The 115,343-nt window shown below is 66.3% G+C and carries 87 protein-coding genes and 1 tRNA gene (2 of these 88 cut by a window edge); 55 read left to right on the top strand and 33 right to left on the bottom strand.

Annotation, left to right across the window (positions count from 1 at the left end):
* The 8 genes in view from ERC79_RS10090 to ERC79_RS23055 are tightly spaced (at most 19 nt apart) and all read left to right on the top strand, a layout consistent with a single transcriptional unit that may run on beyond the window.
* Nucleotides 1-636, top strand: the 3' portion of a protein-coding gene (locus tag ERC79_RS10090) for a hypothetical protein (RefSeq protein WP_131577837.1). It extends 315 nt beyond the left edge of the window; the window shows 636 of its 951 coding nt (coding positions 316-951); the start codon falls outside the window, past its left edge; the stop codon is at nucleotides 634-636.
* Complete coding sequence (locus ERC79_RS10085) at nucleotides 623-2,041, top strand: V-type ATPase 116kDa subunit family protein (protein ID WP_242676798.1); 1,419 nt, start codon at nucleotides 623-625, stop codon at nucleotides 2,039-2,041. The genes ERC79_RS10090 and ERC79_RS10085 overlap by 14 nt, the downstream gene beginning before the upstream one ends.
* Entirely contained in the window at nucleotides 2,038-2,463 is a 426-nt protein-coding gene (locus tag ERC79_RS10080) for an ATP synthase subunit C (protein ID WP_131577835.1), read from the top strand. Before ERC79_RS10085 ends, ERC79_RS10080 begins: the two co-directional genes overlap by 4 nt.
* A 19-nt stretch (nucleotides 2,464-2,482) precedes the next feature.
* Nucleotides 2,483-2,686, top strand: a complete 204-nt coding sequence (locus tag ERC79_RS10075; RefSeq protein ID WP_207390458.1) for a hypothetical protein — start codon at nucleotides 2,483-2,485, stop codon at nucleotides 2,684-2,686.
* Nucleotides 2,683-3,207 carry a V-type ATP synthase subunit E family protein gene (locus ERC79_RS10070; RefSeq protein ID WP_131577831.1) on the top strand — a complete coding sequence of 175 codons (525 nt, stop codon included), beginning with the start codon at nucleotides 2,683-2,685 and terminating at the stop codon, nucleotides 3,205-3,207. The genes ERC79_RS10075 and ERC79_RS10070 overlap by 4 nt, the downstream gene beginning before the upstream one ends.
* On the top strand, nucleotides 3,204-4,919 hold the full coding sequence (locus ERC79_RS10065) for a V-type ATP synthase subunit A (protein WP_131577829.1): 1,716 nt from the start codon (nucleotides 3,204-3,206) through the stop codon (nucleotides 4,917-4,919). The genes ERC79_RS10070 and ERC79_RS10065 overlap by 4 nt, the downstream gene beginning before the upstream one ends.
* The gene (locus ERC79_RS10060; RefSeq protein ID WP_242676797.1) at nucleotides 4,916-6,316 is read left to right on the top strand and encodes a V-type ATP synthase subunit B; all 1,401 of its coding nucleotides are present in this window, start codon (nucleotides 4,916-4,918) and stop codon (nucleotides 6,314-6,316) included. Before ERC79_RS10065 ends, ERC79_RS10060 begins: the two co-directional genes overlap by 4 nt.
* Nucleotides 6,313-6,939, top strand: a complete 627-nt coding sequence (locus tag ERC79_RS23055) for a V-type ATP synthase subunit D (protein ID WP_165497074.1) — start codon at nucleotides 6,313-6,315, stop codon at nucleotides 6,937-6,939. The genes ERC79_RS10060 and ERC79_RS23055 overlap by 4 nt, the downstream gene beginning before the upstream one ends.
* A gap of 4 nt (nucleotides 6,940-6,943) precedes the next feature.
* On the opposite strand, the gene ERC79_RS10050 is transcribed toward ERC79_RS23055, so the two are convergent.
* Both ERC79_RS10050 and ERC79_RS10045 read right to left on the bottom strand, forming a co-directional pair.
* Nucleotides 6,944-7,705, bottom strand: a complete 762-nt coding sequence (locus tag ERC79_RS10050) for an IclR family transcriptional regulator C-terminal domain-containing protein (RefSeq protein WP_131577825.1) — start codon at nucleotides 7,703-7,705, stop codon at nucleotides 6,944-6,946.
* Nucleotides 7,705-9,243 (bottom strand): APC family permease, encoded by a 1,539-nt coding sequence (locus ERC79_RS10045; protein ID WP_131577823.1) that lies wholly within the window; start codon nucleotides 9,241-9,243, stop codon nucleotides 7,705-7,707. The genes ERC79_RS10050 and ERC79_RS10045 overlap by 1 nt, the downstream gene beginning before the upstream one ends.
* Before the next feature lie 286 nt (nucleotides 9,244-9,529).
* On the opposite strand from ERC79_RS10045, the gene ERC79_RS10040 reads away from it, so the two are divergent.
* The 8 genes from ERC79_RS10040 (at nucleotide 9,530) to ERC79_RS10005 (ending at nucleotide 16,083) form a co-directional block, all read left to right on the top strand.
* Nucleotides 9,530-10,114 (top strand): MauE/DoxX family redox-associated membrane protein, encoded by a 585-nt coding sequence (locus ERC79_RS10040; RefSeq protein ID WP_131580967.1) that lies wholly within the window; start codon nucleotides 9,530-9,532, stop codon nucleotides 10,112-10,114.
* A 53-nt stretch (nucleotides 10,115-10,167) separates the two neighbouring features.
* Complete coding sequence (locus ERC79_RS10035; RefSeq protein ID WP_131577822.1) at nucleotides 10,168-10,782, top strand: redoxin domain-containing protein; 615 nt, start codon at nucleotides 10,168-10,170, stop codon at nucleotides 10,780-10,782.
* Between the two features lie 97 nt (nucleotides 10,783-10,879).
* A complete protein-coding gene (locus ERC79_RS10030) occupies nucleotides 10,880-11,587 on the top strand; it encodes a methylamine dehydrogenase light chain (RefSeq protein ID WP_131577820.1) in 708 nt (235 codons plus the stop codon).
* Entirely contained in the window at nucleotides 11,584-12,903 is a 1,320-nt protein-coding gene (locus ERC79_RS10025; RefSeq protein WP_131577819.1) for a hypothetical protein, read from the top strand. Before ERC79_RS10030 ends, ERC79_RS10025 begins: the two co-directional genes overlap by 4 nt.
* Nucleotides 12,900-14,492, top strand: coding sequence for a multicopper oxidase family protein (locus tag ERC79_RS10020; RefSeq protein WP_131577817.1), 1,593 nt, complete (start codon nucleotides 12,900-12,902; stop codon nucleotides 14,490-14,492). Before ERC79_RS10025 ends, ERC79_RS10020 begins: the two co-directional genes overlap by 4 nt.
* An 11-nt stretch (nucleotides 14,493-14,503) precedes the next feature.
* Nucleotides 14,504-14,854 (top strand): plastocyanin/azurin family copper-binding protein, encoded by a 351-nt coding sequence (locus tag ERC79_RS10015; RefSeq protein ID WP_131577816.1) that lies wholly within the window; start codon nucleotides 14,504-14,506, stop codon nucleotides 14,852-14,854.
* 35 nt (nucleotides 14,855-14,889) lie between these two features.
* The gene (locus ERC79_RS10010) at nucleotides 14,890-15,180 is read left to right on the top strand and encodes a cupredoxin domain-containing protein (RefSeq protein WP_242676870.1); all 291 of its coding nucleotides are present in this window, start codon (nucleotides 14,890-14,892) and stop codon (nucleotides 15,178-15,180) included.
* A gap of 51 nt (nucleotides 15,181-15,231) precedes the next feature.
* The gene (locus ERC79_RS10005) at nucleotides 15,232-16,083 is read left to right on the top strand and encodes a methylamine utilization protein (RefSeq protein WP_131577814.1); all 852 of its coding nucleotides are present in this window, start codon (nucleotides 15,232-15,234) and stop codon (nucleotides 16,081-16,083) included.
* A gap of 57 nt (nucleotides 16,084-16,140) precedes the next feature.
* On the opposite strand, the gene ERC79_RS10000 is transcribed toward ERC79_RS10005, so the two are convergent.
* Nucleotides 16,141-17,259, bottom strand: coding sequence for a hypothetical protein (locus tag ERC79_RS10000; protein ID WP_131577813.1), 1,119 nt, complete (start codon nucleotides 17,257-17,259; stop codon nucleotides 16,141-16,143).
* Nucleotides 17,260-17,430: 171 nt separating this feature from the next.
* Between ERC79_RS10000 and ERC79_RS09995 the strand changes: the two genes are divergently transcribed.
* Entirely contained in the window at nucleotides 17,431-18,897 is a 1,467-nt protein-coding gene (locus tag ERC79_RS09995) for a DUF4185 domain-containing protein (RefSeq protein WP_131577811.1), read from the top strand.
* Nucleotides 18,898-18,903: 6 nt separating this feature from the next.
* Here ERC79_RS09995 and ERC79_RS09990 read toward each other — a convergent pair whose 3' ends face one another.
* The gene (locus ERC79_RS09990; protein ID WP_131577810.1) at nucleotides 18,904-19,557 is read right to left on the bottom strand and encodes an alpha/beta fold hydrolase; all 654 of its coding nucleotides are present in this window, start codon (nucleotides 19,555-19,557) and stop codon (nucleotides 18,904-18,906) included.
* Between the two features lie 24 nt (nucleotides 19,558-19,581).
* Between ERC79_RS09990 and ERC79_RS09985 the strand changes: the two genes are divergently transcribed.
* The 10 genes from ERC79_RS09985 (at nucleotide 19,582) to ERC79_RS09940 (ending at nucleotide 27,850) form a co-directional block, all read left to right on the top strand.
* Entirely contained in the window at nucleotides 19,582-21,063 is a 1,482-nt protein-coding gene (locus ERC79_RS09985; RefSeq protein ID WP_131577808.1) for an SDR family oxidoreductase, read from the top strand.
* A gap of 41 nt (nucleotides 21,064-21,104) precedes the next feature.
* On the top strand, nucleotides 21,105-21,716 hold the full coding sequence (locus ERC79_RS09980; RefSeq protein ID WP_131577807.1) for a DJ-1/PfpI family protein: 612 nt from the start codon (nucleotides 21,105-21,107) through the stop codon (nucleotides 21,714-21,716).
* Entirely contained in the window at nucleotides 21,713-22,180 is a 468-nt protein-coding gene (locus tag ERC79_RS09975; protein WP_131577805.1) for a MarR family transcriptional regulator, read from the top strand. The genes ERC79_RS09980 and ERC79_RS09975 overlap by 4 nt, the downstream gene beginning before the upstream one ends.
* Nucleotides 22,181-22,469: 289 nt before the next feature.
* Complete coding sequence (locus tag ERC79_RS09970; protein WP_242676796.1) at nucleotides 22,470-23,090, top strand: response regulator transcription factor; 621 nt, start codon at nucleotides 22,470-22,472, stop codon at nucleotides 23,088-23,090.
* Nucleotides 23,057-24,271, top strand: a complete 1,215-nt coding sequence (locus tag ERC79_RS09965; RefSeq protein ID WP_131577802.1) for an ATP-binding protein — start codon at nucleotides 23,057-23,059, stop codon at nucleotides 24,269-24,271. The genes ERC79_RS09970 and ERC79_RS09965 overlap by 34 nt, the downstream gene beginning before the upstream one ends.
* A complete protein-coding gene (locus tag ERC79_RS09960) occupies nucleotides 24,271-25,299 on the top strand; it encodes a hypothetical protein (protein WP_131577801.1) in 1,029 nt (342 codons plus the stop codon). Before ERC79_RS09965 ends, ERC79_RS09960 begins: the two co-directional genes overlap by 1 nt.
* A 273-nt stretch (nucleotides 25,300-25,572) precedes the next feature.
* Nucleotides 25,573-25,881 carry a LuxR C-terminal-related transcriptional regulator gene (locus tag ERC79_RS09955; protein WP_131577799.1) on the top strand — a complete coding sequence of 103 codons (309 nt, stop codon included), beginning with the start codon at nucleotides 25,573-25,575 and terminating at the stop codon, nucleotides 25,879-25,881.
* A gap of 87 nt (nucleotides 25,882-25,968) precedes the next feature.
* Nucleotides 25,969-26,430 (top strand): hypothetical protein, encoded by a 462-nt coding sequence (locus tag ERC79_RS09950; protein ID WP_131577798.1) that lies wholly within the window; start codon nucleotides 25,969-25,971, stop codon nucleotides 26,428-26,430.
* Between the two features lie 72 nt (nucleotides 26,431-26,502).
* Complete coding sequence (locus tag ERC79_RS09945) at nucleotides 26,503-26,748, top strand: hypothetical protein (RefSeq protein ID WP_131577796.1); 246 nt, start codon at nucleotides 26,503-26,505, stop codon at nucleotides 26,746-26,748.
* Between the two features lie 250 nt (nucleotides 26,749-26,998).
* The gene (locus ERC79_RS09940; protein WP_165497073.1) at nucleotides 26,999-27,850 is read left to right on the top strand and encodes an alpha/beta hydrolase; all 852 of its coding nucleotides are present in this window, start codon (nucleotides 26,999-27,001) and stop codon (nucleotides 27,848-27,850) included.
* Between the two features lie 117 nt (nucleotides 27,851-27,967).
* On the opposite strand, the gene ERC79_RS09935 is transcribed toward ERC79_RS09940, so the two are convergent.
* From ERC79_RS09935 to ERC79_RS09915, 5 genes are all read right to left on the bottom strand, one after another.
* On the bottom strand, nucleotides 27,968-28,588 hold the full coding sequence (locus ERC79_RS09935) for a lipocalin family protein (protein WP_131577793.1): 621 nt from the start codon (nucleotides 28,586-28,588) through the stop codon (nucleotides 27,968-27,970).
* Nucleotides 28,589-28,685: 97 nt separating this feature from the next.
* The gene (locus ERC79_RS09930) at nucleotides 28,686-29,165 is read right to left on the bottom strand and encodes an alpha-isopropylmalate synthase regulatory domain-containing protein (protein ID WP_131577791.1); all 480 of its coding nucleotides are present in this window, start codon (nucleotides 29,163-29,165) and stop codon (nucleotides 28,686-28,688) included.
* Nucleotides 29,166-29,341: 176 nt separating this feature from the next.
* Complete coding sequence (aztD, locus tag ERC79_RS09925; protein WP_131577789.1) at nucleotides 29,342-30,610, bottom strand: zinc metallochaperone AztD; 1,269 nt, start codon at nucleotides 30,608-30,610, stop codon at nucleotides 29,342-29,344.
* A 61-nt stretch (nucleotides 30,611-30,671) separates the two neighbouring features.
* Complete coding sequence (locus ERC79_RS09920) at nucleotides 30,672-32,138, bottom strand: NAD(P)/FAD-dependent oxidoreductase (RefSeq protein ID WP_242676795.1); 1,467 nt, start codon at nucleotides 32,136-32,138, stop codon at nucleotides 30,672-30,674.
* A 102-nt stretch (nucleotides 32,139-32,240) separates the two neighbouring features.
* Nucleotides 32,241-33,248, bottom strand: coding sequence for an NAD(P)H-dependent glycerol-3-phosphate dehydrogenase (locus ERC79_RS09915; RefSeq protein ID WP_131577787.1), 1,008 nt, complete (start codon nucleotides 33,246-33,248; stop codon nucleotides 32,241-32,243).
* A 167-nt stretch (nucleotides 33,249-33,415) separates the two neighbouring features.
* Here ERC79_RS09915 and ERC79_RS09910 point away from each other — a divergent pair, with 167 nt between their 5' ends.
* Together ERC79_RS09910 and ERC79_RS09905 are read left to right on the top strand one after the other, a co-directional pair.
* A complete protein-coding gene (locus tag ERC79_RS09910; RefSeq protein WP_131577785.1) occupies nucleotides 33,416-34,570 on the top strand; it encodes a nucleotide pyrophosphatase/phosphodiesterase family protein in 1,155 nt (384 codons plus the stop codon).
* 80 nt (nucleotides 34,571-34,650) lie between these two features.
* The gene (locus ERC79_RS09905) at nucleotides 34,651-35,628 is read left to right on the top strand and encodes an alpha/beta hydrolase (protein ID WP_131577783.1); all 978 of its coding nucleotides are present in this window, start codon (nucleotides 34,651-34,653) and stop codon (nucleotides 35,626-35,628) included.
* Between the two features lie 7 nt (nucleotides 35,629-35,635).
* Here ERC79_RS09905 and ERC79_RS09900 read toward each other — a convergent pair whose 3' ends face one another.
* From ERC79_RS09900 to hppD, 5 genes are all read right to left on the bottom strand, one after another.
* Nucleotides 35,636-36,082, bottom strand: coding sequence for an SRPBCC family protein (locus ERC79_RS09900; RefSeq protein WP_131577781.1), 447 nt, complete (start codon nucleotides 36,080-36,082; stop codon nucleotides 35,636-35,638).
* Between the two features lie 55 nt (nucleotides 36,083-36,137).
* Nucleotides 36,138-36,779, bottom strand: coding sequence for an LON peptidase substrate-binding domain-containing protein (locus ERC79_RS09895; RefSeq protein WP_131577779.1), 642 nt, complete (start codon nucleotides 36,777-36,779; stop codon nucleotides 36,138-36,140).
* Between the two features lie 17 nt (nucleotides 36,780-36,796).
* Entirely contained in the window at nucleotides 36,797-37,270 is a 474-nt protein-coding gene (locus ERC79_RS09890) for a DUF309 domain-containing protein (protein ID WP_131577777.1), read from the bottom strand.
* 402 nt (nucleotides 37,271-37,672) lie between these two features.
* Nucleotides 37,673-37,749, bottom strand: a tRNA-Met gene (locus ERC79_RS09885).
* Between the two features lie 186 nt (nucleotides 37,750-37,935).
* Entirely contained in the window at nucleotides 37,936-39,111 is a 1,176-nt protein-coding gene (gene hppD, locus ERC79_RS09880) for a 4-hydroxyphenylpyruvate dioxygenase (RefSeq protein ID WP_131577776.1), read from the bottom strand.
* Between the two features lie 573 nt (nucleotides 39,112-39,684).
* Between hppD and ERC79_RS23715 the strand changes: the two genes are divergently transcribed.
* The 18 genes from ERC79_RS23715 (at nucleotide 39,685) to ERC79_RS09800 (ending at nucleotide 54,073) form a co-directional block, all read left to right on the top strand.
* Nucleotides 39,685-39,816 carry a hypothetical protein gene (locus ERC79_RS23715; RefSeq protein WP_278249729.1) on the top strand — a complete coding sequence of 44 codons (132 nt, stop codon included), beginning with the start codon at nucleotides 39,685-39,687 and terminating at the stop codon, nucleotides 39,814-39,816.
* Between the two features lie 422 nt (nucleotides 39,817-40,238).
* Nucleotides 40,239-40,367 (top strand): hypothetical protein, encoded by a 129-nt coding sequence (locus ERC79_RS23710; RefSeq protein WP_278249728.1) that lies wholly within the window; start codon nucleotides 40,239-40,241, stop codon nucleotides 40,365-40,367.
* 210 nt (nucleotides 40,368-40,577) lie between these two features.
* On the top strand, nucleotides 40,578-42,062 hold the full coding sequence (locus tag ERC79_RS09875; protein WP_242676794.1) for a wax ester/triacylglycerol synthase domain-containing protein: 1,485 nt from the start codon (nucleotides 40,578-40,580) through the stop codon (nucleotides 42,060-42,062).
* 84 nt (nucleotides 42,063-42,146) lie between these two features.
* Nucleotides 42,147-43,001: a universal stress protein gene (locus ERC79_RS09870; protein ID WP_131577774.1), complete on the top strand. Its 855-nt coding sequence runs from the start codon at nucleotides 42,147-42,149 to the stop codon at nucleotides 42,999-43,001.
* A 19-nt stretch (nucleotides 43,002-43,020) separates the two neighbouring features.
* The gene (locus tag ERC79_RS09865) at nucleotides 43,021-43,533 is read left to right on the top strand and encodes an Lrp/AsnC family transcriptional regulator (RefSeq protein WP_131577772.1); all 513 of its coding nucleotides are present in this window, start codon (nucleotides 43,021-43,023) and stop codon (nucleotides 43,531-43,533) included.
* A gap of 84 nt (nucleotides 43,534-43,617) precedes the next feature.
* Nucleotides 43,618-44,421: a polysaccharide deacetylase family protein gene (locus ERC79_RS09860; RefSeq protein ID WP_242676869.1), complete on the top strand. Its 804-nt coding sequence runs from the start codon at nucleotides 43,618-43,620 to the stop codon at nucleotides 44,419-44,421.
* A 144-nt stretch (nucleotides 44,422-44,565) separates the two neighbouring features.
* Nucleotides 44,566-45,069, top strand: coding sequence for a methylated-DNA--[protein]-cysteine S-methyltransferase (locus tag ERC79_RS09855; protein WP_131577768.1), 504 nt, complete (start codon nucleotides 44,566-44,568; stop codon nucleotides 45,067-45,069).
* A gap of 52 nt (nucleotides 45,070-45,121) precedes the next feature.
* Nucleotides 45,122-45,631: an RNA polymerase sigma factor gene (locus tag ERC79_RS09850; protein WP_242676868.1), complete on the top strand. Its 510-nt coding sequence runs from the start codon at nucleotides 45,122-45,124 to the stop codon at nucleotides 45,629-45,631.
* Nucleotides 45,628-46,221 (top strand): methylated-DNA--[protein]-cysteine S-methyltransferase, encoded by a 594-nt coding sequence (locus tag ERC79_RS09845; protein ID WP_131577764.1) that lies wholly within the window; start codon nucleotides 45,628-45,630, stop codon nucleotides 46,219-46,221. Before ERC79_RS09850 ends, ERC79_RS09845 begins: the two co-directional genes overlap by 4 nt.
* The gene (locus ERC79_RS09840; RefSeq protein ID WP_131577762.1) at nucleotides 46,218-46,934 is read left to right on the top strand and encodes a 2OG-Fe(II) oxygenase; all 717 of its coding nucleotides are present in this window, start codon (nucleotides 46,218-46,220) and stop codon (nucleotides 46,932-46,934) included. Before ERC79_RS09845 ends, ERC79_RS09840 begins: the two co-directional genes overlap by 4 nt.
* Before the next feature lie 36 nt (nucleotides 46,935-46,970).
* On the top strand, nucleotides 46,971-47,234 hold the full coding sequence (locus ERC79_RS09835) for an Ada metal-binding domain-containing protein (RefSeq protein WP_131577760.1): 264 nt from the start codon (nucleotides 46,971-46,973) through the stop codon (nucleotides 47,232-47,234).
* Nucleotides 47,235-47,900, top strand: coding sequence for an alpha-ketoglutarate-dependent dioxygenase AlkB (locus tag ERC79_RS09830; protein WP_131577758.1), 666 nt, complete (start codon nucleotides 47,235-47,237; stop codon nucleotides 47,898-47,900).
* Nucleotides 47,901-48,050: 150 nt separating this feature from the next.
* The gene (locus tag ERC79_RS09825) at nucleotides 48,051-49,004 is read left to right on the top strand and encodes an STM4015 family protein (RefSeq protein ID WP_131577756.1); all 954 of its coding nucleotides are present in this window, start codon (nucleotides 48,051-48,053) and stop codon (nucleotides 49,002-49,004) included.
* A complete protein-coding gene (locus ERC79_RS09820) occupies nucleotides 49,001-50,095 on the top strand; it encodes an STM4014 family protein (protein ID WP_131577754.1) in 1,095 nt (364 codons plus the stop codon). Before ERC79_RS09825 ends, ERC79_RS09820 begins: the two co-directional genes overlap by 4 nt.
* Complete coding sequence (locus tag ERC79_RS09815; protein WP_242676793.1) at nucleotides 50,079-50,903, top strand: STM4013/SEN3800 family hydrolase; 825 nt, start codon at nucleotides 50,079-50,081, stop codon at nucleotides 50,901-50,903. Before ERC79_RS09820 ends, ERC79_RS09815 begins: the two co-directional genes overlap by 17 nt.
* Entirely contained in the window at nucleotides 50,900-52,264 is a 1,365-nt protein-coding gene (locus tag ERC79_RS09810; RefSeq protein ID WP_131577752.1) for an STM4012 family radical SAM protein, read from the top strand. The genes ERC79_RS09815 and ERC79_RS09810 overlap by 4 nt, the downstream gene beginning before the upstream one ends.
* Entirely contained in the window at nucleotides 52,261-53,148 is an 888-nt protein-coding gene (locus ERC79_RS09805) for an STM4011 family radical SAM protein (RefSeq protein ID WP_131577750.1), read from the top strand. Before ERC79_RS09810 ends, ERC79_RS09805 begins: the two co-directional genes overlap by 4 nt.
* 112 nt (nucleotides 53,149-53,260) lie before the next feature.
* Nucleotides 53,261-54,073: an AlkA N-terminal domain-containing protein gene (locus tag ERC79_RS09800; RefSeq protein WP_242676867.1), complete on the top strand. Its 813-nt coding sequence runs from the start codon at nucleotides 53,261-53,263 to the stop codon at nucleotides 54,071-54,073.
* Nucleotide 54,074: 1 nt separating this feature from the next.
* Here the strand turns inward: ERC79_RS09800 and ERC79_RS09795 are convergent, their stop codons facing one another.
* From ERC79_RS09795 to ERC79_RS09755, 9 genes are all read right to left on the bottom strand, one after another.
* Nucleotides 54,075-55,532 (bottom strand): catalase, encoded by a 1,458-nt coding sequence (locus ERC79_RS09795; protein ID WP_131577746.1) that lies wholly within the window; start codon nucleotides 55,530-55,532, stop codon nucleotides 54,075-54,077.
* A 177-nt stretch (nucleotides 55,533-55,709) separates the two neighbouring features.
* Nucleotides 55,710-57,938, bottom strand: coding sequence for an MMPL family transporter (locus ERC79_RS09790; RefSeq protein WP_131577744.1), 2,229 nt, complete (start codon nucleotides 57,936-57,938; stop codon nucleotides 55,710-55,712).
* 239 nt (nucleotides 57,939-58,177) lie between these two features.
* Nucleotides 58,178-58,756 (bottom strand): dTDP-4-dehydrorhamnose 3,5-epimerase family protein, encoded by a 579-nt coding sequence (locus tag ERC79_RS09785; protein ID WP_131580957.1) that lies wholly within the window; start codon nucleotides 58,754-58,756, stop codon nucleotides 58,178-58,180.
* A 2-nt stretch (nucleotides 58,757-58,758) separates the two neighbouring features.
* A complete protein-coding gene (desII, locus tag ERC79_RS09780; RefSeq protein ID WP_131577742.1) occupies nucleotides 58,759-60,234 on the bottom strand; it encodes a dTDP-4-amino-4,6-dideoxy-D-glucose ammonia-lyase in 1,476 nt (491 codons plus the stop codon).
* A gap of 34 nt (nucleotides 60,235-60,268) precedes the next feature.
* On the bottom strand, nucleotides 60,269-61,474 hold the full coding sequence (locus ERC79_RS09775; protein ID WP_131577740.1) for a dTDP-4-dehydro-6-deoxyglucose aminotransferase: 1,206 nt from the start codon (nucleotides 61,472-61,474) through the stop codon (nucleotides 60,269-60,271).
* Nucleotides 61,471-62,886 (bottom strand): NDP-hexose 2,3-dehydratase family protein, encoded by a 1,416-nt coding sequence (locus ERC79_RS09770; RefSeq protein WP_207390457.1) that lies wholly within the window; start codon nucleotides 62,884-62,886, stop codon nucleotides 61,471-61,473. Before ERC79_RS09770 ends, ERC79_RS09775 begins: the two co-directional genes overlap by 4 nt.
* Nucleotides 62,887-63,073: 187 nt before the next feature.
* Complete coding sequence (locus ERC79_RS09765) at nucleotides 63,074-63,787, bottom strand: class I SAM-dependent methyltransferase (protein WP_131577736.1); 714 nt, start codon at nucleotides 63,785-63,787, stop codon at nucleotides 63,074-63,076.
* A 47-nt stretch (nucleotides 63,788-63,834) separates the two neighbouring features.
* Nucleotides 63,835-65,082, bottom strand: coding sequence for an activator-dependent family glycosyltransferase (locus ERC79_RS09760; RefSeq protein WP_131577735.1), 1,248 nt, complete (start codon nucleotides 65,080-65,082; stop codon nucleotides 63,835-63,837).
* Nucleotides 65,079-66,047 (bottom strand): NAD(P)-dependent oxidoreductase, encoded by a 969-nt coding sequence (locus ERC79_RS09755; RefSeq protein ID WP_207390456.1) that lies wholly within the window; start codon nucleotides 66,045-66,047, stop codon nucleotides 65,079-65,081. Before ERC79_RS09755 ends, ERC79_RS09760 begins: the two co-directional genes overlap by 4 nt.
* A gap of 433 nt (nucleotides 66,048-66,480) precedes the next feature.
* Between ERC79_RS09755 and ERC79_RS09750 the strand changes: the two genes are divergently transcribed.
* Genes ERC79_RS09750 through ERC79_RS09695 form a run of 6 tightly spaced genes read left to right on the top strand, consistent with a single transcriptional unit; the run spans nucleotide 66,481 to nucleotide 100,689 of the window.
* Entirely contained in the window at nucleotides 66,481-76,965 is a 10,485-nt protein-coding gene (locus tag ERC79_RS09750) for a type I polyketide synthase (protein ID WP_165497070.1), read from the top strand.
* 53 nt (nucleotides 76,966-77,018) lie between these two features.
* Nucleotides 77,019-87,767, top strand: coding sequence for a type I polyketide synthase (locus ERC79_RS23265; RefSeq protein WP_207390455.1), 10,749 nt, complete (start codon nucleotides 77,019-77,021; stop codon nucleotides 87,765-87,767).
* Nucleotides 87,764-97,324 (top strand): type I polyketide synthase, encoded by a 9,561-nt coding sequence (locus ERC79_RS23260; RefSeq protein WP_207390454.1) that lies wholly within the window; start codon nucleotides 87,764-87,766, stop codon nucleotides 97,322-97,324. The genes ERC79_RS23265 and ERC79_RS23260 overlap by 4 nt, the downstream gene beginning before the upstream one ends.
* A complete protein-coding gene (locus ERC79_RS09705) occupies nucleotides 97,321-98,406 on the top strand; it encodes a cytochrome P450 (RefSeq protein ID WP_131577730.1) in 1,086 nt (361 codons plus the stop codon). The genes ERC79_RS23260 and ERC79_RS09705 overlap by 4 nt, the downstream gene beginning before the upstream one ends.
* A gap of 10 nt (nucleotides 98,407-98,416) precedes the next feature.
* On the top strand, nucleotides 98,417-99,691 hold the full coding sequence (locus ERC79_RS09700) for an activator-dependent family glycosyltransferase (RefSeq protein ID WP_131577729.1): 1,275 nt from the start codon (nucleotides 98,417-98,419) through the stop codon (nucleotides 99,689-99,691).
* Nucleotides 99,688-100,689 carry an aldo/keto reductase gene (locus ERC79_RS09695; protein ID WP_131577727.1) on the top strand — a complete coding sequence of 334 codons (1,002 nt, stop codon included), beginning with the start codon at nucleotides 99,688-99,690 and terminating at the stop codon, nucleotides 100,687-100,689. The genes ERC79_RS09700 and ERC79_RS09695 overlap by 4 nt, the downstream gene beginning before the upstream one ends.
* Before the next feature lie 80 nt (nucleotides 100,690-100,769).
* Here the strand turns inward: ERC79_RS09695 and eryF are convergent, their stop codons facing one another.
* Both eryF and ERC79_RS09685 read right to left on the bottom strand, forming a co-directional pair.
* Nucleotides 100,770-101,987, bottom strand: a complete 1,218-nt coding sequence (eryF, locus tag ERC79_RS09690; RefSeq protein ID WP_131577726.1) for a 6-deoxyerythronolide B hydroxylase — start codon at nucleotides 101,985-101,987, stop codon at nucleotides 100,770-100,772.
* Nucleotides 101,984-103,216: a class I SAM-dependent methyltransferase gene (locus ERC79_RS09685; RefSeq protein ID WP_131577724.1), complete on the bottom strand. Its 1,233-nt coding sequence runs from the start codon at nucleotides 103,214-103,216 to the stop codon at nucleotides 101,984-101,986. Before ERC79_RS09685 ends, eryF begins: the two co-directional genes overlap by 4 nt.
* 363 nt (nucleotides 103,217-103,579) lie before the next feature.
* Here ERC79_RS09685 and ERC79_RS09680 point away from each other — a divergent pair, with 363 nt between their 5' ends.
* Nucleotides 103,580-104,722, top strand: a complete 1,143-nt coding sequence (locus tag ERC79_RS09680; RefSeq protein WP_131577722.1) for a DegT/DnrJ/EryC1/StrS family aminotransferase — start codon at nucleotides 103,580-103,582, stop codon at nucleotides 104,720-104,722.
* 64 nt (nucleotides 104,723-104,786) lie between these two features.
* On the opposite strand, the gene ERC79_RS09675 is transcribed toward ERC79_RS09680, so the two are convergent.
* The 4 genes from ERC79_RS09675 to ERC79_RS09660 all read right to left on the bottom strand — a co-directional run bounded on the left by ERC79_RS09675 (nucleotide 104,787) and on the right by ERC79_RS09660 (nucleotide 110,658).
* Nucleotides 104,787-106,094 carry an MFS transporter gene (locus tag ERC79_RS09675; protein ID WP_242676792.1) on the bottom strand — a complete coding sequence of 436 codons (1,308 nt, stop codon included), beginning with the start codon at nucleotides 106,092-106,094 and terminating at the stop codon, nucleotides 104,787-104,789.
* On the bottom strand, nucleotides 106,091-107,770 hold the full coding sequence (locus ERC79_RS09670) for an ABC-F family ATP-binding cassette domain-containing protein (RefSeq protein WP_347563596.1): 1,680 nt from the start codon (nucleotides 107,768-107,770) through the stop codon (nucleotides 106,091-106,093). The genes ERC79_RS09675 and ERC79_RS09670 overlap by 4 nt, the downstream gene beginning before the upstream one ends.
* 322 nt (nucleotides 107,771-108,092) lie before the next feature.
* Nucleotides 108,093-108,905: a 23S rRNA (adenine(2058)-N(6))-methyltransferase Erm(46) gene (gene erm(46) / locus ERC79_RS09665; protein WP_131577719.1), complete on the bottom strand. Its 813-nt coding sequence runs from the start codon at nucleotides 108,903-108,905 to the stop codon at nucleotides 108,093-108,095.
* A gap of 172 nt (nucleotides 108,906-109,077) precedes the next feature.
* Nucleotides 109,078-110,658 carry a bifunctional 3'-5' exonuclease/DNA polymerase gene (locus ERC79_RS09660; protein ID WP_207390453.1) on the bottom strand — a complete coding sequence of 527 codons (1,581 nt, stop codon included), beginning with the start codon at nucleotides 110,656-110,658 and terminating at the stop codon, nucleotides 109,078-109,080.
* Nucleotides 110,659-111,404: 746 nt separating this feature from the next.
* Between ERC79_RS09660 and ERC79_RS23255 the strand changes: the two genes are divergently transcribed.
* On the top strand, nucleotides 111,405-111,644 hold the full coding sequence (locus tag ERC79_RS23255; RefSeq protein ID WP_207390452.1) for a hypothetical protein: 240 nt from the start codon (nucleotides 111,405-111,407) through the stop codon (nucleotides 111,642-111,644).
* Between the two features lie 153 nt (nucleotides 111,645-111,797).
* Here ERC79_RS23255 and ERC79_RS23005 read toward each other — a convergent pair whose 3' ends face one another.
* From ERC79_RS23005 to ERC79_RS09635, 4 genes are all read right to left on the bottom strand, one after another.
* Nucleotides 111,798-111,947, bottom strand: coding sequence for a hypothetical protein (locus ERC79_RS23005; protein ID WP_165497009.1), 150 nt, complete (start codon nucleotides 111,945-111,947; stop codon nucleotides 111,798-111,800).
* A gap of 20 nt (nucleotides 111,948-111,967) precedes the next feature.
* Complete coding sequence (locus tag ERC79_RS09650; protein ID WP_131577716.1) at nucleotides 111,968-113,953, bottom strand: acyl-CoA dehydrogenase family protein; 1,986 nt, start codon at nucleotides 113,951-113,953, stop codon at nucleotides 111,968-111,970.
* Between the two features lie 509 nt (nucleotides 113,954-114,462).
* A complete protein-coding gene (locus ERC79_RS09640; protein ID WP_131577715.1) occupies nucleotides 114,463-115,224 on the bottom strand; it encodes an alpha/beta hydrolase in 762 nt (253 codons plus the stop codon).
* A 108-nt stretch (nucleotides 115,225-115,332) separates the two neighbouring features.
* Nucleotides 115,333-115,343 carry the 3' end of an MFS transporter gene (locus tag ERC79_RS09635; protein ID WP_131577714.1) on the bottom strand. 1,339 nt of this gene lie beyond the right edge of the window, so the window shows 11 of its 1,350 coding nt (coding positions 1,340-1,350); the start codon falls outside the window, past its right edge — the gene reads right to left on this strand; the stop codon is at nucleotides 115,333-115,335.

Genomic DNA, 115,343 nt, shown 5'->3' with positions numbered 1-115,343 from the left:
GCGGGGACCGACACCGGACCGGCGTACCGGCTCGGCGCCCTGGACACCGCATCGCGGCGGGTGGCCGAGGCCGACTCGCCAGCGGCGGTGCGCGAGTGCCTGCGGTCCTCGGCGTGGGGAGACCCGGGCGGCACGACACCGCGCGAGATCAGCCTGGGCGCACGGCTGGCGTGGGCCGGCGACCTCGTCGCCCGCATCCCCGAAGCGTCCGGCTGGGCCCGAACTGCGGCAGCGCTCTTGGTTGCCCGTGAGGTGCTTGTCGACGGTCGCCGGTGGCCGACGGCCCTCGATCGACGGGCATCGGTGGTGCTGGGCGGCGGGTTCGTCGATGCCGCCGGGTCACCATCGGCGAGCGTGGCGGGGCTGTCGGCGCTCCTGCCGTCGGGTGCGCGCGGGGCGTTTTCGGGGGTGGACCGGCCCGAGGATCTCTGGCGGGCGGAGGCGGCGTGGTGGCACCGGCTCGAGCGCGAGGGCTTCACCCTGCTGCGCGGCTCGGGATTCGAGCGTGGGCCGATCACGGGAGCCGTGGCGGTGCTGGCGGCGGACGCGTGGCGGGTCCGGGCCGCGCTCGAGGCGGCCGCTCGCCGCACCGTGACCGGTCCCGCGGTGATGGAGGCCTTCGATGGGGTGGCCTAGCTTCGCCGCACCGGTCCGGATGCAGCGCATCGCAATCGTCGCGCCGAGCGCGACACTGCGTGAGGTGCTGGTCCGGGTCGCGGCTGCGGGCACCGTGGAGATCGATCGCGCCGACGCCTCCGACGGCACCGCGGCCACGGGCGGTGGGGAGGCAGGGCGGAGGTTGCAGCGCCTGGGCGTCGAGGGGGTCGAGGTGTCGCCGTCGTTGTCGCCGGACCGGCCGGACCTCGATGTGCTCGAACGGCAGGGCCGCGCCGATCTACTCGCGGGCGAGGAACAGCTCGAGGCCTGCGCTGCCGCGGCCGTGGTGCGGGGGGAAGCTGCGGCCCTCGCCGGTTGGATATCCGCCGCCGACGTCCCCGACCTCTCCGCCCGGCTGCTCGACACGGGTGGAGCCGTGGTGCCGTCCAGGCCGTCGCGGGGCCTCGATCCCCCCACGGTACTGCGTTCCGGAAGTGCTGTACGGCAATCCTTCTCGCCGCTCGTGAACACCTACGGCACCGTTCCGTACGCCGATGTCGACCCCACGGTCCTGGCGGGTGTGGCGTACATGTTCATGTTCGGAATGATGTTCGGCGACGTGGGGCACGGGGCGCTGCTGGTGCTGCTGGGCCTGATCTTGCGTACGGGCCGCCCGGTGTGGGTGGCTCGTTACCGCAAGGTGTGGCCCTTCGTCGTGGGATCCGGTTTGGCCGCTATCGGATTCGGTTTGCTCTACGGGGAGTTCTTCGGTCCGACCGGAGTCGTGCCCGTGCTGTGGCTGTCGCCGCTCGATCAGCCGGTCACCCTGCTCGGTTCGGCGATCGGCGTCGGCGCGGTGCTCCTGGCGTGCGCGTACGTCGTGGGCACCGTCAACCGCTGGCGTGAGGGCGGGTGGGCGACGGCCCTGAGCGCACCGTCGGGGATCGCCGGCGCCGCGCTCTTCGCCGGGCTCGGCCTCGCGGTGCTCGGCGCGGTGGCAGGACGCGGCTGGCTCATTGCCGGGACCCTGGTCGCGGCCGCCGGTTTGGTGCTGGCGGCGGTGGGATTCCTCGCCGGGGCGGGCGGGGGGCTCGCCGGGGCGGCGCAGGCCGTGGTGGAACTGTTCGACGCGGTCATCCGCCTCGGCGCCAACCTCGTCTCGTTCGCGCGGCTCGCCGCATTCGGACTCACCCATGCCGCGCTCGGACAGGTGGTGTGGGACGGCACGACGGGACTGTGGGGTGTCGGTGGATGGGGTGTCGCCGCCGCACTGCTGGTGTTCGTCCTGGGCAATGTCCTTGCGTTCGCGCTGGAGGCCCTCGTTGCCGGGGTGCAGGCGCTGCGGCTCGAGTACTACGAACTGTTCTCGCGGGTCTTCGTCGCGGAAGGGCGTCCGTTCCGCCCGTGGCATGTCCCGCTCGACACCTCCAGGAGGACACCGTGACCACATGGCTCTATGCGCTGCCGGTGCTGTTCGCCGTCGTCGCCGCGACCGTGCTGGTGTTGCGCCGCCGCGGCCGGGCCGCGCTCGGGGTATTCCTCGCCCTCGATGGGGTTCTGCTGGTTGCCGCGCTGGTGGTGCTCGTCGTCGCGGTCGGCGGGCACCCGGCGTCGGCCGCGACAGTCGTCGAGGCGCAGCAGGCCGCGGCGACGTCGAACTGGGCCGCACTGCTGGGTGCCGCCGTCGCGGTGGCCGGATCGTCGATCGGCGCCGCCATCGCCGTCGCCTACACCGGGGCCGCGGCGCTGGCGGCCATGAGTGAGCGACCCGAGTTGTTCGGGCGCGCGATGGTCATTGTCGGACTGGCCGAGGGCATCGCCATCTACGGGCTGATCGTCGCGATCATCCTCATCGGCAAGGCGTGACGTCGTGGCGCGGGTGGCGGTGCTCGGTGCGGAAGTCGCGATCCAGGGTTACGCCCTGGCTGGGGCCGTCGTCGTGCCGGCGGAGGACGATGCCGCCGTCCGGGCGGCTTGGCATGATCTCGACCGTGACGTCGCGGTGGTGATCCTCACGCCGGCCGCGGCGCGCGCCCTGGGTGCGGCCGCTGTCGGGGGGCGACGCTTGACGGTGGTGATGCCCTCGTGACCACCGTGCGGACGCGGTCCGGTGACCCGCTGGCCCCGGTACGCAAGGCCCTGCTGGACCGGGCCCGCGCGGATGCCGCCCGGATCCGCGGCGCCGCGGACGCCGATGCCGCCGCGCTCGAAGCGCGAGCGCGCACGGAGGCCGACGGGCTGCTTGCCGCCGCGCGGACTCAGGGCGAGGCGGATGCGGAAACGGTGCTCGCGGCCGAGCGCTCCCGGGCCCGGCGGCGTTCCCGGACGATCGTGCTCGAGGCGCGCCGTGAGGTCTACGAGGATCTGCACGACCGGATCCGGGAGGCGGTGACCGCGCTGCGCGGCGATGCCGTCTATCCAGCCCTGCTCGAGCAGCTCGCGGCGCAGGCTCGGGCCGCCCTCGGACCCGATGCCACGATCACCGAGGACCCGGGCGGCGGAGTGGTGGGGCAGGTGCGCGGGCGACGGGCGGTGTGCACCCTCGATGCGCTGGCCGACGCCCGGTTCGATGCGCTCGGTGTCCGGCTCACCCGATTGTGGGAATCGTGACCGCGCGCGTGGTACGGGTCTCGGGCTCGCTCGTGGAAGTGGAACAGCTGCAAGGTGTGTCGATGTTCGACGTCGTCTCGCTGGGTGCGACCGGGCTGCCCGGAGAGGTCGTCGCGATCGAGGACGGCCGGGTCACCGTCCAGGCGTACGAGGACACCGGCGGATTGGCGCCGGGTGCACCTGCAAACTCTCGCGGCGGCCCGCTGTCCGCGCGTTTGGGGCCGGGTCTGCTGGGCGGCGTCTTCGACGGTCTGCTCCGGCCGTTGTCGGGCGCTGGAACCTGGTTGATGTCCGGGTCCGCCCAGGCGGCGGCAGTCGATCGTGAGTGGGATTTCGCGCCGACCGTGGAGGTGGGCGCCTCGGTCTCCGGCGGTGACGAGGTGGGTGTGGTGACCTACGACGGCCCCCTGCGGCTGCGAATCCTCGTTCCCCCCGGGCTGGCCGGAACGGTGGGCGACGTCGCGGTGGCCGGTGCGTACGTCGCGGACGCGGTCGTTGCGACGGTCGCCGGCCGACCTGTCACCCTCACCGCGACGTGGCCGGTGCGTCGGGCCCGGCCGTTCCAGGAGCGGATCGACGATCCGGAGAACCTGCATACCGGACAGCGGGTGCTCGATGTGCTGTACCCGATCGCGCGGGGCAGTACCGCTGCGGTGCCGGGCGGTTTCGGGACGGGTAAGACGATGCTGCTACAGCAGATCGCGAAGTGGTGCGATGCGGACGTCATCGTCTATGTCGGGTGCGGTGAGCGTGGGAACGAGATGGCTGACGTGGTAGACGAACTCGCGGCCCTGTCGGATCCGCGTACCGGGCATCGCCTGTCCGCCCGCACTGTGGTCATCGCGAACACGTCGAACATGCCGATGATGGCGCGGGAGGCCAGTATCTACTCCGGAGTCACGGTCGCCGAGTACTTCAGGGATCTCGGCTGCCACGTCGTCGTCATCGCCGATTCCACCTCCCGCTGGGCCGAGGCACTGCGCGAGTTCGCCTCGCGCACAGGAGCGCTGCCCGCCGAGGAGGGGTATCCGGCCGGGTTGGCGTCGGCGCTGGCGGCCTTCTACGAACGTGCCGGGCACGTCGTCACGCTCGGCGGCCGCCGCGGCTCGGTGACCATTGTCGGCGCCGTCTCGCCGTCGGGTGGCGACATGACCGAACCGGTCACCGCGCACACTCAGCGCTTCGTTCGGTGCGTATGGACACTCGACCGCGACCTCGCCTATGCGCGGCACTACCCGGCGGTGGCGTGGGCGGGCTCCTTCTCACGGGATGCGGAGGCGCTCGGGCTGCGTCGGGCGCGAGAGGGCGACCCGGAGTGGGCGCGGCGACGCGGTCGGGTGCTGTCGCTGCTTGCCGACGCCGGCCGCCTCGACGCACTGGCCGATCTCGTGGGGCGTCGGTCGATGCCTGCGGGGGAGCGGGTGGTGCTGCTGGCCGGACGGCTGCTGAGGGAGGCGGTGCTACAGCAGAGCGCCCTCAGTGCGTCGGACGCATTCTGTTCCGCCGCAAAGGGAGCCGCGCTGGTCGATGCGGTGCTCGCGGTTGTCGACCGGTGCACGGAACGCGCTGACGCGGGTGTCTCCGCCGACACGCTCGAGGACGTCGACTACGGCCCACTGGTGCGGGCCCGCGAGGACACCGGCCCGGACGACGCGGACGGCGTCCGGCGGATCCGTGACGCCGTGCTCGCCCGACTCGAGGAGTTGCGGTGATCACCGGCCTGGGCAAGGTCGAGTTCTCGGACGTGCGGGCGTTGCGCGGACCCCTGCTGGTGGTGCGCGATGTGGCGGGTGTGGGTTGGGACGAGTCGGCACTGATCCGGCTCGACTCCGGTGAGGTGCGACACGGACTCGTACTCGAGGTGGATCGGGATCTCGCCGTCGTCCAGGTCCTCGAGGGGACCGATGGCATGCGGCCCGACGGCACGCGGGTGGTGTTCGCCGGCGAGCCGATCCACATTCCGGTCGGGCCCGGCTGGCTCGGCAGGGTCTGCAATGGACGCGGTGAACCGATGGACGGCGGACCGCCCGTGCTCGCGGACCGCCGGGCGCCGGTATCGGGGTTCCCGCTCAACCCGAGCCATCGTGACCCGCCGGCGGAACCCGTGCTCACCGGGATCTCCGCGATCGATGCCCTCACCACTATCGTTCGGGGACAAAAGCTTCCGGTGTTCTCCCTGGCCGGTCTCCCGCATCTCGAGTTGGCGACGCAGGTGGCCGCGCAGGCCACCGCGGGTGACGCACCGTTTGCCGTGGTCTTCGCGGGCATGGGTCTCACGCACACGGATGCGGCCACTGTCCGGGATGCTCTCGAAGAGCGTTCCACGGCAGGGAGTCTGGTGCTCCTGATCAACACCGCGGACGATCCGGTCGTGGAGCGGATACTCACACCGCGGCTGGCGCTGACGGTCGCGGAGGATCTTGCGTTCGAGTCCGGCCGTCACGTTCTGGTCGTCATGGCGGACATGACCGCCTACGCCGAGGCGCTGCGGGAGGTGTCGGCTGCGCGTGGGGAGATCCCCGGTCGGCGGGCGTACCCGGGCTATCTCTACAGCGACCTCGCGTCGCTCTACGAGCGGTGCGGGCGGATCCGGAATCGGGAGGGCTCGGTGACGGTACTTCCGGTACTCACGATGCCCGGTGGAGACATCACCCATCCGGTGCCCGACCTGACGGGGTACATCACCGAGGGGCAGATCGTTCTTTCGGCGGATCTCCATGCAGCCGGGATCTACCCGCCGGTGGACGCGCTGAGCTCGCTGTCGCGGCTCATGCGGAAGGGGGCCGGACCGGGTCGAACACGCGAGGACCATCTGGACGTCGCTGCTCAGACGATGGCTGCGCTGGCTCGCGCGCGGCAGGCGGGCGAGCTGGTGGAGCTCATGGGCGAGGATGCGCTGTCCGCAACCGACCGCGCCTATCTCGAGTTCGCGCGGGTGGTGCAGCGGCGCCTGTTCGATCAGCGGCGCGGCGAGGCGCGCTCGCTGAACGGGACGCTCGAACGGGTCTGGGAGGCGCTGTCGGCGCTGCCACGCCGGGAGCTGACGATGCTGCCGGAGACCTTCCTGGACAGGTGGTTCCGCGGATCCGAAAGAGGCGGGGAATCGTGACCCGGCTCGGTCGTGTGCCGCCCGGCCGGGCGGGTCGCGTGTGGCTGCAGAGGCGGCTGGCCGTTGCCCGCAGTGGTGCCGAACTGCTCGACCGGAAGCAGCGGATCCTCCACACCGCACGGCAGCGGTTCGCGCAACGCGCCGAGGAGACGGGTGCAGAATGGGAGCGGGCCGCCCACGACGCCGAAACCTGGCTGGTACGTGCGGCCATGCTGGACGGGCAGCGCGCGCTCCGGCCGGCGTCCGGGCAGTCTGCCGACATCCAGATCGCCTGGTCGCACTCGATGGGTATCACCTACCCGGCGGAGGCCATCTGCGTCGTGCCACCTCCCGCGCCCGACGCGGCCTCCGTGGGCGGGTCCGCGTCCATCGAGGCGCGACTGCGTCATACGGCGGCCCTGGAGATCGCGGTTCGGCACGCCGCTGCATCGGCTGCGCTGCGGGCCGTCGACTCGGAGGAGCGGGCGACGCGGAAACGGCTGCGGGCCATCACGGATCGATGGATTCCGGCGCTGCAGGAGGCGCTCGCACATTCGGCGCTCGCGCTCGAGGAGCAGGAGCGGGCCGATGGTCTGCGCCGGCGCTGGGCCGCTCGACGTGCTCCGCGCCGCACGAACGGCTGAGGGCTCAGAGCATTCCGGTCAGCCGCGCCGACCCGTCGATCAGGAATCGCACCAGGGCGTCGTCCGGGTGGACGCGTCCGGCAGCGCCCTGGAGATAGAGACCGCCGACCACGCACGTGGACTCGTCGCGGATCGGCACGGCCAGCCCGGCACGGCCGATCCGTGACTCCTGGCTTTCGTGGGCGAACCCGTCCAGGACGACCATGCGCAACTCGCGGGCGAGTTCGTCGTGGTTGCAAATGGTGTACTCGGTGAGGCGGGGTAATCCGGCGGCGCCGGTTCCGAGCTGCGGGTGGTGTGCGAGCATCACCTTTCCGAGCGCAGTCGCGTGCAGATGCTTCGACAGCACGCCGACGGCTGCGATCTCGTGATCGGGATCGTGGTCGACGAATCTCAGCCGGCCACCGGAGAACGAGGCGACGTGGATTCCGAATCGAGTGTGAGAACGGAGCTCCTCGACCACTTCGTGCAGGGAATCCGACGGCCTGGTCTCGGCGGCGGAGTGGGCGAGCTCGGCGGTACGGCGGCCGAGTGCAAATCCGGAAAGATCGGGAACTCGCACGAGAAATCCCTCTGCCACAAGAAAATTGAGCATCCGGTATGCGGTGGTGGGTGGGACGTCGGCGAACCGCGCGATCTCCTTGGCAGAGGTACCCGGACCGAGGTGAGCAACCGCTTCGAGCATACCGAGGGCCTTCTGGACGGCCCGCGGCTGTTGCCCGCTGAAATGTGCGCCGTCGGCCCGAACCGAGGGTCGTGACTGCATCAGTTCCTACCGTCGTTCAGACGGCGCTCCAACGGGCCGCCGCGGTCCGCGACGATGTGCCGGCTTCCGTCCTCGGCGACCACCAGGAAACCTGCCCCGGGAAGGAGGTCGGCAGTCTCCACCGAATCGAATGCGCCGATGGTGGTGAGACTGGCCGGGCGTACCCGGCGCAGCACCTCGTGCCACAAGATGCCGGACGACCCGATGATGGCGAGTGCAGCGGGAATCACCCATAGGCCGTGCCGGGTGCCGTCCACTGCGACGAATGCGAGAAGGCCGGCTCCGAGGACCGCCACGAACGATGCGCCGGCCCGGGTCACGATCGTGTCCTCGCCGATGCGGCGCAGGAAGCGGAGCGAGGCCACCGCGACAAGTGTGTAGGAAGCAATCAACCCGATCTCTACGACGCCGTCGAACGAAGCCGAGGCGGAGTCGGCGGCCAACACGTAGAGGATCGCCCCGGCCACGCTCGCTGCCGCGAAGAGCGCGACGGATACGTAGGGTGTGCGGAATCGAGGGTGGACGTGGGACAGTGCGGCCGGCAGGACACGCTCGACTCCCATCGAATACAGCAGGCGTGACCCAGCCTGAGCACAGCCGAGCGTCGAGGCGAACCACGAGCAGGTCATGCCGGTCTTCACCGCGAGAACCACGCCCCAGGAGGCGCCGGAAGCCGTGCCGTCGAAGTAGGCGCCCACGATCACCGATCCGTGGCCGAGGAGAGCCGCGCAGGCTGTGAACACGAACAGGGCGCCGACGACGATGGGGGAGACGAGCACCGTCCGGGTAACCGTGACGAGTGGCCGTTTGGCCTCGGGACCGAAGAAGGCGGAGCTTTCGAAGCCCGCCATGGACAGCACCGTCAACATTGCCAGGAATGGCAGCAGGCTCAGCGGCGCGTCCGGAAGCGCGGTGGTGTTCGCCTGGGTGTCCTTCGGTGTGCCGAGCATGATCGTGACGATGAGAACGAGCGAGAGGATCTCGACGATCAGGATCGCGCGGGTTGCGAACCGCACGCCACGGACGGTGATCGCGGCGACGGCCGTTCCGAGCAGCGCGATGGCGAGCAGCCACGGCGCCGGACCCGGGACGTCGTTACCCATCAGATCGCCGATGTCGACGAGGCTGCGCGCGGTCTGGGACATGACCGATATCGAGATCCCGAGATAGCCGACGATGAGCGCGGTTCCGGTGACGAGCGTGGCGCGGACGCCGAGCCCCTGGAAGACGAAACTGTAGAGCGAGCCCGCTGCCGCGAGCCGCCGGGTGAACTGGGTGATGCACAGTGCGACCAGGCTCACGACCGCCGTGGTCACGGCGATGGCCAGTACCCCGCCGATGCCGGGACGGTGCGTCGTCATCCACAGGGCGATGAACACCATGCCGGTGGCCGGGGCGATGGTCGAGAGCGATTGGCCGACGAGGTCGATCAGCGACAGCTGTCGGCGTCCGAGCGCACGGAGGGGCGAATACACCTGATCGAGAGGGCTTTCCACATCCTGTGAGCGGGCGATTGCTGCCCGGAGTGCGGCTGTCATGGTTCTCGTCTCCTCTCTCCTACCGGTGGCACACGACGCAAGATAGACCCGGCGTGTTTCGTGTCGGTTACCTTTGCGAAGAATGCGTGGTTCGCAAGTGGAAATCCGGTACCGCACTCCCACTCGCCGTGCGATCGAACGTTTCCCTTCCGTTGCGAGAGCGTCTTCATCCCCGGCAACGATGGATCCACACGGACATCGCGGTGCCGCAATCAGCTCTTCTGCTCGGGCGCAAAGGCTCTCGACGCGTCAAGCGATGCCGCCGGAGAAGGGAGTGATCGGTCGCATGCTGTGGATGATGATTGCGGCGGTCGTCGGGGGAGTGCTTCTCCTGGCGGGCGTTCCGAAGGTTCGGGACCGAGGCGCAATGTTGCGCTCGGTCCGCGGCTACCGGGTGCTGCCCGCTCCGCTCGAACGACTCGTGGCCGCGGTGCTGCCCTGGGCCGAGATCGCGCTCGGTGCGGCACTGATCACCGGGTTCGCGGCGCGTCCGGCTGCTGCCGCCGCCGCGCTGTTGTTCGCATCCTTCCTCGCCGGCCTCACCATCAACCTGATGCGTGGTCGACGAGAACTCGACTGCGGGTGTTTCGCGTTCGGACACGGCGGCGAGGCCCCGCGGATCGGGTGGTTCCATGCCCTGCGTGCCGGCGCCTTGGCTGTGGTGTCGGCCCTGCTCGCGGTCATGCCGTTCGAGCGACCGACCGTCGGTGAGCACCTCACCGCGATCGGGTCGGCGGTGGTCGTGATCGCTGCTGTCGCAGCCTCCGCGCAACTGAGAACAATCGTCCACCCCGGTCGTCGACCGGTGGACAAACACCTGACCAAGGCCTCCATCGAACTGCGCGCCGCGTCGACGGTCTCGCGGTACTGACGGATGTCTCCGACGGCGGTCTCCATGGCTGTCCCCGACGACAAGGATTGATCATGAACACTTACTTCCTCATCGTGACAGTAGTTCTGGTGGTCGCGGTCGTGGTCCTGTTCCTCATGGTCCTGGCGCTCGCCCGGGAGATCGGCCGGGTGCAGGTGCGGCTCGGTCCCCTCGGGGCCCGCATGATGGATACCGGCCCGAAGATCGAGCAGGTCGCCCCCACATTCCGTGGCCTCACCGACCACCTCGGTCGTACCGTGGGCGTGGGTGGGCATCGCGACAAGCCGCAGTTGCTGCTGTTCACCGCGCCGACCTGCTCGACGTGCAAGAGCCTGTTGCCAGGTCTTCGGGCGATGGCGAAGGCGGAGAAGGACCTCGAGGTCGTCGTCATCTCGGACGGTACGCCGGCCGAGCACGAGCAGTTCCTCGCCGGATCGGGCATCGGCAGCGAGCTCAGCTACGTCGATGGCCGCGATGTCGGCATTGCCTATCAGGTGGGCACGACGCCCTACGGCGTCATCCTCGACGAGCACGGCAAGATTCGCTCCAAGGGGCTGTGCAATCACATGGCTCAGGTTGAAAGTCTGCTCAACGCACTTGAATCCGGCACTCCGTCACTGCAACACCTGCACGAGTCGGCCAAGGTCCGCGCCTCGGCGAACGCCTGACACACCGATTGCGCCAGGGCGCCGTTCAATCCCTGCGGCGGATACTGCCGCGCTGACCCTGTTCTGCAGCTTCCTTTTTCGAGAATGGAGAGAATCGATGGACGACAAACCGATGCACGATCAACCGGAGATGCACGAGAACAGGTATCCCGTGGACGAGGAGACCGTGAAGGCGCAGACCGCCTGGATGGCTGGGGAAGGCGGCAGTATCACAAGCCGCGCCAGTCGCCGCATGTCCGAGCGAGTGTCGCGCCGATCGCTGATCGGCAAGATCGGCCGGTGGACTATGGGGGTGTCCGGAGTCGCACTCATCAGTTCGCTTCCGGTGACCCGCAGTGCGATTGCGCAGGAAGCGCCGGCCGTTCCCGCGTCGCCGCCGGACAAGGATCCGCTCGTGCCGGTGTACGACGGCAAGGATCCGGCCGAATGCGAGTACTGGCGTTGGTGCAACATGGACGGCACGTCCTGTGCGGCGTGCAACGGCGGCGGTGTCACCACGTGCGCCCCGGGTAGTAAGCCAGGTGCCGAATTCTGGGTCGGGTGTTGTACCAATCCCGACACGGGCAAGACCTATCTCATCGCTTACTACGACTGCTGCGGTGCCCCATCGTGTTCCAATGCCTACTGCGGTGAGCCGGACATGCAGGCGATCATGTACAACCCGGTCTCCGGTAGCTACGACCAGGAGATCATCTGGTGCGTATCCGACGAGTCACAGGCGTACACCTGCACTATGGCCCCCATCATCGGCGAGGACTGCCAAGCCCGTCCCGCCGCTCGCCCGAAGGTCGGTGCCGGATCATGAGTGTCACTTCACGTCGTGTCGTTCGTGGTGCCGCGGCCACCGTGCCGCTCGCCCTGGTTCTTTCGCTGTCAGCGTGTTCCTCCGACGACGCCGGGGACCAAGCGAGCTCCGCGGGCGCGGTCACCTATCCGAGCGTCGGATACACCGCTCCCGGCGAGGGAATTTCGCTGGGAAGCGACGATCAGGAGATCGGTGCCACCATTCCCGAGCCGCTGCACGTCAGTGAGATCGAACCTATAAAGCCGAACGAACTACTCGTGGTGGCAGACGGTTTCGGGAAACTCGAGCTCGGTGTCAATGCCATCGACCCCGCGACCGGGGTGGCAGGAAGCCGGTTCGTCGTCGGACCGGGTATCTGGGATCCGGTGATCCACGGGTTCGTCGGCGAAAAACCCAGTGATCCTGCAGTTCTCGCTGCTGAGGTTTGGAGACCGCGAGGGTCTCGCGGTGCGGCCGACTTCACGGTGACCACCTACTCCGGAAATCTGCTCGAGCCGTCGGAGGTGCTGTTGCCCGACTACGCCCGCGTCCATTCGCGGCCAGGTTCGAGTGCCGTCACATCGGACGGGAAGTACTTCGTTACGTGGGACGACGGCCTGTACGGCGTCCGCGTCGTAGATCTCGCGGCGAAGAAGGAGACCGGCGCCCTCCAGATCGTCGGGTGCGGGCCGTTCACCTGGGTCGACGGAGATGAGATCTACAGCGTTTGCGAGGAGACTCGTGAGCTCATCCAGATCTCGATCGACGACGCGGGTGTGCCCGCGGAAACCCGGCGGACCAAGGTCCTGCCCGCCGACTTCGTCAGCGCGCGTGAGGTTTCGTGGGCTGCGGAGGCAAAGAAGGCGTTGCTTGTGTGCGCGAACGGTGATGTGTACGTATTCGACTTCTCGAACGGGCTGCCCACGTCCGAGGTGTCGCCGATCGGCAATGCCGGACAGGACGGCGGGCGCTTTGCCGGCAATGTCATCGACAACACGGGCACTCGGATCGCGATCGAATACACCGACACGGAGATTCACCCGGACTCCGCGCGTGGTGGTGACGTCGTGAAGATCGACCTTCATGACGCGTCGACCTTCGCGCCTGTCAAGAGCGTCGACCTCGCGGCACTCGGCCTCACCGGAATCGACAGCATGGCGTTCTCGGTGGACGGTCGCACGCTCTACGTGCTCGGCAGTGGACCCGAGGTGGATGGCGAGTCCAAGCAGAAGATAGTCGGGATCGATTCCGCGAGCGGCAATCAGATCAGTGCTGTCGATGTCACCGCAACCGTCGACGATGTCGGCACCCTCCTCACTCCACAGGTGCTCGAATGACTCGATCCGTCCACCGAGTCACTCTCGACCGTCGCCGTTTCCTCCGCCTCGGTTCCTTGGGCGCGGGGGCGGTAGGGCTAGGGGCCCTCGGGTTCGGCGCAGTGGGCTGCAGCTCGGATGTGTCGGCGGGACCGTCGGCGAACGACCTGGACTACATCCTGCCGACCGATCCGGAGATCGCTCAGGCCGAGGCCGCGCGCGCCGCGAGCGGTACGACGGCGTCGTTCGCGCTCGCTGCGAGTGTGGGCGGGGTTGATCTCGGTGGTCGAGTGGTGAACACGTGGACCTACGGCGGTGCAGCAGTGGCACCGGAACTGCGGCTGCGCAAGGGCGACCGGGTGCGGGCGTCGGTGAGCAACGGACTTCCGGCCGAGACGACGTTGCACTGGCACGGCATCCGGATTCGGAACGACATGGACGGCGCGGCCCCGGTGACGCAGTCGGCGATCGCACCGAACGGCGGGGTATTCGAGTACGACTTCATCGCGCCGGACCCCGGGACGTACTGGTACCACTCGCACAGTGGTCTGCAGGCCGATCGCGGCCTGTTCGGGGCGATGATCGTCGAGGATCCGGACGATCGGTCCGGCGCCGACGCAGATGCGGTGCTGGTCCTCGACGACTGGGTCGACGGAATGGGAACATCGCCGGACGCGGTGATGATGGCGCTGAATCCGGCCATCTCCGGGGGCCACGGTGGTCACGGCGGAGGGACGGCTCCAGCGGTGCACTCCGACACCGAAATGGGTGTCGCGCAGGAGCTGGTGTCACGGGGGCACGGCGATTCGGTCGTACTGGGTGGAATGACCCAGCACATCGCGTATCCGATGCATTTGATCAACGGCCGCCCGCCGAACGATCCGTCGGTGATCGAGGCGCCCTTGGGTGAACGGTTGCGGCTGCGAATCATCAACGCCGCGGCCGAGACTCCGTATCGATTTGCGGTTGCCGGGCACGAACTGACGGTGGTCGCCGTCGATGGCTACGACGTTCAGCCGGTAACCGCGGACACCGTGATCGTGGGGATGGCGCAGCGGGTGGACGCGCTGGTGACCGTGAGATCGGGAGTGTGGCCGGTGGTCGCGAAGGTCGAGGGCCGTGAAGGCTATGCATCGACGATTCTGCGCACACCCGATGCGCTGCCGATCGCGAATCCCGATGTGGGCGGAAATATTCCGGAACTTTCCGGCCGCCTGGTGCAGGAGAGTGACCTGCGCCCCGTCGAAGCGGTGCGACTCGCGGAGCGGCGGCCCGACCGGGACTATCGGATAGAGCTCATCCAAGCCGGGGACCGTTACGTGTGGGGCATGGCGGGCGCCGACGCCGGCAAGCTCGTGATGAAGCAGGGCGAGCGGGTGCGCATCACGATGGCGAACTCGTCGTCGATGTGGCATCCGATGCACACGCACGGGCATACGTTCGCCGTACCCGAGTACGGCGGATTGCGGCGGGACACGGTGATCGTCCTGCCCGGCAGCGAGTTGGCGATCGAGTTCGACGCCGACAACCCCGGTGAGTGGATGTTCCATTGCCACAACGCGTATCACTTCGAAGCCGGGATGACCGCAAATCTGCGGTACATCCGTTGAGAGGACCGGATATGAAGAAAATCCTCGCGCTGTCCGTGGGAGTCGTCACCGCAGCAGCTCTGGTCAGTGGGTGTAGTGGCGACACCGATGCGGCCGGCGGCGAACCCGCCGCCGTGATCGAGGTCAAGAACATGGCCTACACCCCGGCCCAGGTCAGTATCGAGAAGGGGCAGACGGTGCAGTGGCGCTTCAACGACTCCGGCATGCCGCACGACGTCGTCGGCGAAGGACAATTGGAAGGGAAGCTCGAGAGCGAACTGCTCACCGAGGGCACCTACGAGTACACCTTCGACGAGGCCGGGACCTTCGACTACCACTGCACGCCGCACCCGATGATGGTCGGCACCGTCATCGTCCAGTAGTGGGGACCTGGCGTATCTGGGGTGTTGCGGCACTCCTGCCGCTGACCGTCGCGTGCGGGCAGTCGGCGCCGGCGGAGCCGGACGCGGTCGTGGTGATTCGCAACGTGCACTTCGGGCCGATGGACGTCACAGTGCCGGTCGGGGGCACGGTGCAGTGGCGGTTCGAGGACGGCGGCCTGCTTCACCACGTCGGATCCGACGGCGAATTCGACAGCGGTATCACCGCAGAAGGGAGCTACGAGCACACCTTCGACGCTCCTGGCGTCTACGAGTACCACTGCTCGGTCCATCGGTACATGACCGGGACCGTCACCGTGACGGGTTGACCCGCAAAGCAGTTCGAACGACCACACAGGAAGAGACCAAAGGAGACAACTATGACGGAAACACTCACGCGCGATTCGCTCGCGCACGCCCCGATCGCGGCCGACCTCCCGGCCATCCGGCCCGCGCTGCAGAAGGCGGTGTCGATGCCGGTGCGCGGCGCACTGGTTGCCGCCGCCGCGCTGGTCGGCGCCGGCGCCGGCGCCCTGGCCGCGCCCGCGCCGGGCGCCGCCCTGACGGCATCGGTCGTCGGTGCCGGCGTCCTCACCGCACTTGCGGCGAACTGGTCGACGTGCGGGATGTCCGTGGCGGGTGTCGTCGCGGCTCCCAAACAGCCGGGCCGCAAGGGCTCGTCGACGCCGATGCGCCGACTCGGCTGGCACGCGCTCGGCTCGATCGCGACGGGAGCGCCCACCGGTGCGCTCATCGGTGTGCTGGGCGCTCTGGCTGCCGGAGCCTTCCCCATGGGATGGGCTCTGGGGGTGTGGGCCGCGCTGGCTCTCGCGTACGGACTTCATGAGATGGGGCTCGTGACGATACCGACGCCGATGCGCAGGCGTCAGCTACCCCGACATCTGCGACGTTCGATGGAGCCGTGGAAGGTTTCCCTCCTGTTCGGTGCGATGATCGGCCCGGGCTTCGTCATTTTCATCCGATCGAGCGCGTACTACCTGCTTGCACTCGGAGTGATCGCGGTTGGATCACCCGCGTTGGGTGCCGCATTGTTCACGCTGGTCAGCCTGGGGCGCTGTATGCCGAGCCTGCTCGCCATCGTCCACACGCGCCGAGGCGGATCCATGCCGGGCTTCCTCTCCGCGATGTGCGTGATCGATCGGCGCGTCCAAACCCTCACCGGTGCCGGTCTCGTCGCACTCGGAGCCTTCGCACTCACCGCTCTGGTCTAGGGCGCCGACAACGGTACGGGTTCGGCTGCCGTCGGCTCCGCGCACTGCGGTGTGGGGTCAGCCGGCGAAGCGCAGGATCGCTGCCACCGGGACAGCTTCGGGTATGTCGTCGGCCCGCACCGCCAGTACCCGCGCTCCGGTGAGCAGCGCTCGGCGGGCAATCTCGTCGACCACGCCGTAGGCATGGCTGCCGTCGGTCTCGGCGAGCGTCACCGCGCCGCTGTCCGGGTCGACACTGCCCGGCACGATGCCGTCGATGTCGACGAACAGGGTTTCGATGCGGCCGAAGGTCGCGGAGCGGGCGATATCAGTGATCTCGACCTGCCCGCGTCCCTTCGACCGCAGCTCGTCGAACTCCGCGCGCGTGCGGGCGAGTTGTTCGGAATAGAAGCCGTCCAGCACGACGCGGGTGGCGGTCGCGAGCTGATCGTCGGTCATCTCCTCAGGGTTGCCCGGGATGCCCTGGTCGAGCAGGCGGTTGTAGCTGTTGACCGACCGGAAGATCGAGGCCGTGGGTTCGGCTGCTGCGAGGATCAGCGGGGTATCGCGTCCGGTGAGGACGGTACGCAGCTCGTGGTCCACTGCGCGGGCGTACTCGCGGACCCGCAACTTGCGGCCCTCCTCGCCCTGCACCCGCCCGTGCACCTGCCCGTGCGCGGTCCTTCCGAGAGAGGCCACACCGGCATACGACGCGGCGTCGGACGGCAGGCCCGGCACCTTCACGTCCACGGCCGGCTGGTCGGCGGTGACCTCGACCAACCGCACCGACCCTTCCGCCAGCGCCAGTACGAAGGCGGTCTGCGGGAACGTCACGGCTCGCAGCAACGGTTTGAGGTAGAAGCGGTCGCCGACGGTCGCCGAGGATTCGAGGCGGTTCGGCAGCCGAAATGTCCGGACCCGATCGGTCGTCGCCAGTACAACCAGCGAGCGTGCCTGGTACCGCCAGAACGATTCGTCGCCGATCAAGTCCTCGAACGGTTTCTCGAATGCGATCCGCTCATGACGGTCGTCGATCTTGTCCAGACATGCCTTGACCTGGTTGGAGAACTCGAGGCGACTCTTGCCAGGGTCCTGGATGTCGTCTTCGGTGGGCGTGTAGATCGAAAGGCAGGTTCGGCCCTCGACGGCCGCGAGGGCCCGGATCTCGCCCTGACTCGGAATATCGCTGTGCAGCATTCCTCGACCTCCCTGTCGTTGGTCGCTCCTCACACTACCCAGCCGAAACTGGCCGCGGCAGGGGTTTGCGCGAGCGCGCAATCGCGATGATCTTGGTGTTACCGTCCATGCAGACCCAGGTGAGTTCAGGCCTGACGGACGACGACTCGTGAGGTTCGGATCGGGGGAGCCATGTCGAACAGGCTTGCGGCGGCGGCAGCTGTGGCGCTTCTCGGTTCCGGGATGCTCGCGACCGCGGCTGGGCCCGCGGCGGCGCAGCCGCTGCCCAACGGAGCGCCCGGAACCGGGCCTTGCGCGGCGGATCTGTCACACCAGCTCGAGTCGATCATTCCCGAGAAACTCGAACTGCCGCTTCCCTATCCGGTGATCACCCCGGTCCCGTACCCTGCACCGGTGGCGCCGACGACGCGGATCGCCTCGGAGCCGCTGCCCGCCGATCCCTGCAACGACCCATGTCCCGATCTGACCGGCGAGGTTGCGCCGCCATCGTCGCTGTCGACTGACCTGAAGATCCCGCAGATCGGCGTCAAGCCGGTCCCGTTCCACCTGGGCATCCCGGTCCCGGGCCCGGATCCCGGGCCGCTGCCCGCACCGCCGCCGCTCGCCGATCCCGCCACCGAACCGGCGCCACGTACCCCCGCCCCGCCGATGCCGCGGATCGCGCAGGTCGATCGGGTGGCGAAGCTGACCGGAGCCGGTTCGGTGAATCGCACCGACAAGCGCTGGCAGGTTCAGGGCACCGACCTGGGCATCATGTGGGAGAGTGCGCCCGGCGAGGTCGCGATTGCGTTCGGCGACACCATCGGCAAGGGTTTTCATCCGCCGGGCGGGCAGGGTGACGATTGGCGCAGCAACGTTCTCGGCTTCAGTACCGACCGCAATCTTGCGGACGGCATGAGCATCGATTCGATGGTGCAGGACAGTCGCTGCCATGCGGCAGAGGTGCTGAGCAGTCGCAAGATGGACAACGTGGAAATCACCACGATCCCGACGTCCGGTTTCGCGATCGGCGACCGGCAGTACATGAGCTACATGTCGATTCGCACGTGGAACAGCATCCCCGGGACGTGGTGGACCAATCACGGTGGCATCGCGTACTCCGATGACGGTGGCTCCACCTGGGTCAAGGATCCGTATGCGCAGTGGGACAACATCTTCGGTGTCACCAACTTCCAAGTGGCGGCGATGGTGCCGGCCGGCGACTTCGTCTACATGTTCGGTACCCCCAACACCCGGCTCGCGTCGGTCGGCCTGGCGCGGGTACCGAAGGACCAGGTGCTCAACAAGTCTGCGTACCAGTACTGGAGCAACGGGAGCTGGACGGCTGTCGGCGGGTACACCGCGGCCACGCCCATCGTGCACGGCCCGGTCGCGGAGCTGTCGGTCGACTACGACGAGGCGACCGGCAAGTGGCGGATGTCGTACCTGGACACTGTGAAGACGGCCATCGTTCTGCGCGAATCGGATTCGCCGCAGGGCGAGTGGTCGGACGGAGCCCCGATGGTGTCGGTGCTCGACTATCCGGAGCTGTACGGCGGCTTCATCCATCCGTGGTCCACGGAGAACGAGCTGTACTTCACGATCTCGACGTGGTCGGACTACAACGTCTTCCTGATGCGAGCCCGTATCGGCGAGTAGCTGTTGTCAACGAATAGCGAACAATTCGGCTGCCGCGGCGATCGTTCGCTCCACCACAGAGGCCTTCTCGGGGTCCAGCCCATGCCGGCCACCCTCGATGTCGAGCAACCGGTGCTCGGCGGGCATGAGCTCGAGGGCGGTGCGGATCTCGTCGAGCGTGCCGAACGGATCCCGGTCGCCGTGCACGAACAGTGACGGAGTGCGCAGCTGCGGTAGGTGTTCGGTGCGCAGTTTCTCCGGTTTACCCGGTGCGTGCAGCGGATACGACAGCAGCACAAGTCCGTCCGCGACCTCGGGACGCTCGGCGGCCAACATCGTCGACTGGCGGCCGCCGTACGAATGGCCGGCGAGGATCATCGGTCCGTCGGTCATCTCGCGGATCGCATCGGCGGCGGCGACGATGCCGTCACGATCCGTCGCCGCGTGGGCACGATTCGGCGGGCCCGAAGCCCGACGCCGCCGGAACGGCAGATTGTAGCGTAGCACTAGAAGGCCGAGTTCGACGAAACCGGATGCCATGGCTTGCAACAGCTTTGATTCACAGTCGCCGCCGGCGCCGTGCGTCAGGACCAGCTTGCCGACTGCGGCGCCCGCGGGGCGGTGCAGATAGCCGTACACCTCGTCGGTGTCGAGGAGGACCGGTTCGCCGAGCGCGCTCATGGCTATCGAGGTTACCGTGGAGGAATGCACTCCCTGCGCGTGCTGGTGACCGGGGCCACCGGCTACATCGGTGGCCGCCTGGCCCCACGTCTGCTCGCCGCCGGACATACCGTCCGGGTATTGGTGCGCTCGCCGGAGAAACTGCGCGACGTGCCATGGGCGAAGCAGGTCGAGATTCTGCGCGGCGATCTGGGCGATCCGGATTCCCTCGCCGCGGCGACGAAGGACATCGACGTCGTGTATTTCCTGGTGCACTCGATGGGCGGTCCTGCGGAGTTTGTAGAGGTGGAGCGGATCGCGGCGACCAATATGGCCGCCGCAGCTGAGGCGAGCGGTGTCGGACGCATCGTCTACCTCGGCGGGCTGCATCCCGAGGGCACCGAACTGTCGCCGCATATGCGCTCGCGCGCGCAGGTCGGACGGATTCTCATGGACTCCGGCGTCCCGACGCTGGTGCTGCAGGCCGGGGTCGTCATCGGCTCGGGTTCGGCGTCCTTCGAGATGATCCGGCACCTCACCAACCGTCTGCCGGTGATGACGACGCCCAGGTGGGTGAACAACCGGATCCAGCCGATCGCAGTGCGCGATGTCCTGTACTACCTGGTGGCGGCGGCCGACGCTCCGCTGCCGCGCAGCCGCGCGTTCGATATCGGCGGCCCCGATGTGCTGACCTACGGCGACATGATGAAGGTGTATGCCGAGGTCGCGGGGTTGCGGCGACGCCGCGTGCTGGTGCTGCCGGTGCTGACGCCGCGCCTGGCGGGTCTGTGGATCGGGCTGGTGACGCCCATTCCGAGTTCCCTCGGACGCGCGCTCATCGAATCGCTGCACAACGACGCCGTCGCCGCCGACCACGACATCGACGACATCATTCCACCGCCGGAAGAGGGGCTGACGCCGTATCCACAGGCCGTCCGGCTCGCGCTGCGTCGTATCCAGCACGGCGAGGTGGAGACCAGTTGGGCCAGCGCCTCGCCGGTGGGGGCGCCCTCGGACCCGCTGCCGTCCGACCCGAACTGGGCGGGCGAGGTGGTGTACACCGACGAGCGCAGCGCCGGATGCGACGCCGACGCCGAGACCCTGTGGCGCGTGCTCGAGAGCATCGGCGGCGAGAACGGCTGGTACTCGTTCCCCCTGGCGTGGGTGATTCGCGGCTGGCTGGACCGGCTCGTCGGCGGGGTGGGGCTCACGCGCGGCCGACGCGACGCGCGTCGGCTCAATACCGGTGACCCGCTGGACTTCTGGCGTGTCGAGGAGATCGATCGCGGAAAGCTATTGCGGCTGCGCGCGGAGATGCGGACGCCGGGAGGGGCGTGGCTCGAATGGCGGGTGAGCCCGGACGGGCCGCACCGCTCCCGGCTTGACCAGCGCGCGATCTTCTTCCCGAAAGGCCTTGCGGGAAGGCTCTACTGGTACTCGATCCTGCCGTTCCACGGGATCATCTTCAAGGGCATGCTCACCAACATCACCGGCGCCGCAGCGCGGGAGTCCGCAACGATCGAGTGACCCAAGTTGACAGGAAGCTGTCGAAATGACAACATACTGTCATGAATGAAGTCGTGCATGTCGCCGTTTACGACACCTTCGTCGATTGGGAGATCGGTCTCGCGATCGATCACATCAACAAGCCGATGTGGCACAAGGATCCGGGCCGGTACGCCGTGGCCACCGTCGGTGCCACGGCCGATCCGATCGTCACGATGGGCGGGCTGCGGATGCTGCCCGACACCACTCTCGACGCGGTCGGGCCCGAGGACAGCGCGATGCTCGTTCTGGCCGGCAACGACATCTGGAACACCGAGCAGTTCACTCCCTTCGCCGCGAAGGCTCGCGAGTTCTTGGACGCCGGAGTTCCGGTGGCCGCGATCTGCGGCGCGACGGGCGGACTGGCCATGGCTGGACTGCTCGACGATCGCGCGCACACGAGCAATGCGGCCGAGTTCCTGAGCGGGGTCGGCTATGCCGGTGGTCACCTGTACCGCGAGGAGCCGGCCGTCACCGATCGTGATCTCATCACAGCCGCGGCCAACGCGCCGGTCCACTTCGCCCGCGAGATTCTCGAACGTCTCGACGTGTTCGAACCGAATGTTCTGGCGTCGTGGTTCAAGCTCTACGGTCAGCGCGATCCCGCCGGCTTCTACGAGCTGATGGCGGGTTGAGCGTGCGCGATGAACAGGACCTTCTGAGCGGTCTCGCGCTCGGCTCGTTCCGGCTCAACGGTCAGTTCCTGGAAGTGGCCGAGGGCCTGGCCCGGCCCGTGGGGCTGACCGCGGCCTGGTGGCAGGTGCTCGGCGCTGTTCTCTCGCAGCCGCTGTCGGTCGCCGACATCGCCCGCGAGATGGGTATCACGCGCCAGAGCGTGCAACGCGTCGCCGATCTACTGGTCGCGCGCGGTCTCGCCGAGTACCAGCCGAATCCCGCGCACCGTCGTGCCAAGCTCGTCACGCCCACGCACGACGGGCGGCAGGCGGTCGCGGAGATCGGGCCCGCCCACGCCGGGTTCGCGGCCCGGTTGGTCGAGGCGATGGGGCGAGATGAGCTGGCCGCCACCCTCGCTGCGATTCGCCGGCTGTCGACGGTCCTCGGGGAACTGGCCCACGACACCCCGGATGTTGATGAATAGGGGCCGACACGTCTGGTTCATCTGATCGGCTGATACCCAAGGCCCGGGCGCTGTCGGAGAATGTGCGGGAGCGTTTCCGAGAGAGGTGAACGAGAGGTGAAAGGGAAGAGTTGGTGTCGATCGAATCTGTGCCCGCCCCAGTCGCCGGCGCCGCATCGCTCGATCCACACCCGGGTCAGACGGGGCCGTGATGTGATGTGTGCCAATGTGGTGCGGCCAAGGTCGTCGGTCGGCCATTATTGTCGCCGTGCAAACGGAACGAGGCAGTCATCGGTGGCGGATCGGAGTTGTGGACGATCACGATGCCATCGTCAGAGGTCTGTGCGCCATCATCGGCGAGCAGTCGGATATGGAGTTGGTGGCGGCGGCGAGCACTGTTCCTGAACTGCTGACTCGAGCCCCCCAACTGGACGTGGTTGTGCTGGATCTGCGGCTCGAGGACGGCTCGTCACCGCATACCAACGTCGAGTTGTTGCGGGAGGCGGGCATGTCCGCGCTCGTGTACACCTCGGGCGACCACCCACATCTGGTGCAGATGGCTGCCAAGGCGGGTGTCCTGGGAGTGTTGCGCAAGAATGTGCGCGAGGCGGTACTCGTGGACGCGTTGCGTGACGCCGCTTCCGGGACGATGGTGCCGACGATTGATTGGGCGGCCGCCATTGACGCTGACGCAGGGTTCGTCGATCTCTCACCCCAGCTTCGGCGGGTCCTCGAGCTGTACGCCGCTGGAGTATCCACGGCGGGGGTCGCCAAGGCGTTGGACTTGTCGACCGATACCGTCTCCGACTACCTCAAACGTATTCGCCGCAAGTACAGCGCCGCGGGCCGACCTTCTCCGACCAAGACCGACCTGTACAAGCGTGCAATCGAGGATGGATGGCTACCTATTCCCCGCCGATCTCTTCGCTGAGCGCCGCGGACGACCAGCGGGATCAGACTGCGGGCCTGCGGATTCTGCGGCAGATGGCCCTCTTCGTCGCCGTCGGCTACCTCGCCTATGCCGTCGTGACGATTCCCGCCATCACGGCATCACTGGCAGTGATGGACACCTGGTGGACTGCCCTTGCGCTGCCGCTGGTCTTCGGAACCGGGATCATGCTCGGGCCGCTGGCGTGGCGTGCCTCGGCCCGACGCGTGAAGACCGCGACCACGGTGGCCACCGCCGGTTATCTGATCGCGATCGGATCGTGGTGGTTCGGATGGAATGGTCAACTCCTCGACGGCACCGACATCTGGTTCTCGATGTTCTGTGGAGTCGCCGCGATCGCGGCCGCTATCGCGCTGCGACCGGGCTACGCCTTTGCCGTGTTGTGCATCGTGGTGGCCGCTACGGTCACGATCAATCACACGGTGCGTACTCCGGAGTTCAATGGCCCACTGCTGCCCGACATGGCCTGGGCATTTGCGTTCTCTCTCATCTACTTCGCCGCGGCAGTCATGGCCATGCGCACCGCCGCGATACTCGACTCCACCCGCGCCCAGGCCTATACGGCCACCTCCGAGGCCGCTGCTGCGCAAGCCCGTACCGCCGAGCGCCTGCGCTTCGCCCAGCTCACCCACGACGAGGTCATGACCACACTGCTCGCTGCCGCCCGTCAAGATGCCTCGGTCGAGCTGGCGCAGCAAGCCCACAGAGCACTGACCGCCCTTGACGAATCGGCCACCACCGAGGTGGGGGCATGTGTATCCGCTGCCGACGCGGTCGCGCAGATTCGTGCGGCCACCAGCGCGGCCGATCCAGCAGTGCGTTTTCAGTCCACGGCCGACACAGCCGCGTCGGGGGGCCCGCAGTATCTCCTCGAGGCGGTCCGCACCATCGCCGCTGCGGCCGCCGAAGCGGTGCGTAACAGCCGCCGCCACGCCGGTCCCGCGGCCGGTACTTGGGTGTCCGTCACCGCGAATCAGGGCCGGCTGTGTGTGGAGATCGTCGACGACGGTGTGGGTTTCGACCCGCGGAGGGTTCCCGCCGAACGGTTGGGGATCGCGGTGAGTATTCGTGGACGGATGGCCCACCTCGCCGGCGGCGCCGCCACCATCGCCTCCCGACGTGCCGAAGGCACCCGCGTCACTCTGGAATGGTCAGCTCACTGATGTCTGCATACCCCCGCGAAGATGTCCGCGACCTGCTCGGCATGCGGACCCGCGGTGCGTGGCTGATCCTCACCTGTTACTTCGCGGCGATGGCCACCGTCACCGTCGCCTCCTCCGTCCATGTCACCAACCCATGGCCACCCGTCGCCGCCACGATCGTCCTCGTGGCGGCAACCATCATGTTGGTCGTCGTTCCCGGTGATCCCTTGCCCACGGTGGCAACGATCGCGCTGACGATGTCGGGGCCGGTGGCGTGTGCGCTCGTACTGTGGGTGACACCACCGACTGCGGGGTCCTCGCTGCAGACATGGATCCACGGCGGCGGCACCGCGATCTACTGCTTCATGAATGTGCGCGGACGCCGCATCACCCCTTGGTTGGGGCTCGCCGGCATGATCACGGTCTTCGCGCTCTGGGCGCAGAACTCCGGGCAGGGAGCGATGTCCGGGATCGCTCTGGTCGCGATCGACGCCGCCCCGTTGGTCATGGCCGCCTTGCTGTCCTTCACCCTGCGTCCGACCGCCAAAGCGGTGTTCTCGCTGCGCGCCCAGACAACCGCACGCGTCGCCGAACTGTCCGCTGACACCGCGGCGTCCGACGAGCGCCGTCGCCAGCTGCGCCACCTCGACAGCCTGGTCCGGCCCCTCCTCGAACGCATCGCCACCAATGAGGAACTGACCGAAGCCGAGCGCACCGAATGCGAACTGCTCGAAGCGCATCTGCGCGACCGGCTACGGGCACCGATCCTCTCCACCCTCGAAATCGACAACGCCGCCTACCGGGCCCGCACCCGCGGAATCGATGTCGTGTTCATCGACGACCGCGGACCTCATGACCTCGACGAGACCCTCACCAGCGTCGTCCACGCAGCAGCCTCCGAGGCACTCGACAGCGCCCGCACCGGGCAGGTGTGCGTCCGAGTTCTACCAGCCGGTCGATCGGTCATCGCCTCGGTCTCGGTCGACGACGAACGTGGATCCCGCCTGCACGAGATCGATCACACCGGCCGTATCCACCGCTACGCCTGACCCATCCCCTCGCACGACATCGAGACACCGCGACATCGAGACACCGCGACATCGAGACACCGCGACACTCAGCCGTCCGAGCGGAGCAGCAGGCCGTCCGATCCTGCAGCATGCATTCATTCGCACCGCTGACAGCCCCCTGTTCGGGTGCCACCCGAACAGGGGCCCCCCGATGAAGTGTCTAGCTTCTCCCGACCACGCGGTCATATCGTCCTCGGTGTCCGAAGACCGATGAGACACGCATTTCGAGTGCGACCGTGAGGAGTGACACCGATGACAGCGCCCGAGGTACTCCCCGCCCGGACAATGTGCTCGCCGGTGCCGACGTTGACGGCACGTGAGGAACAAGTGCTCACGACCTGGCTTGTCTGCGACTCGAAACAGGATGTCGCTCAGCACTTGTTTATCACCACAGCCACGGTGCACACGCACCTGACACGCATCCGCGACAAGTACCACCAGGCACAGCGCCCGGCGAGTAGCAAGGTCGCACTTCTCGTCCGCGCGATCGAGGACGGCTACTGCACCCTCCACGACATCGCTCGAGCTATCGGGCCCTTGAACTCGGCCCACGCGGGCTGACCGCCGGCCGGCGCGAGCTCTCCCCGTCTTCCGGCGGCGCTCGAAATATTCTCATCCACAGATTCATTGCTGAAAAGTGAGGAACACATGGCACTCTCGTCCCGTCACTCCCGCGGAGCAGTGCGCCCGCTTCTGGTAGGAGTCGGCATCACGGCCGCAACCCTTATGTCCACGGGCACCGCACAGGCCTATATCGTCGACACGACTACGCTGACGTTGGCCACACCACGACACAACACTGTCGTCGCTTCGATCGCCAACGCCGACTCGTACAAGAGCCTCTCCTGTTCGGTCCGCGGCAACGGTCCCACAACGTTCGAGTTCCTCAACATTCGAGTCGCCCCCCGCAACACCACAACCGTGACCATCGCCGACGTCCCCGCCGGTAACTACACGATTTCATGGGGATGCAGCGGTTTCGGCCTGGAGCCGCACCTGCTGACCGTCGGCGGAGCCGCCACTACTCCGGCCAAGCCGCACATCGTTCCGAACGACACGGTAGAGCCTGCTCCTGGCGGCAACGGTTCGCTCGGTTCCCTCGAATTCTGACCCGACCCCAACCCGTTGTGCGGGCAGTCGACATTCGAATTCTGCTGTAACAGAGGGGTATTCACTCACGAAATGTCCGATCGGAGATGCGGACGTAAGTCGCAGTCGGCGTTGCTGATTCCGGTAGGGCTGTTCGTCGCGGCGATCGGATTCAGTGTTGGCGTTGTCTGGGTGTGGGGTTTCGGGCTCGTGTGCCTGCTCGTCGGTGGGTTGAAGGCTTACAGCACAGTCAAGAAGCGCAGCGCTGCAAAGCGAATCGCACGGGAAGAGGCTGAAATCCGTGCCCATCAACTGCGGCAGTCCCGTGGCGGCGTCTAGATGGGATGCCCTGGAGGGTTGTCGAGGTCCGTGGCGGTGAGTCGGCATGGCAGGTGAGCGGCTCCGGCGCGCTGCCGTGTCCGCCGGACACAGCCGGGATACAGTGTCCCCGGATCGACGACCCAAGTGAGCCCGTGCAACGGAAGGGCCTACTGATCGGCGACGCGGCCGTTACCGTGACAGCTGGAGCGCTGGCAGCGGTGTCTAGTCACCCAAACCGGCCGACTAGTCGATAGACCAGGAGCAGTTCGTGACCGACGAGTTCGCGCCCTATCGCCGCATCGCGGGTGGCATCAGCTTCACCGACGTGGGGGAGGGGCCGGTCACACTGTTCGTCCACGGGGTTTTCACCAACGGCAGGCTCTGGCGCAACTGCGTGCAGCTGCTGTCCGACCACCGCCGCTGTATCAGCGTCGACCTTCCCGGTCATGGGCACACACCGCCAGTGGGAGAGCCGTCGGTGTGGGGCCTGGCCGACGCGGTCGACACTGTCATCCGCGAACTGGACCTACGCGAGGTCCACCTCGTGGGCAACGACACCGGTGGCGCCGTCGCCCAGATCGTGCTGACCCGCGACCCGCAGCGGTTCGCGTCGCTCACGCTCACCAACTGCGACACCGAAGGCAACTTCCCACCCCCAGCGTTCCGGCCCGCCGTCTGGGCGGCCAAGTCCCGCCTGTTGCGCGCGGGCGCCCCGTTGGCCAAGCGGGCCAAGCTCGGCAAGCAGATCTACCGCACCGGCTACCAGGACGTCTCCGCCGTCCCCGACGACGTCATCACCGACTATCTGACACCGATCCTGGGCAGCCGCGAGGGCGTTCGCTTCATGACAACCCTGTTGTCGTCGATGAAACCCACCCTGCTCGCCCCGATCCGGCCTCTTCTCAGTTCGTGCGAGGTGCCCACCGCCATCGTGTGGGGCACCGGCGACATCTTCTTCCGTCGGTCCTGGGCCGACTGGCTCGTCGATCTCATCCCCGGAGCCACCGATGTCGTAGAGGTCCCCGGGGCAAGGCTGTTCTTCCCGGACGAGCGGGCACGCGAACTCGTCGACGCGTTGGAGGCCCATTGGCGACTCGGACAGGCGGACACGCGAGGTTGAGCTGAAATCTCGCCCTCGGGCACGCCACGGGTCGGTGCCCCGCCACGGGTCACCGACGCGGTGCGAGAGATCTGTCCACGGGGGGGACCTGGGCGTCGGGATGTAGAAGCGGTACTCCTACAGGGTGCACAGCGGCGCGATGTCGGACCGCCCGCCCGTCGTGGGTGAGGTGAGCAGCAGGCAGGAGTTGTAGCCGCGGGACTCGGCGACGCTGCGGATCTGCTTCCACTGCGCGTCACTGACCGCCGGCGTCCGTGAGAGCACGAACCCGGAGACGCGGGCGGGGTCGCCGACGAACGCCCACGAGTAGTCGTCGGCAAGGTAGGTGACGACGTAGTTGGTGGGACCGTCAGGGGAGCCCTGGAAGGGGACCGACGGGAAGCTCACGTGCAGTTGGGCGTTCGTCACGGGGTCGTTGACGCGGGCATTGCCGACGACACCGTCCGTGCCGCCGCTCCACGTGGTGCAGGTGTTGTTCACGCTGATGTTCGACGCGTCGATCACCCCGTATACGGCGCGGCTGTCACGGGCGCACTGCAGGTTGAACGGCTGTGGGACGGCTGCGAGCTGGTACCAGGTTCCGACGTACCGGGCGACGTCGAGTGACGGGATCGGGGCGAGCGGCTGCCACAGATCTGCTGAACCGGGGGGCTGGGCCGAGGCGGGAGCGGCCGTGGCGAGGGCGGCCGCGGTGGCAGCAGCGAACAGTCCGGCGGTGAGCTTCTTCGAGACAGACATGGTGATCCTTCCGGGTATCTACTGACAGGAGCGGTCGCTCGGTATTCGGTGCCGCTCCTGTCAGCGGATGGGTCCGGAGGATCTTCGGTCGGGGAACTCAGCGATGCAGCAGGTTTGCCCCGGCGATGATCGCTGCGCGGGCCGACCAGTTGCAGTCGTCGGCGATCGCCATCGACCAGCGGCGCTGGCCGTCGTGTTCACACAGGACGAACGTCGCGGTGCCGGCGTCGGTGCGCTGCTGGTGGAACGAGAGGATCTCGAGCTGGAAACCTGCGTCGTACAGCATCGACGTCAGCGCCGCGATGGGGCCGGTGGCCGTCGCGGACGACGACGAGATGGTGTCGCCGAGCCCGAGGGTGGCGGTGTACGTGTGTCGGCCGGCGCCGAGGTGCTCCGACGTCCAGCTCCGCAGCCGGACGGGTCCGCCGGTGGGGGCGAAGCGCTCGGTGAATTCGGCCCAGGTCAGACCCTGTGCCTGGGCGCGCATGTCGCGTGGCAGCGGGAGACCGAAGCGAAGCGAGAACGGATCGTCGGAGAACGATGCGGTGGTGGTGGCGAAAGCCTGGGAGGTGCGCATTTTCGGGGGTCTTCCTGAGGTGAAGGAAGGACCGACAGGTATATAGCTCAACGACCCGCAGCGAGGGGTCGGTCCGAATCAGACCCCGCTACGGCGGTGAACTACTACCTGAATGCGCTGCATGACCGAGGAGTCTAAGCGCGATTGCCGGGTACGTGCAACCCTCCGGGTGAACCTCAGCCGCGCACGCCGGTGATCTCGTCGGGGCTGTGCGGCAGCTCGGCGGTGGTGGTGACCTGCCCCTTCTCGTAGTCGACGGCGTGAATTCGGTTGGTCGCGGGATCTGTCACATATGCCGTGAAGCCCTGCACGAACAGCGCCGGACGGGCCGTCTGCCACTCCTGCGGTTCGGTCCACGGGTCGATCACCGGGACCGTGCGGAGCACCGCACCGGACGTCGGATCGAGCACGTGCAGCTTGCCGTCGGTGCCGAGGACCAGGGCCTCGCCGAACGCGCCGCGGCCCAGCGAGCGGAACGTATAGCTGGTGCCGAGGTCCACCAGGCGCAGCTCGCCGGTGACGGTGTTCGTCAGCGACACCCGCTGCGGCCGCTCGAGGTCGGCGTTCGGATCGCTCTTGTAGTCGCCGAGCACGACGGTCGATTCTTCCGAGCCGGCCTGGTTGCCGATCCGCCCGTACGGGTCGGGGCTGGTGACCTTGGTGATCGCGCCATCGCGGTAGATCAGCAGGCCATCCTGGCAGCCGAACGCCACGGCCTCACCCGCGGCGACGGCCTCGCCGTGCAAGCCCGGGCACTGCTCGTTGCGGGTCACCTCGTTGCGGGCGGCATCGAGGACGACGATGCCGGTGCGGGACTTCTCGTCGCCGATCGTGGTGATCAGGCCACCGTCGGCGAGTTCCACGGCGACGCCATGGTGCGGGTGCGGGGTGGTGAACGTCGATGTTTCGGGCTTCCCGCCGGCCAGCCCAGCGGCGTCGAACGACTCGATGCGGCCGGTGCCGTCATCGAACAGGACGGTGCGGCCCGCGTGCCGGACGACGTGGCCAGGCTTGGCGGCATCGAACGTGATGTCGGTGAGTGCCGGGGCAGCCGTGTAGTGGTGCGAATGGTCACCGTGCGCCTCGGACCACGTGCCGGTGTCGAGCACGCGGAAACCGTCGGCGGTAGAGACGATCACGTGTCGCTCGTCGCCGGCCGGGTTGAGACGGTTGAAGCCGTCGAGCGTGGATTGCCCTACCAACGAAAGGCTTTCGGCGTCGACGACGAGTATGCCGCCGGCGTAGGTGAGTGCGAGACGGGGAGTGGCGGACCGAACCTGCGCCGGCGGGGCGGACGTGGATGTGGATGTGGATGTGGACGCCGTCGTAGACGTCGCGGTGGTGGTGCCGTCGGCCTCGGACGTGCAGCCGGCGAGCAGGGCCGCACACGTCGCGACCGAGGCGGCAACGATGAGGCGGCGGGAAGTGTGGTCGATGCGGGTCATACCGCAGGTCTATCGCTTAATGTAAATGATTGTCAAAGGCAATAATCTGCATCAGTGCATGTCAGGGGGTATGCAGTAGCTCGTACGCGTCGGCGTCGACCGTGCGGGTGCGGCGCCGGTAGCTCCACGACGACCCTGGCCACAGTGCGTGGTTTGATCCGTGTCCGTCCAGGTACCAGCTTGCGCAACCACCGGTACTCCACACTCCGCGCGAGAGCTTCTCTCGCAGGATCGAATCGGACGCATCCTGTGCCTCGGCCCGGACGTCCAGGCCGGTCGCGCCCCGCTCGTCCGCCAGACGCATCGCGTCCAGCGCGTACGAGATCTGGGCCTCGATCATGACGATCATCGAGTTGTGTCCCAGCCCCGTGTTGGGGCCGGACAGGAAGAACGCGTTGGGCATTCCCGAGATCGTGATGCCGAGGTGGGTGCGGACGCCGTCACGTTGCCAGCGCTCTAGCAGGCTCACGCCGCCGCGGCCCACGAGGTGCATCCGGTTCAGTGCCCCGGCAACGCGGAACCCTGTGGCGTACACGATGACGTCGACGCCGCGGTGGGTGCCGTCGGCCGTGACGATGCCGTCGGGCCGGATCTCGGCGATCGGTTCGGTCACGAGCGTCGTGTTGGGGCGGGTGAGGGCCGGGTAGAAGTCGTTGGAGCGCAGGATCCGCTTGCAGCCGATGCGGTAGCCGGGGGTGAGGGCCGATCGTAGCGCGGGATCGGCGACCTGGCGTCGCAGGTGCCGGCGGGCCCGGGCCTCGGTGGCGGCCAGTAGCCGGGGGTGGTGGCTGAGGCCGACGGACAGTGTCTCCGCAGCCCAGTAGGTGATGGAACGAAACATTTTGCGGGCCAGTGCACTTCGACGGCTGAGCGCCACCACTGCACGATGGCGCCGACGAGGCAATACCCACGCCGGCGTCCGCTGGAAGACGTGCAGCTCGGCGGCCTCCTGGGCAAGCCCAGGGGCCAGCTGTATCGCACTGGCGCCAGTACCCACGAGGGCGACGCGCTTACCGGTTGTATCGATGTCCTGGCGCCACGCCGCCGAGTGCACACTGGTGCCGTCGAACGTCTCGATGCCTGGAATGCGGGGCAGGAGCGGCACGTTCAAGGCGCCCGACGCGATCACCAGGTACTGCGCCACGAACTCGCGTCCGGTGCTGTCGAAAACATGCCAGCGGCAGTCGGTCTCGTTCCACATCGCCCCGGCCACCTCCGTGTCGAACTCGAGGTGGTCGCCCAGGCCGTGACGGTCCGTCAGTTCGGACAGGTAGTCCAGGATCTCCGGCTGCGCGGCGTGCGACGACGTCCAATCCGCTTTGAGGGCAAAGGAGTACGAGTACAGCACCGACGGGATGTCGCACTCGCAGCCGGGGTAGGTGTTCTGTCGCCACGTGCCGCCCACGGCATCGGCCTTCTCGAGGATCAGGAAGTCGCGATCGCCGTGGCGGGTGAGCTCGAGTGCCATTCCGAGCCCGGCAAATCCCGCGCCGACGATCAATACCCGGGTATGACGAACCTGCGACACGCTGAATTCCGATCCGTGAGGTTCCGCGCAGCGCCCTCCCTCACCGCCTGACGTCAGCAGTGTGCAACTTGAACAGTGTTCAAGACAAATCGCCCGGACGGCTCAGGCCACCTCGTCCTCGCCGCCCGGTGTCACTTTCCGCAGGCCACGGTAGGCATCCTCGGGAGTCTTGCGACCGGCGACGACGGCCTCCACCTCCGCCGCGATCGGCATCTCGACGCCGTAGTCCCGGGCCAGATCCATCACCGTCGGCGCGGTTTTGACGCCCTCTGCAACCTGTCCGAGCTCCTTCACGGCCTCGTCGACCGTGAGCCCGCGGGCGATCGCCTCGCCGACGCGCCGATTACGCGATGCCGGGCTCATGCAGGTCGCGATCAGATCGCCCACGCCGGTCAGGCCTGCGAAGGTGCGCGGGTTCGCGCCCATCGCTTCACCCATCCGCGTCATCTCTGCGAGCCCGCGCGCCAGGACCATCGCCCGGGTGTTGTCGCCGACGCCCAGACCATCGGCCATGCCGGACGCGATCGCGACGATGTTCTTGAGGACGCCGCCCAGTTCGCAGCCGAGTACGTCGGTGTTGCGGTAGACGCGAAAGACGTGCGAGGCGAACAGCGGTTGCAGGGCCGACGCGACCGCCTCGTCCTGTGTTGCGACGACGGACGCGGCAGCCAGACCGTCGGCGATCTCGCGGGCGATATTGGGTCCCGCCAGCAACCCGACGGGGTGTCCGGGCAGACACTCGGAGATCACCTCGGTGGGCCGCTGCCGGGTGCCCGGCTCGAGGCCCTTCGCGAGCGAGAGCACCGGCACCCACGCCCGGACCTCGTTGGAAATCTCGGCGAGGGTGCTTCGGATCGCGTGCGATGGCACCCCGACCACCAGGACGTCGGCCTCGTTCGCGGCCTCGACGATGTCGGAGGTGGCGCGCAGATCCTTCGGCAGGGGACGGTCACCGAGGTAGCGGCTGTTGCGGTGCTCGGTGTTGATCTCGTCCGCGGTCTCCGGGTTGCGGGACCACAGCAGTGTGGGCGTGTTGTGCGAGGCCAGGCCGGCCACCGTCGTGCCCCAGGATCCCGACCCGAGTACCACGACTCGTACCGGGCGAGCCATTACCGATCACCCGATCGGGGTGCGGTGTTCATGTATGCGGTCATGAGTTCAGGTTGGCACTCCCGACTGGCATACGAGGGACGATTCGAGAACTCGGGGCGTGAAACGGCTTACAGTCGGGGCGACCCGATTCAGCCCTGTTCACTGCGAGACGATTGCGAGTACCGATGTCCGAGACCACACTGCCGCTGCTGGATGTCTACGCGCAGCCGACGCTCGCCGACGTGTTGCCGTCGGTGGTGGCCGCGACGGGTGTGTCGGGGGAGATCGACGTGCTGGGGCTCGCGCCGCGCGCCCGGACGGTGGTGCTGCTGATCGACGGGCTCGGCTGGAATCTGCTGCGCGCCAATCTGTCGGCTGCGCCGTTCCTTGCCGGGCTCGCGGCGCGCCCGATCCGTGCCGGATTCCCGACTACCACCGCGACCAGCCTGGCGTCGTTCGGGACGGGTTTGCCATCCGGGCAGCACGGGATCACCGGGTACGTCTCCGACGTCGAGGAGGCCGGCGGCCCGTTCAACTGGCTGCGCTGGCAGGCGGTCGGAGAGCGTGGCGATCGGCAGGATCAGGTGGTGCCGGAGCGGATTCAGCCGTCCTGCACGGTGTTCGAACGTGCTGCGGCCGCGGGTGTGGCGACCACGACGGTGCTGCCGCGGGGCTTCGCCGGTAGTGGGCTCACGCGGGCCGCCCTGCGCGGGGCGACATTCGTGGGCACCGTCGCGTACGGCGACCTGATGACCTCGACCGTCGTCGCTGCCACGGCTGCCGAGCGCACGCTCGTCTACTGCTACCTGAGCGAGTTGGACACGCTCGGTCATGTGTACGGCCCCGGCGGTGAGGGCTGGCTGTCGCAGCTGACGATCGTGGACCGCTTCGCCGAGGATCTCGCGGCGCGGCTCGGGCCGGGCGTGGATCTGGTGATCACCGCGGACCACGGGATGGTGACGGTCGGGCCGTCGGATCGGATCGACTACGACGCCATCCCCGCGCTGTCCGACGGCGTGCGTGTGCTCGCCGGCGAGGCGCGTTGCCGCTACGTCCACACCCAGCCCGGTGCCACCGACGCCGTGCTGCGCCGCTGGCGCGACGAGTTGGGGGACCGAGCGTGGGTCGGCACCCGCGAGGACGTCATCGCGGCCGGTCTGATCGGCCCGGATCCATCGGACGCTGCGCGACGGCGGATCGGCGACGTCGTCGCGATCGCGCGCGACCGTGCGGTGGTGGTTCGCCGTGAGGCCGAGCCGACGATGTCGCTGCTGGCGGGTCAGCACGGAGCGCTCACCGATGACGAAATGCTGGTTCCGCTGTTGCAGACCCGAGGCTGATGCGGCTGCGCGCACCGCTCCTGGAATCTAGGGTGTCGGGCGGGGCGGCGAGATTGCCGCGGGAGACGACAGGGGACACGATGCGTACGCGTGAGTCGACGATCATCAGGCACTGGAAGGTCAGTTGGCGGGCCTGGCTGGTGTTCTGGATCGTCCGGATCTTCGTCAAGCCGCTGTTCGCGGCCTGGCCCACCACTGATCGGGGCATTGCGGCGCTCGGGCACCTCGAGAAGGTGGTCGATCGCCTGCCCCGGCCGAAGGGGGTGAGCATCGAACAGGTTTCGCTCGGCGGCGTGCCGAGTGAACTCATCACGCACCACCGCAGGGCTGCCGATTCCCTTGCCGGCGCAACCATCCTCTACTTCCACGGCGGTGGATTCGTATTCTGCGGATTGGCCACTCACCGCAGCCTGTGCTCGGTGCTCGCCGCGCGCGCCGGGGTTCCGGTGATCTCGGTCGAGTATCGGCAGCTACCGCACGGCGGGATCGGGACGTCCATCCGGGATGCCATGGCGGCCTACACCGCCCTCCTCGACACGTGTGAGGATCCGAGCAAGATCATCCTGGCGGGCGACTCGGCCGGCGGTTACCTCGCGATGAAGGTTGCCGAGCTGGCGGCCACCGAGGGTCTGGTGACCCCGGCCGCCGTGATCGGGTACTCGCCACTGCTCAACCTGGCGCTCGAGCAGCACGATCCCGACTACATGGCCCGCGACGCATACCTGCCGATGAGTCAGGTGGAGGCGCTCAAGGATCGGTGGGTCGGCGGCCCGGACCCCATTGTCGGCGCGGACTCGCCGATCGAGGCCGACCCGCGACTGTTCCCGCCAGTGTTCTTCAGCGTCGCGCAGTACGAACTCATGCGCCCGGACGTCGAGGCCATGACCGGGTTGCTCGAGGACGCCGGGCAGGCTGTCGAGACCCATGTGTGGAGCGGTCAGATCCATGCCTACCCGGTGTTCGGTCAGGTACTCGGAGAGAGCATGACGACCATCGCTTTCAGCCTCGACTTCACCCGGCGCGCTCTGGGCTACCGCGGCCGGCACTCGGCGGCCTGACAGGCCACTACAGGTTGAGCGCCTCGATCTGTCTGCGCAGGCTGGACTCGGTCTGCCTGATCGCGGTGACGACGAACGGCTCGATGAGCTTGCCGAGCGCGAGCCCGGCAAGCCCGCCGGGCAGCTCGTATCCGAAATCGACGGACAGCTCGGTCTCGTTGTCGCCGATCGGGGTGAACTGCCAACTCGACCGGTTCCCGAAGCCCGCGACGGAACTGAGGGTGATCAGCCGGTTCTGCTCCCACTCGGTGATCTCGACGGTAGACGTCATTGCCTTGGGTCCGAGCTGCATCACGGCGTCGTACTGGGCACCCAGGCCCTGATCGAGCCCGCTGATCGGATCGAAGCGGGTGATGCCGAACATCCAGTCGGGCACATTCCGGTAGTCGTCGATGTGCGCGAACGCCAGATCGACCGGGACTATGGCCACCGCCTTGTGGCGAACATGGATCATGAGGTCCTCCCTCTCATGGGGAACGGAGGTTAGCGCATCCGCACGGTGATGTGCGTCACTGGTGCCCCGAAAGCCGGAATTCGGCGATCTCCCGCGCGTTCTCGATCGCATCGGCCAGTACCCGGTGCCGATCGTCGACGGTATTCGAGGCGAGGATTGCGAGCCGGTCCGCAGCTCCCATCGGCACCCAGGATGCCAGCCTGAACAGATGATCGCCATCGTGACCGAGAAGGTCTGCCATCCGCGGGGGCGCCGGCGGGGGAGTCTCGGTGGAGCGGATCCGGGACAGCGCCGCGTAGAGGTCAGCCAGTTGGTCCATCAGTTCGGTGAGCCGCGCCATGTCGACCTGCGCTTCCGTGGGTACCGGCCAGGGCTCGATCTCGGCCCGCGGATACGGGTCGTCGCCGAGCCACCGCACCACCCGGATGCGGTCCTCGCCGACGCAGTCGAGCGCGTACCGACCGTCACCGATGCCGACATGCGAGACGATCCGGGCGAGGGTGCCGACGTCGTGCCGCACATCGCCGCCGCCCACCTCGTGTCCGCGCGCGATCAGCACGGTCCCGAACCGGGGGCCGTCGGGGGCGGCCAGACAGTCCCGGACCAGCGCCTGGAAGCGGGGTTCGAATACGTGCAGCGGCAGCCGTTCCCCGGGCAGCAGTACCCCGCCGAGCGGGAACATCGGCAGAACGGTCATTTGGTCAGCATCGCGCATCACGGCATTCGAAGCCTCGGAACCGGGATCGTGTCGGGCGGGGTGCCGCGATCGAGCTCGATGATCAGATGGTCTGCCCAGGTGACCAGGCCGGTCACATCCAGGGCGTGTGGCGCGTTCTCCTCGAACGGGACGATTCGGTGGCTGCCCTGCCGCAGCAGCGACACCGCGCCGGCCGGGTTCCCGCGCATCAGGTGGGTTACCGCGACGGCCAGCTGCGCCAGCCCCTGCCACAGACCACGTTCCTCGTGCGGCGCCTTCTTCCACGCCGCCTCGAGCACCTCGTGGGCGTGGAACGGCAACTCGTGGTCGAGCAGGCGCTGCGCCTCGGTGATCGCCTCGCCGGGGTCCAGATCCAGGTCGTCGGGCATCGTCGGAAACCCTTCCTCGCCCCACTCGAGCGGGCGGCCCAGCCGGTCCCGGGGTCGGGCATTCCGGGGCTTGCCGAGGGGGTCCCGAGCGCGGTCGGCCATACAAGCAATCTAGCGCTGACGGTGGTGTCGGCGGGAGGGGCGCGGGTCGGATCCGGTCGGCTGCCGCGCGCGAACTCGTCTCCCGCGCGCCCGATCGTGCGCGCGGGGCGCTGGGATGCGCGCGGGACCTTTGGCAGGGGTTGCGTGGGTGGGGGCTGCAGTGCGGCCGACTGCATCGCATCGTTCGCGAGTTAGTCGTTTTGTCGCGAACTCGGCCCGATTCGACTGGATTTCGACTAACTCGCGGTGCTCTTGGCGGGACTGCACATCATTCGGCGGTTCTCCTAGGGGGCGCCGAGGGGCCGCCCGCCTTCGGAGTTCTCGGCGATTGCTCTGCACGGAGCGCGCATGTCCGGACGCAAAAAGACCCGGTATCGCACGAATGCGATACCGGGTCCTCGGTGGTAGCGGGGACAGGATTTGAACCTGCGACCTCTGGGTTATGAGCCCAGCGAGCTACCGAGCTGCTCCACCCCGCGTCGGTAATTTCAGCCTACACGAGTTGCGGAGCCCGAATTACCACCGAGCGCTGACGGCACCGTGTTCCCAGCCACCGGATGCTCGGCCACTGGTCTCGATAGGCGTCCTGATCTGCGAGGACGCCGGTCGTCGAGGGGCACGGGATCTGGGCATCATGGCGATCTGAGGTGTCAGGTGAGGCGCGCCTACAGGTTGCCGCGCCGCGCCTGCTCGCGTTCGATCGCGAGGAACAGGGCCTGGAAGTTGCCCTTGCCGAAGCCGAGTGAGCCGTGCCGCTCGATGAGCTCGAAGAACACCGTCGGACGGTCTCCGATCGGAACGGTGAAGATCTGCAGCAGGTAGCCGTCCTCGTCGCGGTCGACGAGGATCCCACGGCTCTGGAGCTCCTCGATCGGGACGCGCACCTCGCCGATGCGGGCCCGCAGGCCGGGGTCCTCGTAGTACGACGCCGGTGTGGGCAGGAAGTCGACGCCCGCCGCCGTCAGGTGATCGACCGCACCGAGGATGTCCGGCGTCGCGAGCGCTAGGTGCTGCGAGCCTGGGCCGCAATAGAATTCGAGGAACTCGTCGATTTGGGAACGCTTGCGTCCCACCGCCGGCTCGTTGAGGGGGATCTTGATGCGGTGGTTGCCGTTCGCGACGACCTTGCTCATCAGGGCCGAGTATCTGGTGGCGATGTCGTCGCCCACGAACTCGGCGAGGTCGGTGAACCCCATGACGCGGTGGTAGAAGTCCACCCACTCATCCATCTTCCCCAGTTCGACGTTGCCGACGACGTGGTCGAGCGCCTGGATCACTCGCGGTCCGGTGCCCGAAACCGCCGTGCGTGAGACGTATCCGGGCAGATATGGACCCGAATAACCTGACCGGTCGACGAGGGTGTGCCGAGTGTCGCCGTACGTGGCGATGCTGGCGCTGCGGACGGTGCCATGCTTGTCGGTGGCGTCGTGCGGTTCGACGAGCACGCGCGCACCGTGGCTGCGGGCGTGTGCGATGCAGCGGTCAACGTCTGCGACCTCGAGTGCGATGTCGTAGACGCCGTCGCCGTGCCGACGGTGATGGTCGAGCAGGGGGCTCTCCGGGGCGACACCGCCAGTGAGGACGAAGCGTACTGCACCGCTGCGCAGTACGAAGGCGCGGTGATCGCGGTTGCCGGTCTCGGGGCCCGAGTATGCCTCGAGCTCCATCCCGAACACCTCGCGGTAGTACGCGGACGCCTGCGTGGCGTTGCCGACCACCCAGACGATCGCGTCCCAGCCGAACACCGGGAACGGATCGGCCGAGGGGTCGTGTTCGACGAGTCCGAGCAGTTGATGCAGCAACGCGTCGTCGAGGCGGGTGAGAGAGTGGTCGGCGGTCATGGTGGAGACTTCCTGTGGACGGTGTGTCTCGATCACACCGCGTCGCACCGGCGTCCGCAACATCGACTGTTTCCGCTGGTCATATTGGACGATCTGTACTGCAGGGAAGGCGGTATGCCGGTCGATGTGTCCATTAGCAGACAGGCAGCCCGAACGGGTGCGTTCAGGCGTCAATTCCTCCCGGTTCGAAGGCGCTCGCCCCAGTGGCTCAATGCCGAACTGCGAAATTGCACCGCAGTACATTCTCCCTGTCGTCGACTTTCGGGCTACGTCGGAATCTGGTGTCGAGCCGCGGGAGCCTGCCAGTAGGTGCTCTGACCAGCTAGAACGGCGCAGAATCTGGGTCGAGGGAAGATTTCGGTCAAAATCCTCCGAAAGTGGACTTGCCTAGGCTAGTTTCAGTTCCATCGCGCCGGAACCCTTCACTGGTCGGGGCGGGGCTAGACAGGGTTGGTTCCCTGAAGAGCAGTTGGAAGAGCTATCGGATCGTGTACATGTTCCTTTCCTGGGCCTTTCCATCCAGTGTGGAATCCGGTGAAGGCACGAACAATCAACGAAAGGAGAGGAATCGACATGAGCGTGTCGTTCCTACAGGCGGTGACGGACCTGCTTCTGGATCTGACCATGGGTGTCTTCACAGGGTCGGTGGTTCCGGGCACCGCCGGTCTGAGCGGGTCCTTGTCCGATCTGATCAGTGGTAGTTGAGGTGCAGTGCTGATCGCGCTGCTCGGCCAGAGTTAGGAGATTGAAATGAAGCTGGGATCTCTCGCAGGCCCGCTCGCGGATCCGATGCTGCAGGCGATTTTGGCAGGGATTATCTACCTGCCTTTCGCCTACTCGGTGGACGGAAAATTCGAACTGTGAACCGCCGGATGTCGGCTGATAACTTCACACACTAGGAGTGAAAACTGTGAACACAGGTAGCCTCGTCGACCTCCTTACGAGCGTCGACGTCACCCCGTGGGCCGCTTTCTCACTGGGTCCAGTTCAAAACCTCTCGAATGCGTTGTTCGAAATCGTCGGTAGTCTGATTGGGCTCTGGCCTGGTGGCTCGACAGCCACGGCGGCTAGCTTGCAGGACGCCGTCGGATCCATCGCCGGAACGTAAGCCAAAGGAGAATCAGACAATGGATCTGTCGCTGACCTACAGCTCAGACATGATCAACTTCGGTTCGGTCAACCTGGTAGGCATTCTTGCCTCCTTCCTCAATGCCTTGTCCCTCGATCCAGATCCCGCTCCACTGCCGCCGGTCTAAGGAGAACCCCGATGCTGCAGCAATACATCACCAACATGATTCAATACTTCGGCAACGTGATCGGCATGACCGCGCTTGGTAGCAAGGCGCTGACCAATAAGTGAGTGCAGCCTGATCGGCTGAGGCCGCAGATACCGTCACGGGTCTGCGGCCTCAGTATTTCCGCGGCGCGTGGGGTGTCTGAAAACGGATTTGCGGGAGGTGCGGTCAGTGGCCAGCTCTGTGGAAACCCTGTCTCGATGGGCACTACTCGAGCCCCGCGACGCCGAGTTCGTCTACAACGAGTACCGGGGACACCTCGAGCATCTGCTGGCGGTGTATCTGTTCGATGCGGGCTCGGAGCCGGGCGTTGCATTAACGGACACGAGTGTTCAGCAGTGGATGCGGGACAGGCTCGGTAGCCATCATGCCTTCACCTCCGTGATAACGCGACCTCCGCTCGGCATCGAACACCCGCGCTGGGTACCTGCAGAACACATTGATCTGCGTGACCATGTGAGTGTTCGTGCGGTATCCCAGCCGGGCTGGGAGGGATTGGGCCCGCTTCTCGGTGAGATTCTCACCTCCCGCATCGACCTCTCCCGCCCACCGTGGGAGCTCCACGTTGTCACCGGTGTGACCAGCCTCGACATGTTCGACGGACGGCCGCTGACCGCGGTGGGGCTCAAGCTCCATCACAGTGCCGCAGACGGGCTCGCCGTCATGGACTTGGCACACAAGTTGTTCTCGGAGACTCCCCGGCCTGTTCCGGACCGTGCCGTGATCCGCTTCCCCAGATTGCGGATTCTCGCCGAATCCATCAGAGCGATACCCCGTCGGACGAGGATTTTTGTCGGGTCCATTCCCGAGAATCGCGCATCGGCTCGTGCAGTCGAGGCTGCTTGCGCCGCAGGAGAATGGCCTCGTCTACCAGAGCGACCGGAGACCCGCTTCAATACCGCGACCAGCGGCCGGGCATGTGTCCACTCGGTGAGCTTGCCTGGCGAGCAGATTTCCATAGTCAAGGGTGCGGCACCACATCTCACCATCAACGACGTCGTCCTCGCCGCAACGGGAGGCGCACTCGATCGGTATCTGCGCGAGCGCGGCGAGGAGTACGACGGTTCGCTCGTCGCGATGGTTCCGAGATCGATGCGGGGGATCGAGAAGTGGGAGTCGGCGAATCAGCTCGTCGCACTCGCCGTCGACATGCACACCGATCGTCGCGATCCCATCGGCCGTTTGTTGTCCATCTCGCGGTCGGCGCGATTGGAGAAGGCGCGGACATCGCACCCGGCAGTGCGACGTCAGGTTGCCGCAATGGATACTGCTCCGCCGTTCTTCTGGCAGGTGGCGTCCTATATGCACAAGCGGAAGCGATACGGGCAGAATGCATCCCGGGCATTTCACACTATGGTGAGCAACATCCCGCTCACTGTCGAGGGTCTTACCTTCGACGGTGCAACTGCCGTTGCGGTTCTCGGCTCACAACCGCCCGTTGATGGGGATCGATTGCGGCACTTCGTTACGACGGGAACCGATGGGGGCCTCACGTTGACCGTCATTGCCGATCCCGAGGCGATGCCAGACCTGCCGCACTATCTCGAGCTCGTCCGCGCGAGTCTCGCGGAACTCGAGGATGCGGCCTCTGTCGCGACGCGGCAGCCGGGAGCCAGTGAGATCACATCCCGAGCGGTTCGGTCGGAGCACGCCTGAATCAGGAATGACCGAGGCTAGGCTGGAACGAAGGCGGATCGGCGCTGGGCCGGCCCGCACCAGGTGAGCCGATCGGAGTGGACGATGTCGCGAGCGCATGCACAGGGACCTGTCGTCGTGGGCGTCGACGGATCCGACGCCGCGATCCATGCCGTCAAGTGGGCCGCCGTCGAGGCGCACGCCCGCAAGGTGCCGATGAAGCTGGTGCACGTCATCGACACCGAGAACGACTTTCCCTTCGTCGCGGACGATCTCGAAGAGGAGGAGGCGTTCGGGCGCGCCGCTCTGAAGACGGCCCGCGAGGCTGTCGCGGCTGAGGACTACACGGTCGATGTGGAAGTGGAGCTGCTGCGCGGCCGCGTCAACCGCGCGTTCGTCGATCTGTCGGAGAAGGCGAGCCTGATGGTCGCCGGATCGGTCGGTACCGGATTCTTCGCCCGGATGGTACTCGGCTCGACGGCACTGTCGCTTGCCCAGCACGCCAAGTGCACGGTGGCGGTGGTACGCGGCGCCGACGGCAGCCCGGTGCCGCCGACGTCCGGGCCCGTCATCGCGGGCGTCGACCACTCCGACAGCGCCGACATCGTCGTCGGCGCCGCAATGCAGGAGGCCTCGATCCGGCACGCGGAGCTGATGGCGATCCACGCCCGGCGCCGCCGCGGCAGCCATGAGGCGGACGAGGAGGCGCGCGCCCGGATCGACCGGCTGATCGCGACCTGGGGCGCAAAGTTCCCTTCGGTGCAGGTCGAGACCGTCATCGCAGCAGCAGGTCCCACGAAACACCTCGTCGCGCTCAGTGCGAGCGCGCGGGCGATGGTCGTCGGAAGCCGCGGCCTCGGCGGGTTGGAAGGCGCCCTCCTCGGCTCGACCAGCCAATCGCTGCTGTACCACGCGCAATGCCCGGTGATCGTGGCGCGTTCGAGAGTGGTGGTGCCCTGATCGGGTCGGGGGCATCGCGATGGAACGCAACGGGAACAGACTCGACGCACTCGACGTCGAACTGATCACACGGCTTCGGGACGAACCGCGGATCGGGGTACTGGAGCTGTCGCGTCGGGTCGGGGTGGCTCGGGCGACCGTGCAGGCGCGGCTGCGGCGCCTCGAGGATGCGGGCGTGGTCACCGGGTACGGGCCCGACATCGGGCTCGGTGCCGCCGGGTATCCCGTGCAGGCGTTCGTCACGCTCGAGATCGCGCAGGGTGCGTTGAGTCAGCTGACGAAGGAGCTCGAGGAGTTCCCGGAGGTGCTCGAGGCGTGGGCGACCACGGGCGTGGGCGACGTCCTGTGCCGGGTCGCGGCGGCGTCGCATGAGGAGCTGCAGGCGCTGCTCATTGCGCTGCACCACTCGTCGACGGTGGCGCGTTCGGTATCGGTGGTGGTGCTTTCTGAGGTCGTACCGTTCCGGACGCTGCCCTTGCTCGCGAAATCGGTCGGACCGCCCGGTCGCGACGATCCCGCTCGGCGTGGCTGACACAGAGGCCCCCACAGGCGCCCATATTCTGCTGAGGTGGACAGACGCCGGTTCCTTGCCCTGCTCGCCGCCGGTGCCGCGGCAGTGACCTCCGGGACTTCCGCGTGTACCGTTCCGAACCGCGGCCAACCCGCGGCAGACGCAGTCACGCCGTCGCCGAACCAACCGACCGTGACCCCCATGCGTACTTCGTTGCCGCCACCGCCACCCCGGACGGCCCGAGTGCCCGTCCCGGCGGGGCCGATCAGCACGATTCCCGGCCCGGGGAACAACCTCGCGCTGACGGTGGACGACGGCACCAGCCCCGACGTAGTCGGTGCCTACATCCAGTTTGCGAAAGACACCGGCGCCAGGTTCACGTTCTTCGTCACCGCCGTCTACGACTCCTGGACCATCCACAAGGCCTCGCTACGGCCGCTCGTGGAGAGCGGACAGATCCAGCTCGGCAGCCATACGTGGGATCACCCGGACCTGACGAAACTGTCGACGAGGGCGGTGGTCACCCAGTTCGAACGTACCAAGGCGTTCTTGCACAACACCTTCGGCGCCGACGGCACTCCGTACTATCGGCCGCCCTACGGGTACCGGAACTCGACGGTCGACAAGATCGCGGCCGACCAGGGCTACACGGTGCCGACGATGTGGGCGGGTTCGCTGTCGGACTCGGGTGTCATCACCGAGCAGTACCTGCTCGAGTGTGCACGCAAGTACTTCGTCGACCAGGCAATCGTGATCGGACACGCCAACCATCGGCCCGTCACCCATGTCTACGGCCAGCTCGTAGACATTGTCAGGGAACGGAACCTGTCGATGGTCACGCTCGACGACGTATTTCTCCGCCAGGCTGCGGCGACTCCTCATCCGAGTGCCGTGGCCAGTCCCCGATAGCGTCCACCCACTCCGGGGCGGGGAAGGTAGGGAGGGCGGTCATCTGCACGATCAGCCGGTCGAACAGCGGTCCACGGCAGATACCGTGACCTTCCAGACCTCGATCTCGCGAACTTGTCGGTGGGTGCTGGGAGGATCGATGACGTGGAAGCTGTGCACACCGTGGTCGACTCGCCCGTCGGGCCATTGACGCTGGTCCGGATCGAGGAAGACTTGTGCGGACTGTACATGCACGAGCAGCGGCACCTGCCCGACAGTGAGCGGTTCGGCCCGCGCGTCGACGACGGGTTCGACGACGTGATCGCGCAACTCGCCGAGTACTTCGACGGCGATCGTGCCGAGTTCACGGTGCCGCTCGCGCCGCGGGGCACCGAGTTCCAACGCCGGGTGTGGGACGCCCTGGGCGCCATCCCCTACGGCGAACGCTGGACGTACCTGCAGCTCGCCGAGCATCTCGGTAACCCGGCTGCGATCCGAGCGGTGGCCGCCGCCAACGGGCGCAATCCGATCGGCATTATCGTGCCGTGCCACCGTGTGGTCGGCAGCGACGGCTCGTTGACCGGTTACGCGGGCGGGCTCGAGCGCAAGCAGTTCCTGCTGGACCTGGAGAATCCGAATCCGCCGGGAGTTCAGGATGGACTGTTCTGAATTCGGCGCGGATCACACCTCACGTTCTGGTGGCCCGGAGCGTCTACAGGGTGTGGGACTGAAACCGTTCGAACAGATCGTCACCGAGTACGGGCCGGTGGTGCTGCGGGTGTGCCGGGCGCTACTGGGCCCGTTCGACGCCGAGGATGCCTGGTCGGAGACCTTCCTCGCCGCATTGCGTGCCTATCCGGAATTGCCGGACGGTAGCAATGTAGAGGCTTGGTTGGTGACCATTGCGCATCGCAAGGCCGTCGATGCCCATCGCCTCCGGCAGCGGGTGCCAATTCCGACGGACGAGGTTCCGGAACGGGCGACGGTGACGGGCGTGCCCGGTTCGTGGGATCACGAACTGTGGGACGCGCTCGCAAAATTGCCGTTCACGCAGCGCGCCGCCGTTGTCTACCACCACCTCGCCGGACTGCCCTACGCGGAGGTCGCGGTGATTCTCGGAAACAGCACCGACGCCGCCCGACGGGCCGCGTCCGACGGCGTGGCCCGGCTGCGCCGAACGTACCCGTCGCCCACACACCCCGTGCTCGCACAGAAGGGAGTGTCCCGATGAGCACCATCTCGTTCCCGATCGACAACGACAGCTCGGAGGTCCTGCGCCGCCTGCACTCACGACTGGCCGCCGATGCCGATCACGCCGGCCTGCTCGACATCGCCTACCGCACTGTCGACACCCCGATCGGCCCATTGCTCCTGGCGGCCACGAACACCGGTCTGGTGCGGGTCGCCTTCGTCCGAGAGGGTCGCGACGCGGTGCTGGCGCAGCTCTCCGAGCAAGTCAGTCCCCGCATTCTCGAGGTGCCCGCGCGTCTGGACGATGCTGCGCGACAGCTCGACGAGTATTTCGCGCATCGGCGCACCCACTTCGAGGTTCCGCTGGATCTGCGGCTATCGCGCGGGTTCCGCCGGGAGGTGCTGACCCACCTGCCCGACATCGGCTACGGGCGTACCGCAAGCTACGCGGAGGTCGCGGAGGCGGCGGGCAGCCCCCGCGCGGTTCGTGCGGTCGGCACCGCGTGCGCCACCAACCCGCTGCCGCTGTTCGTGCCGTGCCACCGGGTGGTGCGCAGTGACGGCAGCACCGGGCAGTACGTCGGCGGCTCGGCAGCGAAGCTGACGCTACTGACGTTGGAGGCGGCGTGAGCGCGCCGCCGCTCGCCGGCCGCGTCCACGCCCTGGACTGGACGTCTCTGCGCGACGAGCTCGACACTTTCGGCGGTGCACAGTCCGGTCCGGTGCTCACGCGGGACGAATGCCATGCCCTCGCCGACCTCTACGATGAGCCGGGCCGGTTCCGCTCAACCGTCGACATGGCGCGGCATCGGTACGGCTCCGGGCAGTACCGTTACTTCGACTACCCATTGCCGGATCCGATCGTCGAGATGCGCGCGATGTTCTACGTGAAACTCCTTCCGGTTGCTCGCGAATGGGCGTGGCGGCTGGGCCGGACGGCACCGTGGCCGGACACCCTCGACGAGTGGCTCGCGATGTGTCACGCTGCCGGGCAGCGTCGAGCGACGCCCCTGTTGTTGCGGTACGGGGTCGGCGATTGGAATGCGCTGCATCGGGATCTGTACGGCGAGTTGGTGTTTCCGCTGCAGGTGGTGATCGGGCTGGACGAACCCGGCGTCGACCACGAGGGCGGCGAGTTCCTCCTCGTCGAGCAGCGGGCCCGTGCGCAGTCCCGCGGCACCGCGACGGTGCTGCGCCAGGGGCACGCGTTCGTGTTCACGACGCAGGACCGTCCGGTGCAGTCGGCACGGGGATGGTCTGCGGCGCCGATACGACACGGGGTGAGTACGGTGCGCGCCGGGAGTCGTCGCACGCTCGGACTGGTCCTCCACGACGCGGAATGAGAGACGCTGTATGCGGAACGTACAAAGTCGCGGATCATGTACAAATTGATCGACAGTTCGGGACTGACGTATCAGAGCCCCATGCCAGGCACGCTCGGTGGGCACCGGAGGCATCGCATCTACGGTCGGCTCGATTGCCCAGGGGCGGCCCGCGCCATCGCGCGCGGTGGGTACGTGACGCAGCGGGTGTTCTTCGCTGACGAAGACACCGCGATTGCTGCCGGATACCGGCCGTGTGCGGTGTGTCTGCGCCAGCGGTACAACGAATGGAAAGCACACAACCGGAAGGGAAGTCGGTAATTGTCGGCGCTCATCCCCCGGCCTCGCCGCTCCGTCGCGGGGGGCGCCGTGCTGGTTCCCGACTGGCTCGACCTCGACGAGCAGCGCGGGCTCGTCGAGGCGTGTCGAGGGTGGGTGCGCGGCCCGGTGCCGATGCGGGCCGCCCGGCTGCCCACCGGGCACGCGATGTCGGTACAGACCGTCTGCCTCGGCTGGCACTGGCAGCCCTACCGGTACAGCCGTACCGCCGATGACGCCGGCGGTGGCCGGGTGTTACCACTGCCGGAATGGTTGGTGCAGTTGGGAAAAAGGGCCGTCGCTGACGCCTATGGCAATCGGGTGGTGGGTGCCGAGTACGAACCGGACGCTGCGCTGATCAACTTCTACGACGGCACCGCCCGCATGGGCATGCACCGCGATCAGGAGGAGCGGTCGGACGCGCCCGTGGTGTCGCTGAGCATCGGCGACACCTGCACCTTCCGGTTCGGAAATACCGAGAATCGGGGCCGGCCGTATACCGATGTCGAACTGGAGTCGGGGGACCTCTTCGTGTTCGGTGGTCCGTCTCGATTCGCGTATCACGGTGTGCCGAAGGTACTTCCGGGAACCGCTGACCCGGACTGCGGACTGGTGAGTGGGCGGCTCAACATAACGCTGCGTGTGACCGGCCTGGCGGATCCGCGATGAGAACGGTGGAGTCACGCACACGCCGGCGCTCGTGCCGGGTTCCTCGTAGGAGACGCTCGATCGCGACGGAGACGCTCGATCGCGACCTTCCGAAGTCGGGCATAATGCCCATTGACCGACCTGAACCCACCCGAGACCAGGAGTGCCCCGGTGATCAGCGACCTGCAGAGTGAATTCCAAGGCCTTCCCGTCACGGAGTTTCCGAGCGACCCCGACCCCGCTGCCAGCACACCCCCGCAGGGCCCGGTCGCCTGGCGGATCTCGGTTCCTACGCACGAGGCGCCCGTCGCATGGCCGGAGGCATTCGACACATTCCGTGCCGCAGTCGATCCGTCGACGGTGCAGGCGATCGTCGTGGGCAGCTGGGCCGATCCGTACGACGAGGGCTCAGGTCCCGTGGTGGAGGCCCTCGTCGCGGCCGCCGGGGAATTCCCGGCACTGCGGTCCCTGTTCCTGGGCGACATGACCGCCGAGGACTGCGAGATCTCGTGGATCGTGCAGTCGGATATCACCGCCTTGCTGACGGCGTTTCCCCGGCTGGAGCACCTGGGGGTGCGTGGCGGCAACCAGCTGATGCTGAACCCCGTCCGGCACGAGAACCTGCGCAGCCTGGTGATCGAAACGGGCGGGCTGTCCGCTGACGTGGTTCGAGCCGTGGCCGCCTCGGAACTACCGGCCCTGACTGATCTGGAATTGTGGCTGGGTACAGAGGAATACGGCGCAGACTCGACCGTCGAAGACCTGGCTCCGATTCTCGCCGGCGTGAATTTCCCCCGGTTGACCGGCCTCGCGCTGTCCAACAGTGAGTACCAGGACGACATCGCTGCAGCCGTCGCGGCGGCGCCGATCGTTCCGCAGCTGCGTGCCCTGGACCTGTCCAAGGGTGTGCTGCTGGACGCGGGCGCCGAGGCGCTGCTCGCCGGACAATCGCTCACCCACCTCGAGTCACTGGATCTGCACCACAACTACCTGAGCGACGACATGCGGGAGCGTCTACGCGCGGCACTCGAACCGTCCGGAGTGCAACTGAACCTAGACGGTGAAGACGCCGAGGAAGACGAGTACGACGGAACGATCTACCGGTCGGTCGCGGTCGGCGAATGACCCGTCCCCGCCTCGCGGTCGTGGGCAATCCGGAGAACCGCCGCGTGACACTGCTACTGGATGCCGCAGCCCGTTTCGGTATGCCCACCCCGCGGGTGGTGTCCTGGCGCGAGGTGCTCACCACGCGCGGGGCACGGTTCGACGCCGACGAGTGGGTGCGACTCGACTCGCCCGGCGAAGACCGCGAGGTCGATGCACTGCTGCGCGGACCCGGGGACCCGACACGGATTGCGGACGGTACCCGGTGGTATGCGTCGCTGCTCGCTGCGGTCGGCACGCTGCGCGGCGGGCGCTGGCTGACCGATCCGGACGACCTGGCCGTGCTGTTCGACAAGCGCCGGTGCCATGGTTCACTCGCGAGTAACGGTGTACCGGTGCCGATCTCGCCCACCTCGGGAGGAGAAGCGCCAGTGCCGCGGAACTGGCCCGAGGTGCGCGAGCTGGCTGCGGCGGCCGGGCTACGGCGGTTCTTCGTCAAGCCCGCGCACGGATCCTCCGCGGCCGGGGTGGTCGCTGTCGAGACCGCCTCCGGGGGCCGGGTCCAGGCGCGCAGCAGCGTGGAGATCGCGGTGGACGGTGTCTACAACTCGCTGCGGGTACGCCGACTGACGGGCGAAGGCGAGGTCGGCGCCCTCGTCGACGCGCTGGCCGGTGAACGTCTGCACATCGAGGCATGGTTGCCGAAGCCGTCGCGGCAGGGTCGCGCCGCCGATCTGCGGGTCGTGGTGGTCGCCGGGCAGGCGACCCATGCGGTACTGCGTACCAGCGTGCACCCGATGACCAATCTGCACCTGGGCGGACAACGCGGCGGCCTGGAGATCGCGCGGGCAGGCTTCGACGCCGCAGGATACGGCTGGGACAACGCGCTCGCCATTGCGGAACGGGCCGCCGCCTGCTTCCCGCGTACCCTGTGTGTCGGGGTGGATCTGTTGCCCGCCGCGAACTGGCGTGGCGCCGCAGTCGGTGAGGTGAACGCGTTCGGAGACCTGCTTCCGGGCCTGCCCGGGCTCCCGGGCCGCGCCGACGGTCTCGACACCTATGCGGCGCAACTGGCCGCGGCCGAAGGATGGGCCGATGTCGCAGCAGCCTGACATGAACACCGTCGTCGGCTCCGACGACATCCTGCTGATCACGCTCGACACCCTGCGTTACGACGTGGCCTGTGAACTCGCTGCCGCGGGTCGGATCCCGAACCTCGCGCGGCAGCTGCCCGGTGGACGCTGGGAGGAACGTCATGCCCCCGGCAGCTTCACGTACGCCTCGCACCAGGCGATGTTCGCCGGGTTCCTGCCCACCCCGGTCGGGCAGGGGCCGCACCCGCGACTGTTCGCGGCCGAGTTCGGTGGCAGCGAGTCGACCGCGAACGGGACATTCGTGTTCGAGGAGCCGCATCTCGTTGCGGGCCTTGCCGCTGTCGGCTATCACACGGTGTGCATCGGCGGTGTCGGCTTCTTCAACCGCCGGGGCGCGCTGGGCTCGGTGCTGCCCGACATGTTCGACGAGGCGCACTGGTCTCCCGAGCTGGGTGTGACCTCGGCGACCTCTTTCGAGGCGCAGGCGGACCTGGCGGCGCAGGTGGTGGCCGGGCTTCCCGCCGAACGCCGCCTGTTCCTGTTCGTCAACGTTTCGGCTCTGCACCAACCGAACTGGTTCTTCGCCGAGGGTGCGACCGCCGATGACGGGGACTCTCGGGCGACGCACGCGGCCGCGCTGGAATACGTGGACCGGCACATCGGGCTACTGTTCGCCGCCATGTCGAGCCGGCGACGATGTTTCGCGATCGTGTGCTCCGACCACGGCACCACCTATGGCGAAGACGGCTACACCGGGCACCGGCTGGGCCACCCCCTGGTGTGGACCGTGCCCTATGCCCACTTCTTCCTCGAGGGACCGAGATGACCGCCGTCGACCTGCCCCTGCCGGTACCGCCGAACTTCGTCGCCTCGGAATATGTTGCGCCATATCAGAATTACGTCTATGCGTATCCACACAAGACCGCCTACCGGCCGCTCGGCCCGCGTCCGGCCCTGACCGAGCTGTGGGCGGACGAACCGCAGGACGCGTTGTCGCTGTACCTGCACGTGCCGTTCTGCGAGGTGCGGTGCGGATTCTGCAACCTCTTCACCCGCGTCGGCGCGCCGGGCGAGCTGACCACCCGATACCTGGACGCCCTGGAGCGGCAGGCCGAGGCGGTGCGCGAGGCCCTGGCGCCCTCGGCCCGGTTCGCGACGGCGGCCTTCGGCGGCGGTACCCCCACCTACCTGACCGCGGCGGAACTGGACCGGCTGTGCGACATCGCCGAAGGCATGGGGGCGGACCTGCGGGCGATCCCCCTGTCGGTGGAGGCATCCCCGTCGACGGCCACCGCCGACCGGCTCGCTGTGCTGGCCGGGCGCGGCGTCACCCGGCTCAGCCTCGGGGTCCAGAGCTTCGACGAGACCGATGTCAGGGCTGCGGTCCGACCGCAACGACGCGCGGACGTGGAGGCCTCACTGCAACGGATCCGGGATGCGGCCATCGACGTCCTGAACATCGATCTGATCTACGGGATCGACGGCCAGACACCGGAATCCTGGATCGCCTCCCTGGACGCGGCGCTGGCCTGGCGTCCCGAGGAGCTGTACCTGTACCCGCTGTATGTGCGACCGCTGACGGGCCTGGCCCGGCGCAGCGGTGGACCCGACCCGGACTGGGATGCACACCGGCTCGACCTCTACCGCCGCGGCCGCGACCACCTGATCGCCGCGGGTTATGTTCAGGAGTCGATGCGCATGTTCCGTCGCGCCGACGCCCCCGACGTCGGCCCGGACGACTACGCCTGCCAGACCGACGGCATGATCGGACTCGGTTGTGGGGCAAGGTCGTACACCCGGGATCTGCACTATTCCTTCGACTACGCGGTCGACGCAAGGGAAGTGCGTGCCATCATCGACGACTACGTCTCGGGCACCGTCGACGACTTCCGTCGTGCCGTGGTGGGTCACGCGATGACGGAGGACGAGACCCGGCGCCGGCATCTGCTGCAGTCCGTGCTGCAGGCCGCAGGAATGCTGTTGGCAGACTACCGGTTCCGATTCGGAACAGATCCCCACGAGCATTTCGGCACCGAGCTGGACCGGTGGTCCGACCGGGGATGGCTGTTGTCCGAGGGTGGTCGGCTGCGGCTGACCGCGCTGGGCATGGCGTACTCCGACGCCCTGGGGCCCGAGCTTTTTTCGCCGCAGGTGCGCGCCGCGATGGCCGAGTACGAGGGGCGATGACGGTGCTGACCATCCTGTACCGGGGTCCGCTGGCGTCCTGCGACTATGACTGCCCGTACTGTCCGTTCGCCAAACGCCGGGACACTCCCGAGCAGCTACGGGCGGACCGGGCGGCGCTGGAGCGCTTCTGCGTGTGGGTGGAAGACCAGGATCAGGAGCTGTCGATCCTGTTCACCCCGTGGGGGGAGGGTCTGGTGCGGTCCTGGTACCGGCGGGCCCTGGTGGACCTGTCCCGGCTGGCTCACGTCCGCCGGGTGGCGATCCAGACCAATCTCAGCTGCCGTACCGGCTGGCTGGCCGGCGCCGACCTCGACACGGTCGCATTGTGGTGCACATACCACCCCGGACAGACGCCGCACGACCGATTCCGCACCAAAACAACGGAATTGACCGATCTCGGCGTGCGGTTCAGCGTGGGCGTCGTAGGACTTCCGGAGCATCTGGAGGCCGCCCGCCGGCTGCGCGCCGAGCTACCCGACCCGGTGTACCTGTGGGTCAACGCCGCCGAGGGGCATGAATACGCCGACGCCGACGCGGCGGACTGGACGGCGATCGACCCGCTCTTCGAATTCAGCCGGCATCCGCACCGGACGCGGGGGCGCGCGTGCCGCACCGGCGACACGGTGGTGTCCGTCGACGGTGAGGGCACCGTCCGGCGCTGCCATTTCGTCCCCGAGGAACTGGGCAATCTGTACGACGGCTCTTTCCGAGAGGCGCTGCAACCGCGACCCTGCCCGCTGGATGTCTGCGACTGTCACATCGGCTACGTGCACACCGAGCAGCTTCCGCTGTACGACGTCTTCGCTGGCGGTGTGCTGGAACGAATCCCGGCGGAGCCGGTGTGGCTGTCGCTCCCCGAGCTACGGCTGGCACGGGAACGATGAGTCGTTGCGATCTGATCCGGCGATACTGGATTCCATGACCTCTGCCTCGTCCGGTGGCCTGCGAGTGGAACGACTGCGCTTGCCGTTCCACCCACCGTTCACTACCGCCCCGATGCTCGGAGCCCTGGCCGCGCACGCCGTCGACGGACTCGAGCGGCACGACGGCGACACCGGTGCGCACACTCGTGTCGTACCGGCCGAGCACGGCCCCGCATTGGTGACGGTGGAGTTCGATGCCCCAGATCACGTGTCCGCGGCGGTCCTTCCCGCACACACAGACGACGTCCCGCACGTCCTCTTGCTCGTTCGCCGTTGGCTGGACCTCGACGCCGACCCGGCAACGGTCGATGCGGCGCTGCTGAATCACCCGACCCTCGCGCCGCATGTCGCCGCTCGTCCCGGGTTGCGCGTGCTCGGTTCGGTGGACGGCTTCGAGACGGCGGTGCTGACGGTCCTCGGGCAGCAGGTGTCGCTCTCGGCGGCAAGGACCTTCGGATCGCGGCTGGTCGCCGCGTTCGGCGATTCGACCGATTTCGACGGTTTCACCAGTTTCCCCGCGCCCGAGACACTTGCCGGGCTCGATCCGTCGGTCGTCCAGCAGACCGTCGGCCTCACCGGAGCGCGGGCCCGGACCGTGCAGGCGCTCGCCGCGGCGGCGGCGGACGGTCTGCACCTGGGTCCGGACGCCGACCCCCATGAGTTCCGCACCGGACTGCTCGCCCTGCCCGGCATCGGGCCGTGGACGGTGGACTATCTGTCCGTGCGCGTCCTCGGCGACCGGGACGCCTACCCGTCCGGCGATCTGGTGCTACGACGCGCGCTGGGAGTGAAGACGCCGCGGGAGGCCGCCGCGGCATCGGAATCGTGGCGGCCGTGGCGCGCCTACGCTCTGTTCCATCTGTGGACGGCGCAGGCGTTCCTGTGAGTCAGCTCTGCCCGGCGCGCACCCCCTTCTCGACGCGGTCGCCGAGACCCTTGTCGACGTTGCGCCAGTACTCGAATGCCCGCACCAGGACAGGCTCGGTGACTCCGTCGAGCAGATGCCCGACGATGTTCGACACCAACCGGTCGCGGCCGGCGTCGTCGAGCACGTCGCGCACCATCGTGCCGGCTTGACCCCAGTCGTCGTCGTCCTTGCGGAGGGTGTACGCCTGGCGGACCATCTCGCCGTCGGTGAACCAGCCCGGCGACTCGCCCGAGACCGCGACGTCGGCATGTGGGCCACCCTTCGAGTTCGGGACGTAGACCGGATCGCCCGGATTGTGGTGCCGCAGCTGCCCATCCTTGGTGTACGAGCGCCGCGGCGCGGCGTGCGGGGAATTGACCGGCAGCTCCTTGTAGTTGGAGCCGATCCGGTAGCGGTGCGCGTCCGGGTACGAGAACCAGCGCCCCAGCAGCATCTTGTCGGGGCTCGGGCCGGTGCCCGGTACCGAGCTGCTCGGCTCGAACGCCGCCTGCTCGATCTCGCAGTGGTAGTCGGCCGGGTTGCGGTCGAGTTTCATGGTGCCGACGTCGATCAGCGGGTAGTCACCGTGCGGCCACACCTTGGTCAGATCGAATGGGTTGAACCGGTAGGTCTTCGCCTCCTCGTAGGGCATGATCTGCATCTTCAGCGTCCACGTCGGATAGTCGCCGCCATCGATGTGCTCCCACAGGTCACGCATGTGATAGTCGGTGTCCATCGCGGCCATCTGGTCGCCCTCGGCCTGCGTGAGGAACTCGCTACCCTGATCGGTCTTGAAGTGATACTTCACCCAGAACCGGTCGCCCTTCGCGTTGACCCACATGTAGGTGTGGCTCGAATACCCGTTCATGTGCCGCCACGAGCGGGGGATGCCGCGGTCGCCCATCAGCCATGTCACCTGGTGCGCCGACTCGGGAGACAGCGTCCAGAAGTCCCACTGCATGTCGTGGTCGCGTAGGTTGTTATCGGCTCGACGTTTCTGCGAGCGGATGAAGTCCTGGAACTTCATCGGATCGCGCATGAAGAACACCGGGGTGTTGTTGCCGACCATGTCGAAATTGCCCTGCTCGGTGTAGAACTTCAGGGCGAATCCGCGCGGATCGCGCCACGTGTCCGGGCTACCCCGCTCGCCGGCGACGGTGGAAAACCTCGCGAGCATCTCGGTCTTCTTTCCGGGCTGGAACAGGTCGGCTTTCGTGTAGGCGCTCACGTCGCTCGTGACCTCGAAGGTGCCGAAAGCGCCCCCACCCTTGGCGTGCGGCTGCCGTTCAGGCACCCGCTCGCGGTTGAACTGGGCCATCTTCTCGATCAGGTAGTAGTCCTGGAGCAGGATCGGCCCGTCGGGTCCGACGGTGAGCGAATGTTCGTCGCTGGGTACCGGGATTCCGGAGTCGTCGGTGGTGTAGTTCGGATCTGACATCTCATTCCTTCCCTACGAGTCACGTCACCGTGCGGAAGAGATGATGCTCGCGAAAGGGTTTGGGCTGCAGAGCATCATCGGTGGAGGCTCACCCGAACGCGCGGCGCATACCGGGTGCGCCATCCATCACCTACCAGCCGACCACTTCCGGGTCGATCCGTCAACCAGGAGCCGACTTCAGTCCTTTGCCCGCGCCAGCTTCGACGGCCACCAGATCGGCTTGCCGATGTCGTGCGAGAGCGCCGGCACCAGGACGCTGCGCACCACGATCGTGTCGAGCAGGACGCCGAACGCCACGGCGAAGCCCACCTCGGCGAGGAACACCAGCGGCAGTACGCCGAGGACCGCGAACGTGCCGGCCAGCACGATGCCCGCCGATGTGATGACACCGCCGGTGACCGCGAGGCCGCGTAGCACGCCCGAACGGGTGCCGTGTTCCTGCGTTTCTTCCCGGACTCGTGTCATCAGGAAGATGTTGTAGTCGATGCCCAGCGCTACGAGGAACACGAACGCGAACAACGGGAACGACTGGTCTGCTCCCGCGAAATGGAAGACGTGCGTGAAGAAGAATCCGCACACGCCGAGGGTTGCGGCGAACGACAGCACCACGGTTCCGATCAGGATCAGCGGTGTGACCAGCGCCCGCAGCAGCACCGCGAGCACGATGAAGATCACCACGAGCACGATCGGGATGATCAGGTTCCGGTCGTGCACCGACGCGGTCTGCACGTCGAGCGTCGCGGCGGAACCGCCGCCGACGAGGGCGTCGGCGCCGGGGACCGCGTGCAGCGTCTCGCGCAGGCGTTCGACCGTCCGTAGCGCCTCGGGCGAATCGTACGAATCGGCTAGTGCCACATTGATCACGGTCCGGCCGTCGATGGGCGCGACGTTCAGCGACGCGGGCGCGCACCCGGGCGGCAGTTGCTGCGGGCCGGTGCCGCCGAAGCTCTGCAGCAGAGCCTTCGCCTTCTCGATGTCAACCTGTACGCAGACGGATCCCGGTCCCTGGCGTACCCCCTCCACCCCGCTTGCCGCCGTGATCACCGCGTCGGCGCTCGACGCGTTCGCGGTGACTACCGCGGGAGCCCCGGCACCCTGATCGAAGTTGGCGTCGTAGAGTTCCTGGCCGACGACCGCATCGGGCCGGTTGGTGAAGTTCTCGGACGCAGTAAGGCCGGAGGTTTGCAGGCTACCGATGCCCACCGCGAACAGGATCAGCAGCAGCGCCGTCGCACCGATCCACGCCGGCCGGTTGCGGCGACCGACGAACTCGGCGATCCGGCCCCACATTCCATGTGTGGCAAGGTCGGTGGCGCCGTCCAGCTTCGGCCTCCGTGGCCAGAACACCCAGCGTCCTACCGCGGACAATGCGACCGGCAGGAACGTCATCATCACCAGATACGTGCATGCGATGCCGATCGCTGCAACCGGGCCCAGGCTCTTGTTGGAGTTCAACTGTGAGAACCCCAGACACAGCAGCCCGATGATCACGGTGAGTGCGGACGCGGTGATGGCGGGCGCGGATTCCCTCCACGCCTTGATCATCGCGTCGAAACGGTTGTCGTAGAAGTGCAGTTCCTCCCGATATCGGGAGATCAGTAGCAGCGCATAGTCGGTACCGGCACCGATCACGAGGACGAACAGTATGCCCTGACTCTGGCCGGTGAGCGTGAGGATCTCGTGGTCCGCGAGCAGATAGATCACCATCGAGGACAGGCCCAGGGCGAGCAGCGCCGAGAACAGCGGGAAGAACCACAGGACCGGCGAACGGTACACCACCAGCAGGATCAGGACCACCACCAGCAGTGCGACACCGAGCAGCGTGCTGTCGAGTCCCTCGAATGCGTCGATGAATGCGACAAGCAGCCCGCCCGGCCCGGCGGGCAGCACCTCGAGATCCGGGGCGACGGCGGCCTGCGCCGCCTCGAGTACGTCCTGCTCGGTGGCGGCGAGTTCGTTGCCCTGGACGGTGGTTCCGTCCTGTTTCGCGATCAGCGGCACGAACACCGACGCGGTGGTGCCGTCCTTCGAGATCTGGGTGGGTGTGACGCCGTCTGCGTCGACACCATCGACCGATGCCATCGACACCTTCGCACGGTCGATGGCAGCCTTGTCGTCGTCCGTGAGACCGTTGTCGCGGTGGAACACCACGGCGCCCGGAATGGTCTCCACTTTCAGGAACTTCGCGGTCTCGTTCGCGACGATCGTCGACTCGGCAGAGCTGGGAAGATAGGAAGCATTGTCGTTCTTCTGAACCTCGGCAAGCTTGCCCTGGAACGAGCCGCCCAGACCACCGAGGAAGAACGCGATGATCGCGATCGCGACGACCGTGAACACCGGCCACCGGCGCCGGGCACGAGGCTCTCTGCCCGCCGGGGTGTCTTCGGTGAACTCCACTCGGGTCATTGGTGCTCCTCGTACGCAGTCGCGGCCGGATACCAATGCAGATCAGTACAACACGGAGTGCAGGGTCCGGTGGGGAGAACGACGGAGGGGGCCGGCGGCGACTAGGTTCAGCGGAGATTGATACTCGAACCCACGATCCCTGGTAGGGGCGTCCGACGGGGACTATCCGTCCGTGGGTTCGTCAAGATTCTGGACCGCGCCTCCCGCTGTTCATCCGGGAAACAGTGCGTCCGCCGAAGCTATCCGATGCAGTCGGTGTAGAGGGGTAGCATCCCCCGACCCCCTGCTGCCTCGAGGCCCGGAGCCACCGTGTCGCGGTCGGAGAGAATGAAGTCGACATCCTTCGGCCACGGCAGTGCCAAGGCCGGGTCCAACGGGTCTATCGCCTGCTCGTACTCGGGCGTGTACGGAGTGCTCACCAGGTACGACATGACCGTGTTGTCCTCCAGTGCGAGGAAGGCGTGTGCGGTCCCCTTCGGGAAGTACACCGCCCGGTAGTGCTCGGTGTCCATCTGTACTGCGTCCCAGCAACCGAAGGTTGGAGATCCGATTCTGATGTCGACGATGATGTCGAGCGCGCGGCCGTGTGCGCAGAAGACGTACTTGCACTGTCCTGGTGGCGTGGTCGTGTAGTGCAGGCCGCGCAGGACTCCGCGCGAAGAGACGATGTGGTTCATCTGAGCAACGGGGAAACGATGGCCCACCGCCCCCACGAACGACGAATCCTGCAGCGGTGCAGCGAATATTCCTCGGCCATCTCGTATCGGTTCGGGTGTGAACTCGAACCCTCCCGAAACCGCCAGCTCGCGTATCTGCACCGTCAATCCATCCTTCCTCGTACGAAGCCGCGGTACATCCCCCACCCATCGGCGATATCTTGTTCGAGCTGGTTGAGCCGAGCAGTCACCGACTGGTCGAATCCATCGAGGAAGTACTCGTCACCCGGACGGGGCTCGACGGCCCTGCCCTCCAGCACGAAGTTCTCCACCACTTCACGCAGGCTGGTAGACGGGGTTACCCGGCCCGCGATATACCGGCTGGCGCCTTCCAAACCGGGAAAGCCCGCCTCGCGGTAGAGGTATACGTCACCGAGTAGATCGATCTGCACTGAAACCTGGGGATGTGCGGTGGGGCGCATCGTCTCCGGCAGGATTCGCAGCAGCTCGGCATCGACGCCTCTGCGTAGACTCTCCAACGCGTACCCGAGGTCAATGCGTATTCCGGGAGTTCGTTCGGCGGCGTAATCGAGGAACCGAACCAGTCCCTCGCGCAGCTGGGTTCGCTCCTGCTCCGACAGTCGGCCGTCGTCTCGACCGCTGTAATCCTCGCGCACCGTCACGAAGTCGAGCGGACGTTCCGGACTGGAACGATTGAGCTCGGCGATGAAGTCCACCAGATCGATGAGACGGTCGACCCGGCCAGGCAAGATGATGTAGTTGAAGCCGAGCTGTATCGGCTCCTGCCGTTCGGCGCGCATTCGCAGAAACGCCTGCAGGTTCTTCTTGACGCGTTCGAACGCGCCGCGCTTGCCGCAAGTGGATTCGTACTCTTCGTTGTTCAGCCCGTAGAGCGAGGTGCGGATGGCGCCGAGTTCCCACAGGCCGGCCTGACGATTCAGTGTCTGCTCAGTGAGGGCAAAGGCATTGGTGTACACGGTCAGGCTGAATCCCCGCCCGGCAGCGTGCGACACCAGCTCGCCGATTCCGGGATTGGTCAGCGGTTCCAGGCCGCCGGACAGGTAGATCGCGTTCGGATTGTCCGTCGGTACTTCATCGATGATCGCGGCTAGCGTCTCGTTGCCGACCGGTACCGTCTCGGCCTCGTAGCGGGCTCCGGTAACCCGCACGCAGAAGTGGCAGCGGAACATGCACGTCGGCCCGGGATACAAGCCGACACTGACGGGGAAGGCCGACCGGCGGTAAACCGCTGCGTCCAGCGCGCCCGCCGCGTCCAGCGGCCCGATTGTGTTGGTCCAGTACTTCCCGGCCGGTCCGCGTTCCACGGCGGTGCCCAAATCTGGGATACGCCCAAACAGGTCGAGCAGTCGTCCGAACTCTGCTCGGTCGACGTCGAGCTGCCTACGCATGTGCTCGAGCGGGGTGAACGGTTGCCGCCCATAGTGCGCAGCGAGGTCGGCGAGCCGGGCCGCGGAGACATCGGCGGCGGCGCTGTCGAGGCCGGTAAGGTCGACCACCTCCGAACTCAGGGCGTTCACCACCGCCCGCCGGTCGGCGTCCGGATGCGCAGCGTCCACGACTGCCGCCAGCTGGGTGTTTGTCGAACGAGTGTTGTTCATCGTGAGTGCAAACCTCCTGGCATGGTGCAAGTGGTCACGAACTTCTGCACATTCTCTGGTCCCATTGCGCGTTGATCAGCTCTCCATTGGTGACCGCGATCCGGACGATGTCGCACACTCGCCGGATGTCTTCACTGGACACTGCGGGGCCGGTAGGCAATGCGAGCACCTGTTCGGAGAGGTACTCGGTGTGCGCCAGCCGTACCGGCGGATCGCGCCGGTACGGCGGCATCTGATGGCACCCGGGTGAGAAGTATGGCTGCGCAATCACCTTCTCCGCCCGGAGGATTGCTTGCATTTGATCTCGGTCGATGCCAGTGGCGGTCTTGTCTACCGAGACAATCACGTACTGGTAGTTGTTCCGCTCTCGGGCATCGAATTGGTGCACGCTGATACCGCGGAGGCCGCGGAGCTCGGCGGAGTAGAGCGCGTGATTGGTGCGGTTGAGGTCTCGGGTCTCGGCGAAGGCGTCAAGCGAGGTGAGTCCCATTGCTGCGGCGCTCTCGCTCATCTTTCCGTTGGTGCCGATCTCGGCGACGGCGCGCTCCGGCGAAAGCCCGAAGTTGTGCATGGTACGGATCCGATCGGCGAGTTGCCCGTCGTCGGTCACGATCGCCCCGCCCTCGAATGATGTGACGGTCTTGGTTGCGTGAAAGCTGAACACCTCGGCGTCGCCGAACCCGCCTATCGCGCGGCCGTCGGCCGTGCAGCCCAGGGCATGCGCGGCGTCGAAGAACAGCTTGACCTGTTTGTCTGCAGCGATCTTGTGAAGCGCGTCGACCGGTGCGGCTCTGCCCCAGAGGTGAACTCCGACAATGGCGCCCGTACGCGGACTCACCAACGCCGCAGCATGATCCGGATCGATCAGCCCGGTCTCCGGGTCGACGTCGCAGAACACGGGTTCCAGTCCCAGCCAGCTCGCTGCATGCGCGGTGGCAGCGAAGGTCATCGATGGCATGATGACTTCGCCAGACACGTCACTGGCGCGCAGTACGAGCTGGAGAGCAACGGTCGCGTTGCAGGTGGCGACGCAATGACGTACGTCGGCCAAATCTGCTACCCGGCCCTCGAACTCGCGCACCAGTGGTCCGCCGTTCGTGAGCCAGTTGTTGTTCAACGCCCATTCCAGACGGGCGAAGAACCGGGTCCGATCTCCGATCGTGGGTCTGCCCACATAAAGATCGTGTAGGAACGCCGCGGGCCCGCCGAAGATCGCCAGGTCGGTCAGTGCTCGCTTCATGCGATGTTCCCGGTGTAGACGGCCGCGGCGATTGCGACGAGGCTCCGGAGTTGAATGTTGGCGTAGTGGCTGTGCCCGATGAGGTAGGTGATCTGATCGAAGGTCATCCACCGGTGGTCGGGGGTGTCGCTGTCGCCGAAATCGTCGGGAACTTCAATCAGCATGTATCGGTTCTCGCTGCGGTAGAAGCGGCCACCTTCCTCCGAATGGAAACCGTCGTAACGGATTTGCTTGCGTGGTGCGTTGATCACGTAGTCCACGTACGACGGCCGGTCTTCTTCCGGGGCACCCGCGTAGTTCTCCGGCTGGCAGTGCACCGTCGGTGCGAGCTCGGCTACGTCGACACCACCCGCCTCGGTACGTAATTGCACAAGTGCATGAAAAGTGCCTCCGATGTCTTTGACCAACAGGGCCAGCAATCCGCAGTTGGCCGGCGACAGTAGCGGCTGCATCCATGAGTTGACCTCGCGGTCGGTGGTTCTCACGGTGACACCGAAAACGTCGAAGTACTTCTTCTCCTCGTGTTCGATGGCGTTGTCGGTGCGGATCCAGCCGCTGCGCTCGATGTCTTGCAACGGGCGGGTGCGCTGCACCAGCTCACGCCTAGTGCGAACGTCGGAGATCCAACTCAGCAGAGTGTTCATGTTGTGGACCGAAGTGCCACCGCCGATGAACGAATGGAGCAACTGCGCCGGAAATCCGCGGGGCAGGCTGGCGAGTACCTCGTCGGCCTGGCTGCCCCCGACCACAGTCGGGATGCAGGCCAGAACCGTCCGCAGATCCATGTTGACCACGTTGTCGCAGTGCAGCATTGCGCGCAGCTGCGGGAGAGTGAGCCAGCGGAAGTTCGGGTGGTCGGGCAGGTCGTCGAACACTTCGACGATCACATTCCGGTTGCGCTTGCGTAGAAACCAGGCGCCCTGTTCGGACTGCAACACGTCGACCAGGGTCCGCTTCGGGCGCGTGCCGTTGAAGTACTCCAGGAATCGCACCTTCGAGCCTCGGTGGACACCGGTATAGTTGCTCCGGGTCGCCTGCACGGTCGGAGAGAGCTGGACGGCGTTGATGTTGCCCGGTTCAGCCTTGGCTTGCACCAACAGGTGCAGAACCCCGTCGAACTCCTTGACAATCAGGCCGAGGAAGCCGATCTCCGGTTGCACAATGATGGGCTGGATCCAGTCTCGTCGCCAGCCGAAGTTGGTCCTTACGTGCAGGCCCTCGATCGAGAAGAACCGTCCCGAATCGTGGGCCAACCGGCCGTCATCGGTCTGGAACGACCAGGAGTCCATCGCACTGAACGGGACTCGTTGGACGTCGAGCTGTTGAGTCGCAGCATTCTCCGTGAGCCAATCGTGGATTTCGCTTGTGGCAGTGGAAGTTCCAGGAACAGATCCACTGATAATGAAACGCATTGCTGTATGCGAAGATTCCGGACTTGGCCAGTCGTCGCCGTGATCCCCCATTGCGCCTCCCTACCGTATTGCCGACGGCCGCATGGCGGCTGCTGGGTTCTGCTGTTGGCCAAGAGCCGCGCTCATGACTATAGAGAATCTGATCCAGAAAGTAAGATAATCGGCGCAATCGCCTCAGGAGGCGATATCACGCAGGAATGCCCACGAAGAGCCCTCGGCCCGAGGGCCCACCTTCCACGTAATTGACCGCAAGATTGCTTGCAGCAAAGGCGCTTTCGTACTCCTTTCGCTCGAAGAGCGTGATGTCGTAGTGCTCGACGTGGTGGTGTGCGCCGCTCTCCGGGTCTGCAACCACCCAGTGAATTTCCATCCGTGTCACGTCGCCGACACGTGCGGAGTGTGAAACGCGCGAAATGGTCAGATCCCCATCGCGGACTACATCTCCAGCCACGTAACCGTCGAGGAATGTCTGTGGGAACCACCACGGCTCGATCACGACAACGCCGCCGGGCCCTAGATGGCGCGCGAATGAGGTCAGTGTCTGCTCCAGCTCGGTGATGTCGCGCATGTGGCCGATCGAACTGAACATGCAAGTTACCGCGTCGAATTCACGATCGAGTTGGAAGTCGCGCATGTCACCTTGCAACACCGGTATGTTGCCCAGCTGCGGCCGGGAGATCTCGATCATCGATGTAGAAAGCTCCAAGCCGGCCACATCGTCGAAGTGGTCAGCGAAGTGCCGCAAGTGAGTTCCGGTTCCGCACGCTACGTCGAGCAGGGACGATGCCGTTGGCCGGTACTCACGGACCAGGCGTGCGACATCCGCGGCCTCGGCCGCATAGTTCTTGCCCCGCCCACGATAGAACCGGTCGTAGAGCTCTGCGAAGGTGCCTTCGTACATTGTCTCTCCCTCTAGCGGCTTCCGTCTGGAATCGTCGATGAAGCCGGTCAGCCAACGCCCTGACGGGTCAGTTCCTCGAGCTGTGGGACGATCTCTCCCGGCGTTGGGTCGGCCAGCGCATCCAGCCGCAGCTTCCGGGCGTTCTCGGCATACACGGGGTCATCGACGACTCTGTTGAGGCAGGCCTGCAGCGTATCGGCGTCGACTTCGTCCGGGCGTAGATACAGGCCCGCACCCAACTCTGCGGTCTGCTGTCCGCGCAACATGCAGTCCCATTCGTGTGCAACAGCTATCTGAGGAACACCACTATGTAATGCTGTTGCCCAGGTTCCGGCTCCGCCGTGATGAATGACTGCGACACATTTCTGTAACAGGAAATTCAACGGAACGAAATCTGCTGTGCGAATGTTCTCCGGCATGGAGATTGACTCATCGACGGGTCCTGTTACGACGACTTCACCGTCGAATCTGGAGAGCGCATCCAGAGTCCGCGAGAATTCCCCCGGTTCGGCGGCGAAGGGAAGCCCCGAAAAGCCGCCAGTGAGGCAAACTCGGCGAGTCCCATCGCTCTTCTCAAGCCATGATGGAACCAGCGATGCGCCGTTATAGGGAAGATACCGCACGGGGATGGTGCGCAATCCAGTTTGCAGGCGGAAATTCGAGGGCAGCTGGTCTATCGTCCACTGCCCGACCGCGAGGTCTTCGCTGAAATCGAGTCCGAACGGCGCAGCGACTTCGGTGAGCCATGCACCGAGGGGGTCCGGCCGATCATCCGGCGAACGCTGCTGACGCTGTGCCTGGAACCGGCCACGGAAGTAGCCGTTGAAGTCGCTGCCCCACAGCACCCGCGCGTGAGCTGCGCCGCAGGCCTGGGCGGCGATGGCGCCGGCAAAGGTGAACGGTTCCCACAGCACGAGGTCCGGACGCCAGTCGCGAGCGAAGGCGACCAAGTCTGCGACAAAGGACTCGTTGTTGATCACCGGATACACCGATTGCGTAACGGCCTTCTCCATCCCCAGCAGAAACTCCCACGAGTCCAGTTCCAGGGCGCGGCGGTAGAAGTCCAGGTCAGTGGTGTAGCGATGTACCTGCGCAGCGGCGTCCGGGCTGATGTCGAAGAGCGCATGATCCGATCCGACCGATACCCCGGTGAAGCCAGCGCCGACCACAGCGTCGGTCAGGGAGGGTTGGCTGGCTACCAGCACGTCATGCCCGGCAGTGCGCAGTGCCCATCCGAGCGAGACCAGACCCTGAAAATGCGTGCGGTGCGCGAACGACGTCAGAAGTACCTTCACTGGCGGTCCTTTGCCGGGATCGAGGCAGCAACCGTCCGCTCAATCCCTTCCCACAACGGCACCTGGGGCCGCCACTGAGTGTGGGTACGGAAAGCAGTGGAGTCGATGTCGTCGCTACGGAAGTCATTGGGTTGAGCATGTTCGGGCGCGGGCACGGTGACGACGGGCACCGGAGGCATTCCGCCTTGTCGTGCCACGCTCTCGGCAATGCCCGCGAAGATCCTTCCAATCGATTCCGACCGATCCGCACCGAGTGTCCAGGTCTCTCCGGCTAGCGCGTCTCGATGTTCCAGCGCGGCGGCGAACGCACTGGCGACGTCCTCGACGTGCAGGAGGTTGCGGCGAACACTGCCGTCGTGCCACATCGTCAACTGCTGGCCGGAGATCGCCTGCCGGATCGCGGCGGCGACCACACCGCGCCCGACCGGGTCGGACCGATCGCGCTGACCGTAGACCGTGGGCAAGCGCAGAGTCAGCCCACGTACGAGTCCTGCGTTGGAGGCCTCTCGTAGGATCCGCTCGGCCTCGAGCTTCTGCTGCGCGTACCGGCTCGCCGCCGCTGGTTCGGCTGCCTGAGCGGTACTCGCGTAGATCAGCACCGGCGTCGTGGAAACACGACGATCGTGTATCGCGGCGACAAGGTCGCGCATCAGGCCCACGTTCACCCGCTCGGCCTCCGGGTCAGCCGTGGCGCTGCGCCAGGTGGAACCGCTCGCGGCGTGGGCCACCAGGTGCACGATGACGTCCGCATCTTCTATCGCCGCACGCGCCTGGCCAGGCACGAGGAGGTCGATCTGTCTCTGCTCGATCGCGGATCCTGGTGGGAGTGCTGCCGGTCGGCTGCGAGATACCGCGCGCAATCGACTGCGCCGTGCTGCGAGTGTCCTCAGCACCGCGCTGCCGATGAAACCGGAAGACCCGAGCACCGCGATCAATTCACTCGGGGTATTGGCGATTCTTTTCACGAGATATCCCGTATGCGGCGCGATTGACCGCGTTTTCGATGGGGACGCCGGACGTCGTATGAGTTCACCAATTTCCCCCCGGAAATTTGGAAGTAATTTGTCCGGATCGTAGTAGATGAAACTGGGGCTTGTCAACGGTTTCTTCGATACAAGTAGCCCCGAAAATCTCGCGGTGCCGAACCTTCGAAAACCTCTGAATCTCTGTGTATCGTCTTCGCTTGTTGCGTTTGATCGTCGAGTGGGGTCGTCGAGTGGGGACGTAGAGTGGGGGAGCGGGATGGAGCTGTCGAGACCCTTCGATAGCCGGGTGGCGCGGGATAGGCGAATTGCTCGGCCGTGGCCCCTGAGCGGGGAAAACGATTCCGACCTGCGTGCACGCGCCCGCCAATTGCGTGCGCATCTCGAGAGCACGACCGGCGCCGACATTGCAGGTGTGGGTGCGGCACTTGCGAGCGCAGACGATGGCCCGCACCGCGCCGTCGTAGTCGCTGCGTCGACCGCCGAGCTCCTTGACGGCCTTGCCGCTGTCGCCGACGGACATCCGCACCCCTCGGTGGTCCGCGGGGTGGCCCGTCCGATCTCTCGGGTGGTGTTCGTGTTCCCGGGTCAGGGCTCGCAGTGGCCAGGAATGGGTACCGAACTGATCAGTGAGTCAAAGGTTTTCGCTCGATCGATGGATGAATGTGGGCGGGAGTTCGCATCCGTCGCCGACTGGTCGCTGCGAGAGGTCTTGGACTCGCCCGAGCAGTTGGGTCGCGTCGAAGTCGTCCAGCCCGCATTGTTCGCGGTGCAGTCCTCGCTTGCCGCGCTCTGGGCGTCGTTCGGCATTCATCCCGATGCTGTTGTCGGTCACAGCATCGGTGAAATGGCTGGCGCGCGGGTCTGCGGGGCGATTGATACCGTGTCCGCGGCACGAGCCGCCGCGTTGTGGAGCCGTGCGATGATCCCGTTGGTGGGCAACGGAGATATGGCAGCAGTGTCGTTGTCCAGCAGTGCGATTGCTCCGCGGATCGCAGCGTGGAACGATGTCGAGCTCGCGGGAGTCAACGGCCCCCAATCGATTCTGCTCACCGGCGGTCCGGAAGCAATCGAGCGCCGGGTTGCGGAGCTTTCCGCCGAAGGGGTGCGCGCTCGGGTCATCAATGTGTCGATGGCAGCGCATTCGACGCAGGTGGACGAGGTTGCGGATGCCCTGCGGTCCGCGCTGGCGTGGCTGTCTCCCGGCCGGTCCGCAGTACCCTTCTACGCCAGCCACACTGGTGGACTGCTGGACACTCGCAATCTCGACGCCGACTACTGGCGCCGTAGCTTCCGGCTTCCGGTGCAGTTCGACGAGGCGATCCGGTCCGTGCTGGACGACGAGCCCAGCACATTCATCGAGGTGAGCCCACACCCGGTGCTTACTGCTGCCTTGCAGCAAACCCTCGACGCCGAACAGTCAAGCGCCGCAGTGATTCCGACTCTACAGCGCGGTCAGGGTGGAATCAGACGTTTCCTGCTGGCGGTTGCGCAGGCGTTCGCCAGCGGTATGACGGTCGACTGGACTGCGGCTTTCCGAGACGTGACTCCCAAACCCGATGCGCTGCCACAGTTCATGCCTGTCGAGGCTGCAGACGAGCCGACTGTGAGGGCTGTGAACTGGGACGCCCCCACCCATCTGCTGCGGGACCAGATACTGACGATCGTCCGAGCCGAGACTGCGATCCTGGCAGGCCGCGATATCGATATCGAGGCCACCTTCCGCGATCTGGGGATCGACTCCGCGCTGGCAGCCCAGCTGCGTGCAGGGGTGAGTGCGGCAATCGGACGCGAAGTGAATATTGCGCTCCTCTACGACCAGCCGACGCCGAAGGCACTCGCCGCGGCGCTGGCGTCAGGTTCCGATCCGGACGGTATGCACGGTGATGGCCGGGCGAGAACGAACGAGACCACTCCTGGCGAACCGATCGCGATCGTCGCGATGGCCTGCCGACTCCCGGGAGGTATCAGCACGCCCGAGCAGTTCTGGGAACTGCTGTCCGACGGGCGGGACGCAATCGGGAAGCTGCCGACAGATCGGGGTTGGGATCTCGACTCACTGTTCCACCCCGACCCGACGCGTTCGGGTACAACCCACCAGCGCAGTGGTGGATTCCTCTCGGAAGCAACAACATTCGACCCGGCATTCTTCGGTATGTCCCCTAGGGAGGCGCTGGCGGTCGACCCGCAACAGCGGCTCATGCTGGAACTGTCCTGGGAAGTCCTGGAGCGGGCGGGAATCCCGCCGACGTCGTTGCCTGCCTCGCCCACCGGGGTGTTCGTCGGCCTGATCCCTCAGGAGTACGGCCCGCGGCTGGCCGAAGGCGGCGACGGCGTCGAAGGCTATCTCATGACCGGAACAACCACGAGTGTCGCTTCCGGGCGCATCGCCTACACGCTCGGCTTGGAAGGCCCGGCTATAAGTGTGGACACCGCGTGCTCTTCTTCGCTGGTGGCGGTGCATCTGGCATGCCAGTCACTGCGAAATGGGGAGTCGTCGCTGGCCATGGCCGGCGGTGTCACGGTGATGCCGACACCGGGAATGCTCGTGGACTTCAGTCGAATGAACTCACTGGCCCCGGACGGAAGGTGTAGAGCCTTCTCGGCCGATGCCAACGGTTTCGGCATGGCCGAAGGCGCGGGAATGGTTTTGCTGGAACGGCTTTCGGACGCCCAGCGAAACGGGCACCCGGTGCTCGCAGTACTGCGGGGGGCGGCAGTCAACTCCGACGGTGCGAGCAATGGGCTGTCGGCGCCGAACGGCCGGGCACAGGTCAAGGTGATCAAGCAGGCGCTCGCCGAATCGAAGCTCCACCCATCAGACATCGATGCCGTCGAGGCACATGGCACAGGTACTCGCCTCGGAGACCCGATCGAAGCCAATGCGCTGTTCGAAGCCTACGGCCGCAATCGTGAACAGCTGCTGTGGCTTGGCTCGGTCAAGTCCAATCTCGGGCATACTCAGGCGGCAGCCGGGGTAGTAGGCGTGATCAAGATGGTGCTTGCGATGCGGGCCGACATGCTGCCGCGCACACTGCACGCGTCCCGGCCGTCGCCGGAAGTCGACTGGTCTTCCGGTTCGATTCAGTTGCTGCAAGAGCAAGTGCCGTGGCCAGCCGGGGCGCGAGTCCGCCGAGCGGGAGTGTCGTCCTTCGGTATCAGTGGAACCAACGCGCATGCGATCCTCGAGGAGGCGCCGCAGTTCCCGGCGGCCCAGCCCGCAGCACGCGACGACATCGCTGCGCCGTGGGTGCTTTCGGCAGGCAGCGTGAGCGGCCTGCATGCCCAGGCAGCCGAACTCGCCGCATATCTGCGCGCACACCCCGGCCGGGAATTGCTGGACATGGCCTTCTCTCTCGCGACAGGCCGGGCTGCGCTTGCCCACCGCGCCGCCTTCGTGCCCGTCGACGAACCCTCCGCACTGCGCATTCTCGACAATCTCGGGGCAGGACGGACCGACGGTGTCATGACGGGCGCGAAGCGCTCGCATACCCGACCGGTATTCGTCTTCCCGGGGCAGGGCTGGCAGTGGCCGGGCATGGCAGTCGACTTGCTGGACACCTCGCCGATATTCGCTGCGGCTCTGCGCGAATGCGCCGACGCGCTCGCGCCCTACCTGGACTTCGAGGTGATTCCCTTCCTGAGGTCGGAGGGTGCGCGCAGACAGACCACGACACTGTCCACTGAGCGTGCGGACGTCGTGCAGCCGCTCATGTTCGCTGTCATGGTCGCACTGGCAGAGTTGTGGCGGGCACACGGCGTCGAGCCGGCGGCGGTTGTCGGACATTCGCAGGGCGAGATCGCCGCCGCGTGCGTGGCAGGCGCGCTCTCTCTCGAGGACGCTGCGCGTGTGGTCGCGCTGCGCAGTCGCGTCATCGCCACCATGCCCAGCAACGGGGGCATGGTCTCGATCGCGGCTCCGCTGGACGACGTCACCGCGCGGCTCGGTGCGGGAGTCGAGATTGCAGCCGTCAACGGTCCGCGTTCGGTGGTCGTGTCCGGTGACAGCACGGAACTGGAAAGACTGGTCGCAACCTGCTTGGCTGACGGTCTCCGAGCCAAGCGGCTACCGGTGGACTATGCCTCGCACTCCTCGCACGTCGAATCCGTCCACGACCGCCTGCTCGCCGAGCTGGGCGATGACTTCGACCCGCTACCGGGTTCCGTGCCGTTCTTCTCGACAGTGGCCGGACGATGGATGGAACCGGAGGAGCTCGACGCCGGGTACTGGTACCAGAATCTGCGCCGCACGGTGCGGTTCGGGGAAGCGGTTCGCTCGCTTGCCGAACAGGGCTATTCGACGTTCTTGGAGGTGAGCGCGCATCCAACCCTCGCCACGGCGGTCGAAGAAGTCAGTGACAACATCGGTGCCGATCTCACCGCGATCGGTTCGCTGTATCGCGACAACAGCACCCTCACCGGTTTCGCAGAGGCACTCTCGCGCGTGTTCGTGGCGGGCGCCGCGGTGGACTGGGAATCGGTCTATCTGGGAACCGGAGCGCGACGACTTTCCCTGCCTACCTATCCGTTCCAGCGTGAACGGCTCTGGTTGACGCCGGGGCCTGCGGTGCCGCGGGCTGCGACTCCGGGCGATTCCTCCACGCTGCATTACCGCATCGAATGGCGGCCCGCCGAATCCGCCGACAGCGCACGGCTAGGAGGGACGTGGCTCATCGCGAAGTACTCGGATACCGCGAACAGCATGAGTGCTGGGGTACGGGATGCGCTGGAGGCGGCCGGCGTGGGGGTGCGCGAGCTGATCGTCGATGCCCGGGACGAGCGCGACGATCTGGCAGAGCAACTGCGTTCGGCAGGTGTGGTGACCGGTGTGGTATCGCTTCTGGCGGTGGACGAGCCGGAGGCCGAGAGTTCTCCGCTCGCGCTCGGATCGTTGCAGCACACGCTCGCCCTGGCGCAGGCTTTGACAGCCACGGAATTGGAATGCCCGCTCTGGGTTGTCACCGAGAACGCCGTCGCGATCGAACCTCTCGAATCCATCCGCAACCCTGCGCACGGTTCGCTGTGGGGTCTCGGCCGTGTAATCGGTCTGGAGAGCCCGGTCGTGTGGGGTGGCCTGATCGATGTGACTGCGGGTGCCGTCGCCGACTTGTCGCGACATCTCGTTTCGATCCTGGGCGGTGGCACCGGTGAGGATCAGCTCGGGGTCCGGTCCGACGGGCTTTACGGACGCCGTTGGTGCCGTACCGAATCCACCACGAGCAGCGTCCAGTGGGGGCCGACCGGGACCGTGCTCGTCACGGGCGGTACGGGTGGTGTCGGCAGGCATGTCGCTCGGTGGCTCGCACGCCAGGGAGCACCCCACCTGTTGCTCGTGAGTCGCCGCGGAGCCGGCGCTCCCGGTGCCGGTGAGCTGGTCGCCGAGCTCGATGAGCTCGGCACCCGGACGACTGTCGCCGCCTGTGACATCACCGATCCAGATGCAGTCCGCCGACTACTCCACGGCATACCCGATTCCGTTCCGCTCTCCGCGGTGTTCCATGCCGCGGCGACACTGGATGACGGCACGATCGACACCCTGCATGGCGAGCGCATCGAGCGGGCCAACCGTGCCAAGGTGTTGGGTGCGCGCAACCTGCACGAGCTGACGCGCGACATGGACCTGAGCGCCTTCGTGCTGTTTTCGTCCTTCGCTTCCGCATTCGGTGCCCCTGGGCTCGGCAGTTACGCGCCGGGCAACGCATATCTCGACGGCCTGGCCCAACAACGGCGCAGCGACGGTCTGCCCGCTACTTCCGTGGCCTGGGGGACCTGGGCGGGCAGCGGTATGGCTCGAGGCCCGGTAGCCGATCGCTTCCGCAGACACGGCGTCATGGAGATGCTTCCCCACACAGCCGTCGACGCATTGCAGACGGTCCTGGGCCGTGGTGAGGTTTGCCCGATCGTCATCGACGTGCGATGGGACCGCTTCCTGGTCGCCTACACTGCACAGCGCCCGACCAGGCTGTTCGATGAGCTCGACGAGGCACAGCAGGCAGCGCGGACCACCGGGACGCAGACGCAAGCGGGGGCACTGGCAGCGCTGTCGGCATCGGAGCGCGGGCACGCGTTGTTCGAGCTGGTGCGTACCAACGCTGCCGCGGTCCTCGGCCACGCCTCCGCCGAGCAGGTACCCGCGGATCAGGCGTTCGCCGAACTGGGTATCGACTCGTTGTCGGCCCTGGAACTGCGCAACCGGCTGAACGCCGCCACTGGTGTTCGCCTGCCCACGACAGCCGTCTTCGACTTCCCGGATGTGCGAACACTTGCGGCACACCTGGCAACCCAAGTCGGTGGCGCCACCGCAAACGCGCAGTTGTCGCCCGCGACCGCCAGCGCGGTTGACGAGCCGATCGCGATCGTCGGCATGGCCTGCCGGCTGCCCGGTGGTGTCGATTCCCCCGCGCAGCTGTGGGAGCTGATTGTCTCGGGCCGCGATTCCGCGGCGGAGGTTCCGGACGATCGTGGTTGGCTCCCCGAAGAATTGATGGCCTCCGACACGGTGACAATGCGCCGCGCCTTTGGCAACTTCATGGTGAATGCGGGCCACTTCGATGCGGCCTTCTTCGGGATCTCCCCGCGCGAGGCGTTGGCGATGGATCCGCAGCAACGTCAAGCCCTGGAAACGACATGGGAGGCACTGGAACACGCGGGCATCCCTCCGGAGACGCTCAAGGGCAGCGACACTGGCGTATTCGTCGGTATGTCACATCAGGGGTATGCCTCCGAGCGCCCGCGGCCGGAGGATGGAGTCGAGGGCTATCTGCTCACCGGCAACACAGCCAGCGTCGCCTCGGGGCGGATCGCCTATGCGCTGGGCTTGGAGGGCCCAGCGGTCACGATCGACACCGCTTGTTCATCCTCGCTGGTGGCACTGCATCTGGCCGGTAACGCACTTCGCGCGGGTGATTGCTCGCTGGCGGTCGCCGGCGGCGTCTCGGTGATGGCGGGGCCCGGAGTGTTCACCGAATTCTCTCGCCAGGGGGCATTGGCCGCCGATGGCCGGTGTAAGCCCTTCTCCGACGATGCTGACGGCTTCGGTCTCGGAGAAGGCTCGGCTTTCGTTGTGCTCGAGCGGTTGTCGGATGCTGTGCGAGCGGGCAGGTCGGTTCTGGGCGTGGTTGCGGGATCGGCGATCAATCAGGATGGTGCCAGTAACGGGCTTGCGGCGCCGAGTGGTGTTGCGCAGCAACGGGTGATTCGTCAAGCGTGGGAGCGGGCCGGTGTTTCGGGCGCGGATGTCGCCGTCGTGGAGGCGCATGGGACGGGTACCCGGCTGGGTGATCCGGTGGAGGCGTCCGCTGTGCTGGCCACTTACGGCCAGAGGCGTGGATCCGCGGCACCGCTCCTGCTCGGGTCGGTGAAGTCCAATATCGGTCATGCGCAGGCGGCTGCTGGTGTCGCGGGTGTGATCAAGATGGTTCTCGGGCTGGGCCGGGGTCTGGTTCCGCCGATGCTGTGTCATGGCGAGCGCTCGACGCTGATCGACTGGTCTGCGGGTGAGGTCGAGTTGGCTGAGACTCTGAGCCCGTGGCCTGCGGCTGCGGATGGGGTGCGCCGTGCGGGTGTGTCGGCGTTCGGTGTGAGTGGGACGAATGCTCATGTGATCATCGCCGAACCTCCTGAGCATCAAGCCCTTCCGGTCTCAGATCTGCGCCGCGTGCTTCCCGCTGCCGGGGTGGCGCCGGTGTTGTTGTCGGCGAAGAACGAGACGGCGGTTCGGGCGCAGGCGCTCAGACTTGCCGACCATCTCGACGGACATCCTGAGATCGCGCTGGCCGATCTGAGTTGGACGATGGCACAGACCCGGCAGCACTTCGCGCATCGTGCCGTCGTTCTTGTTCGCGACACCGCGGACGCCGTCAGCCAATTACGAGCGTTCGCAGAGGGATCGATCACGCCCAGGACCGTCACCGGAACCGCGGTGGCCGAGTCCGGTGTGGTGTTCGTCTTCCCGGGCCAGGGTGCGCAATGGGCTGGGATGGCTCAGGATTTGCTGGGTGTTGCGGCTTTCGCTGACACCATCGCTGTGTGCGATACCGTGTTGGCCGATCTTGCCGGGTACACGGTGACCGATGTCCTGTGTCGGCATGCCGATGCTCCCGGCTTCGACCGGGTCGATGTGGTTCAGCCGGTGTTGTTTTCGGTGATGGTTGCTCTTGCGCGTCTGTGGCAGGCCTGTGGCGTCAGTCCCGTTGCTGTCATCGGTCATTCCCAAGGGGAGATTGCTGCTGCCGTTGTGGCGGGTGCCCTGTCCTTGGAGGACGGTCTGCTCGTGGTGACTCGACGGGCTCAGGCCATTCGCACACTGGCAGGCACAGGCTGCATGGTGTCGGTGCGCGGCAGTCGCGCCGATGTCGAGAAGCTTCTGAGCGATGACCGCTGGGCAGGGAAGCTGGAGATTGCCGCCGTCAATGGTCCGGACAGCATGGTGGTCGCCGGCGACCTGGCAGCTGCGGGCGAGTTCCGTGGGCAATGCGACGGGATGGGTATCCGCGCCCGGATGATACCGGTGGACTATGCGTCGCACACCGCGCACGTGGAGCCGGTGCGTGAGGAGCTTACCCAGGCCCTGTCCGGGATCACCTCCTGCCCAATCGAAGTGCCGTTCTTCTCGACCCTTACCGGAGGTTTCCTGGATGGCGCCGACCTGGATGCCGCCTACTGGTACCGGAATCTGCGCCACGTGGTCGAGTTCCACTCCGCCATCGATACGCTGGCCGGCCAGAGCGGCCGAGTATTCATCGAGATCAGTCCGCACCCGGTAGTCGCCATGAGTATCCAGGAGACGCTGGACGACGCCGAGTCCGACGCCGCGGTGCTGAGCACACTCGAACGCGATACCAACGGTGTCGATCGATTCCTCGCAGCACTGGCCGAGGCACACTCGCGAGGGGTGTCGATTGATTGGAAGGCCGTCCTGGGCAGAGCGTCTCGACTGGATCTACCGAACTATCCATTCCAGGGTCACCGTTTCTGGCTGCTGCCGGGCCGGACCGCCCCCCGGGACAGCCTTGACGACTGGTTCTACCGGATCGTCTGGTCCGAGATCACCCCCTCCGAACCGGGCGGCCTGAGCGGGCGGTGGCTCGTGGTCGTCCCAGTGGGATTCGAGGAGCACGAATGGACCACCGAGGTACGAGCCACGCTGACTGCGGGCGGGGCCGAACCGGTGGTGCTTGCCCTTGCCGATCCTGCGGAAGTCGCCCGGACAGTTGGCGTTGATCAGTACCGCGGTGTGGTGTCCTTGCTCGCATTGGACCGCGATGGTGGGGCGAAAACCCTTGTACTGGTGCAGGAACTCAACAGAGCGGGAATGGACGCGCCGCTGTGGATCGTCACCTTCGAGGCCGTTGCTGCAGGTGGACCGGTGCTTCGTCCCGACCAGGCGACCTTGTGGGGCCTGGGCCAGGTCGTCTCCTTGGAACGGGGGGCGCGCTGGACTGGCATCGCCGACCTGCCGCGGGTGCCGAATCCGGCGCTGCGCGAATCGCTGAGCGCGGTACTGGCTGGCTCGGAGGACCAGGTCGCGGTGCGCCCTGAGGCGGTCCTGGCGAGACGGTTGTCCACCGCTCAGGTGCCCGTCGGCTCGGCGTACGCGCCGCCAGGCGGCACAATCCTGGTCACCGGGGGCACGTCTGGTCTGGGCGCCGTGGTTGCCCGGTGGTTGGCTGGGCGCGGCGCCGACCACCTTGCGCTGGTCAGCCGACGAGGGCCGGACACCGAGGGTGTCGAGGATCTCGTCGCCGGGCTGATCGAACTCGGGGTGCGCGTTTCGGTGCATGCGTGCGACGTCACCCAGCTCGAGTCGCTGCGGACACTTCTGGACGGCCTGGCAGCGCAGGGCGACATTGTCCGCGGCGTCGTGCATGCGGCCGGACTGCCTCAGCAAGTCGCGATCGAGGATATGAACACGGCCGATTGGACCGAGGTGATCGCCGCCAAGGTCGAGGGTGCCCGGAACCTCGACGAGCTGTGCCCGCAAGCCGAGCTGTTCCTGCTGTTCTCCTCCGGCGCCGGAGTATGGGGAAGTGCCCGCCAAGGGGCCTACGCCGCGGGCAATGCCTTTCTCGACGCCTTCGCGCACAATCGTCGCGCGCGCGGTCTTCCCGCGACATCGGTCGCGTGGGGACTATGGGAGACAGGCGGGATGACCGGTAACGACCAGGCTGTTTCCTTCCTGCGCGAACGCGGCATGCGGCCGATGCCGGTGTCACGCGCGCTCACCGCGTTGGACAGGGCCCTGACCGCCGAGGAGACGGCGGTCGTCGTGACGGATGTGGACTGGCCCGTCTTCGCCCAGTCCTACGCGTCCGCCCGGCACAGGCCGCTTCTCGACTGCATCGTCACAACCGAACCCGGCCCAGAGGCGGCCGATCCCCAGGAAGAGAGTCGTCGCAACCAGTTCGTGGGCCTACCGCATGCGGAACGAAGGGCGAAGCTGATCCGTCTGGTTCGCTCACAAGTGGCAACTGTGCTCGGTTACGACGATCCGAAGGCCGTGAGTTCCTCCGCGCCGTTCAAAGAACTGGGTTTCGACTCGTTGGCAGCGGTCCGGTTCCGCAACCTGCTCAGCGCGGCTACCGGCCTCAGGATTCCCGCGACGATCGCCTTCGAGCAGCCGAACGCATCCGCGGTCGCCGACTTCCTCTCCGCGGAACTGGGCGGTGAGACACACGGGGTGCCGCAGCCGCGGGCCGGGCTGGACGAACTGGAGCGGTCCCTGTCCACAATGCCGGCAGCCGAACGAGAGGAGCTTGCGCAGCGCCTGGAACGCATGCTTGCGGCTCTCCGGCCCGCGACCGCGACAGCCGATGCCCTGGTGTCCGGCGACGACGACTTGAGCGAAGCCGATGTGGACGAACTACTCGGAGCGTTGGGCCGTGAACTCGATCGCAAATGACGCCACCCGCACACGCTGCAAGAGCACCAAGAACGCAAGAACTGCGAGGAGCTGTGACCGATAACGACAAGATCGCGGACTACCTACGGCGGGCGACTCTCGACCTCCGTGCCGCCCGGCAGCGCATCCGTGACCTCGAATCCGATCCGATCGCCGTCATCGGTATGGCCTGCCGCCTACCCGACGGGACGAACACCCCGCAGCGCCTGTGGGAGCTACTGCGCGACGGCGGCGAGACGTTGTCGGATTTCCCCACCGACCGAGGCTGGGACCTTGCCGGGCTCTACCACCCCGATCCCGAGAACTCAGGCACCAGCTATGTAGACAAGGGTGGCTTCCTCGACGATGCGGCGGGCTTCGACGCCGAGTTCTTCGGTATCTCGCCGCGCGAGGCTACAGCCATGGATCCCCAGCAGCGACTGCTCCTCGAGGCGAGCTGGGAGTTGGTGGAGTCGGCGTGCATCGACCCACATTCGTTGCGTGGCAGTGCAACCGGAGTCTTCCTCGGGGTGGCCCGCTTCGGGTACGGCAATGGCACCACCGCTGCGGAGGACACCGAGGGCTACTCGGTCACCGGTGTATCCCCTGCAGTCGCCTCCGGCAGGATCTCCTACACCATGGGTCTGGAGGGGCCGTCGATCAGCATCGACACCGCCTGTTCGTCGTCGCTGGTGGCGCTGCACGTTGCGGTCGAGTCGCTGCGCAAGGGCGAGTCGACCCTGGCGATCGTCGGCGGTGCCGCGGTGATGGCCTCTCCCGACGTCTTCGTCGACTTCAGCCGCCAGCGTGCGCTCGCGGCCGACGGCCGGTCCAAGGCATTCGGCGCGGGTGCCGACGGGTTCGGCTTCTCCGAAGGTGTCTCCCTGATCCTGCTCGAACGGTTGTCCGAGGCCGAGCGCCACGGGCACGAGGTCCTGGCCGTGATCCGTGGTTCCGCGCTCACTCAGGACGGGGCCAGCAACGGACTGTCCGCGCCCAGCGGTTCCGCTCAGCGCAAGGTCATTTGGAAAGCGCTGCAGAACTGCGGCCTGGAGCCCGGCGACGTCGACGCGGTGGAGGCGCACGGTACCGGTACGGCGCTTGGCGATCCGATCGAGGCGAACTCCCTGCTAGCCACCTACGGCCGCGACCGTGATACTGATCGGCCACTGTGGCTGGGGTCGCTGAAGTCCAATATCGGACATACTCAGGCGGCCGCGGGCGTCACGGGTCTCCTGAAGATGGTGCTCGCCCTGCGCAACGAAGAACTGCCCGCGACCCTCCACGCCGAAGAGCCCACCCCGCACGTCGATTGGTCTTCGGGTGGTGTAGCCCTGCTTCGGCACAACCGCCCCTGGCCTCGTGGGGAGCGAACGCGCAGAGCGGGTGTGTCTGCCTTCGGTATCAGCGGGACCAATGCGCACGTCATCATCGAGGAAGCACCCGAGTACGTGCCCCGTGAAGCCGCCGCGCACGACAGAAGCCCTGTCCCGCTGGTCGTATCGGCTCGCAATGATGCTGCGCTACGGGCGCAGGCGACCCGCATTGCCGAACTGCTCGACCTGCCGGACGTCGATCTCGCAGGAGTAGGACTGAGCCTGGCGACCACCAGAGCCCGTCACGAGCATCGCGCGGTCGTCGTGGCCGCCACCGGTGAGGATGCCGTGCGTGGGTTGAGGGAAGTTGCCGCCGGTCGTGCGGTGGCCGAGTCGGTTGTCGAGGGTGTGGCCGAGACATCCAGCCGCAACGTCGTCTTCATGTTCCCGGGTCAGGGGTCGCAATGGGCGGGAATGGGTGCCGAACTCCTGTCCTCGGCCCCGTTGTTCGCCAATAAGATTCGCGCCTGCGACGAGGCGATGGCATCGCTGCAGGAGTGGAAGGTCTCGGACGTGCTTCGGCAAGTGCCGGGAGCGCCCAGCCTCGATCGGGTCGATGTGGTGCAGCCGGTGCTCTTCGCGGTAATGGTGGCACTGGCGGAACTGTGGCAGTCGTACGGCGTCGAGCCCGCCGCAGTAGTAGGCCACTCACAGGGTGAGATCGCCGCCGCCCATGTTGCCGGTGCACTGTCGCTCGAGGACGCAGTGAAGCTGGTAGTGGGCCGAAGCCGACTGTTGCGGGCGCTGTCCGGCGAGGGCGGCATGGCCGCTGTCGCAATGAGTGAGGACGCGGTGCGCGAGCGGTTGCGCCCATGGCAGGATCGGATCGCGGTAGCCGCGGTCAATGGCCCTCAGTCGGTTGTGGTCTCCGGAGACCTTCCTGCGCTGAGGAAGTGGTCGGCAGAATGCGTCGCCGATGGCATTCGCGTCCGAGAGATCGACGTAGATTATGCCTCTCACTCACCGCAGGTAGAGCGGGTTCGCGACGAACTGCTCGAAGCGACAGCGAGTATCACACCGCGGGCGACGCGGGTTGCCTTCTACTCCACCGTCGATTGTCGGACGGTCGACGGCATCGACCTCGATGCTCGGTACTGGTACCGGAATCTGCGTGAAACCGTTCACTTCGCCGCCGCTGTAACTCGGCTGGCGGAATCGGGATACGACGCATTCGTCGAAGTCAGCCCGCATCCCGTGGTAGTTCAAACGGTCGAGGAAACGGTCGAGAATGCCAGCGGCGCAGACGATCCAGTCATCGTCGGATCGCTGCAGCGAGGCCACGGTGATCTGGCGACGTTCCTGATCTCGCTGGCCACCGCGCACACATCGGGGGTGGACGTTCGATGGGAGGTGGCCGTCGACGGCGCTCGAGTTCATTCGTTACCGACGTACCCCTTTCAGCGCAAACGTTATTGGCTGCAAAACTCGTCCGTGCCGACCCGGTCGGGAGACTCGATCTATCGGGTGTCCTGGGTTCCGGTCAGTCGTCCGGAATCTGACCGGCTCGATGGCGACTGGCTGGTGGTGACGGCTTCGGGCGGTCCACGCTGGACCAGCGCCCTGTGCGATGCGCTCGCCGTACGCGGCGGCACCGTGGTGCGCTGCCGAATGGACCCCGGCTCCTCGCGCACGGATCTCGCCGCCGCCGTCTCCGCTACGGGAACCGAGTTCCGAGGAGTGCTCTCGCTCCTGGCGGCCGACGAGTCCATGCACGCCGGCCACCAGGGCGTTCCGTCCGGATCCGTCGGCCTGCTCACCCTGGTCCAAGCGCTGGGCGCGGCCGGTATCGGTGCCCCGCTGTGGTGTCTGAGTCAAGGGGCTGTGCGCACACCCGCCGACGACGGCCTGCCCCGACCCGAGCAAGCTGCCATGCACGGTCTTGCCCAGGCCGCTGGGCTGGAACTGCCGGGTCGCTGGGGTGGGGTGGTGGACCTGCCCAGTACCGTGGATGTCCCAACGTTGAGCCTGATCACGGCTGTGTTGGGCACCCGTGACTGGACCGAAGACCATCTCGCGATCCGATCGGGCGGCCTCTTCGGTCGCCGATTGGTCCGCGCAAACCTGCCGCAGAACGGTTCACCGGGATACACCCCCCACGGCACCGTCCTGGTCACCGGTGCCGCGAATCCGATCGGTGATCAGCTCGTCCGGTGGCTCGCCCAGCGCGGAGCGCAGCGGCTGGTGCTCGTGGGGGCGCGCCCACGCGACGAGCTACTTGCTGCTGTCGAAGCGGCCGGAGTGCCCGCCGTTGTCTGCGAACCGGATGTGGCGCCGCTGCGCGCCGCGATCGGTGCTGATCCGGTTGCGATGCTCGTGCACGCCGAGACTCTGACGAACTTCCGTCGTATCGCCGAACTCGAACCCGACGAGTTTGCCGAAACCGTTGCCGCGAAGACAGCATTCCTCACCATGCTGGACGAGGTCCTCGGCGATCAGCGGATCGAACGGGAGATCTATTGCTCTTCGGTGGCGGGGATCTGGGGCGGCACCGGGATGGCTGCCTACGCGACGGGCAGCGCCTACCTCGACGCGTTCGCCGAGCACCGTCGTTCACAAGGCCACTCGTGCACATCGATTTCCTGGACGCCGTGGGCGCTACCAGGCAACCCGCTGGAGGACAGTCGACTACGAGAACGTGGACTGCGCAGCCTCGACACCGGTCGGGCCATCGAAGCGTGGGAGCGGGTGCTGGCCGCCGCCCCGATGTCGGTGGCGGTAGCGGATGTGGACTGGGCGGTGTTCGACGAGGGGTTCGCGTCCACCCGCCCGACAGCACTGTTCGCGGAACTGGTCCCGCAACCGGAGCCGCTGCAGTCCTCAGCGGTGCCTGGGACTCAAAGAGAGTTGATGAACAGTGCTCTGGCACAGCAGCTCTCGTCCCTCTCCTCGGACGGGCAGCGCCGTCTTCTGCGGGAAATTGTCACGGAGATTCTTGCCGAGGTCATGGGTCACGAATCCGCAGCCGAGATCAATGTGCGTCGCGCATTCAGCGAACTCGGGCTGGACTCGCTCAACGCAATGGCGCTGCGCAAGCGCCTTTCGGCAACGACCGGTCTTCGATTGCCGGCATCGCTGGTTTTCGATCACCCGACCGTCGCATCGGTCGCGGAGTACCTACGGCAGCAGATCATCGGCGGCTCGGACCGGGCAGCGTCTCGGGTCGACAGCATCAGCGAGTCCGAGCCGATCGCCATCGTCGGTATCAGCTGCAGGTTCCCGGGCGGCATCAACTCGCCCGAGCAACTGTGGCGGGTTCTCGTGGACGGCACCGATGTCACCTCGGAGTTCCCGGCCGATCGCGGCTGGGATATCGATCGGCTCTACCATCCGGACCCGGACAATCCGGGTACCAGCTACACAAAGAAGGGCGGATTCCTCACCTGCGCAGCAGAATTCGATGCCGGATTCTTCGGGATAACGCCCCGAGAGGCGCTGGCAATGGACCCGCAACAGCGGCTCATGCTGGAGACGACATGGGAGGCTGTCGAGCGTGCAGGCATCGACCCCGATGGGCTGCGCGGCAGTGACGTCGGTGTCTTCGTCGGTACGAACGGCCAGTCCTATATGCAGCTACTCGAGGGCGAGGTCGACCTGGTCGACGGGTACCGGGGTCTGGGCAATGCGGCGAGCGTGCTTTCCGGGCGCATCGCCTACACCTTCGGCTGGGAGGGGCCCGCGATGACGGTGGACACCGCCTGTTCGTCCTCCCTGGTCGCCATTCACCTCGCAAGCCAGGCGCTGAGGCGAGGCGAGTGCTCCCTCGCATTGGCCGGCGGTGTCACGGTCATGTCCGACCCGTACACCTTCATCGACTTCAGCACGCAGCGAGGGCTGGCCGCCGACGGTCGCTGCAAGGCGTTCTCCGCGCACGCCGACGGTTTCGCGCTGTCGGAAGGAGCAGCCGCGCTGATCCTGGAACCGCTTTCCCAGGCGCGCCGCAACGGTCACCGGATACTTGGCGTACTGCGTGGCAGCGCGGTCAACCAGGACGGTGCCAGCAATGGCCTGGCCGCCCCCAATGGTCCGTCGCAGCAACGAGTGATCCGGCAAGCGCTGGCGGCTTCGGGATTGTCCAGCAGCGATATCGATGTCGTCGAGGCACACGGAACGGGCACCGAACTCGGAGACCCGATCGAGGCAAGTGCGCTGATCGCAACCTACGGTCAGGACCGGGATCGACCGTTGTGGACGGGCTCTGCGAAGACCAATATCGGCCACACTCAGGCCGCAGCCGGTGCCGCCGGTGTGATCAAGATGGTTCTGGCTCTGCACAACGGCATGGTGCCGCGATCGCTACACGCCGACGAACTGTCCCCGCATATCGACTGGGCTGCGGGCTCGGTGGAGGTGGTGCGCGAACACCTTCCGTGGCCTGCAGGTGATCGGCCGCGGCGAGCGGGGGTCTCGTCGTTCGGCGTCAGCGGCACGAATGCTCACGTCATCGTCGAAGAGGCACCCGCGGAATCCGAGCCGACAGAGCCGACAGAGCCGACGCACGGGCCGCTGCCGTTCGTCCTGTCCGGCCACAGCGTCGGCGCGGTCGCAGCACAGGCCCGGGCGCTCGCGGATCGGCTGCGCAGCAAACCTGAGCTCGCTCTCGCAGATGTCGCTCGAACCCTGGTGACGGGCCGTGCACGGTTCGATGTACGGGCTGCTGTGCTCGGTGACGACCGTGCGCGCGTATGCGACGAGCTCGACGCATTGGCCGCGGGCAGTCCCTCGGCCGATGTCATTGCCACAGCGACCTCCACACCGCACGAGCCGGTCCTGGTCTTCCCCGGTCAGGGCACGCAGTGGCTTGGCATGGCCCGTGACCTCCTCGACTTCTCCGAAACGTTCGCGGCATCGATGCGGCGGTGCGCCGACGCACTGTCCGCACATACCGATTGGAAGCTGCTGGACGTTGTTCGTGGCAACTGCGATCCCGACTTGGTCGAACGCGTCGACGTCCTGCAGCCAGTTCTGTTCTCGATCATGGTTGCATTGGCAGACCTGTGGCGGGCGCACGGTGTAACCCCGGCCGCCGTTGTCGGACACTCACAGGGTGAGATCGCGGCGGCCCACGTCGCGGGCGCGCTGTCACTCGAGGACGCCGCCAAAGTCGTTGCAGTGCGCAGTCAGGTGCTTCGGGAGCTCGACGACCAGGGCGGCATGGTGTCTGTCACTGCCTCGCGCGACGAACTGGAGGGCATGCTCGTGCCCTGGGACGGTCGGGTTGCGGTGGCAGCCCTGAACGGGCCGCGCACCAGCGTTGTCGCGGGACCGACCATCGAACTCGACGAGTTCTTCGAGGAGGCCGGAAAACGGGGGATGGAGCCGCGTCGGATCGCCGTACGCTACGCCTCGCATTCCCCGGAGATGGCTCGCGCTCAGACCCGCCTCGCCGCCGAACTCGGCACCATCAGCGCGGTTCCCGGTTCGGTGCCGCTGTATTCCACGGTGACCGGCGAGCTTCTCGATACCACCGGGATGGATGCGTCCTACTGGTATCGGAACCTGCGCCACACCGTGCTGTTCGAACCTGCGGTACGTGGTCTGGTCGAAGAGGGCTTCGATACATTCGTCGAGGTCAGTCCGCATCCGGTGCTGTCGATGGCAGTGCAGGAGACCGCCGAGCGTGTGGGCGGCATCGTGACGTGCGTGCCGACGCTACGCCGGGAGCAGCGCGGTCCGCACGAGTTCCTGCGCAATCTGCTTCGGGCATACGTGCACGGAGTCGACGTAGATCTGCGCCGGACAGTCGCCCACGGGGGGCTGGTCGAATTGCCCACCTACCCATTCGAGCACCAACGCTTCTGGCCGCGGCCGCATCGGCCCACCGGTCTGCCGGCGCTGGGCATGCGCCGCATCGAACATCCGCTGTTGGCCAGTGCAGTCGACGTCCCGAGTGACGGCGGCGCGGTGTTCACCGGACGGCTGTCGCTCGACGAGCAGCCCTGGCTGGCCGATCACATCGTCGGTGGGCGGATGCTGGTGCCCGGCAGCGTCCTGGTGGATCTCGCGCTCTTCGCCGGGCAGGACATCGGACCGTCGGGGCTGGAAGAACTGGTCCTGCAACGTCCGCTGGTGCTGTCCGAGGGGGGCACACTGGTGCGGCTGACTGTCAGCGCCGCTGACGAATCGGGACGGCGGACGATCGAGATCCACGCGACAGATGATGTGCCTGATCTGACAGACGCCAAGTGGTCGGCCCACGCGACCGGAACTCTCGCCGTGGGGGTCGGCAGGGACGACCCCGAAGCGGGCCCGTGGCCCCCCGAAGGCGCACAGCGTATTCCGTTGGATGGCCACTATGACGACCTTGTCGAGCGCGGATACCTGTACGGGCCGGCCTTTCGGGCGCTGCGGGCAGCATGGCGTAGGGAAGATGTGGTTCATGCCGAGGTTGCCGTCACGTCGGTCGAGGACGGCTACGCCATTCATCCGGTGCTGTTGGACGTGGTCGCTCAGACGCTGGGCCTGAGTCCGCTGGGTGGGTCGGACGGGGGATGGCTTCCGTTCGTGTGGAGCGGCGTGACCTTGTACGCCACCGGGGCTGAGTCGGTTCGTGTCACAGCCGTTCCGGCTGGACCGGACGCGATGGCCCTCCAGGTCACCGATCCGGAGGGCAGGCTCGTCGCGACGGTCGAATCACTGGTGATCCGCCGCGCCGGCGATGCGAGCAAGCAACCTCAACCGCAGGATGACTGCTGTGACCTCCATCGTCTGGAGTGGCTGCGACTCGCCGAACCCGGGAGTGCAGGACGCATGGTCACCATGGGCTCTTCGGACCTCGACACGCTCGTTCCCGCAACTGGGCCCGAACCCGACGCCGTCGTCGTCAGGTATGAATCGGCGGGAAGTGAAGATGACCCCAGGACCACAACTCGCCAGGGGATCCTCTGGTCCGCCGACCTGGTCCGCCGTTGGCTCGATCAGCAGGAGACTTCGCGGGCCACCTTGGTGATCGTAACGTCCGGGGCCGTAACCGTTTCCGACGAGGACCGAGCACCGGATTCGGGCGCAAATGCGGTCTGGGGAGTGATCCGATGCGCGCAGGCGGAGTCTCCGGGCCGGTTCGTCCTCCTCGATACCGACAGGGCCGACATCGAGACGCTGCCCTCGGTACCCGATCATCCGCAACTGGCACTGCGCGGCGACGATGTCTTCGTGCCACGCCTGGTCCCGGTGGCCGAACCTGTGCCGACACCGACAGGAGGTGCCTACCGGCTCGTGCCGGGCAACGGATCGATCGATTCGGTGACGTTCGCGGCTGCCCCCGACGCTGAACGATCCCTGCAGGCGGGCGAAGTTCGCGTGAGCGTTCGCGCGACCGGCGTCAACTTCCGGGACGTTCTTCTCGCGCTCGGGATGTACCCTGAGCCGGCGAGTATGGGTACCGAAGCCGCTGGTGTCGTCATCGCGGTCGGGCCGGGAGTCGGTTCTTTCGCGCCCGGAGATCGGGTGATGGGGCTGTTCCAGGGCGCCTTCGGGCCGGTGGCGGTCACAGACCATCGGTTGCTCGTGGGTATTCCCGAGGGCTGGAGCGCTGCCGACGCGGCCGCAGTGCCGATCGCCTTCACCACCGCCTACTATGCGTTGAACGACCTCGCCGGGCTGCGTCCCGGCCAGTCCGTACTCATCCATTCTGCGGCCAGCGGCGTCGGAATGGCGGCTGTCGCACTGGCCCGCCGGATGGGCGCCGAGGTGTTCGCCACGGCCGGACCGGGCAAGCGCGAGACGTTGCGCGGTCTCGGCCTCGACGACGCACACATCGCCTCCTCCCGCGATTCCCTCTTCGCGCGAAAATTCATGGAGTACAGGGGCGGTAGGGGGCTCGACGTGATCCTCAACTCGCTCACCGGGGAGATGCTCGACGAGTCCTTACGGGTACTCGTCGAGGGCGGTGTATTTGTCGAGATGGGTAAGACAGACTTGCGCCCGGCCGAGCAGTTTCCTGGCCGCTACATCCCATTCGATCTGGCCGACGCGGGCAACGACCGGCTCGGGGATATTCTCCGCGAGGTCGCTTCTTGTCTGGAAAGTGTGGCACTGGAGCGACTTCCGATATCTGCATGGGACCTGGGTGCTGCTTCAGCGGTATTCGGCCACATGAGCCGGGGACGCCACGTCGGCAAGCTCGTTCTCACCCAGCGAGTGCCGGTGAACCCGGAAGGTACAGTGCTGATCACTGGCGGCACCGGCACTCTCGGACGCCTTCTTGCGCGTCATATGGTCACCAAATATGGTGTGCGGCATCTACTGCTGGTCAGCAGGCGCGGTATGCAGGCGCCAGCCGCGCACGCGATACGAGACGAGCTCGAAGGGCTCGGAGCCGCTGTTCGCATCACATCCTGTGACGTCGCCGACCGCGAGGCGCTGGCTGCACTGCTGGCGTCGATTCCGGCGAAGCAGTCACTGACCGGTGTCGTGCATGCGGCAGGTGCACTGGCCGATGGGCTGGTCACCTCGATCGAACGATCAGCAGTCGAAGTGGTGCTGCAGTCCAAGGTCGATGCGGCATGGAACCTGCACGAACTGACCGCGAATACCGAACTGAGCTTCTTCGTGCTGTTCTCGTCCGCGGCATCGGTGCTGGCAGGCCCAGGTCAGGGGGTGTATGCGGCGGCCAACTGTGTGCTGAACGGGCTCGCCACGCTTCGCCGGACTCGAGGGTTGCCGGCAAAGTCCTTTGGATGGGGTCTGTGGGAGGAGGCCAGTGACATGACTAGCGGTCTCGGTGACCGGATCGCCCAGACCGGCGTCGCCGCATTGTCGACAGAGCGGGCTCTCGCCCTGTTCGACAGTGCCCTGTGCCGTAGCGAGGAGGTCGTGTTTCCACTGTCCCTCGACCGTTCGACCTTGCGCAGGGCCGAATTCGTTCCGGAGGTGCTGCGTGGCTCGGTCAGGGCCAAGCTGCGCACCGTCCAAACGGCCGAGCAATGTGAGCCCGATCTACTTGACCGGCTCACCGGCCAGTCCGGGGCGGATCAGGTTTCCGCACTGTCCAGCCTGGTGCGCGCGCATGCCGCAGCGGTTTCCGGATACAGCTCGGCCGAACAACTTCCGGAACGGAAGACATTCAAGGAGCTTGGGTTCGATTCGCTGGCTGCGGTGGAGCTGCGCAACCGCCTCGCTACGGCCACAGGACTGCGGCTACCCAGCACTCTGGTGTTCGACCATCCCACCCCGCAGGCGGTGGCAGAACGCCTGCAGCGCCAGATGTTCACCGATTCGACGTCATCGAAGGGGATTGACGACCGGCTGGACGAGCTCGACAGGGCGCTGGAGGCTCTGCCTGAGGATGAACGCGACGAGGATATCGCGAACCGCCTGGAGTCGATGCTGCGACGGTGGAACGCCAAGCGAGCACCCGGCCCGGATGCACCCGTCATCGACGATGACACGAGCGACGACGAGCTGTTCTCGATTCTCGAGAAGCGTTTCGGAGAAGAGGATTCCAGATGACCGGGCGCGACGAAACAGCCGAGGACAAGCTCCGGCGCTACCTCAAACGCACTGCTGCCGAACTCGACTCCGTCACCGAGCGCGTGCACGAGATCGAACAGCGAGCGAGTGAGCCTATTGCGATCGTCGGGATGGCATGTCGATTCCCCGGCGGCATCGAATCACCGCAAAAGCTATGGGAATTCATATCCGAAGGTGAAGACGCGATCGCGGAGGTCCCGTCGGACCGCGGCTGGGAGCCGGTTCCGGCCCCCCGGTTCGGTGGCATGATCACAGCGGTAGGTGATTTCGACGCGGGGTTCTTCGGTATCTCGCCACGCGAGGCGCTCGCGATGGACCCGCAGCAGCGAATCATGCTGGAGATCTCCTGGGAGGCGTTGGAACGCTCCGGATTCGATCCGATATCACTGCGCGGCAGCGGGGCCGGAGTATTCACCGGTGTCGGAACTGTCGACTACGGACCACGACCGGACGAGGCTCCCGACGACTCGCTCGGTTACGTCGGCACGGGAACCGCCGCGAGTGTCATCTCCGGCCGAGTGGCCTACTGCCTGGGATTGGAGGGCCCGGCGATCACGGTCGACACGGCCTGCTCGTCCGGCCTCACCGCCGTGCACCTGGCGATGGCGTCATTACGCCGGGATGAATGCAGCCTTGCGCTCGCCGGCGGTGTGACGGTAATGAGCAGTTCCGGTGCGTTTGCCGAGTTCCAAAGCCAGGGCGGACTTGCAGCGGACGGCCGATGCAAACCGTTCTCGAAGTCCGCGGACGGATTCGGTTTGGCGGAGGGCGCCGGCATTCTGGTACTGCAACGCCTTTCGGAGGCCAGGAGAGAAGGCAGGCCGATACTGGCGTTGCTGCGCGGCTCGGCGATCAATCAGGATGGCGCCAGCAACGGGCTGACCGCGCCGAGCGGACCCGCACAGCAGCGGGTGATCCGTCGCGCACTGGAGGATGCCGGCGTCCGGGCTGGTGATGTCGACTACGTGGAAGCCCACGGTACCGGCACGAGACTCGGCGACCCGATCGAAGCCCATGCCCTGCTGGAGACCTATGGCACTGCCCGGGAATCGGCGCATCCGTTGTGGATCGGATCGGTCAAATCCAACATCGGTCATACCCAGGCTGCATCGGGTGTGGCCGGATTGATGAAAACTGTTTTGGCGATGAGGAATTCAGAGATTCCGCCAACGCTGCACTTCGATGAACCTTCTCCGCATATCGATTGGGACCTCGGAGCGGTGTCGGTAGTCGCACAGGCTCGGCCCTGGCCGACCGGGGAGCGAGTGCGTCGTGCGGGCGTCTCGGCCTTCGGTATCAGCGGTACCAATGCACACGTGATCGTCGAAGAGGCGCCGAGTGCGGCGACGCCTGTGCCGGTCCCCGATTCGGGGCCGGTACCGCTGATACTCTCCGGCCGCGACGAGCAGGCGCTCCGGATGCAGGCGGCTCGACTGTCCGAGCATATTGCTCAGGATCCTCAGAACTCTTTGCAGGACATCGGGTTTACGATGTCCACCCGTCGAAGTGCCTGGGAATATCGAGCCGTGGTCATCGGTGACCGCCATGACGCGCTCGCCGGACTTCATTCGGTGGCCGAAGGTCGGTCGGCCAATGGGGTGGTCACGGGACGGGCTCGCGCCCGAGGCGGCGTTGTGATGGTATTTCCCGGGCAGGGCGCGCAATGGCAGGCAATGACGCGGGATCTGCTCCGGGAGTCGCCGGTGTTCCGAGAGTCGATCCGCAAGTGCGAACGTGCCCTCGCCCCCCACGTCGACTGGTCGCTGAACGATCTGCTGTCCAACGGGCATCCGCTGGACCGGGTGGATGTCGTGCAGCCTGCATTGTTTTCGGTCATGGTGTCGTTGGCGGCGCTGTGGCGAGCCCATGGGGTAGAGCCGGCGGCGGTCGTTGGCCACTCTCAGGGCGAAATCGCCGCCGCGCATATCGCCGGGGCACTGTCCCTGGAGGACGCTGCGAGGCTGGTCGCGATCCGCAGCCGGATGCTGCGGCGCCTCGGCAGGCAGGGCGCGATGGCAGCATTCGGCCTGGATACTGCAGAGGCCACCGCACGGATCGAACACTTCGGGGGCGCGTTGTCCATCGCGTCCGTCAACGGCCCTCGATCGGTAGTTGTGGCGGGTGCCGGCGAATCACTGGACGAGCTGATCGCCGAGTGCGAGGCAGAAGGCATCATGGCCCGCCGAATCCCGGTCGACTACGCCTCGCACACGCCGCAGGTGGAGTCGCTGCGCGAGGAGTTGCTGACCGAGCTGGCCGATCTCGCCCCAGCCTCGGCGAGCATCCCGCTGTACTCGACCACGACGGGCCGGTCCATCGACACCGCCACGATGGATGCCGACTACTGGTATGCAAACCTGCGCGAGCAGGTGCGCTTCCACGCTGCGACCAGGCAGTTGGCAGAGGACGGTTTCGACACATTCATCGAGGTCAGTCCACACCCGGTGTTGACGCTGAGCATCGAGGAAACGCTGAGCATCGAGGAGACACTGGGCCCGGCGCCATCACTCGGCGCCGGGGCCTGTGTGGTGGGAACGCTGCGCCGCGACCACGGCAGCCAGGCCGATTTCCATGCCGCCGTGGGCGAGGCCTATGTGCAGGGCGTGGAGGTGGACTGGCGCCCCGCCTTCGGTGATGCCCGGCCGGTGGACCTGCCTGTGTACCCATTCCAGCGGAGCCGGTTCTGGATGCCGGCACCCACCGGCGGTCGGGTGAGTTCGGAAGACAACTGGCGTTACCGGGTGGTCTGGCGAACCGCCGAGTGGACGGATGCAGCGCTCACCGGGTGCGTTCTACTTGTGACCGGGCCGAAAGTACCCGCCGACTGGTTCGCCGCCGTCCGAAACGGCCTCGAGCAAGGTGGCGCGACGGTCGTGGACTGTGCCGTGGAATCCCGCGCCGAGGTCGCCGAGGCTGTGTCGTCTGTCGCTGGCGCAGCCGTATCCACCGTGGTGTCGATGCTGGGGCTGATCGAGGATACCGAGGCCACCGAACCCTGCCTCGATACGCTCGCACTGGTCCACGCGCTGGGCGCTGCCGGAATCGATGCACCGTTGTGGGTGCTCACTCGAAATGGTGCGCAGGTTGCTGCTGACGACAGCGTCGACCCAGCCCAAGCCATGGTGTCCGGGGCCTGCCGCGTGCTCGGTATCGAGCAACCCGCTCGGTGGGGCGGCTTGGTGGATCTGGTCGCAGCCGACGATGCTTCGATCCGTTCGCTGACCGCCGTACTCGCCAACTCGCGCGGGGAGGATCAGATTGCGATCCGGTCCGATGAGATCACGGTTGCCCGACTCGTCCCCGCCCCTGCTCACTCCGCTCGAACCCGATGGACCCCACGCGGAACCGTGCTCGTCACCGGGGGCACCGGCGGGATCGGAGCGCAGGTGGCGCGCTGGCTGGCGCGTTCGGGCGCCGAACACCTGGTCCTCCTCGGACGGCGGGGCGAAGACGCACCCGGCGCGGCTGCGCTGAGAGAGGAGTTGGTCGCGCTCGGTGTCGGGGTGACCATCGCGGCCTGCGACGTTGCGGACCGGGCGCAACTGGCGGCCGTGCTGGCCGCCGAACGCGCTGCTGGGCGCACGATCCGCGCGGTATTGCATGCTGCGGGAATCTCGCGATCGACACCGATCGGGGATCTCACCGAATCGGAGTTCGCCGAGATCGCTGCCGCCAAGGTGAGCGGCACGATGAACCTCGACGAGCTGTGCACGGAGCTCGATGTTTTCGTGGTGTTCTCTTCGAACGCAGGTGTCTGGGGCAGCCCCGGACTGACCGCCTATGCGGCCGCCAACGCCTTCCTCGATGGTTTCGCGCGGCGACGGAGCGCAGCAGGCGCGCCGATCCTGTCAATCGCCTGGGGGCTGTGGGCCGGGCAGACCATGGCTGGTGACGAAGGTGGCACCTACCTGCGTGGTCAGGGGCTGAAGGCGATGGATCCGCACCGTGCGATAGAAGAAATGTGCCTTGCCCTGGATCACGGCGATACCTGCGTATCCGTCGCAGACATGAACTGGCGTCGATTCATCGAGCTGATCACCGCGGCCCGGCGCCGGCCGCTGTTCGACGACCTCACGGATGCTGAACCCGACATCGCCCAGAAAGAGCAGCCACCGGCTCTCGCGCAACAACTTGCAGCACTATCGGCGCCCGAGCGCCGCCAGTTCCTGGCGCGGATCGTCCACGCCGAGGTCGCCGCCGTGCTCGGCCATGCGGAGGACGCGGCGATCGATCAACACCGGGCCTTCCGGGACTTGGGCTTCGATTCGATGACCGCCATCGATTTGCGCAACCGGCTGGCTGCGGCGACCGGCGTGAGAGAAGCCGCGACCGTGGTCTTCGACCATCCGACTGTCGCTCAGCTCACCGGGCACTATCTGGAACAGCTCGTGGCGCCGTCGGCGGCAGATCCGGACCCGGTTCGCGACCGCCACCGGAAAGACGAGGTCGACGACCCGATTGCCATCGTTGGGATGGCCTGCCGCTTCCCCGGCGGCGTGCACAACCCAGAGGGACTCTGGCACTTCATCAGCGAAAGTGGCGACGCAGTCACCGAGATGCCATCCGATCGGGGCTGGGATCTGGATGCACTGTTCGATCCCGACCCCGAGCGTCGCGGTACCAGCTATTCTCGTCATGGCGCATTCCTCTGTGGCGCCGCCGATTTCGATGCGGCATTCTTCGGGATCTCGCCGCGCGAGGCGTTGGCGATGGATCCGCAGCAACGTCAGGTGCTGGAAACGATCTGGGAGCTGTTCGAGAACGCCGGAATCGCTCCGGATTCGTTGCGGGGCAGCGACACCGGGATCTTCCTCGGTGCCGCGTATCAGGGCTATGGTCAAGATGCTGAGGTGCCCGAAAGCAGCGAAGGTTACTTGCTCACCGGCAGCTCCTCCGCGGTGGTCTCCGGCCGAGTGGCGTATGTGCTGGGTTTGGCGGGGCCAGCGGTCACGATCGACACCGCTTGTTCATCCTCGCTGGTGGCACTGCATCTGGCCGGTAACGCACTTCGCGCGGGTGATTGCTCGCTGGCGGTCGCCGGCGGCGTCTCGGTGATGGCGGGGCCCGGAGTGTTCACCGAATTCTCTCGTCAGGGGGCATTGGCCGCCGATGGCCGGTGTAAGCCCTTCTCCGACGATGCTGACGGCTTCGGCTTCGCTGAAGGTGTTGCGGTGGTCCTGCTCGAGCGGTTGTCGGATGCTGTGCGAGCGGGCAGGTCGGTTCTGGGTGTGGTTGCGGGATCGGCGATCAATCAGGATGGTGCCAGTAATGGGCTTGCGGCGCCGAGTGGTGTTGCGCAGCAACGGGTGATTCGTCAAGCGTGGGAGCGGGCCGGTGTTTCGGGCGCGGATGTCGCCGTCGTGGAGGCGCATGGGACGGGTACCCGGCTGGGCGATACCGTGGAGGCGTCCGCTGTGCTGGCCACTTACGGCCAGAGGCGTGGATCTGCGGCACCGCTCCTGCTCGGGTCGGTGAAGTCCAATATCGGTCATGCGCAGGCGGCTGCTGGTGTCGCGGGTGTGATCAAGATGGTTCTCGGGCTGGGCCGGGGTCTGGTTCCGCCGATGCTGTGTCATGGCGAGCGCTCGACGCTGATCGACTGGTCTGCGGGTGAGGTCGAGTTGGCTGAGACTCTGAGCCCGTGGCCTGCGGCTGCGGATGGGGTGCGCCGTGCGGGTGTGTCGGCGTTCGGTGTGAGTGGGACGAATGCTCATGTGATCATCGCCGAACCTCCTGAGCATCAACCTCTTCCGGGATCGGGTCCGTGCGGTGTGCTGAGTGTGGCCGAGTCGATGCCGGTGTTGTTGTCGGCGAAGACCGAGACAGCGCTGGCCGCCCTCGCGCAGCGCCTCGAGACGGAGGTGACCGCATCGGTGCCGGTGACGGTGCTGGCCTCCGCACTGGCAACTCGGCGCGCTCACCTGCCCTGTCGCGCGGTCCTGGCGGCCGACGACCATGAACAACTCCGGAGCCGATTGCGGGCTGTGGCGGAGCGGTCGACGGCTCCCGGCATCGTCACCGGAACCGCGGTGGCCGAGTCCGGTGTGGTGTTCGTCTTCCCGGGCCAGGGTGCGCAATGGGCTGGGATGGCTCAGGATTTGCTGGGTGTTGCGGCTTTCGCTGACACCATCGCTGTGTGCGATACCGTGTTGGCCGATCTTGCCGGGTACACGGTGACCGATGTCCTGTGTCGGCATGCCGATGCTCCCGGCTTCGACCGGGTCGATGTGGTTCAGCCGGTGTTGTTTTCGGTGATGGTTGCTCTTGCGCGTCTGTGGCAGGCCTGTGGCGTCAGTCCCGTTGCTGTCATCGGTCATTCCCAAGGGGAGATTGCTGCTGCCGTTGTGGCGGGTGCCCTGTCCTTGGAGGACGGTCTGCTCGTGGTGACTCGACGGGCTCAGGCCATTCGCACACTGGCAGGCACGGGCTGCATGGTCGCGCTGGCCACTTCTCCTGGTCGCGCCCACGAGTTGATCGATGGCTTGTCCGACCGAATCTCGATCGCCGCGATCAACTCGCCAGTCTCGGTGGTGACATCCGGTGATCCGCAAGCACTAGCCGAGCTCGTCATCCGTTGCGAGCGTGCGGGAGTGCGCGCCACGACCTTGCCGGTCGACTACGCTTCCCACTCATCTCATGTCGATCGGATCCGAGATGCAGTCCTCGCCGATCTCGGCGGCGTCGTCCCGCGGAGGGCGAAGCTTCCGATCTATTCCACGTTGCACGGTCAGCGCCGGGACGATGTGCCCATGGACTCGCAGTACTGGTATGCCAATTTGCGATCGCCAGTGCGGTTCGAGGAGGCGATCCTGTCCGCCGTCGCCGACGGCCACCGCACTTTCGTCGAAGTGAGCCCACACCCAGTGCTCACTACAGCGGTGCAGGAGAGCGCCGAGGGCACCATCGCGATCGGTTCTCTGCACCGCGACAGCGGTACCGGGCATCTGCTCAGCGAACTCGCCCGCGCGCACGTCCACGGTGTCCCCGTGGATTGGCGGGCCATGTTCCCCACCGCACCCACTGTGCCGCTGCCCAACTACCCATTCGAGCACCAGAGGTACTGGCTTGCCTCGGCACCGTCCGAGCAGGTGGCCGATCTTCGGTACCGCGTCGACTGGCGAGCACTTGCAACGACTGCGGTGACTCTGGGCGGCAGCTATCTCGTCTTCGGATCGGCACCGGAGTCATTGACCCGCGCGATCGAATCGGCGGGCGGCCACGTCGTCCCGATCGCGTCCGTGGAAGCCGAAGCACTCACCGCAGCACTGGACGCGCTGCAAGGCGGAATCACAGCCGCGCTCTCACTTTGCGCCGACATCGCTACGCATCTCTCGGTGTACCAACTGCTGGATGCGGCCGACGTACGCGCTCCGCTCTGGTTGGTAACCCGCCACGGGGTCAGCCTGAGCGAACACGACCTGATCGATCCCGAGCAGGCGATGGTGTGGGGTATGGGTCGGGTCATCGGCCTCGAGACTCCGCAACGGTGGGGCGGTCTGATCGATGTGCCCGCCGAACCCGGGCGCGAGGACATCGAAGCGTTCGTCGCCTGCCTCGGTGGGGACGACGACGAAGACCAGATCGCCATACGGGACCAGAACCGCTATGTTCGACGACTCGTCCGTGCCCCGCTCCCCGTCCGTGAATCCCGTTGGGAACCAGAGGGCGCAGCGCTGATCACCGGAGGGACCGGAGCGCTCGGTGGACATGTGGCACGGTTTCTCGCCAGCTGCGGTATCGGAGATCTCGTACTGGTCAGCAGACGCGGCATCGGCGCACCCGGCGCAGCCGAACTCGAAACCGACCTGGTCGCACTCGGCGCCAAGACGACCATCGCGGCGTGTGATGTCACCGATCGGACACAACTGAGCACACTGCTGGAAGATCTACGCAGGCAGGGGCGTCCAGTGCGGACAGTCGTACACGCTGCCGGCGTGCCCGAATCACGTCCCCTGCATGACATCGACGGCGACGCGCTGGATTCGGTCTGTGCGGCGAAGGTGACCGGAGCGCGACTACTCGACGAGCTGTGCTCGGACGCCGACACCTTCGTCCTGTTTTCCTCCGGCGCGGGTGTCTGGGGGAGCGCAAGACTTGGAGGCTACGCCGCGGCGAATGCTTACCTCGATGCCCTCGCTCTCCGTCGTCGCGCCGAAGGACGGAGGGCGACCTCCATCGCATGGGGAGCCTGGGCGGGTGAGGGCATGGCCACCGGCGACGTCGAGGGGCTTACTCGGCGAGGCCTGCGCCCGATGGCGCCCGAACGAGCCCTGCGGGCACTACGACAGGCGCTGGACAACGACGACACATGCGTGTCGATTGCCGATGTCGATTGGGAGCGTTTCGCCATCGGCTTCACCGCCGCTCGACCGCGGCCGCTGCTCGACGAACTGCTCACGTTCCCGAAGGCCGTTTCCGCTTCCTCCGCGGCCCTGGCACAGGTGACGGTGTCCGCCGAGCGGGTGCTCGAACTCACGCATGAACATGTGGCGGCGGTCCTCGGTCACGCCCACCGGGATGCGGTGGGGTTGGACCAGCCGTTCACCGAGCTCGGGTTCGACTCCTTGTCCGCGGTCGGACTGCGTAACCAGTTGCAGGATGCCACTGGGCTCTCGCTCCCCACGACACTGGTGTTCGAACACCCCTCGGTCCGTCAGCTCGCCGACCACATCAGAGAGCGGCTCGACACCGGAACATCAGCTCTGGCAACGGTTGCGAGCGGAATGCTGCGCTCCGGCTACCAGCAGGCCGCCCGGTCGGGCCGGGTCCGGTCCTATATCGATCTCCTGGCTGAATTCTCCGAGTTCCGTGAGCACTTCGAGGATGCCGCAGGATTGGATCACCCGCTCGAGCTGGTGACCATGGCTGACGGGCCCGGCCCGGTGACGGTGATCTGCTGCGCGGGAACCGCTCCAACCTCCGGCCTCCACGAGTTCACCAGGCTCGCTGGCACGCTGAGCGACACCACACCGGTACGCGCGTTGCGGCAGCCGGGATACGAAGAAGGCGAGCCGTTGCCATCTTCGCTCGAGGCTGTGCTGAGCGTGCAGGCCGACACCGTCCTCGAAGCGCAAGGTGGCAAGCCGTTCATCCTGGCCGGTCATTCGGCGGGCGCGCTGATGGCCTACGCGTTGGCGACCGAACTGGCGGACCGTGGGCACCCGCCGATGGGCGTCGTGCTCATCGACGTCTACCCGCCCGGATATCAGCAGGCGGTGCACGCCTGGCTGGACCAGCTGACTGCGGCATTGTTCGACCGCGAAATGGTCCGGATGAACGACACTCGGCTCACGGCCATGGGTGCCTACGACCGCCTCACCAGTGGTCAGCTGCAGCTTCGCAACAGCAGGCTACCTACGCTCCTGGTCCGCGCCGACGAGCCGATGGGGCCCTGGCCGGACGACAGCTGGAGATCGACCTGGCCGTTCGCTCACGACATTGCGGATGTACCAGGCGACCACTTCACGATGATCCAGGAGCATGCCGACGCTATCGCGAGGCATATCGTTGCCTGGCTGACCGAGAGGAACACATGACCGCGACCGATCGCGGCACGCTGGGCCGGCAGTTGCAGATGATTCGGGGCCTGTACTGGGGTTACGGCAGCAATGGAGATCCGTATCCGATGACACTGTGCGGCCGGGATGACGATCCGCAGCTCGCCTACCGCGAAATGCGGGAGTCGGGGGTGCGGCGCAGCCGCACCGATACCTGGGTGGTCGCCGACCACGCCACCGCGCGGCAGGTGCTCGACGACCCCGTTTTCACCCGCAGCGCAGGACGCACACCCGAGTGGATGCGTGCCGCAGGCGCCCCACCCGCCGACTGGGCCGAGCCGTTTCGAGGGGTACATGCCGCATCCTGGGCAGGCGAGATTCCAGACGTGGCGGAACTTGCGCGGCGCTTGCCGAGCGTGTTGCCGCAAACGAGTGGGCGTCTGGACCTGGTACGCGACTTCGCCTGGCAGGTGCCGTGGTTGGGTATTGTCGCCGGATCGTGCGGGGTGGAAGCACTACAGCGCGACGCCTGGCACGCCCGCGTCAGCCTGGACGCCCAGCTCAGTCCGCAGCAGCTCGCAGTGACCGAGGAGGCGCTCTCGGCGCTGCCGACCGACCCTGAGCTCAGCGCTCTGTTCGCCGGTGCGGAGATGACGGCCAATGCCATCGTCAACTCAATCCTGACCACCTACGCCGAGCCGGAACTCGCTGCACGGCTCGCCGACGACGCCGAGATTGCACCACGCATCGTGGCCGAGGTGTTGCGTCTGAACCCCACTCAGCACCTCGAGCGGCGCACCGCCACGGCCGATCGGTATCTGGGTGAGGTCATGATCTCGGCAGGTGACGAGGTAGCGATCGTGGTCGCGGCGGCCAATCGTGACCCGAGCGTATTCACCGAACCGGACCGCTTCGACATCGACCGCGCCGACCTGAACTGTGCACTGTCGCCGCAGCGTGGCCATCCCGGCAGGCTCGACGAGCTGGTCAGCACGCTCACCACCACAGCACTGCAAGCCATGGGGAAGGTGATCCCCCGGCTCTCTCCGAGTGGACCGGTCATCCGACGTCGCCGTTCCCCCGTTCTGCGGGCAATCAGCTACTGCCCCTTCGAGTTCTGAGGTAACGCCGATGCGTATCGTCTTTTCTGCCATGGCGAGCAAGAGTCATCTGTTCGGCCTCGTTCCCCTTGCCTGGGCATTCCGCGCGGCCGGGCACGAGGTTCGCGTGGTCGCCTCGCCGGCGCTCACCGAGGACATCACTGCCGCCGGGTTGACCGCCGTCCCGGTGGGCGCCGACGTCGACCTCGTCGATTTCATGACGCACGCCGGCCACGACATCATCGACTACGTCCGGAACCTGGACTTCAGCGAGCAGGACCCGGCCACGCTGACCTGGGATCACCTGCTCGGCGTGCAGACCGTGCTCACCCCGACCTTCTATGCCCTGATGAGTCCCGACTCATTGATCGAGGGCATGATCTCGTTCTGCAGAAAGTGGAAGCCGGATCTGATCATCTGGGAGCCGTTGACCTTCGCCGCGCCTATTGCCGCAGCGGTGACGGGCACGCCGCACGCACGGCTGCTTTGGGGACCGGACATCACCACCAGGGCTCGGCAGAACTTCCTCGAACTGCTGCCGGAGCAACCTGCAGAGCATCGGGAGGATCCACTCGCTGAATGGCTCACCTGGACACTGAGGAAGTTCGGCGGTTCAGCCCCGGAGCCCTTCGATGAGGAGCTTGTCGTCGGGCGATGGACGATCGACCCCGCCCCGGCGGCAATCCGGCTCGACACCCGAGCCCGCACCGTCGGGATGCGCTACGTCGACTACAACGGGCCATCGGTGGTACCGGAATGGCTGCACGATGAGCCTGAGCGTCGACGGGTCTGCCTCACGTTGGGAATCTCCAGTCGCGAGAACAACATCGGTCAGGTCTCTATCGAGGATCTGCTGGGAGCAATCGGTGATATCGACGCCGAGATCATTGCGACCTTCGACGAACAGCAGCTCGATGGCGTCTCGCATCTTCCAGCAAACGTCCGCGCGGTCGGGTTCGTCCCGATGCACGCCCTGCTGCCCACGTGTGCCGCCACAGTGCATCACGGAGGGCCGGGTAGTTGGCATACTGCGGCCATTTTCGGTGTGCCACAAGTGATTCTTCCGGATGGTTGGGACACCGACATCCGCGCTCAACGAACGCAGGACTACGGAGCAGGTATCACGGTGCCCGCTCCGGAACTGACCGCTGACAAACTACGGGAGGCGGTACAGAGGGTGCTCGACGACCCCGGCTACCGATCCCGCGCGATGCACCTGCGCGAGGACATGCTTGCGGAGCCGTCACCGGCCGATGTCGTCAAGATATGTGAGGAACTGTCCTCGAACAGGAGAAACTCGAAATGACCTTCGATACTGGGTCTTACGTGCAACTTGGGCGTTCCGCGTTGCTCACCAGCCGATTGTGGTTGGGCACCGTGAACTTCAGCGGACGCGTCGACGACGATGCGGCGTTCCGGCTCATGGATCACGCCCGTGACCGAGGCATCAACTGCTTCGATACCGCCGACATCTATGGGTGGCGGATCAGCAAGGGGCATACCGAGGGCCTGGTGGGCAAGTGGCTGTCCCAGGGTGGTGGCCGCCGCGAAAGTATCTTGCTGGCAACAAAAGTAGGTGAACCGATGAGTGATCGGATCAACGACCGCGGCCTGTCTGCACGGCACATTGTTGCGGCGTGCGAAGGATCGTTGCGCCGACTGGGTGTCGATCACATCGACATTTACCAGATGCACCACATCGACCGGACCGCGCCCTGGGACGAGGTGTGGCAAGCGATGGACCTCCTGGTCGCGAGCGGGAAGGTCTGCTACGTCGGTTCATCCAACTTCGCCGGCTGGCACATCGCCGCCGCCCAGGAAAACGCCGCACGCCGTAACTCACTGGGCATGGTCTCGCACCAGTGCCTGTACAACCTGGCCGTGCGGCACGCCGAGCTGGAGGTGCTGCCCGCTGCCCAGGCCTACGGGCTCGGTGTGTTCGCGTGGTCGCCGCTGCACGGTGGTTTGCTCAGTGGAGCGCTCGAGAAGCTCGCGGCAGGCACTGCGGTGAAATCGGCTCAGGGGCGTGCACAGGTACTACTGCCTACCCTGCGCCCGGCCATCGAGGAGTACGAGAAGTTCTGCCGGAACCGCGGTGTGGATCCCGCCGAGATCGGGTTGGCCTGGGTGCTGTCGCAGCCTGGCATTGCCGGAGCCGTAGTCGGCCCGCGTACCCGTGGGCAGCTGGACTCAGCGCTGCGAGCCGCTGAGATGACCCTGTGCCAGGAAGAAGCTTCCGAACTGGACGCGATCTTCCCAGCCGTGGCATCCGGGGGTCCTGCGCCCGAAGCCTGGCTGCAGTAACTGGATGCCGCGCACTCATGAAAAGCATCCGTCGTGCGTGACGAGGGCAGGATCGGCACACCCGCTTGGCTGTTCGAACCTCAACCATCCAGTCGAACAGGAAGCTGGTCGATGCCGCGCAGCAGCAGCGACCTCCGCCAGGTGACATCTTCGGCATCGATCCCGAGCGACAGCCGAGGGAAGCGATCGAACAACGAACGCAATGCCACCTCGCCCTCGAGCTTGGCCAGCGGTCGGCCTAGGCAGAAGTGGATGCCGTGCCCGAATGTGAGATGGCCTCGGGTATCACGAGTGATGTCGAAGCGATCAGGGTCTGGGAATTGCTTGGGGTCGCGGTTGGCCGCACCACCGGCGATGAGCACGGTGCTGTACGGCGAGATCGTTACTCCGCCGATCTCTACCTCCGCGGTGGAGAACCGAGTGGTGATCTCAGGCGGTGCAATGTAGCGCAGGATTTCCTCGACTGCATTGGGCAGCGCCGCCGGGTTCTGTCGAACTAGGGCGAGCTGGTCCGGATGCGTGAGCAGCAGATAGATACCGATCGCGATGAGGCTCACCGATGCCTCGAATCCCGCCAGCAGCAACACCAGTGATATCGAGACGAGTTCGTCTGCGCTGAGCTGATCATTGTCGTCGTCGCGCACCTTGATCAGCGCCGAGAGAAGATCATCGGCGGGTTCGGTGCGGCGCCGCTCGACGAGGTCGAGGATGAAGTCGACGACTTCGCGACCGGCCTGTCCGCGCTGTCGAGCCCGCTCCGGATCAATGATCAAGATCTCCGAACTCCAACGGCCGAAATCGCCGCGGTACTGCTCCTCTACACCCAACAGCTCACATATGACCTTGATAGGCAGCGGATGGGCGAACCGATCAACGATGTCGACCTCACCGGCGTTGCCGAGCTCGTCGAGCAATTGTGCGGTGATCCGCTCGATGCTGAGCCGCATAGCCTCCACTCGGCGCACATTGAACGCCTGGGACACCAGCTTGCGCAGCCGGGTGTGGGTTGGCGGGTCGCTGGTGCCCATGTTGTTGACAAAGTAGTGCCGAACCTCGTCGGAGAAGCCGAGATAGGCGGGAAACTCGGCCTCCACACCCGAGTACGTCGCCTTCGGGTCACTGCTGAGGCGCAAATCGGTCAGCGCCGATTTGGCCTCCTCATATCCAGTGATGAGCCACGCGTCCTGGCCGAGGAAGCGAACCGGTGTGACCGGTGCGGTCTCCCGCAGGGAAGCATAATTCTGGTACCGGTCGACATGGAAAGCATCACTGTCGAGCGCAGGCGGAATCGTCGTCACATGACTTCCAGCTGTGGTAGTGGGAAGATCAGCTTTCCGCCGTTTGCGAGGAATTCTTTCTCGCGTTCGATAAATCCGTCACGGTATATCCAAGGAAGCACCAGTAGCTGGTCGGGACGGCGCGCCTTGGCCTCCTCCTCCGAAACGATCGGGATTCCCGTGCCGGGGGTGTAACACCCTGACTTTTCCGGACTCACCTCGCCGATGCAGGGTAGGTCCGCTTCGGTCAGCCCGCAGTACTGGAGAATGACGTTTCCTTTGGTCGACGCGCCGTAGCCCAGCGTCAGTTTTCCCGCGATGCGCGACGCAGCCAGGAAATCCACCAGCTGGTCGCGCTGACGCTCGGCACTGCGGGCAAATTCCTCGTACGGCGCCAGGGTGTCCAGCTTCGCGGACGCCTCGCGGGTGCGGATACTCTGCAGGCCCGCCTCGTCAACCCGATGGTCACTGCCCTGTTTGGCCAGTACGACGCACAGACTGCCGCCGTATACGTCGGTGATGTCGGCGGAGATCACCTTCAAACCGGTGCGCTGCGCCATCCACTCGATCTGCGCCAGCGCGTAGTACTCGAGGTGCTCGTGGCAGACCACGTCGTAGGCGCCGGCCTCCAGCATGGAAGCCAGGTAGCTCTGCTCCATCAGCCAGAGTCCATCGTCGGTGAGGATGTCGTGCACATCCTGCATGAACCGCATCGGTTCGGGCAGGTCGTAGAACATCGCGATGGAGGTGACGATCTTGGCACGCCGGTCGCCGTAACGCTCAGTGAAGGCGTCAGCCGAGAAGAAGCCGGCGATCAGGTCGGCCTCGGGCGGATACAGATCGCGGAACTTCTCACCGATCAGGTCGAAGCCGACCAGCTTCGGTGCATCGGGCAGATATCCGCGCAGCAGTGTGGAGTCGTTGCTACCGATGTCGACCACGAGGTCGTCCGGGCTCACTTCCACCCTGTTGCGCAGCACCGCGACCTTGTCATGCAGGTGGTTGATCATGAACGGGCGGATACCGGATCGGTAGCCATAGCCCTCGTTGTACATCAACCCGAAGTCAGCTGTGTCGCGCAGCTGAACCAAGCCGCAGCCCGGCGGTGCGCATTTGACCAGTTCGAGCGGGACCGAAGGAACGACGTCGTCGCGACTTCGGGGGAATACCCCCGTCAGTGACTGATCTCCTAGATTGAGCACGGTCTCGAGGTCGGAATTTCCGCAGATTCGGCATGTGATTAGCCCCACGCTCGAGATCGTAACCAGTTCCCTCACTTATTGTCAGGTGTTTTGGTTCTATTGCCGCATTTATTTACGTCATCTCCAGCTGCTTTCGCTGCACGAATAGTCGTCGCTACGTGACGTGTCGTGACATCCATCTCGATTGCCGGCGCCTCCGAAGGGACTACCTGAACTCCGGTGAAGGAGGAAGCGCCTCGAGCGGGACTTCGAAGGACTGCGAATCGAGACGTCTCGAGAGAGCTTGCAGAATTGTGTTGCACCGAGCGGACCTTCTTGGTAGTGCTTGTTCGAGCATGAAAGCGGAATTTCGAGTCCGCGACCGAACACTGAACATGTCCAACACGACCACAAGCTGGGACGGCCGCGCGCATGGATGTCGCATTCCTCGATCTTTCGGCTGCATATCTCGAACTACGGGCGGACATCGACCAGGCGTGTCAGCGCGTACTCGGCTCGGGGCGGTACTTGCACGGTCCGGAGAACGAGGCTTTCGAGAAGGAATTTGCCACATACTGTGAGAACGCGTACTGCGTGACGGTTGGAAGTGGTTGCGATGCTTTGGAACTGAGCCTACTTGCGCTGGGCATCGGCCGGGGCGACGAGGTGATCGTGCCGTCCCACACTTTCATCGCCACATGGCTGGCAGTGTCGAAGGTGGGCGCGATTCCGGTGCCGGTCGAGCCGGACCAGGTGACCTACACTCTCGACCCCGGACTGGTGGAGCAGGCGATCACCCCACGCACCGTGGCGATTCTCCCGGTGCATCTCTATGGCCACCCGGCAGACCTCGACGTGTTGCGGCCAATTGCCGAGCGGTACGGTCTCGCTATCGTCGAGGACGCCGCGCAGGCGGTCGGCGCTCGCCACCGAGGTCGGCGAATCGGCGCTGGATCCACGGCTGCCGCATTCAGTTTCTACCCGGGCAAGAACCTCGGAGCAATGGGCGACGGCGGTGCGGTCGTCACGACCGACGCGGCGCTGGCGAGGCGCATCCGACTACTGCGCAACTATGGTTCGACGGAAAAGTACGTTCACGAGATCCGTGGCACCAATGCCCGACTCGACGAACTCCAGGCCGCCGTACTTCGCGTCAAACTCACCCATCTCGACGAATGGAACACTCGCAGGTCGGCTGTAGCGGCGATTTACCGGGCTGAGTTGCAGGGTCTTCTCGGGATCGTAACGCCGGAACCCTTGCCGTGGGCGGAACCAGCCTGGCACCTCTACGTCCTTCGAGCTCAGGACAGAGACCTTGTCATGCGAGATTTGGAGGCTGCGGGAGTCCACACCCTCATCCACTATCCGACTCCTGTCCATCTTTCGCCTGCCTATGCTGACATGGAATTACGGAAGGGTGCGTTTCCGATAGCCGAGGCCCTTTCCCGGGAGGTTCTCAGTCTTCCGATCGGCCCCCATCTGTCGACTGCTGCGGCCAACCATATCGTCGCTGCTATCGCTCGGTCGTCCGGCGCAAAGCGCTTGGGCGATGCTGGATTCGAAGTTCGATACTAGTTGCCGGATACTGGCGCGGCTTGCGCGTCAGTATCCGGCAACGGTTTCCCCGAGCATCAGGGCGTCACTTCGCCGCAGCACCTTCTGTCGGGGTCGTTGGTGGGAGCGCCTCGTCCGTGGTGTCGGGCGTGGCATCGACGACGTTGCTTCGCCGTTTCACGGCAGGGAGCGCGGCGACACCGGCGATGAGTGCGGCCATGCATATCGGGCCGAATCCTGCTGCAAGAAACAATGTTCCCGGGGAAACGCGATCGGCGAGTAGTCCAACCATTGCGATGGACACAGGCATGAAGGCGATCGAGATGAAGAAGTCCAGGCTGGCGACCCGCCCGAGCAACTTGAGGGGAACTCGCTCTTGCAGGAGCGTTCCCCAGATGACCATGCCGGCTCCGATCATCCCACCGTAGAAGAAGAGGGCCGGGCCGAGGATCCAGGGATTGGACGTGAAGGCGACGAGTGAGAGGGGAAGGCAGCCGATCGCCCAGGCTCCGATCATGGTGGACAGGTAGCGGAGAGGCATGGTGATCGACCCCATGGCCATGGACCCGACGAGGCCGCCGGCACCGAGGGCTGCGACGAGAAGTCCGTAGACGCCTGGTCCGTGGGCTTCGCGAACCAGGGCTGGTAGCAGAACCTCGAGCGGCCCGGTGACGAGCAATCCCATGACGGCGGCGAAGGCAACGCTCGAGAGGACCCACGGTGTCCGTATGACGTACGCGAATCCGCCGACGAGGTCCCGGAGGGGATTCGGGTGCTGAGACTCTTCTCTCGGCCGCGTCGGCAGTCCGAGGACGATCACGAGTGCCAGCGCGTAGGCGGCAGCGATCATGAATGCGCCCGCGGCCGGGATGGTGGCCCCGATCAGTGCGCCGACAAGCGCCGGGGCGAGTGCCTGCTGAACCGTGGGCCGAGTCGCGCCTTCGAGTCCGTTGACCGCCATGAGGTCCTCGGTGGGGACGAGCGTGGGGACCATCGCGGTGTAGGCGGGAAAGAAGAAGGCGGTGGACGCGCCGAGCACGAATGCTGACACCGATAGCTGCCAGATCTGGATGTGACCGACAAATGCCAGGATGCCGATCGTGAGCGTGACCGCGAGGTTGACTACCAGAACAGCTAGGAGGACTGATCTGTGCGCCACGCGGTCGGCCACCACCCCCGCGATCAGGGAGCAAACGAGCAAGCCGACACCGGTCCAGGCAACCACGCTCGAGAGGGTTGCGGGTGTCGCGTCCAGCGCGAGGGTCTGCATCGCGAGATAGATGGCCCAGGCGCCGACACCGAACAGGGTGAGCACCATCGAGGCGAACAGCAACTGGTAGTGGCGGCGCTGCAGAGGAACGAGCACCGGAATGCGCAGGCGGTCACTTGTCACGAGAGCTCCTCGTTGTCGACGGCTTCGGATGTCAGGGAAAGGTGGGGCCAGTGTGCGAGGTCGGTGAGCATCTGCCGGTCATGAGTGGCCACGACGACAGCGGCCGGGGTTTCCGACAGTGCAGCGGTGAGTTCGTCGACCAGGGACACCGACAGGTGGTTCGTAGGTTCGTCGCAGATGAGCAGATTGGGGCGGGAGGCGAGCTGCATCGCGAGATGGAGTCTGCGCTGTTGTCCCTGGGAGAGGCGCCCAACAGGTGTGCGTCGTGATTGCTTCTCCAGCAGCCCTGTCGATGTCAGTGGTATCGGTTCGATGTTGTTGTGCAGGTTGAGGCTGCGGATGTGGCGCTCATAGAGTTCCTGCGCAGTCAGCTCGGGGTCCCAGGCCGGAACTTCTTGGCCGATGAGGGCGACTCGGGCGGCGGCATGACGGTTGACGTTTCCGGTGGACGGCTCCAGATCGCCAGCCAGCACGGTCAGTAGCGTGGATTTGCCGGCACCGTTCCGGCCGGTGACCAGGAGGCGTTCACCCGCATCCAGGGAGAGCGAGACGGGGGAATCCAGTCGCCCCGCCACGGTGATGTTGTCGCCGCGGAGCAGTGGCGTTCCGGGACGGACGGTTAGTTCGGGAAAGCGCAGTCGCAGGGGAGGCTCCGGCACGGTGATGGTGTGTGCCTCGAGATCGGATTGGCGTCGTTTGAGTGCCTGGACCAGGCCTGGTGCGTGGGATTGCCGTTGGTGCTTGCCATGTCCCTTCTCGGGTCGCCAACCGGTGCTGAGCCGGTCGCGAGCACCCGCGACCGCTTCCTGCAGGCGCGCATGCTCGGCGAGCTGGTTTTCGTACTCGTTCTCCCACCGGTCACGGGCCCGACGACGTCCCTCCTGCCAACCTGCGTAGCCACCGGCGAAGACCTGAGGACGATCGTCCTGGCTCGGGTCCAGATCGAGGAACTCTTCGGCGACATCGTGCAGGAGTGCACGGTCGTGACTGACGATGGCCATGCCGCCCGAATGGGTCCGGAGGCTTTCGGTGAGGAAGTCCAGGCCATCCCTGTCGAGGTGATTCGTCGGCTCATCCAACAGCAGGATGTCCTGTGTGGCACCGAGCAGGCAGGCCAGACGAACTCGATACCGTTGCCCTACCGAGAGCGTCTCCAATGGGCGTTCTCGGTCCGTACACGCATGCAGCGCTGCCAGTGCGATGTCGACGCGGCGTTCGGTATCCCAGGCATCGAGCACGGTGGCGGCTTCCAGCGCTGCCGCGTAGGCGTCGTCGGCTCCCGGCGCTCCGTCGGTGAGCAAGATCGTTGCTGTGTCGAGGTCCTGCAGTGCCTGCAGGGCCGGCTCGATGGTTTCGGCGACGAGCGTGCCGACGGTCTCGCCCGAGCGGAAAGGTATGGCCTGCTGAGCCACACCGATCGTGCCGACTCGGCTGACGGTACCGCTGTCGGGTTGCAGAAGCCCCGCGAGTACATGCAGCAGTGTGGTCTTACCGCGCCCGTTCTCCCCGACGATCGCAAGCCGGGAGCGGGTCGACACTGTGACGGAGGCGTCCCTCAGAACCGGCCGCGACCCGAGGGTGACGTGGACCGAGGTCGCTCGGATGTGTGCATGCACGCCCGCAGGCAGATGGCCCGTGGGTGCGGGGTGTTCGCGCGCGTGGCTGGGCGCGGACAGACCGCGTTGGCCTGTATGGGAAATAGACACTGATTCTCCGAAGCTCGAGGATGGAGCCGGGACAGCACGAAATACCGCCCGGTACTACTACCCGGACGGCGGCGTCAGAAGTTCGTTGGAAATCGGGTCGCCGCCGTTAGCGGTGCGACCACGGCTTCATCAACGCGGTGCCTACATACATGTGCTGAACCTTAGCTGAGACGCCGAAAGGTTGCCACGGAATTAGCTGGCATCAGTCGGTATGGCGACTTCTACGACGGACCGACCCCCTGGTCAGGCCTCCGCCCGATCCAGCGCATTGCCGATAACCGGTGTAGGTGTGTCATCGCCGGAACCCGGCCCGACTCCGGTCGGCGGCAGGGGAGTCTTGGTGGATGATTGTGAACAGTTCAGACCACTGTTCGGCGGAGAGATCCCGCGGGAGCGGGATGTCCCGAAATCTTTGGCCAGCAAGCCATTTCTTGACCGCGGTCTTGGCTGAGGCGCCGGCCACCCTCGGTAAGATCTCATGAAGGCCGCGGCCTTTACTGGTGAAGACAGCGTGGACGAAGGTGTTGTATCGGCGACGTAGACCGGGGTCTACGAGTGGGACTATCCGGCGTGTGATTGTCATCAGTCCGGCGTCAACTCCGGGTTGCGGCGTGAAAGCCGAAGCGGACACCTTGCCGGCCAGTGCGAACTCGTACCACGGCCACCACTGAGCGGTCATCATCGTGGCTCCACCGACTGCCGCACGGCGCCGCGCGACTTCCCACTGCACCAGCAGAACTGCTGCAGTCCAGTGCTCGGCGTGCAGTATTCGCCGCAGTATTGCGGTGGTTTGGTGAAACGGCAGGTTTCCCACAATGGTGTGTGGGGTTCGCGGCAATCGGTACTGCAGGAAGTCGCCGTGCACGATTGTCGTGCCAGCGTCGACCCGACGCTGGAGTGTTCGCGCGTGTCGTGGATCGATCTCGATCGCAGTGATCGGCCTGCGCAAGGCCTGCAGGGGCAGCGTCAACGCACCACCACCGGATCCGATTTCGACGATGGGCCCGTCCGTTCGGGATACGAGGTCGACGATCGTGTCGACCGTTTTGCGGTCGGTGAGGAAGTTCTGGCCGAACTCATGACGGCCGGCACGGTAAGTAGGCATGAATTGAACTCCGGGCAGTATCGGGGTGGCCCGGGCAGCATCAAGACGCCGCCCAGCAACTGACGTGCTGAAAGCGACGGAGCGTGTCGAAGGTTCGCGTTCCGCCGCTAGAAGCGGCGGATCCTGGTCACTGCAATACTTGTATTCCCCACGGTCGCACCATACAGCATGGCTACGACCGCACTTGCGTCTTCGCGGCTGATGAGCATCCGGTGTTCGATGGCGCGGGTTCGGCGTAACAGTCCCGTATCTCCACGTCCATCGGAAACCGGACTGCGGTATCACCGAACAGAAGTCGCGTCGCCGACGTCGCAGCAGCGAGTACGTGCCCGGCCGCTACCTCGGGGCGACTGGTGTGCACCATCACCTCATCGTGCTGGAAGAACACGAGCTCGCCGTCGCCGGGGCTGGCGGACAGCCGTCGGCGCAGATCCGCGAGCAGGCACAGCGCCCACTCCGACGCGGTGGCCTGTACGACGAAGTTGCGGGTGAAGCGTCCGCGGGCGTGTGCGTCGCCGTTCGACCACCAAGAGTCGTCCGGCGGCGGGCATGCGCGGCCCAGCCACGAGTGCACCACCTCACCGCGTTCGCCAGCACGCGCGGCGTCCTCGACGAACTGGACAGCCGTCGGAAAACGCTTGCGCAGCAGGCCGAGTAGCGCTCGGGCTTCTCCTGCGGTTGCACCGTACAGAACGCCGAGGATCGCGACCTTCGCCTTGTCCCGGTCGCCACCGAACGCCTCGGCGGCGACCGGGGAATAGAGGTCGTCCGCGCCCGCTGCGGCCATCATGCGCGGATCGGTGGACATCGCCGCGAGGATGCGGGGCTCGAGCTGGCCGGCGTCCGCAATCACCAGAGTGTGGCCGGAGTCGGCAATGACGCTCGAGCGCAACGTTTTCGGAATCTGCAGGGCGCCACCCCCTCTGCTGGCCCAACGACCGGACACCACACCGCCGGGCACATACACGGGCCGGAAGCGGTCGCCGCGCACCCACGCGTCGAGCCATGTCCAGCCGTTGGCGGCGTGCAACTTCGCCAGATCGCGATACCGCAGCAGCGGCTCGACGGCAGGGTGGTCGACCTCGCGCAGCAGGTACGCCCGAGTCGAGTGCAGTTCGATGCCCTCCCGCGCGAACGCAGCCACCACCTCCACCTGCGACGCCGGGTTGACCGTACGCCCGAAGGCCGAACTCACCTCGGTCGCCAGCTCGCGCAGTCGGTCGGGCAGCACAGAGTCCGGTGTCCGTGGCCCCAGCGCTCGTTCCAGTAGCGTCCGGTGCGCGGCCTCCGAGAACGGAAGCCCGTCGTGACTCATCTCCGCTGCCGCGAGCCCACCGGCAGACTCGGCGGCCACCAGCAGACGGAGTCGGGGATCGCCCCCGATCGTCGCGAGTTGATCATGATGGCGAGCGAGAAGGATGTCGGGTCCGGTCCGCGGGACGACGTCGAACAGTCCCGGACGGTCATCGACCGGGGCCCCGGCCATCGGCACGAACCGCCCGGCGCGCATGTCGAGGAGGGCGCCGGTGAGCGTCAGGTCGTGGCACCGCTGCACCCGAACGCCCGCATTCAGCAGCGCCGGATACACGCGGGTGGTGTCCTCCCACACCCAGCGAGGATGTTCGGCGGCCTCGATTTTGCGGACCGCGGCGACCACGTCGGATACTCGCTGCGGCTCGCCGAGCCTCGCGCCGGAGTCGTCGGTCCGAATCAGCATGGCACCGTCGCCGTCGGGTACCAGCACTGTTCTCACGTCGACCAGTGTGCGCGAAGGCACCGACACCGCCGTCCGCAGATGGTTCGACTCCGTCCCGGCACACAGTCCGGATGCAATCCGGGGCGGATCGGCGGTGTGGTGTCGTCGGACATCGAGTTGCCTCGAGGTGGAGATGGAGGTGGGGTTCGATGGTGTCGTCGATGAATCCAGTCCCTCCGCGGGCGTAGCCGCTGTCGATGAGCCGGATCCAGCAAGCGGTGCTTCCTGGAGAGAGGGTCGGCGTGTGGCTGGTTCCAGGTCGACACTGACGAAACCCCGTTGGATGAACTGAACTTGCGCTGCATTGGTCACCTGCCGGTGTATCTGTCGGCCCGATCAGAGTCTCCGGGGAAGAAAGACGGGTATGTGACTAGGTATTTCTACGATCGTCCGCACGCTTTCTCATGCAGGATGCTGATGTTGTCCAACCAGATTGCGGCAGGAGGTACGACGATGATCCGGCACCGGTGCAGGGTGTGCACTGGATTCGGCATCGGGCGCACCGTTCGGATCGTCGGGAGCTAGATGTTGTGCACCGTTCGGCCGGCTTCTCTGGCACTCTGCATGATTTCCCTTCTTGGTCGGCGGCGAACCAGCCCTCGGATTCGCCTTCTTGCAGCGATCGACCGTGCGGAGCGTGGAATGTGATCTGCCTCGATCTTCTCTGCGGTATTGACGACAGCCGCCGGTCACGATTGCACCGATTCCGACCAGCCGCTCCTGCCGTATCCACGGGATCCGTCGTGATTTCCCGCCCAATTCTGCGAGGGCTGCAGATCTGGGACTATGCACCACGCAGAATCGCGGTCATCGCGCTCGACAGTGGCACGTGGTGCTTCGCGTGGATCGTCGGCGGTCCAACCGAGTCGGGTGCTCGCGTGCGGCTCCTCGGCCGCGCTGCCGGCGACAAGTACCCGACCTGCGTACCTGTCGCGGCTCGTGCCGATCGATACGTCGGTGCATTGCGTCTGCTCCAACCCTAGGCAGATTTCCGGGTAGATGTCCCGTTGCGCCCTGGAGTCCGGAAAAGCCCGGGTGAACCCTGCTCGAATGGCCCACCTGGGGGAGCAACACCGATGCTGTGCGGCGAGTACCAGCGGACCGGTGGCCCGGTATGTGGTCGTGGGGAGCGGTGATCAGTCCTGGCCGGTCGGGCGTCGGCCTCGTACTGGACGATCCAGGCCCCGATCTGGGGAAGTGAAGCCGAGCTTGTCGCGGATGTGCTCGACGTTTCCCTCGACGGTGCGTTGGGAGATCACCAGCGCGATCGCGACATGTGTGGTCACTCTTGGTGTAGCAACGAGACTCACTCTCCACGGTGTCCGGCGGCGCCAGCGTCGTCGGCATCCATGACCGGTCGCAATGGTTCAGCGGTGGGATAGCGACGCGCCATGTTCTGCTCAGCCGACGGGCCTGGTGCCCAGGAGGCGATCCAGGGGCCGGTGCCCTCGGACGGGTCGAGCACTCCGGCTTCGAGCCAGGTGTACTCGCCGCTGAGCACGTTGCTCGAGATCTGACGGTCGGCATCGTCCGTGTTCTCCCACAGCGCGGCGAACAGTCGGTCGACGCGCAGCCGGGACTGCTGGCAGAAGGTGTCGGCCAACTCGGTGGCGCGCGCGCCCCGCGCAGGATCCTCGGTGCGTTCCATCTCGGCGCGCACACAGGCAGCCGACATGGCGAACAGCTCGGCGCCGATGTCGACGATCCGGCCCAGGAAGGACTGATGCTTCTCCAGGCCGGCCTGCCAGCGTGCCATGCCGTAGAACGTGGACCGCGCGAGCTTGCGGGCGCTTCGTTCGACGAACCTCAGATGCTTTGCCAGCATGCCGAATTCGCCATACGAGTTGGGCAGTTGCCCCTTGCCGGATAGCAGGTGAGGCAGCCACCTTGCGTAGAAGCCACTGGCGCCGACGGCGGCCCGGGCCTTGTGCTGCATGTCGGCCTTCGGGTCGGCCAGATCGCCGGCGGCTGTCAGGTGGGCGTCGACCGCCTCGCGGGCGATGAGGAGTCGCATGATCTCGCTCGACCCTTCGAAGATCCGATTGATGCGCAGGTCCCGCATCTGTTGCTCGGCTGGTACCGCGCGCTCGCCGCGGGCGGCCAGCGAGAAGGCCGTCTCGTAGCCGCGGCCGCCGCGGATCTGGATGAGGTCGTCGGAGATCCGGCAGGCCATCTCGCTGGCCCACAACTTGGCCAGCGCGGCCTCGATGCGGATGTCGTTGCGGCCCTCGTCGGCCATTTGACCGGACAGTTCCAGCACCGCCTCGAGTGCGTACGTGGTGGCAGCGATGAAGGCGATCTTGGCCGCGACCGCGCCGTGCTCGCCGACGGCCTTCCCCCACTGCACGCGCTCGGCGGACCATTCGCGGGCGATCTTGAGCGACCATTTGCCGGCCGCCGCGCACATCGCGGGAATCGCCAGCCGGCCTGCGTTCAGGGTGGTCAGTGCGATCTTGAGACCGTCCCCCTCGCGCCCGATCAGGTTCCCGGCCGGGACCCGCACCCCGTGCAATCGGGTGACGCCGTTCTCGATCCCGCGCAGACCCATGAAGGCGTTGCGGCGTTCGACGGTGATGCCGGGCGAGTCAGCCTCGACCACGAAGGCACTGATCCCGCCGCGATGACCTTCGCTGCGCGGCACTCGCGCCATCACGACCAGCAGTTCGGCCACCACACCGTTGGTGGTCCACAACTTGACGCCGTCGAGTACATAGGCGCCGTCCGCGGTCGGGGTGGCGGTGGCCGCCATCCGGGCCGGATCGGATCCGACGTCGGGCTCGGTCAGCAGGAATGCCGATACCGCGCCTTTTGCGCAGCGGGGCAGGAACTTTCGCTTCTGCTCTTCGGTTCCGGCGAGCTTCAGCGGCTCGGGGACACCGATCGACTGGTGCGCCGACAGGAGCGCGCCGAGACTCCCGTGCACCGACGTCACGATCATCAGTGCGCGGTTGTAGGCGACTTGGGACAGACCGAGTCCGCCGTACTCGGTGGGCACCTTGAGCCCGAAGCACCCGAGTGTGGTCAACCCGGCGACGTATTCGTCGGGGATGCGCGCATCCCGCTCGATCACCGACCCGTCCATGCCTCGGCAGTACCGTTCGAGGTCGGCGAGGAACGTCTCGGTTCGAGCCGTGTCGGCGGAGCCGGGCCGGGGGAAGGGATGGACGAGGTCGAGCCGGAACCGCCCGAGGAACAATTCCTTGGCGAAGGAAGGCTTGTCCCAGCCGCTCTCCCGCGCTTCCTCGGCGACCGCTCGAGCCTGTTCTTCCGTGATCGGGGTAGGTGCAGCCATGATCAGCCTCCTCGTAGAGAGCGACCGAAGAACCTACTGGTGAGTATTCCCCTCGGCGCGGGTTTGCGGAACCCCGGCAAGGCGGCAGGTTGGTGGGTGCCAGAATCGAACGTGGAGGTAATCATCGTCAGCTCGGCAAGGCCGCCGGCGTACACGATGCGCCAAAAGGACACCCAGGACTAGTTCGAGCGTCGGGTGCTGTCGGTCGAGCTGGATCTCGCGATCGTCTATGACCGCGACCTGTCACCGGGACTGCGCCGTGCCCGAATGCCAACCCAGCGGTCGGCGATTGTGCTGTCCGCCGACCGACCGCTCGCGCACTTGTGGGCCGCGGCTTCGGCTGGACGCTGTTGATCCAGCGTCCCCAACTCGACGCCATGTACGAAGGACTCGGCGTCGTGGTGAGGCCGGTTCGCGTGGAACCGGTTCCGTGGAACACGAGGAATCAAGGTTCGATTGTGACGGTCCTTCCAGGATGCGGTCTTCACCGGGATGCCCTGCCCGGAAGCTCAGTTCAGTTCCGAGAGCACCTTCTCGATGCTGGTGATCAGCGCAACGGGTGTCTCGAACATTGCGTAGTGCCCGGCATTCGCCAGCACATCGAGTTCACACTGGGGGATCTGTGCCATCCAGGTGGCCTTGATGGTCTCCGCACCGAGCGCTGGATCGTGCTCGCCGACAATGACCTTGACCGGAATGGCCGTCTGTGGCAGCTCGTCGGCGAAATCTGCACCGGCCCACGACTGTAGGTACGCACCGAATGCGTCGCGGGCGGAGAAGTCCACCGAGAACTGCGTCATCTGACGCAGCCACGTCGCGGACTGGCGGTTGCCAGTGGTGAAGTCGAGGATCGCGTAGCGGTTGCCGTCCTCGTTCGCGGCACCGGTGAACAAGGCCGCGCTGTCCTCGTCGAACGGCACGCCGGATGCCGGCACCGGGCTGATGCCGATCACCGCGCTGACGCGGTCGGGGGCGTCGGCCAGCACACGCAGCGCCGCGGCACCGCCCATCGAGTGCCCGATGAGAGCGAAGCGGTCCCAGCCGAGTTCGTCGGCGAGGGCGAGGGTGTCCGCCGAGATCTCCTCGAGGGTGTACTCGCCGGTCTCGTCCTTGCGGGCGCCGTAGCCGCGGTAGTCGATGAGCGCGTAGGTGTAGGCGTCGGCGTCGATCAGTCCGGGCAGCATGCCCCAGCCCTCGGACGTCCCGAACCACCCGTGCAGCGCGATCACCTTCACGGGGCCGTGTCCGACCAGCTTGTGTGCGATGGTCATTCAAGTTCTCCTGTCTGTAGCGGTGTGGTGAACGGGCCGGACCCCGAGCCCGACCGCCCTGCCGGGAAGTCGGGCCGGGGCCGGTCTTGCCGGGCGGGATCAACGCTATTACGCGACCT

Origin of the sequence: Rhodococcus sp. ABRD24, assembly GCF_004328705.1 — a bacterium.
GTDB lineage: Bacteria > Actinomycetota > Actinomycetes > Mycobacteriales > Mycobacteriaceae > Prescottella.
The sequence above is the reverse complement of the archived record's forward strand: the minus strand, read 5'-3'. Positions and strand labels throughout refer to the sequence as shown.

Coding starts and splice junctions, on each gene's coding strand:
- ERC79_RS09790 (WP_131577744.1), bottom strand. CDS start 57,938: ATGACCCGAGTGGAGTTCACCGAAGACACCCCGGCGGGCAGAGAGCCT.
- ERC79_RS09775 (WP_131577740.1), bottom strand. CDS start 61,474: ATGAAGCGAGCACTGACCGACCTGGCGATCTTCGGCGGGCCCGCGGCG.
- ERC79_RS09950 (WP_131577798.1), top strand. CDS start 25,969: ATGGCACTCTCGTCCCGTCACTCCCGCGGAGCAGTGCGCCCGCTTCTG.
- ERC79_RS09765 (WP_131577736.1), bottom strand. CDS start 63,787: ATGTACGAAGGCACCTTCGCAGAGCTCTACGACCGGTTCTATCGTGGG.
- ERC79_RS09810 (WP_131577752.1), top strand. CDS start 50,900: ATGACCGCCGTCGACCTGCCCCTGCCGGTACCGCCGAACTTCGTCGCC.
- ERC79_RS09705 (WP_131577730.1), top strand. CDS start 97,321: ATGACCGCGACCGATCGCGGCACGCTGGGCCGGCAGTTGCAGATGATT.
- ERC79_RS09915 (WP_131577787.1), bottom strand. CDS start 33,248: ATGGCTCGCCCGGTACGAGTCGTGGTACTCGGGTCGGGATCCTGGGGC.
- ERC79_RS10005 (WP_131577814.1), top strand. CDS start 15,232: ATGACGGAAACACTCACGCGCGATTCGCTCGCGCACGCCCCGATCGCG.
- ERC79_RS09650 (WP_131577716.1), bottom strand. CDS start 113,953: ATGGCTGCACCTACCCCGATCACGGAAGAACAGGCTCGAGCGGTCGCC.
- ERC79_RS09890 (WP_131577777.1), bottom strand. CDS start 37,270: ATGGCCGACCGCGCTCGGGACCCCCTCGGCAAGCCCCGGAATGCCCGA.
- ERC79_RS09870 (WP_131577774.1), top strand. CDS start 42,147: ATGTCGCGAGCGCATGCACAGGGACCTGTCGTCGTGGGCGTCGACGGA.
- ERC79_RS10015 (WP_131577816.1), top strand. CDS start 14,504: ATGAAGAAAATCCTCGCGCTGTCCGTGGGAGTCGTCACCGCAGCAGCT.
- ERC79_RS10050 (WP_131577825.1), bottom strand. CDS start 7,705: ATGCAGTCACGACCCTCGGTTCGGGCCGACGGCGCACATTTCAGCGGG.
- ERC79_RS09980 (WP_131577807.1), top strand. CDS start 21,105: ATGAATGAAGTCGTGCATGTCGCCGTTTACGACACCTTCGTCGATTGG.
- ERC79_RS10030 (WP_131577820.1), top strand. CDS start 10,880: ATGGACGACAAACCGATGCACGATCAACCGGAGATGCACGAGAACAGG.
- ERC79_RS09865 (WP_131577772.1), top strand. CDS start 43,021: ATGGAACGCAACGGGAACAGACTCGACGCACTCGACGTCGAACTGATC.
- ERC79_RS10020 (WP_131577817.1), top strand. CDS start 12,900: ATGACTCGATCCGTCCACCGAGTCACTCTCGACCGTCGCCGTTTCCTC.
- ERC79_RS09935 (WP_131577793.1), bottom strand. CDS start 28,588: ATGTCTGTCTCGAAGAAGCTCACCGCCGGACTGTTCGCTGCTGCCACC.
- ERC79_RS23715 (WP_278249729.1), top strand. CDS start 39,685: ATGAGCGTGTCGTTCCTACAGGCGGTGACGGACCTGCTTCTGGATCTG.
- ERC79_RS09900 (WP_131577781.1), bottom strand. CDS start 36,082: ATGATCCATGTTCGCCACAAGGCGGTGGCCATAGTCCCGGTCGATCTG.
- ERC79_RS09960 (WP_131577801.1), top strand. CDS start 24,271: ATGTCTGCATACCCCCGCGAAGATGTCCGCGACCTGCTCGGCATGCGG.
- ERC79_RS09815 (WP_242676793.1), top strand. CDS start 50,079: ATGTCGCAGCAGCCTGACATGAACACCGTCGTCGGCTCCGACGACATC.
- ERC79_RS09845 (WP_131577764.1), top strand. CDS start 45,628: ATGAGCACCATCTCGTTCCCGATCGACAACGACAGCTCGGAGGTCCTG.
- ERC79_RS09805 (WP_131577750.1), top strand. CDS start 52,261: ATGACGGTGCTGACCATCCTGTACCGGGGTCCGCTGGCGTCCTGCGAC.
- ERC79_RS09835 (WP_131577760.1), top strand. CDS start 46,971: ATGTACAAATTGATCGACAGTTCGGGACTGACGTATCAGAGCCCCATG.
- ERC79_RS09985 (WP_131577808.1), top strand. CDS start 19,582: ATGCACTCCCTGCGCGTGCTGGTGACCGGGGCCACCGGCTACATCGGT.
- ERC79_RS09945 (WP_131577796.1), top strand. CDS start 26,503: ATGTCCGATCGGAGATGCGGACGTAAGTCGCAGTCGGCGTTGCTGATT.
- ERC79_RS10025 (WP_131577819.1), top strand. CDS start 11,584: ATGAGTGTCACTTCACGTCGTGTCGTTCGTGGTGCCGCGGCCACCGTG.
- hppD (WP_131577776.1), bottom strand. CDS start 39,111: ATGACCGCCGACCACTCTCTCACCCGCCTCGACGACGCGTTGCTGCAT.
- ERC79_RS09895 (WP_131577779.1), bottom strand. CDS start 36,779: ATGACCGTTCTGCCGATGTTCCCGCTCGGCGGGGTACTGCTGCCCGGG.
- aztD (WP_131577789.1), bottom strand. CDS start 30,610: ATGACCCGCATCGACCACACTTCCCGCCGCCTCATCGTTGCCGCCTCG.
- ERC79_RS09820 (WP_131577754.1), top strand. CDS start 49,001: ATGACCCGTCCCCGCCTCGCGGTCGTGGGCAATCCGGAGAACCGCCGC.
- ERC79_RS09910 (WP_131577785.1), top strand. CDS start 33,416: ATGTCCGAGACCACACTGCCGCTGCTGGATGTCTACGCGCAGCCGACG.
- ERC79_RS09695 (WP_131577727.1), top strand. CDS start 99,688: ATGACCTTCGATACTGGGTCTTACGTGCAACTTGGGCGTTCCGCGTTG.
- ERC79_RS09965 (WP_131577802.1), top strand. CDS start 23,057: ATGGCTACCTATTCCCCGCCGATCTCTTCGCTGAGCGCCGCGGACGAC.
- ERC79_RS09995 (WP_131577811.1), top strand. CDS start 17,431: ATGTCGAACAGGCTTGCGGCGGCGGCAGCTGTGGCGCTTCTCGGTTCC.
- ERC79_RS09990 (WP_131577810.1), bottom strand. CDS start 19,557: ATGAGCGCGCTCGGCGAACCGGTCCTCCTCGACACCGACGAGGTGTAC.
- ERC79_RS09905 (WP_131577783.1), top strand. CDS start 34,651: ATGCGTACGCGTGAGTCGACGATCATCAGGCACTGGAAGGTCAGTTGG.
- ERC79_RS09930 (WP_131577791.1), bottom strand. CDS start 29,165: ATGCGCACCTCCCAGGCTTTCGCCACCACCACCGCATCGTTCTCCGAC.
- ERC79_RS23710 (WP_278249728.1), top strand. CDS start 40,239: ATGGATCTGTCGCTGACCTACAGCTCAGACATGATCAACTTCGGTTCG.
- ERC79_RS23260 (WP_207390454.1), top strand. CDS start 87,764: ATGACCGGGCGCGACGAAACAGCCGAGGACAAGCTCCGGCGCTACCTC.
- ERC79_RS10085 (WP_242676798.1), top strand. CDS start 623: ATGGGGTGGCCTAGCTTCGCCGCACCGGTCCGGATGCAGCGCATCGCA.
- ERC79_RS09640 (WP_131577715.1), bottom strand. CDS start 115,224: ATGACCATCGCACACAAGCTGGTCGGACACGGCCCCGTGAAGGTGATC.
- ERC79_RS10035 (WP_131577822.1), top strand. CDS start 10,168: ATGAACACTTACTTCCTCATCGTGACAGTAGTTCTGGTGGTCGCGGTC.
- ERC79_RS09955 (WP_131577799.1), top strand. CDS start 25,573: ATGACAGCGCCCGAGGTACTCCCCGCCCGGACAATGTGCTCGCCGGTG.
- ERC79_RS10000 (WP_131577813.1), bottom strand. CDS start 17,259: ATGCTGCACAGCGATATTCCGAGTCAGGGCGAGATCCGGGCCCTCGCG.
- ERC79_RS09680 (WP_131577722.1), top strand. CDS start 103,580: ATGGATGTCGCATTCCTCGATCTTTCGGCTGCATATCTCGAACTACGG.
- ERC79_RS09800 (WP_242676867.1), top strand. CDS start 53,261: ATGCTCGGAGCCCTGGCCGCGCACGCCGTCGACGGACTCGAGCGGCAC.
- ERC79_RS10040 (WP_131580967.1), top strand. CDS start 9,530: ATGCTGTGGATGATGATTGCGGCGGTCGTCGGGGGAGTGCTTCTCCTG.
- desII (WP_131577742.1), bottom strand. CDS start 60,234: ATGAACAACACTCGTTCGACAAACACCCAGCTGGCGGCAGTCGTGGAC.
- ERC79_RS09795 (WP_131577746.1), bottom strand. CDS start 55,532: ATGTCAGATCCGAACTACACCACCGACGACTCCGGAATCCCGGTACCC.
- ERC79_RS09700 (WP_131577729.1), top strand. CDS start 98,417: ATGCGTATCGTCTTTTCTGCCATGGCGAGCAAGAGTCATCTGTTCGGC.
- ERC79_RS10045 (WP_131577823.1), bottom strand. CDS start 9,243: ATGACAGCCGCACTCCGGGCAGCAATCGCCCGCTCACAGGATGTGGAA.
- ERC79_RS09770 (WP_207390457.1), bottom strand. CDS start 62,886: ATGCGTTTCATTATCAGTGGATCTGTTCCTGGAACTTCCACTGCCACA.